This window comes from Nonomuraea sp. NPDC049607, from assembly GCF_040675375.1.
In the GTDB taxonomy this organism is placed as follows: domain Bacteria; phylum Actinomycetota; class Actinomycetes; order Streptosporangiales; family Streptosporangiaceae; genus Nonomuraea.
Genome location: NZ_JBFAOV010000037.1, coordinates 1 through 90,259, shown reverse-complemented (window position 1 = coordinate 90,259; position 90,259 = coordinate 1). Strand labels below are relative to the sequence as shown.

The 90,259-nt window shown below is 71.4% G+C and carries 69 protein-coding genes and 1 pseudogene; 28 read left to right on the top strand and 42 right to left on the bottom strand.

The features are described from left to right. Positions 1-83: 83 nt before the first annotated feature. Positions 84-2,603 carry an AAA family ATPase gene (locus AB0J97_RS42835; RefSeq protein WP_364100509.1) on the bottom strand — a complete coding sequence of 840 codons (2,520 nt, stop codon included), beginning with the start codon at positions 2,601-2,603 and terminating at the stop codon, positions 84-86. Between the two features lie 272 nt (positions 2,604-2,875). Between AB0J97_RS42835 and AB0J97_RS42830 the strand changes: the two genes are divergently transcribed. Together AB0J97_RS42830 and AB0J97_RS42825 are read left to right on the top strand one after the other, a co-directional pair. Then, positions 2,876-3,238, top strand: coding sequence for a hypothetical protein (locus tag AB0J97_RS42830; protein ID WP_364100506.1), 363 nt, complete (start codon positions 2,876-2,878; stop codon positions 3,236-3,238). A 440-nt stretch (positions 3,239-3,678) separates the two neighbouring features. Then, positions 3,679-3,894 carry a hypothetical protein gene (locus tag AB0J97_RS42825; protein WP_364100503.1) on the top strand — a complete coding sequence of 72 codons (216 nt, stop codon included), beginning with the start codon at positions 3,679-3,681 and terminating at the stop codon, positions 3,892-3,894. Positions 3,895-4,224: 330 nt separating this feature from the next. On the opposite strand, the gene AB0J97_RS42820 is transcribed toward AB0J97_RS42825, so the two are convergent. Both AB0J97_RS42820 and AB0J97_RS42815 read right to left on the bottom strand, forming a co-directional pair. Then, positions 4,225-4,404: a hypothetical protein gene (locus tag AB0J97_RS42820; protein ID WP_364100500.1), complete on the bottom strand. Its 180-nt coding sequence runs from the start codon at positions 4,402-4,404 to the stop codon at positions 4,225-4,227. A 26-nt stretch (positions 4,405-4,430) separates the two neighbouring features. Further along, complete coding sequence (locus AB0J97_RS42815) at positions 4,431-4,559, bottom strand: hypothetical protein (protein ID WP_364100497.1); 129 nt, start codon at positions 4,557-4,559, stop codon at positions 4,431-4,433. 719 nt (positions 4,560-5,278) lie between these two features. On the opposite strand from AB0J97_RS42815, the gene AB0J97_RS42810 reads away from it, so the two are divergent. From AB0J97_RS42810 to AB0J97_RS42785, 6 genes are all read left to right on the top strand, one after another. Beyond that, a complete protein-coding gene (locus AB0J97_RS42810) occupies positions 5,279-5,770 on the top strand; it encodes an integrase core domain-containing protein (protein ID WP_364100494.1) in 492 nt (163 codons plus the stop codon). Between the two features lie 564 nt (positions 5,771-6,334). Then, a complete protein-coding gene (locus AB0J97_RS42805) occupies positions 6,335-6,463 on the top strand; it encodes a hypothetical protein (protein ID WP_364100491.1) in 129 nt (42 codons plus the stop codon). Positions 6,464-6,494: 31 nt separating this feature from the next. Further along, positions 6,495-7,703, top strand: a complete 1,209-nt coding sequence (locus AB0J97_RS42800) for a hypothetical protein (RefSeq protein WP_364100488.1) — start codon at positions 6,495-6,497, stop codon at positions 7,701-7,703. Positions 7,704-9,007: 1,304 nt separating this feature from the next. Beyond that, on the top strand, positions 9,008-11,884 hold the full coding sequence (locus tag AB0J97_RS42795; protein ID WP_364100485.1) for an AAA family ATPase: 2,877 nt from the start codon (positions 9,008-9,010) through the stop codon (positions 11,882-11,884). A 205-nt stretch (positions 11,885-12,089) separates the two neighbouring features. Further along, a complete protein-coding gene (locus AB0J97_RS42790; RefSeq protein ID WP_364100482.1) occupies positions 12,090-15,899 on the top strand; it encodes a S8 family serine peptidase in 3,810 nt (1,269 codons plus the stop codon). 259 nt (positions 15,900-16,158) lie between these two features. Then, a complete protein-coding gene (locus AB0J97_RS42785) occupies positions 16,159-18,837 on the top strand; it encodes an AAA family ATPase (RefSeq protein ID WP_364100479.1) in 2,679 nt (892 codons plus the stop codon). On the opposite strand, the gene AB0J97_RS42780 is transcribed toward AB0J97_RS42785, so the two are convergent. Further along, positions 18,834-21,233, bottom strand: coding sequence for an FtsX-like permease family protein (locus tag AB0J97_RS42780; RefSeq protein WP_364100476.1), 2,400 nt, complete (start codon positions 21,231-21,233; stop codon positions 18,834-18,836). The genes AB0J97_RS42785 and AB0J97_RS42780 overlap by 4 nt on opposite strands. Next, positions 21,227-21,958, bottom strand: coding sequence for an ABC transporter ATP-binding protein (locus tag AB0J97_RS42775; protein ID WP_352364994.1), 732 nt, complete (start codon positions 21,956-21,958; stop codon positions 21,227-21,229). Before AB0J97_RS42775 ends, AB0J97_RS42780 begins: the two co-directional genes overlap by 7 nt. Positions 21,959-22,124: 166 nt before the next feature. Between AB0J97_RS42775 and AB0J97_RS42770 the strand changes: the two genes are divergently transcribed. Then, positions 22,125-22,742, top strand: a complete 618-nt coding sequence (locus AB0J97_RS42770; RefSeq protein WP_364100472.1) for a hypothetical protein — start codon at positions 22,125-22,127, stop codon at positions 22,740-22,742. Positions 22,743-22,896: 154 nt separating this feature from the next. Here the strand turns inward: AB0J97_RS42770 and AB0J97_RS42765 are convergent, their stop codons facing one another. The 4 genes from AB0J97_RS42765 to AB0J97_RS42750 form a co-directional block, all read right to left on the bottom strand. Next, on the bottom strand, positions 22,897-23,145 hold the full coding sequence (locus AB0J97_RS42765) for a transposase (RefSeq protein WP_364100469.1): 249 nt from the start codon (positions 23,143-23,145) through the stop codon (positions 22,897-22,899). A gap of 862 nt (positions 23,146-24,007) precedes the next feature. Beyond that, entirely contained in the window at positions 24,008-24,592 is a 585-nt protein-coding gene (locus AB0J97_RS42760) for a TetR family transcriptional regulator (protein ID WP_364100466.1), read from the bottom strand. 26 nt (positions 24,593-24,618) lie between these two features. Then, entirely contained in the window at positions 24,619-26,145 is a 1,527-nt protein-coding gene (locus AB0J97_RS42755) for an MFS transporter (protein WP_364100463.1), read from the bottom strand. Positions 26,146-26,235: 90 nt separating this feature from the next. Then, positions 26,236-27,243 carry a hypothetical protein gene (locus AB0J97_RS42750; RefSeq protein WP_364100460.1) on the bottom strand — a complete coding sequence of 336 codons (1,008 nt, stop codon included), beginning with the start codon at positions 27,241-27,243 and terminating at the stop codon, positions 26,236-26,238. Between the two features lie 78 nt (positions 27,244-27,321). On the opposite strand from AB0J97_RS42750, the gene AB0J97_RS42745 reads away from it, so the two are divergent. Then, positions 27,322-27,912: a TetR/AcrR family transcriptional regulator gene (locus AB0J97_RS42745; RefSeq protein WP_364100457.1), complete on the top strand. Its 591-nt coding sequence runs from the start codon at positions 27,322-27,324 to the stop codon at positions 27,910-27,912. Between the two features lie 13 nt (positions 27,913-27,925). Here AB0J97_RS42745 and AB0J97_RS42740 read toward each other — a convergent pair whose 3' ends face one another. From AB0J97_RS42740 to AB0J97_RS42715, 6 genes are all read right to left on the bottom strand, one after another. Then, the gene (locus AB0J97_RS42740) at positions 27,926-28,120 is read right to left on the bottom strand and encodes a hypothetical protein (protein WP_364100454.1); all 195 of its coding nucleotides are present in this window, start codon (positions 28,118-28,120) and stop codon (positions 27,926-27,928) included. A 101-nt stretch (positions 28,121-28,221) separates the two neighbouring features. Beyond that, positions 28,222-30,792, bottom strand: coding sequence for a C39 family peptidase (locus tag AB0J97_RS42735; RefSeq protein ID WP_364100451.1), 2,571 nt, complete (start codon positions 30,790-30,792; stop codon positions 28,222-28,224). Positions 30,793-30,973: 181 nt separating this feature from the next. After that, positions 30,974-31,972 (bottom strand): helix-turn-helix domain-containing protein, encoded by a 999-nt coding sequence (locus AB0J97_RS42730; protein WP_364100448.1) that lies wholly within the window; start codon positions 31,970-31,972, stop codon positions 30,974-30,976. A gap of 520 nt (positions 31,973-32,492) precedes the next feature. Next, positions 32,493-33,143 carry a response regulator transcription factor gene (locus AB0J97_RS42725; RefSeq protein ID WP_364100445.1) on the bottom strand — a complete coding sequence of 217 codons (651 nt, stop codon included), beginning with the start codon at positions 33,141-33,143 and terminating at the stop codon, positions 32,493-32,495. Beyond that, entirely contained in the window at positions 33,140-34,405 is a 1,266-nt protein-coding gene (locus AB0J97_RS42720; protein WP_364100442.1) for a sensor histidine kinase, read from the bottom strand. The genes AB0J97_RS42725 and AB0J97_RS42720 overlap by 4 nt, the downstream gene beginning before the upstream one ends. Before the next feature lie 89 nt (positions 34,406-34,494). Next, positions 34,495-34,863 (bottom strand): hypothetical protein, encoded by a 369-nt coding sequence (locus AB0J97_RS42715; RefSeq protein ID WP_364100439.1) that lies wholly within the window; start codon positions 34,861-34,863, stop codon positions 34,495-34,497. A gap of 1,683 nt (positions 34,864-36,546) precedes the next feature. Between AB0J97_RS42715 and AB0J97_RS42710 the strand changes: the two genes are divergently transcribed. After that, a complete protein-coding gene (locus AB0J97_RS42710; protein WP_364100437.1) occupies positions 36,547-36,831 on the top strand; it encodes a hypothetical protein in 285 nt (94 codons plus the stop codon). A gap of 79 nt (positions 36,832-36,910) precedes the next feature. Here the strand turns inward: AB0J97_RS42710 and AB0J97_RS42705 are convergent, their stop codons facing one another. Genes AB0J97_RS42705 through AB0J97_RS42675 form a run of 7 tightly spaced genes read right to left on the bottom strand, consistent with a single transcriptional unit; the run spans position 36,911 to position 45,124 of the window. Then, a complete protein-coding gene (locus AB0J97_RS42705; protein WP_364100434.1) occupies positions 36,911-38,530 on the bottom strand; it encodes an amidohydrolase in 1,620 nt (539 codons plus the stop codon). 10 nt (positions 38,531-38,540) lie between these two features. Further along, complete coding sequence (locus tag AB0J97_RS42700; protein WP_364100431.1) at positions 38,541-39,950, bottom strand: amidase; 1,410 nt, start codon at positions 39,948-39,950, stop codon at positions 38,541-38,543. Then, positions 39,947-40,762: an ATP-binding cassette domain-containing protein gene (locus AB0J97_RS42695; protein ID WP_357703775.1), complete on the bottom strand. Its 816-nt coding sequence runs from the start codon at positions 40,760-40,762 to the stop codon at positions 39,947-39,949. The genes AB0J97_RS42700 and AB0J97_RS42695 overlap by 4 nt, the downstream gene beginning before the upstream one ends. Further along, the gene (locus AB0J97_RS42690) at positions 40,755-41,711 is read right to left on the bottom strand and encodes an ABC transporter ATP-binding protein (RefSeq protein WP_364100427.1); all 957 of its coding nucleotides are present in this window, start codon (positions 41,709-41,711) and stop codon (positions 40,755-40,757) included. The genes AB0J97_RS42695 and AB0J97_RS42690 overlap by 8 nt, the downstream gene beginning before the upstream one ends. Then, positions 41,711-42,544: an ABC transporter permease gene (locus tag AB0J97_RS42685; protein WP_357704019.1), complete on the bottom strand. Its 834-nt coding sequence runs from the start codon at positions 42,542-42,544 to the stop codon at positions 41,711-41,713. Before AB0J97_RS42685 ends, AB0J97_RS42690 begins: the two co-directional genes overlap by 1 nt. Positions 42,545-42,566: 22 nt before the next feature. Beyond that, positions 42,567-43,502, bottom strand: a complete 936-nt coding sequence (locus AB0J97_RS42680) for an ABC transporter permease (protein WP_125645850.1) — start codon at positions 43,500-43,502, stop codon at positions 42,567-42,569. Then, positions 43,502-45,124 carry an ABC transporter substrate-binding protein gene (locus tag AB0J97_RS42675; protein WP_364100423.1) on the bottom strand — a complete coding sequence of 541 codons (1,623 nt, stop codon included), beginning with the start codon at positions 45,122-45,124 and terminating at the stop codon, positions 43,502-43,504. Before AB0J97_RS42675 ends, AB0J97_RS42680 begins: the two co-directional genes overlap by 1 nt. A 136-nt stretch (positions 45,125-45,260) precedes the next feature. Between AB0J97_RS42675 and AB0J97_RS42670 the strand changes: the two genes are divergently transcribed. Beyond that, positions 45,261-46,298, top strand: coding sequence for a LacI family DNA-binding transcriptional regulator (locus tag AB0J97_RS42670; protein ID WP_364100420.1), 1,038 nt, complete (start codon positions 45,261-45,263; stop codon positions 46,296-46,298). Here the strand turns inward: AB0J97_RS42670 and AB0J97_RS42665 are convergent, their stop codons facing one another. Next, positions 46,299-46,745 (bottom strand): MarR family transcriptional regulator, encoded by a 447-nt coding sequence (locus AB0J97_RS42665; RefSeq protein ID WP_364100417.1) that lies wholly within the window; start codon positions 46,743-46,745, stop codon positions 46,299-46,301. It lies immediately after the preceding gene. 87 nt (positions 46,746-46,832) lie between these two features. On the opposite strand from AB0J97_RS42665, the gene AB0J97_RS42660 reads away from it, so the two are divergent. The 4 genes from AB0J97_RS42660 to AB0J97_RS42645 are packed head-to-tail and all read left to right on the top strand — an operon-like array spanning position 46,833 to position 51,470. Next, positions 46,833-47,636 carry a crotonase/enoyl-CoA hydratase family protein gene (locus tag AB0J97_RS42660; RefSeq protein WP_364100414.1) on the top strand — a complete coding sequence of 268 codons (804 nt, stop codon included), beginning with the start codon at positions 46,833-46,835 and terminating at the stop codon, positions 47,634-47,636. Further along, positions 47,633-49,612, top strand: coding sequence for an acetoacetate--CoA ligase (locus AB0J97_RS42655; protein WP_364100411.1), 1,980 nt, complete (start codon positions 47,633-47,635; stop codon positions 49,610-49,612). Before AB0J97_RS42660 ends, AB0J97_RS42655 begins: the two co-directional genes overlap by 4 nt. Then, on the top strand, positions 49,609-50,556 hold the full coding sequence (locus AB0J97_RS42650) for a 3-hydroxyacyl-CoA dehydrogenase NAD-binding domain-containing protein (RefSeq protein ID WP_364100408.1): 948 nt from the start codon (positions 49,609-49,611) through the stop codon (positions 50,554-50,556). The genes AB0J97_RS42655 and AB0J97_RS42650 overlap by 4 nt, the downstream gene beginning before the upstream one ends. Before the next feature lie 17 nt (positions 50,557-50,573). Continuing rightward, entirely contained in the window at positions 50,574-51,470 is an 897-nt protein-coding gene (locus tag AB0J97_RS42645) for an amidohydrolase family protein (protein WP_357703791.1), read from the top strand. Between the two features lie 17 nt (positions 51,471-51,487). Here AB0J97_RS42645 and AB0J97_RS42640 read toward each other — a convergent pair whose 3' ends face one another. Then, entirely contained in the window at positions 51,488-54,007 is a 2,520-nt protein-coding gene (locus tag AB0J97_RS42640; protein ID WP_364100515.1) for a S8 family serine peptidase, read from the bottom strand. A gap of 41 nt (positions 54,008-54,048) precedes the next feature. Here AB0J97_RS42640 and AB0J97_RS42635 point away from each other — a divergent pair, with 41 nt between their 5' ends. Beyond that, positions 54,049-54,315: a hypothetical protein gene (locus tag AB0J97_RS42635; protein WP_364100404.1), complete on the top strand. Its 267-nt coding sequence runs from the start codon at positions 54,049-54,051 to the stop codon at positions 54,313-54,315. 458 nt (positions 54,316-54,773) lie between these two features. Here the strand turns inward: AB0J97_RS42635 and AB0J97_RS42630 are convergent, their stop codons facing one another. Then, positions 54,774-56,195: an MFS transporter gene (locus tag AB0J97_RS42630; RefSeq protein ID WP_364100401.1), complete on the bottom strand. Its 1,422-nt coding sequence runs from the start codon at positions 56,193-56,195 to the stop codon at positions 54,774-54,776. Positions 56,196-56,305: 110 nt separating this feature from the next. Here AB0J97_RS42630 and AB0J97_RS42625 point away from each other — a divergent pair, with 110 nt between their 5' ends. Then, positions 56,306-57,358, top strand: a complete 1,053-nt coding sequence (locus tag AB0J97_RS42625) for an AsnC family transcriptional regulator (RefSeq protein WP_364100398.1) — start codon at positions 56,306-56,308, stop codon at positions 57,356-57,358. Between the two features lie 374 nt (positions 57,359-57,732). On the opposite strand, the gene AB0J97_RS42620 is transcribed toward AB0J97_RS42625, so the two are convergent. The 3 genes from AB0J97_RS42620 to AB0J97_RS42610 are packed head-to-tail and all read right to left on the bottom strand — an operon-like array spanning position 57,733 to position 63,983. Continuing rightward, positions 57,733-60,945, bottom strand: a complete 3,213-nt coding sequence (locus AB0J97_RS42620) for an FAD-binding protein (protein ID WP_364100395.1) — start codon at positions 60,943-60,945, stop codon at positions 57,733-57,735. Next, entirely contained in the window at positions 60,942-63,779 is a 2,838-nt protein-coding gene (locus tag AB0J97_RS42615) for a type 2 lanthipeptide synthetase LanM family protein (RefSeq protein WP_364100392.1), read from the bottom strand. Before AB0J97_RS42615 ends, AB0J97_RS42620 begins: the two co-directional genes overlap by 4 nt. A 15-nt stretch (positions 63,780-63,794) precedes the next feature. Beyond that, positions 63,795-63,983, bottom strand: a complete 189-nt coding sequence (locus AB0J97_RS42610; protein WP_364100389.1) for a DUF6229 family protein — start codon at positions 63,981-63,983, stop codon at positions 63,795-63,797. 141 nt (positions 63,984-64,124) lie between these two features. Between AB0J97_RS42610 and AB0J97_RS42605 the strand changes: the two genes are divergently transcribed. The 3 genes from AB0J97_RS42605 (at position 64,125) to AB0J97_RS42595 (ending at position 67,651) form a co-directional block, all read left to right on the top strand. After that, positions 64,125-64,718, top strand: coding sequence for a hypothetical protein (locus AB0J97_RS42605; protein ID WP_364100385.1), 594 nt, complete (start codon positions 64,125-64,127; stop codon positions 64,716-64,718). Positions 64,719-64,892: 174 nt separating this feature from the next. Further along, the gene (locus AB0J97_RS42600; RefSeq protein WP_364100382.1) at positions 64,893-65,378 is read left to right on the top strand and encodes a hypothetical protein; all 486 of its coding nucleotides are present in this window, start codon (positions 64,893-64,895) and stop codon (positions 65,376-65,378) included. Beyond that, positions 65,375-67,651: a tetratricopeptide repeat protein gene (locus tag AB0J97_RS42595; RefSeq protein WP_364100379.1), complete on the top strand. Its 2,277-nt coding sequence runs from the start codon at positions 65,375-65,377 to the stop codon at positions 67,649-67,651. Before AB0J97_RS42600 ends, AB0J97_RS42595 begins: the two co-directional genes overlap by 4 nt. A 484-nt stretch (positions 67,652-68,135) precedes the next feature. Here the strand turns inward: AB0J97_RS42595 and AB0J97_RS42590 are convergent, their stop codons facing one another. Then, complete coding sequence (locus AB0J97_RS42590) at positions 68,136-68,690, bottom strand: ABATE domain-containing protein (protein ID WP_364100376.1); 555 nt, start codon at positions 68,688-68,690, stop codon at positions 68,136-68,138. A 68-nt stretch (positions 68,691-68,758) separates the two neighbouring features. On the opposite strand from AB0J97_RS42590, the gene AB0J97_RS42585 reads away from it, so the two are divergent. Then, positions 68,759-69,670, top strand: a complete 912-nt coding sequence (locus AB0J97_RS42585) for an NAD(P)-dependent oxidoreductase (RefSeq protein WP_364100373.1) — start codon at positions 68,759-68,761, stop codon at positions 69,668-69,670. Positions 69,671-69,795: 125 nt separating this feature from the next. Here the strand turns inward: AB0J97_RS42585 and AB0J97_RS42580 are convergent, their stop codons facing one another. The 3 genes from AB0J97_RS42580 to AB0J97_RS42570 all read right to left on the bottom strand — a co-directional run bounded on the left by AB0J97_RS42580 (position 69,796) and on the right by AB0J97_RS42570 (position 72,175). Further along, positions 69,796-70,143, bottom strand: a complete 348-nt coding sequence (locus AB0J97_RS42580; protein WP_364100370.1) for a hypothetical protein — start codon at positions 70,141-70,143, stop codon at positions 69,796-69,798. Positions 70,144-70,317: 174 nt separating this feature from the next. Continuing rightward, entirely contained in the window at positions 70,318-71,622 is a 1,305-nt protein-coding gene (locus AB0J97_RS42575) for a hypothetical protein (protein ID WP_364100367.1), read from the bottom strand. A 25-nt stretch (positions 71,623-71,647) separates the two neighbouring features. Next, entirely contained in the window at positions 71,648-72,175 is a 528-nt protein-coding gene (locus AB0J97_RS42570; protein WP_364100364.1) for a ricin-type beta-trefoil lectin domain protein, read from the bottom strand. 158 nt (positions 72,176-72,333) lie between these two features. Here AB0J97_RS42570 and AB0J97_RS42565 point away from each other — a divergent pair, with 158 nt between their 5' ends. Beyond that, the gene (locus AB0J97_RS42565; RefSeq protein ID WP_364100361.1) at positions 72,334-75,609 is read left to right on the top strand and encodes an AAA family ATPase; all 3,276 of its coding nucleotides are present in this window, start codon (positions 72,334-72,336) and stop codon (positions 75,607-75,609) included. A 730-nt stretch (positions 75,610-76,339) separates the two neighbouring features. Further along, positions 76,340-76,651: a group II intron maturase-specific domain-containing protein gene (locus AB0J97_RS42560; RefSeq protein WP_364100358.1), complete on the top strand. Its 312-nt coding sequence runs from the start codon at positions 76,340-76,342 to the stop codon at positions 76,649-76,651. 203 nt (positions 76,652-76,854) lie between these two features. On the opposite strand, the gene AB0J97_RS42555 is transcribed toward AB0J97_RS42560, so the two are convergent. From AB0J97_RS42555 to AB0J97_RS42530, 6 genes and pseudogenes are all read right to left on the bottom strand, one after another. After that, the gene (locus AB0J97_RS42555; protein WP_364100355.1) at positions 76,855-77,631 is read right to left on the bottom strand and encodes a hypothetical protein; all 777 of its coding nucleotides are present in this window, start codon (positions 77,629-77,631) and stop codon (positions 76,855-76,857) included. A gap of 782 nt (positions 77,632-78,413) precedes the next feature. Further along, positions 78,414-79,259: a hypothetical protein gene (locus AB0J97_RS42550; RefSeq protein ID WP_364100352.1), complete on the bottom strand. Its 846-nt coding sequence runs from the start codon at positions 79,257-79,259 to the stop codon at positions 78,414-78,416. 110 nt (positions 79,260-79,369) lie between these two features. Continuing rightward, the gene (locus AB0J97_RS42545) at positions 79,370-80,437 is read right to left on the bottom strand and encodes a CU044_5270 family protein (protein ID WP_364100350.1); all 1,068 of its coding nucleotides are present in this window, start codon (positions 80,435-80,437) and stop codon (positions 79,370-79,372) included. Then, a complete protein-coding gene (locus AB0J97_RS42540; protein WP_357703826.1) occupies positions 80,430-80,996 on the bottom strand; it encodes an RNA polymerase sigma factor in 567 nt (188 codons plus the stop codon). The genes AB0J97_RS42545 and AB0J97_RS42540 overlap by 8 nt, the downstream gene beginning before the upstream one ends. Beyond that, the gene (locus AB0J97_RS42535; RefSeq protein WP_364100512.1) at positions 80,954-81,373 is read right to left on the bottom strand and encodes a hypothetical protein; all 420 of its coding nucleotides are present in this window, start codon (positions 81,371-81,373) and stop codon (positions 80,954-80,956) included. The genes AB0J97_RS42540 and AB0J97_RS42535 overlap by 43 nt, the downstream gene beginning before the upstream one ends. A 56-nt stretch (positions 81,374-81,429) precedes the next feature. Next, positions 81,430-81,611: pseudogene (locus AB0J97_RS42530) on the bottom strand (hypothetical protein); the annotation flags it as partial. A 166-nt stretch (positions 81,612-81,777) separates the two neighbouring features. On the opposite strand from AB0J97_RS42530, the gene vanY-N reads away from it, so the two are divergent. Together vanY-N and AB0J97_RS42520 are read left to right on the top strand one after the other, a co-directional pair. Beyond that, positions 81,778-82,341, top strand: a complete 564-nt coding sequence (gene vanY-N, locus AB0J97_RS42525) for a D,D-peptidase/D,D-carboxypeptidase VanY-N (RefSeq protein ID WP_364100346.1) — start codon at positions 81,778-81,780, stop codon at positions 82,339-82,341. Positions 82,342-82,347: 6 nt separating this feature from the next. Further along, positions 82,348-84,204 (top strand): ATP-binding protein, encoded by a 1,857-nt coding sequence (locus tag AB0J97_RS42520; RefSeq protein WP_364100343.1) that lies wholly within the window; start codon positions 82,348-82,350, stop codon positions 84,202-84,204. Here AB0J97_RS42520 and AB0J97_RS42515 read toward each other — a convergent pair whose 3' ends face one another. The 3 genes from AB0J97_RS42515 to AB0J97_RS42505 form a co-directional block, all read right to left on the bottom strand. Beyond that, on the bottom strand, positions 84,205-84,897 hold the full coding sequence (locus tag AB0J97_RS42515; RefSeq protein WP_364100340.1) for an aspartate/glutamate racemase family protein: 693 nt from the start codon (positions 84,895-84,897) through the stop codon (positions 84,205-84,207). 73 nt (positions 84,898-84,970) lie between these two features. Then, complete coding sequence (murF, locus tag AB0J97_RS42510; RefSeq protein WP_364100337.1) at positions 84,971-86,350, bottom strand: UDP-N-acetylmuramoyl-tripeptide--D-alanyl-D-alanine ligase; 1,380 nt, start codon at positions 86,348-86,350, stop codon at positions 84,971-84,973. Positions 86,351-86,387: 37 nt separating this feature from the next. Continuing rightward, entirely contained in the window at positions 86,388-87,344 is a 957-nt protein-coding gene (locus AB0J97_RS42505) for a D-alanine--D-alanine ligase family protein (protein WP_364100334.1), read from the bottom strand. A gap of 339 nt (positions 87,345-87,683) precedes the next feature. On the opposite strand from AB0J97_RS42505, the gene AB0J97_RS42500 reads away from it, so the two are divergent. Next, complete coding sequence (locus AB0J97_RS42500; RefSeq protein ID WP_364100331.1) at positions 87,684-88,151, top strand: hypothetical protein; 468 nt, start codon at positions 87,684-87,686, stop codon at positions 88,149-88,151. Positions 88,152-88,648: 497 nt separating this feature from the next. Here AB0J97_RS42500 and AB0J97_RS42495 read toward each other — a convergent pair whose 3' ends face one another. Next, on the bottom strand, positions 88,649-89,404 hold the full coding sequence (locus AB0J97_RS42495) for a class I SAM-dependent methyltransferase (RefSeq protein ID WP_364100328.1): 756 nt from the start codon (positions 89,402-89,404) through the stop codon (positions 88,649-88,651). A 111-nt stretch (positions 89,405-89,515) separates the two neighbouring features. Here AB0J97_RS42495 and AB0J97_RS42490 point away from each other — a divergent pair, with 111 nt between their 5' ends. After that, complete coding sequence (locus AB0J97_RS42490; protein WP_364100325.1) at positions 89,516-90,157, top strand: fibronectin type III domain-containing protein; 642 nt, start codon at positions 89,516-89,518, stop codon at positions 90,155-90,157. The last annotated feature ends 102 nt before the right edge of the window (positions 90,158-90,259 follow it).

Genomic DNA, 90,259 nt, shown 5'->3' with positions numbered 1-90,259 from the left:
GTGCGGTTGCGAGGGTGTCCAGTTCGGTCGTCACAACCCGAGAATGGACATCCTCGCCCTATCTCCGCAGCTACGCCTTGGACTCATTCATCTAGCGGCTGCCGGAACAGGGGCGCATCGGTCTGACTCAACCGCCATACCAGGAGCTCATCGAGGCTGGCCGTAGCCAGGAAGGAGCCGTCCTGGCTGAACCCGACCTCATACACCCCCGGCGTGGCGAGGGCAGTGGCCTCCTTGCCGTCGGGCAGGTGCCACTGCCGGACCCGGCCGTCTTCGGCCAGTAGCAGGCGTTGTCCGTCCGGAGCAAGGAACAGTCGCCCTTCCTGACACTGGCGGGCCGAGAGTGTCGGTGCCCAAGATGTCGCCGTGCTCTCGCGGCCGTTGTCCAGGTTCCACAGCTGGATCGGTGCGCCGGGCACGCACAGCGCCATGATCTTGCCGTTCGCGCTGATCGTGGCGTCGGGAGCGCCGGATTCGAGGACCTCCCGCCCTTGGGCGCGCGCCATGGCCACCGGGCGGACATCTCCCCGTTCGTGCGGCCCAGACTTCTTTCGGGGAGTGCTCACCTGCAGCGTCTCCTGCCGGGTGGCAAGGTCCCACAGGCGGACGCGGTAGCGGGCGCCGTCCGCACGGTAGGTGATGACGTGATCTCCGCTCCGGGTGACCTCGACGCCCTGATCGGCGGCGTCCAACGGCGAGGGTTCTTGACGACCAGTGGTCATGTCCCACAGCGTCACGTTCCGCTTGTTTGATCGGCCATGCCGCAGAGGGAGCCAGCGGGCATCGCCCATACCCATCGCGGCGTCGGGCAGGCGCTCGGCGAGACCGGGAGCGGTGGAGATCGTCCGGTGGCTGTCCACATCCCAGCGCGTGACGCCGGAGGCGCCCGCACTGACGAGCGTGCGGCCGTCGGTGCTGAGCCAGCGCAGGGTGGCCAGGTCGGGGTCGGGGTCGGTGAAGGTGTCCTGCTGGGCCTGCCGGCTCGCGGTCAGCAACGCGCCGCGGGTCTCTGGTAGGTCGGCCAGGTGCCAGGCGGCCAGGCTGAGCTGCATGGCCAGGCGCGGGTCGGACTGGCGCAGGCTCTCGGCGGTGCCGATCATCTGGCGGGCATACGCCTCGCGCTGCCGCCTGCTGCTGACGGTGTTCTGCTGCCAGGCCAGCGACGCCGCCACCAGCGCGAGCGTTGCCACGACCGACAGGACCAAGGTACGCAGGCGGCTTCGGCGGCGTGCGCCGTGGTGGGCGGCTGAGCTGGCCTGCAGAAAGGTCCGCTCCTCGGGGGTGAGCGTGTCGAGGTGCTGGGTGAGGTGTTCGCGGGCGGTGGCCAGTTGCAGCCCGCGGTAGAGGGTTCCGGGGTCGCGGGCGTGGTCGTTCCAGGCGGTGGCCGCTTCGGTCAGGCGGCGGTGGACGCGCAGACGTTCGCGGTCTTCTTCCACCCAGGCGCGCAGGCGGGGCCAGGCGGTCAGCAGCGCCTCGTGGGCCAGGTCGGCGGTGTCGTCGTCCAGGGTGATCAGGCGCGCGGCGGCCAGTCGTTCGAGCAGGACGGGACCGGGGTCGTGCGGGTCGCCGGTGAGCAGTTCGGCGCGCCGTACCGGGCGGCGGGTGTCCAGCGCGCCCACCTCACCCGGCGTGACCAGGCGCAGCAGCAGCTCGCGCAACCGCGACCGCTCGACGGCGGCGAGGTCGGCGTAGAGGTTCTCGGCAGTGTGGGCGACGGCGCCGTGGATGCCGCCGGTGGCCTCGTAGTCGGCCAGGGTGAGCGCCTTGCCGTGGTGGCGGCGCCAGGTCTCCAGCAGGGCGTGCGACATCAGCGGCAGCCCGCCGGGCTCGCCCGCCACCTCCTCGATGACGGTGGCGGTCAGTTCACGCTGGACGATCAGCCCGGCGGCCGCCGCCGGTCTGGTGATCGCCTCACGCAGCTCCGCTCGGCTCATCGGGCCGACCGGGACCGTGGAGTCCCGGACGGCTTCCATCAATGCGGGATGGCGCGCGCAGTGGTCGAAGAAGTCCGCGCGGACGGCCAGGACCACCCGGCTGCCCCGATCTCCGGTGCCGGCGTTGACCAGGGCGTCGATGAAGGCACGCTGTTCGTCCGGGTCCTGGCACAGCGTGAACGTCTCCTCGAACTGGTCGACCACGATCACCCTCCCCGCGGCCGCCTCCGGCAGCGCCGCCCGCGGATGGGAGCCCGGTGTCACCACCCGCACCGTGCGCGGCCGCAGCTTCGGCACCAGCCCGGCGCGCAGCAGCGAGGACTTGCCGCAGCCTGACGGGCCCACCACCACGACCAGACGATGTGCCTCCACCAGCTCGGCCACCCGCTCGACCAGCGCGGTCCGGCCGAAGAAGTACGCCTGATCGGCGGTCTCGAACCTGGCCAGCCCCCGATACGGCGCCCTGGCCGCATCCCCGCCCGAGCCGGTGGCCACACGGACGGCGGCAAGGGCCTCCTCCCACCGGGTCCGCCACTGCTCGACGTCCCCGCCGCACGCCTGCACATAGGCCAGCGTGACCGGCAGGGTCGGCAACCGGTCTCCCGCGGCGGCCTGCGCCAGCGTGGCGGCCGAACACGGCACCCGCGCGGCCATCGCGCGATACGACAACCCGCCTGTCTCATGCCGGAGCTTGCGCAACTCCACTGCGAAGGCGGCTACCGGACCGTCCGCCGGATCGACCGGCCGTTCACGACGTCCCACACGATCCCCCATATCCCCGAATACGGGCAAACCAGCACAACGTACCCAGCCATGTGGAAGTGATCAAGTTTTGTCCAGGCGGCGAGTCGGGGTTCCAGACAATCCATCAGCCATCAAAACTGGGGCCCTGATGCCCCTGCTCGAGCGCACCTCCTTCACCGAATGACGAGAGGGAAATCGTGATCAAAAAGATGCCGATCCGACGTCTGACCGCAGGTCTGGGTAGTGCCGTCGTAACGCTGGCAGGCGTCGCTGTTCTGTTCACCACCGCTCCCGCAGGAGCCTCGACCAGCACAGCCGCCAGCCTGAGATACGCATGCAAGTACGACGGCAGCATCATTCGTAGTTCTCCCTCCATCCAGCTCAACACCGTCGTCGCGGAGTGCCGGGCGGGAACGACCCTCTTCCCGAACTGCTGGGTGCGTGGAGAATCCAGCGGAGGCGACAACCGCTGGTACACCTGGGCCAACAGGTCTCGCTACATCCACTTCAGCCAGGTCACCACCTCCGGGACCGGCGGTGGAATGGCTCAATGCAGCTAGTTCCCGGCGCAGCCGCTAGTGCCGGTGGACCCACGAGTAGGCGGCAAACCCGTTCAGGAAGCTGGTGTTGACCCGGAAGTCGGTCCCTTCCGACTCGGTCACGTACCAGGACGCGGACAGGTTGTGCCGTGACCGGGCCGAACAGGCCACGCCGGATCACGCACCCCTGTCCTGGGTGCCCTTCACATCCAGGCCGCTGACCCGATCCGGGCGTGTGGCGCGGACCGGGATGGCGAAAACGTGAGCGAGCGGGACACGACGTCCACAGTCGGGCCAAGCACGGTGAAGTCCGACCACTGGCCGACGTGCAACGCCCGACAGATGCAGAGCCATGAGATGTCCGTCCCGGCTCAGGCTGGAACAGCGGGACATGCGGCGGCCCCGCGTTGCGCACTGAATCCGTGCCCGCCCTGGGCATGGGCGGACATCACACATCAAGAGTGACGAGAGGTGACGACATAACCAAGACGACGCTCAACCTGGCCGCGATCGGGCTGCTGACCGCAGCCGGACTCGCCATGGCCGCCGGCCCCGCAGCCGCCAAGGAGGAACCCTGGCCCAGCTCGGGCGGGATCGCCCCCATGGGCAACGACTACTGGCCCCACAGCGGCGGGATCGCCCCGAAGGACGACTACTACCCCGGCAACGGCGGCTGAGGTCCGTGCTGGATTCCCGGCCCGGACCATGAGCAAGGCCAGGCTCGCGCCCTCACCGAGGGAGAGCGAGCCTGGCGCCCGCAGGTAGGAAGAGCCCCTGCCCTCCTCGCGTTTCGCAACCCGCCCACATGCTCCTCGGCTGCCGTGTCCGCCTGGGCGAGCGCCCACCTCACCGCCCGCACCTCTGCGCGGGGCGGCCCTGATGCCCGATGTGCCAGGTTCGGGGATCCCCCGACGACGTAGACCTGGCACCCATCGGGAACGGCCAGTGAGGATCGGCGTTCCGAAGGTTCGCAAGCCGCCTACGCGCCCGCCCGCGGGCGCATACCGTCAGGGGGCGTGACCAGCCTGCCTGCACCCCCGCACGCCTTCATCAAGCCGCTCGACCCAGTCGACCGGGTCAACGTCGTCACCGATCCCGGATGAGGCGCGGCGCATGGTTTCGGCGGTGCCGAAGCCGCACCGCCTGGCGATGACGTCGACGCCCTCCCGGCTGCTTTCCAGCGACATCCGGGCAGCTTCGACGCGAACGCGTTCTACATAACGGCCAGAGGCGTGCCCAGTTCGCGAGCGAAGAGTCGGTTGACGTGCCGGGGACTGATCGACAGCCGGTCGGCCATCGTCGAGACGGACAGATCGGCGGCCGGGTCGGCGGCGATGTCCACGAGCAGCTGGCGTAGCGCGTCGTCGCCAGGTGCCCGGGCACGGGACCACGTGCTGAACTGGGGCTGTGCGCCTGCCGATAACTACATCCGCCCAGGTCATGGCTCTGCAAGGGCTTCGCCTTGGTGTACGCGAGTTCCGGTCACCCGGGTGACGGAAACGGGTACGGCAGGATGATCCGCTGTGCTGCTTCGCTTGGCCTGTCTGACTGTCACGAACGCCTTCGCCGCGCTGCGGTTGCTGCCCATGAGCGATCGAGACAAGGACGTGGAGATTCTCGTTCTGCGTCACCAGATCACCGTCCTGCATCGGCAACTCGTCGCTGACACCCGAGTGCGATCCGTGCCCGAAGACAGGGCCCTTCTCGCCGCGCTCCTGACCTCACTGCCCCGCGAGTCCTTACACCGGCTACGGCTCCTCGTCCAGCCGGACACCGTCCTGCACTGGCACCGCGGCCTGATGAGACGTCGTCACGCCCGTACCTGCCAGCCCAGCGGCCCGGGCGCTCACCGAACCGAGCTGGGGCTACCGGCGGATCCACGGAGAGCTCACCACGCTCGGCATCAAAGGCGCACCGTCCACCGTCTGGGAAACCCTCAAAAGGGCAGGCCTCGACCCGGCACCCGAACGGGCCTCCACCACCTGGGCCGACTTCCTGCGCTCCCGAGCCGACGCCCTGCTGGCCTGCGACTTCATCGAGACCGTCACCAGACGCATCCGCGTGCTCGGCACCACCGCACATCCGAGCGCGAGCTGGGTCATCCAAGCGATCAGGAACTTGGTGATGGACCTGAACGATGTGGGCTGCCGGGCGCGCTTTCTGATCAGAGACAGGGATGGGAAGTTCCCTGCGCTCATGGACGAGGTCCTCGTCGAGGCCGGCATCAACATAGTGCTCACCGGCATTCGGATGCCGCGAATGAACTCCATCATGGAGCGATGGGTGCAGTCCTGCCGTCACGAACTGCTCGACCGCTGCCTCGTCTGGAACGAACGCCACCTACGGCACGCCCTGCGCGAGTACGAACACTTCTACAACCACCACCGAGCCCACCAAGCCCTGAACCAAGCCGCCCCGCTGCGTACCACCCCGGACCCGATCACAGACCTCGGACGAATCACCAACCTGACCAGACGTCGCATGCCGCTTGACCAGCATGGATGTAATTTTCGACAGGCGCAGTCCCCGGCGCGACCATCTGCCCCCATCTGAACACCGCCACCAACCCACCAACCCCGGCACGCTCCGCGAACATCTACGCCTCGCTGTATTCCTCACTGGCACCGCACGACCAGCAGGACTGCGCCAACTCGTCCTCCAGGCCCCCACACTGGTCATTGCCAGCGCCCTCGGCTTCCACGACAAAACCACCACCCGAGTCGCGGCTGACGCAGGCGGGAACCTGGAACCGCCACGCCCCGAATGACCACTCACAGTGAACGAGATCAGGGTGACCGGCTCGAATACAGACCACTTGATCAACGGCTTCTACCAGTCTCGACCCCGGTGGTGCCGCATCACCAGGGTCGGCAGATCCGGCTGGGCGACCCCGAGCACGCCCCCGCCCACGGCCGCGCCCTGGCCGCGGGGCCCGTGGCAGGGCCCCGTCCCGTCTGCCACCGTCCCCAAAGACGCCAAGGATCCTCTGAGCATCGGACTGCAGGCCCGCAGCCGCCTGCCGGCCGTAGCGCTGGACCGGGGACGTCCCCGTCTGGGCAAGCTGAGGAATCTCGCCGCCCGGCTGAAGGTGATCGGGTTGCCCGCGGAGGATTAGCCGTGACGCAGGAGCAGCACTCCGCACTTACGGTACTCGGCGGCGCTCAGGGCGGTCTCGTTGATGTCGGCGAGGGTGACCGCGGCGCCGGACTCGGCGAAGGCGCGGGCGGCTCGATCAAGACCGTGTGAAGTTTGTCCATCTTGGACGTAGGGTGGCCCGATGCCCGGATCCTTGCGTGCGGCCGTGCTGGCAGGAGTGTCGATCCTCCTCTGCGGCTGCTCGGCCACGCCGGCGGCGGCCCCACCGTCCCCGACCGCCCTGGCAAAGCCGACATCCACCCCCATCTGTGACGGCCAGCTGCCGCCCACGGGGCCGGAGAAGACCGCCTACACCGATCACATCGATGACTGGCAGCTCGCCAAGGCCGTCAAGGACGGGTTTCCCGACGACCTGGCGGTCAAGCGGGACGGGACGGTATGGGTGGTCGGCATGGCCGAGGTGCCGGTAAAGCCCCATCTGGACAAGGAGCAGGGGTGCCTGGTCACGACCGACACCGAGCGCCGGGGGAAGGTGTGGTGGTACGACGCGGGTACGTGGCATGTGGTCGCTCCGCCGCGGAGGTGCTCGGACCACCTGTCCAAGGTCGACGTGACCGAGGACGGCAGCCTGTGGGTGTACGGCAAGCGACTGGAGAAGAATGACCAGGTGTCCTGCGTGGCTCGATGGAACGGCAGCGGCTGGGAGGCGCGGACCGTCCGAACGGAGGACCCGGCCGAGGAGACCAAGGCGCTGACCGTCAGCGGCACCGATCCGTGGTTCATCGACTCCCGGGGGAGAACCGTCCGGCTGACCAAGGGGAAGCTCTCCGCTCACACACCGGTTGCGGAGGCTGACGTGCTCGCGCGAGGGCAGGGAGGCGCGCTCTGGGCGGCGGGAGTCCAGGGTGCACATCGCATCCAGCTCGCACGATGGGATCGCGGGCGGTGGCAGCGCGTTCCCGACCTGGCGCTGCCCCATCCGAAGGGAGAGCCGAGGGCCTGGCTCGCGTGCGACAACATGGTCGCGACCGGGCCTGATGACGTCTGGGTGGCCGCCTCCTGGACCTGGTACGCGAGCGACGAGTCGGAGCCCGGGCGGCAGGTCCTGGCCCATTGGAACGGCTCGGCCTGGTCATGGCACACGGGCAGGGTGGCACTGCCGGACAGACAGGCCGACCTCGCCCCGGATGGGCAGGGTGGCGTCTGGCTCACCTCCCTCGACGACACCGCCCTCGAACACGTCACCGGCCGGCGTCACGAGCCGATCAAGCTACCCGATACGGAGGAGGATTTCGGGCTGGGCATGCGGCTGTCCCAGCGTCCCGGCACCCACGAGGTCTGGGTGCTGAGCCAGGGGAACCTCTGGGTCACTCGGAGGGAAACTGGCTAGCGAACGGCTACTTGGCGGCCGAGGTTGCCCAGCGCCTGACCTTCGCCGTGCCGGTCGTCCAGCTCCGGGCGGCGTTCAGCGCGATGCCCGTGACAGTGAGCATGTCGCCGAGGTGTCGACGCCAGGCCCCATACACCTGGAAGCACTCCACCAGGGTGTGATGACGGCGCGGAGACGACCAGTCTGGTGGGCGTGGTGGCGGCGACCAGGTTTGAGGCGTTCAGTGTCGAACCAAGCCGGCGCGGCAGCTCGGTCGACGAACACCTCGGGCGTCTCCTGGCCGGGAAGCGCCCGCAGCCAAACGGGAGCCGCGTACGCCGCGGGTAGTACGCGAAAAGCCGGTCCAGCGCCACCTCCCGCCCATCGTCAAGGGGTCCCGGTAGCAATGGAGCAGAATCCAACGGTGTTGCTGCTGACCTGCGGGAACTCCTTGAGAAACACCATCGCGGGACGGCTGCCCCGGAGCCCGTCGATGCAGGTCAGGCGCATATCCGTTGGATCTTCCGCTCAGCGGGGCACGTGCTGACCACGGTCAATGAGCTGCGCGACCGCGGCATCACGGTGGTGTCGCTGCCGGAGAACGTCGATCTGGGCACCAAAGAGTGCCGGTTCATGTTGGGGTGCCGGTAAGAAGCGTGTCATGAGCCCCAAACGGCGTTGATCTTGCTGTGACTTGCCTGGTCAAGGCTGGGCGGTCATGAAACACCCCCGATGCCCACCCCACCCGTGAAGGTCACGGTTTACGACAACCTCCGCACACCGGGATCTGCGGATTCTGACCGCGATCGGCAACGGATCGGTTCAGTTGCACCCCGCTAAGGGCGGCGTCTGATGCGCGGGGAGAGAAACACGCCGACCTGCTCGCTGGCGCGGGTGGTCAGGGGCTGGCCGACGAGCAGGCCGGTGACGGGGTCCCACAACCGCACTGTTGTGTCCGTGCTGCTGGAGGGACTCTCCCCGCCGGGAGGCGCATGGCCGGCGTCGCGGACTTGCCTTTGGTTGGAGTAGGTGCGTCCTGCACCCCGGCCCATGCCGTAGACGTTCTGCGGCACGAACCTGACCGGGTCGGGCAGATGGAGGTCCCCGTGTTCGGGATGGGACAGCAGGGGCCCAGTGGTGGTTGTCGGGCAGGTCGCCCTTGCCGTCATACGGGGCGGTGGCCGCGATCGCGTACACCTCGCCGCCCAGGAGTCGGCCAGGACGGACCGCGGCCACCCTCGTCGCGGCGGCCGAGCCCAATGGGGGTGGCCGCCAGGTAAGACAGACGTGACATTTCATGCGGGCGGCGCTTCAATGGCTCGATTATGGACGATGCCGAAATGACGGCGGAGCGGGTGGTCTCGCCCGTCCTCGTCGGCCGGGACGCGGAGCTGCGGCGGCTGCGGGCGGCGGTGCGGCGTCCCCCGGCCGTCGTCATGATCGAGGGCGAGGCCGGCATCGGCAAGACGCGGCTGGTCAGCGAACTGGCCGCCGAGCTGCGTGACCGGCCGTCGCCCGTCGCCGAGCCGCCTGATCGGCCGCCGCTCGTCGGTGGGTGCCCGCAGATTCGGGAGCCGTTCCCGCTCGGGCCCGTCATCGAGGCGTTGCGCGGCGCGGCCGGGAGGTTGCCCGAGGGCGGCCTGTCGCCGGTGACCGGCGCGCTGCGCCCGCTGCTGCCCGAGCTCGCCGCCGTCCTCCCGGCCGAGCCCGGCCCGCTGGACGACCCCGCCGGGCTGCGGCATCGCGTGTTCCGCGGGCTCGCGGAGCTGCTCGCCGCGCTCGGCCGGGCCGTCCTGGTGCTGGAGGATCTGCACTGGGCCGACGAGCAGACGGTCGAGTTCCTCGGCTACCTGCTCGCCGACCCGCCGCCCGGGCTCGTCCTCGTGCTCACGTTCCGTGGTGAGGAGGCTGGTCCCGGGCTGCGGGCGCTCACCGCGCGGTTACGTCCTGAGCTCGCCCATGCCCACCTCGTGCTGGCCCCGCTGGACGCCGCCCGGACGAACGAGCTGACGGCCTCGATCCTGGGCACCGCGCAGGTGTCGGACGAGTTCGCCGCCTACCTGTGCGAGCGTACGTCGGGCCTGCCGTACGCCATCCAGGAGCTGGTCGCGCTGCTGCGGGCCCGCGGCGTCCTGGTCCAGCGCGGTACCAGGTGGGCGCGCAAGACGCTCGACGAGCTGGGCGTACCGGCCGGGGTGCGCGACTCCGTACTGGAACGGGTGCGCGGCCTGAGCGCGAACGCGCAGGCGGTGGCGGAGGCCGCGGCGGTGCTGCGGGTGGCCGTGCCGGTGCCCGATCTCGTGGCCACCTGCCGCGTACCGGAGCAGGACGCCCACGAGGGCCTGGACGAGCTCCTCGACCGCGGCCTGTTCGCCGAGCACGCCGGTACGGCGGGCTTCAGGCACGCGCTGGCCGTCCAGGCGGTGTACGGGAGCATCCCGCTGCCCAGACGCCAGGACCTGCATGTCCGCGCGGCCAAGGCGGTGGCGCGGCAGAATCCCACGCCGCTCGGCCAGATCGCCCACCACCACCGTCACGCAGGTCAGCACGACGCGTGGGTGGACGCCGCGGAGGAGGCGGCCGACCGGGCCGTGGCCCTCGCCAACGACGCGGAGGCCGAGCGCCTGCTGGAGGCGGTCCTTCGGCACGCGCCCCTCGCCCCGGAACGCGAGGGCAGGCTGGCGGCGAAACTGGGCTGGGCGGGCGGTTACGCGCTGGGCGCCGACGAGCTCATCGGCCTGCTGCGCGCCGCCGCCGCCCGCCAGCCGCCCGGACCGGTGCGCGGCGAGCTGAACTACCTCATCGGGCTGAAGCTGGAGGCCGGGGGCGCCGCGCCGGAGCTCATCCGCGGGGCCATGATCGAGGCGGTCGCCGATCTCGCCGACCGCCCGGTGCTGGCCGCGTACGCGATGGTGGGCCTGGGCATGCCGAGAACGCCCGGTGTCCCGCTCTCCGAGCACCTGCGCTGGCTCGACCGGGCGCTCGAACGGCTGCCCGTGATCGCGGAGCCCGAGCGGCGCATCTCCGTGCTCGGCAAGGTCGCCATGGTGCTGACCCTCGTCGGCGACCCGCGCGGGGCGAGCCTGACCGGGCAGGTCGTGGCGCGGACCGGCGGCCGTCCGACGAACCGGTGGGAGGTGGTGGCCTACGACTCGATCGGCGAGGTCGCCTGCCTGGCCGGACATCACGACACCGCGTACCGCCTGCTGGAGGCCGCGCTGGCCGAGGCGGCCGAGCACGACGTCACCGGCCTGATCGAGTCCAGGTGCCGGTTGAACCTGGCGACTCTGGCGTACTGCCGGGGTTCCTGGGACGGCGTGGCGGACGAGCTCGAAGCGTTGCGGGTGCGTTTCGCCGACCTGCCCAGTTTCCGCCTCACCGCGGACACCGTGTCCGGCTGCCTGGCTCTCGCGCGCGGGCGGGCCGACGCCGCGCGGCTCGACGACCTGGTGCGCGCGAACCTGGAGACGGGCGCGGCCGACGTGCTCGCGCTGCCGGTGAGCGCGCTGCTGCGGCTGGCCGTCGCACAGGACCGGGCCGGGGAGGCCGTGGCGCGTACCGGCGAGGCGTTCTCGTTGTGGGCGGCCAAGGGGTTGTGGCCGGTGGGTGTTCGGGCGGTTCCCGCGCTGGTCGAAGCCCTGGTGGGGCTCGGCAGGGTCGAGGAGGCCGGGGAGCTGGTGTCACGTCTCGAAGGCGAGCTCGCCGCGCTGGACGCGCCGCTCGCGCGGGCGGCGCTCGGCCATGCGCGGGGCTTCCTGTCCGCCGACGCCGTGCGCTTCATGGACGCGGCGGCGTCGTACGAACGGCTGGGGGCGCCGTACGAGGCGGCGCAGGCGCGCGAGCACGCGGCCGGGCTGCTGCTCACCGCCGGTGACGAGCGGGGGGCGTCGATGCTGGAGGCCGCCCTGCACGCGTACGGCGGGCTCGGCGCCGCCTGGGACCTCGACCGGGCGGGCCGGCTGAGCAGGCGCTGGGGCCTGCCCGTACCGGCCCGGCATCGCGGCGGCCCGCGCGGTTACGGGTCCGCGCTCTCCCCCAGGGAGGACGCGGTGGCCAGGCTGGCCGCCACCGGCCTGACCAACAAGGAGATCGCCAAGGAGCTGTTCCTGTCGGCCAAGACCGTGGACAAGCACCTGGGGTCGGCCATGCGCAAGCTGGGCCTGCGCTCCCGCGCGGGGCTGGCGCACCGCCTCGACGCCTGACTATTGGGGTGTTTGCCCCATAGGTAGCCATCTGTCGCTCCTGTGACGCTAGGCGCATGCCCGAAGAGCCCGATCCGAAGGACGAGCAGGACACACCCGAGCCCGAGGCCGAACCCGAGGCCGAACTCGAAGAGGGCTGGGTCGACGCATGAGGAGAGAGGCAGAACCCCCGATGCCAACCACCAGAAGGCGGCCGTGGCCGCGCGTGTTAGCGGGCGCGGCCGTAACGGCACTGGCCGCGGGCCTGCTCACCCCGGCGACGGCCCTCGCCGCGCCCGACGAGGGCGACACCGGCGTCGTCACGCTCCCCGGGGCCGCCGGCGGCGAATGGAAGCTCACCCTGATCACCGGCGACACCGTCCACCTCGCCAGGGACGGCGACGGACGCTACACCGCGACCCCCGAGGCCGTCCGCCGCCCCGACGGTCACACCCCGTTGTTCCGCAGCGAGGCCGGCCCGGAGGGGATCTTCGTGATCCCGGACGACGCCCAGCCCGCCCTCGACGCGGGCGTCCTGGACCTCAAGCTGTTCGACGTCCGCTACCTGGCCGAGAACGGCTACGGCGACGGCACGGCCGACCGCCTACCGCTGATCGTCCAGTACCAGGGCACCCAGAAGAGCACCGCCCGCGCCCTGCCCGACAGCACCACCACCCGGTCGCTGCCGAGCATCCACGGCGCCGCGCTCACGGTCGACAAGGCGAAGGCGGACGAGTTCTGGGCCACCCTGCGCGACTCGGCCAATGGCAGGACGAAGCTGGCCGGCGGCGTCGGCAAGGTCTGGCTGGACGCCAAGGTCAAGGCGGACCTGGCCGAGAGCGTGCCGCTGATCGGCGCCCCCGAGGCGTGGAAGGCCGGCTTCGACGGCTCCGGCACGACGGTCGCCGTGCTGGACACCGGCGTCGACGCCACCCACCCCGACCTGGCCGGCCGGATCGCCGACAGCCGCAGCTTCGTCGAGGGCCAGGAGGTGACCGACCACCACGGCCACGGCACCCACGTCGCCGCGACCGTGGGGGGCTCGGGCGCGGGCTCGGACGGCACGCGCAAGGGCGTCGCCCCCGGCGCCAGGCTCGTCATCGGCAAGGTGCTGGGCGACTCGGGCTCGGGCGACACCTCCGACATCATCGCCGGCATGGAGTGGGCCGCCACCGAGGAGAAGGCGAAGATCGTCTCGATGAGCCTCGGCGGCAACCCCACCGACGGCACCGACCCGCTGTCCCAGTCCGTCAACGACCTGAGCGCCTCGACGGGCACGCTGTTCGTGGTCGCCGCGGGCAACGACGGCCCCGGCAAGGAGACGATCGGCGCGCCCGGCGCCGCCGCGTCCGCGCTGACGGTCGCCGCCACCGACAAGTCGGACCGGCTCGCGAGCTTCTCCAGCCGCGGGCCGAGGGCCGTGGACGGCGCGCTCAAGCCGGACATCGCCGCCCCGGGCGTGGGCATCGTCGCCGCCCGCGCCGCCGGAACCTCGCTGGGCAGCCCGGCCGACGCCCTCTACACCAGCCTGAACGGCACCTCGATGGCGACCCCGCACGTCGCGGGCGCGGCCGCGCTGCTGGCCCAGGAACATCCGTCCTGGGACGGCCGGCGGCTCAAGGCGGCGCTGATGTCGACCGCCAAGGACGCCGGATACTCCGCCTACGAGCAGGGCGCCGGCCGCGTCGACGTGGCCAGGGCCGTCTCCCAGGCCGTCGTCTCCACCACGCCGAACCTGGACTACGGCGTCATCCCCGTAGACGTGAACGACACGGTGGACAAGACCGTCACCTACGCCAACGACGGCGCCGCCGAGGTGACGCTGACCCTCGCCGCCACCCTGGGCGAGGCCGAGGACGCGCTGACGTTCAGCGCCCCGTCGGTGACCGTCCCGGCGGGCGGCACCGCGTCCGTCACCGTCACCCTGCGCCCGGACGGCCTGCCCAAGGGCGGCTACACCGGCGCCGTGGTCGCCACAGGCCCGTCCGGTACGCACGTCACGACCCCGGTGGGGCTGCGCCGAGGGCCCAAGAAGGTGCCGCTGACCGTGCACCTCATCGACAGGTACGGCAACCCGCCCTCGCCGGTGGTGACCTGGGTGGACGCGAGCGCGGTCGACGTCCCCGACACCTACGGCGTCAGCTCGGCCGAGTTCGTCAGCGACGGCGTCTACCGCTACATGGTCGAGCCGGGCACCTACAGCGTCCAGGCCGGCATCCAGCACAACACGACCGACAGCGGGCCTCCTCCGGTCGCGCAGCTGTACGACCCCGAGGTGGTCGTGCCGGAGGAGGGCGCCGAGATCACCCTCGACGCCCGCGAAGCCGTGCTGCTGCGCGTCCAGACGCCCAAGCCGATCGACTGGCGGCACGCCAGAGGCACCATCTCCTTCGTGCGCACCGCCTGGGACGGCACTTCGCTGTCGTCCGGGAACATGGGCGCCCTCGGCATGAACGACTGGTACATCAGCCCCACCAAGAAGGTCACCAAGGGGAAGCTGCTGTTCTCGGTGCAGGCCACGGCCGCCAACCCGCAACTGGCCGTGCGCGCCGTGTCCCCGCGGAAGTACGCGATCGACGCCAGAACCTATGAGTACTTCGACCGTGGGCTGAGCTTCGACCTCGGCTGGGACATCCCGTTCCCGGCCGGCACCCGCCGCTACGACCTCGCGTACGTCGGCGGCGGCGCGAACCCGAAGGGCGACCTGCGCGGCAAGCTCGCGCTGATGACGATCGACCCCGATGACGCCTGCCTCATCGAACTCGAGCGTCTCCAGGCGCTGAAGGCCGCGGGCGCCGCAGGGGTCGTGCTCTTCGCCAACCGCGTGTACCCCGGCTGCTCGATCCCCGCCCCGCCCAGCGGGGACGAAAAGCCGGAACTGCCGGTGATTCAGATCTTCAAGGCCGTCGGTGACCAGCTCCGCGCCCAGCTCGCGGCCGGCCGGGTCACGCTGGAGATCACCAGCCAACCGATCATCGACTACACCTACCAGCTCCTGAAGTACGAGGACGGCAGGGTCCCCGACCCCGTCTACCGCTTCACCGACAGCGGCCTGCGGGCCGTGGACACCGCTTACCACACGCCGATGAGCCTCGACAACCAGATGGAGATCTGGCACAGCCGCAAGCCGCTGGAGCGGGTCACGTTCTCGACGGCCTTCCACTTCGCCGCCCCCTCCAGGCGGATCGAGTACTTCAGCCTGTCCGGCGCGGACACGCTGCGCGAGGGGACCGTCAGCGGCACCGACACGAAGACCTGGGGACTGGAGACGACGATCGAGAAGCCCGGCAGGGAGACCAGGCGCTGGGGCACCGGCCCGGCCACCCCGGGCGGCATGGTGATCCCGCAGGTCCCCGGCGTCGAGGAGAAGGTGTTGTGCGCGATGTGCCGGCGCGGCGACACGTTCCTGCCCGCCTACACCTTCGTGACCGGCGACGGGCGGCTGGCCATGACCGGCGGCAGCGTCAACACCAACGCGAAGCTGTTCAGGGACGGCAAGGAGATCCCGCGCGTCGCCGGCGCCGCGTTCCCGATGTTCACGCTGACCAAGGAGGAGGGCGTCTACCGGCTCGAACAGAGCGGCTCGGGCTCCGTCAACGCCTGGACCTTCCACTCCAGGGCCCGCGACGAGGACACCGTCCCGCCCACGACCGCCTGCCACCCGACCATGGGCTCGTCCGGTTCGTGCAACCCGCAGCCGCTGGTGTTCGTCGGCTACGACCTGCGTGACACCCAGGCCCTGGACACCTCCGTACGGGCCGGTGGCCGGCACACGTTCCAGATCGACGTGACCCATTCCCCGTCGGCCGAGCGGATGCCGGCCGTCGCGGGGCTGAAGCTGGCCTACAGCACCGACGATGGCCAGACCTGGAAGGACGCCAAGGTCCGCCGGGTGGCTACCGGCATCTACACCACCACACTCACCTACCCCGCCCTCGCGGATACGAAGGGCGCCGTAACCCTCAAGGCCGAAGCCTGGGACACCGAAGGCAACAAGGTCGAACAGACCACCACCCGCGCCTTCCCCCTGCGCTGACCCCTGGACCCGAATCCGTGCCCGCCACCCACCCAGGGCGGCGGGCACCTGCCTGACCGTCGCCGATACGGTTCGTTACTGTTCACGACAGAGAGTAGTCATACGCCGCAGGACATCGCATCTCGTACCGGAGCGGCGAGTGACGCGGGTGGAGGGTTGAGATGCCGGCGTCGGCTGGCCCTGCGGAACCCTCTCCACCCTGGCGATATGCGCATATACCGCGACAAGCTTCTCGGTCGTCGTCCGTTACAGTTTTTCCATGCTGCGGGGGCGGGATGACGATCAGCGTGCTGTCGACGAGGTACTTGAGGGCGCGCGGGCTGGGCGAAGCGGGGTTCTCGTCATCTATGGAGACCCGGGGATCGGTAAGACCGCGCTGCTCTCCTATGTGACGGGCCGGGCCGCCGACGCGCGGGTCCTGCGGTGCGCCGGGGTGGAGACCGAGGCCGAGTTGCCGTTCGCTGCCCTGCATCAGCTCCTGCGTCCCGCTCTGGCGCGGGTGGACTCCCTGCCCGAGCCGCAGGCGGCGGCCCTGCGCGGGGCGCTGGGTCTTGGCGCGGGCGGGGGTGAGGACCGCTTCGTGATCGGCCTGGCGACGCTCTCCCTGCTGTCGGAGCTCGCCGAGGAGGGCCCGCTGGTCTGCCTGGTGGACGACGCCCACTGGCTGGATCGGGCGTCCGCCGACGCGTTGCTGTTCGCGGCGAGGCGGCTGGACGCCGAGGGCATCGCGTTCATCTTCGCTTCGCGCGACGGCTTCCGCGCGCCCGGCCTGCCGGAACGGCGCCTGCGGCCGTTGGCCCCTGAGGCTGCCGCCGCGCTTCTGCGCGACTGCGACCCTGACCTGGCCGACGCGGTGAGGGCCAGGGTTCTCGCGGAGAGCGGCGGCAACCCGCTCGCGTTGATCGAGCTGCCCCGCACCGGGGACCGGCTCGCGCCCGCGCCTCTGCCGCGCCGCATCCAGGAAACCTACGGGGCCCGTATCGACGCGCTGCCGCGCCAGACGCGGCTGATGATCCTGGTCGCCGCGGTCGAGGGCACAGGGGACCTGGGTGTCGTCCTGCGCGGAGCCGAGTCGCTGGGCGTCGGACCGGAGGCGTTCGGCGCCGCCGAAGGTCTGGTCGCGGTCGATGGCGGCACGGTGACCTTCGCGCACCCGCTGATGCGGGCCGCCGCCCTCCACGTGGGCCTCCTGGACGAGCGCCTCGCCGTGCATCGCGCGCTGGCCGAGGTGCTGCATGACCAGGAGGACCGGCGGGCCTGGCATCTGGCCGCGGCGGCGCTCGGCCCCGACGAGCACGCCGCGGCCGCGCTGGAACGTACCGCGGAACGGGCCAGGGAACGGCAGGGGCACGCGGCCGCCGCCGCCGCGCTCGAACGGGCCGCGGAGCTGACCGCCGACCGCGTTCAGCTCGCCAGGCGGCTCACCGAGGCCGCCGTGGCCGCGGCGGACGCCGGTTCGCCCGAGCGGGCCCAGGAGCTGGCCGAACGCGCCGCTCCCCTGATCGACGCCCCTCGTCCCGCCGCTCGGCTGGCCGGGCTGCGCGCCAGGATCGCCTTCGAGCGCGGAGCCGTCCACACCGCGCACGACCAGCTCCTGGCGGGGGCCGTGCGCATCGCCGAACTGGACCCGGGCGCGGCCGGGCTCATGCTGGTGGACGCGGCACGCAACGCCTCGCAGCTCGGCGACCCCGCGCTGCTCGTAGAGGCGTCGAACCGGTTGCACGAGCTCCCTCTGGGCCCGGAGCACGGGCTGGACTCCGCCGTGGCGGCCGTCGCCGCCCGCGCGGAGTCGCTCATCGCGGGCCCGGCCAGGGCCCTGCCCGCCATGCGGCCGCTGGTGACCGACGCGCGCCGCATCGAACGCGGCTCGTACGGCCTGCGTCTCAACGCCGCGTTCGTCGCGGGGCTCGTCGGCGACTTCCCCGCGCAGCAGGAGATCTGCGCCGCCCTCGTCGAGGAGTGCCGCTCGCTGGGGACGACCGGGTGGTTGCCGATCGCGTACGCGACGCTGGCCTCCGCCGAGCTGCACCTGAACAGGTTTCGCAGCGCCATGTCCGATGCTGAGGAGGGGTTGCGGATCGCGCTGGACAGCGGCCAGCCCCACCGGACCGGCTATCTGGAGGGTGTCCTGGCCTGGCTGGCCGCCGTGCAGGGCGACGACGCGCGGTGTGCGGAGTTGGCCGTCCGGTGCCGGAATCAGTTCGCCCTGACCGGGATCGTGCACGGAATGGCCTGGGGTGAGTGGGCGCTGGCCATGCTCGACCTGAGCCGCGGCCGGCACGGGCTGGTGCTCGACCGGCTGGAGGAGGCTCAGGCCGGGCCGGTACGCCACCAGAACCAGGCCGTCTACTTCGCCGCCGACCAGGTGGAGGCCGCTGTGCGGGCCGGTGAGCCCGGACGGGCGGCGGAACCGCTGGCCCGGTTCGCCGAGTGGGCGGCCGCCGCCAGGATGGATTGGGCCGATGCCGTGCTGGCGCGCTGCAGGGCTCTGATGTCGGGGCAGGAGCAGCATTTCGTGACCGCCCTACGGCTGCACGGGCCGCGCGAACGTTTTATGGAGCGGGCCAGGACGGAGCTGCTCTACGGCGAGTGGCTGCGCCGCGAGCGCCGCAACAGGGATGCCCGCACGCACCTGCGGGCCGCGGTGGAGATCTTCCAGCGGCTGGGCGCGCAGCCGTGGGCCGAGCGGGCGGCCGGGGAGCTGCGCGCGGCCGGCGACAGCGGCGCAGTGTCCGTTCCCGCCGACAGGCGCGGCGACCTGTCACCCCAGGAGCTGCAGATCGTCCGGCTGGCCGTGACGGGGCTGACCAACAGGGAGATCGGTGCTCGCCTGTTCATCAGCCCCAAGACCGTCAGCTACCACCTCTATCGCGCCTTTCCCAAGCTGGGCGTCTCCTCCAGGGTGGAGCTGGCCCGACTCGACCTCGGCGAGAACTAGCGAGGGCGTCGCAGGGCGGGCACAATCGAGGCGAGTACGCCGAGGAACGCGCATCCTCCAGCCACAGCGGCGACCGAGGACCACGGCAGGCTGATCGAGACCGGCCCCGCGAGCTGCACCAGGGAAGCCCACAGTCCGGCGAGGCTGACCGCCGCCACACCCGCGGCCAGGACGACGCCGATGGCGACGACCAGCAGAGCCTCGCCCGCGGCGTAGCGCAGCACCTGGCCGTGGGTCGCGCCGAGCAGGCGCAGCGTGCCACGCTCGGCCTTGCGGCCGGAGGCCGCCATCAGCAGCGTGTTGACCAGCGCGATCGCAGCATAGGCCAGGATGATGCCGAGGACGACGAGCAGCCCGAGCCTGCTGGCCGAGCCACGCCGATCCCTGGTCTCCGCCACCCAGCTCGCCTTGGTGACGGCTCGCGCGTTGTGTCCGGAGACGGCGCGCTCCAATGCCGCCCGAACGGCGGCCGGTGACGTTCCCGGACGGAGCTTGAGGTAGGCGGCGGCCGTCGGCGCGGAGCGGGCCTGCGCTCGGGTGATGTAGGAATCGGCCGGTGCGTCGGCGCCGAGCAGTCCGACGACCTTGAGTGAGGCTTTGCTGCCGTCCGCGCGCCACACCCTCGCGGTCGCACCGAGCCTCATCTGCCAGGTCTCGGAGACGATGATGCCGTCATCGTCCAGATCGGCGAACGACCCCGCCGTCAGCGCCACATCCAGTACGGCGGGCAGCCGGGCCGGGTCGACGGCCTCGGCCGGGCGTTGGATGAGCACGGCGTCGCCTTCGAGGGTGTAGAGGCTGGTCGGCGCCGTGACCGCGACATCCACGCCGGGAAGTGCGCGCAGGCGTTCGACGAGCTTGCGGTCCAGTCCTGCGCCACCGGTGGGGAGAACCAGGTAGTCGGCGCGCACCGGAGCCGCCTGCGCCGCGGCCTTGGCGGTGTCGGTCATCGCGGCGCCGCCGAGCAGCGCGGCGGCCAGGCCGACGGCGATGAGCACGGGAGCGGCGACCGCGGCGGTCTGCCGGGCGGAGGCGACGGCGGCGGCGGGCACCAGGGTTCCGCCCGCGCCGCGCAGGTGGTCCATCGGGGCGGCCAGGAGCCGGGTGACCGGCCGCACCAGGGCGGGGGCGAGTATCCCCGCACCGGCGACCAGCAGCATCACGATCGGCATGAACGACTTGTTGTTCGTCGCTCCTGCCGGGTCGCCGATGGCGGTCACAGCCATGCTGACCAGCGCCGTCCCGACGACGGCCGCGCCCACCACCCAGCGGCCCCACGTCATCGCTCGCGGCTCGACGGCCACCTCGCGCATGGCCTCGGCCGGACGCACCCGCCCCGCCCGCCCGGCCGCGAGCGCCACCCCGGAAAGTGCGACCACCACGCCGGTCGTGAAGGCCACGACGGACGGCCAGGTGTCGGTGCTCGGCACCAGCCAGCTCGGTGCCATCCCCAGCCCGACCAGCCAGTCCAGGATCGGACCTGCCAGGAAGGGGCCGATGACGGCGCCGGTCGCCGCCGCGATCACAGCGACGATTCCGGCCTCGCCGTACAGCATCCTGCGTACCTGACCCGCGGTGGCGCCGACGGTGCGCAGCAGCGCGAACTCGCGCCGGCGCTGCACGACCGCGAAGGCGAACGTCGAGGACACCACGAAGATCGCGATGAATACGGCGAACCCTGCGGCGATGCCGACAATCGTGCCGGCGTTGTTCCTCGCCTGCTCGTCGCTGTCCCTGGTGGGGTCGAGGAGAGCTCGATCCTGCCCGGTCAGCACCCTGGCGGTGCTCCCGACCGCGGCGCGCACCTCCTGCGGCGGGAGCCACAGCGCCAGCGCGTCGATCCGCGACGAGAGCCTGGCCGCCTCCGCGTCGCTGAAGAACACGGTGCCCGGCGCGGTCGTCACCCCCACGACTGTGTACGGTTTCGCGCCCTGGGCCGTCACCACCCGCACCAGGTCGCCGACCCGGGCTCCCCCACTCACGACGATTTCCCGTGGCCCCGCCGGCGCGCCGCCTTCGACAAGCCGCTGGGGCGCGGTGCGTGAGGCGGACCAGGGACGCCCGACGGCGGCGGGGCCACCGGCGAGCTGCGCGGCGAAAACCCGGTCGGCGACCGCGTCGGGGAAGCGTCCGGCCAGGCTCGCCGGCAGTCCGCGCGGCTCGGCCAGCGGGGCGCTGGTCTCGCCCAGGTGGCCCTCGACTCTCAGCCGGTCGTCGGGCACCACCACCACGGGGGCCGAGGCATAGCGCTGCGGCCCCCTTTCCGGCGAGCCGACCGTGGTGGCAAGGACCTGCCCCATCGCGGCCATCAGCGCCGCGCCGAGCGCCAAGGCCAGGAACGTGCCGGCGAAGGACACCATGCGGGTACGCAGGGTGCTGAAGGCGATGGTCAGCATGCTTCCTCCAGCAGGAGCATCCGGGCGGCCACGACCTCGGCAGTGGGGTCGGGGAGCTCTCCGCAGATCCTGCCGTCGGCCAGGAACAGCACTCGGTCGGCGTACGCGGCGGCCACGGGGTCGTGGGTCACCATCACGATCGTCTGCGCGTGCAGGTCGACCAGGCCGCGCAGCAGGCGCAGCACGTCCCTGCTGGTGTTGGTGTCCAGGGCGCCGGTCGGCTCGTCCGCGAACAGCACGGCCGGCCTGGTCACCAGCGCCCGCGCGACGGCCACCCGCTGTTGCTGCCCGCCGGACAGTTCGGCGGGGCGGTGCCCCGCGCGGTCGGCGAGCCCGACCGCGTCCAGGCTGTGCCTGACCAACTCAGGGTCGGGACGACGGCCGGTCAGCCGCAGCGGCAACGCCACGTTCTGGGCGGCGGTGAGCGACGGCAGCAGGTTGAACGACTGGAAGACGAACCCGATCCGGTCGCGGCGCAGCAGGGTCAGCTTCCGCTCGCTCATCTTCGTCAGGTCCCTGCCGTCCACCATGACCTGGCCCGAGGTGGGTCTGTCCAGCCCGGCCGCGCACTGCAGCAAGGTCGACTTCCCTGAGCCGGACGGGCCCATCACGGCGGTGAAAGTGGCCTGGCGGAAGCCGACGCTCACGTCGTTGAGTGCGACGACACCGTGTGCGTAGTGTCTGCTCACCGACGTCAGCTCGACGGAGGTCTCAAGGCGTTCCATCAGTTTCACAGCGGTCCTGTCCGTTCCCATCAGCAGCGATATCTGTCACGAACGATAGAGAGGCCGGTCATCCCTCCGGTATCGGACAAGTGACTAGGAACTGCTCCGCCACGGACTAGACGGTCACCCGATTCCGGCCGCGCGCCGGCGTTCGTAGTGTTCCCTCATGACTTCCCCCTACCGCTTCGCCTTCCTCGCAGCACCGCTGCTCACCTTCACCTACGGCGTGATCCGGATCCTCGACGGCCTGGACGGCACCAGAGGGCCGGGCCCGGCATGGACCACCGGCCACCTGGCCTTCATCGCCGCAATGGCGATGTTCGTCTCCGTCTTCGTCCAGCTACGAAGACTGGCGGGCGGAAACCTGCTGTCCACTGTGATCATGTGGGTGGCCATCACCGGCGCTCTGGCACTGACGGGGCAGTTCACCGTCGACATCGTGGCGGGATTCGCGGCCGACGATCACTATGCCATGAGCATGATCACCAAAGAGGTCCACAGCATTCCCGTGATCTCGCTGGCCATCTACGACGTCGGCCCCTACCTGTTCTACCTCGGCCAGCTCGCGCTCATCATCCAGCTCGCCGTCATGCGCCGCGTCAAGGTGTGGACGCCGGTCCTGGTAATGACGGACCTGATGATGCCGTTCATCGACAAGGATCTGATCCCCCTCGGCGCCATCGTGCTGTTCATCTCCTTCGCACCCCTGGCCCGCCGTCCCCGAAACCGTGCCCTGCCGCCTTCGTCCCCGCTGCGTGATTCCCCCGGGTTCATCGCAGCTTGACCGTCCCCCCAGGCCGGTACGAACGCCGACCCGGCGACCAAGTACCCCGTCGCCGTGTCACCAGTGCATGGGACAAAGACAACCTCACCTGGGGCAACAAGCCGTCCTCCACAGACGCGGGCGCTCAGTGAGTGTTTGAGATCGGCGATCTTCGTTAGTCGCAGACGATTCTGGCTTGTCGCCGAGCGGGGCCCGTGCGGGTGAGACGGCGGGCCATACCGGCGATGGCAGCCCAGCGGATGATGGCCTCGGAGATCTTCGGGTCTCGTTCGTAGTCGCGGGCCGGACGGCGACAGGCGGTCAGCCAAGCCAGCGTCCTCTCTACCACCCAACGCCGTGCGATGACGCTGAATCCTCGCTGATCAGCGGGCTTGCGCAGCTCGCGCAGCAGGGCCTCGGTCACGCCGGCCTGCCTTCTCTGGACGGCCGCCGCTGTTGGGCTCGGGAAGCAGAGGCGTGATGAGGTCCCATTGGGCGTCGGTCAGGTCTGAGGGGTAGCGCTGCGCCCAAACACGCTCCAACTCTGTCGGGGGCTCCCCTATGCTCTGGCCACCGGCCGGGTTCGTCCCACCTGCGCAGCCGTGCGGCTCCTGGCGTTTACGGCATGAGAGCGGTGATTGCTGAACGCCTTGGCGAACCCGATGTCCTGACCCCCGCCGACCTTCCCGACCCGACGCCGGGCCCCGGCCAGATCCCCCTTGACGTCGAGGCCGCCGGTCCCAACTTCGCCGACGCCGAAACCTGCCGCTCCAACTGCCGTTCATCACCGGCGGCGAGGTCGTCGGCCGCGCCCCGGACGGTCGCCGCATGCTCGCCTTCGCCAGTGGCGCCTTCGCCACCAAGGCGCTGGTGCAGGACCCGGCCGAGATCCCCGAGGACCCCTCCGCGAGTGCCGCACTCGCCCTCCCGGTCCAGGGCCTGACCGCCTGGCACCTGCTGCGTACGGCCGCGCGGGTCAGCCCCGGCGAAACCGTCGTCGTCGACGCCGCCGCCGGAGGCGTCGGCACCTGGCGATCCAGCCGGTCAAGGAGTTCGACGCTGGACGGGTCATCGGCACCGCCTCCACCCCCGACAAGCGTGGCCTGGTCCTCCGGCTCGGCGCCGACGCCGCCCCCATCGGCCCCAGGATCCTGGGCGAGCGCAACATCGCCGTCGGCGGCTACTGGCTGGGCGCCCACCTGGACGCGGCGGCGGCCAGACTGGCCGACAGCGGCATCCACCCGTGTGACGAGGTCGCGATGAGGCATCTCTCCTCGGCCACCGGCTCAGTTGCGGACGGCTCGTTGCAGGACGGCTTGGATGTGATCCGGGTCGGCGGGAACGTTGTCGAGGAGGATCGCGGTGCACAGCCCGTCGGAGGCCGCGACGAGGGCGGCGATGGCCGCGGGGTCGTCGGTCAGCGTGGTGGCGAGTTCGGCGATGTTCTGCCGCCAGCGTCGTGCCACGGGTCGCAGTGCGGGGCGGCGGGCGGCCAGGGTCGCCAGCTCGCGTTCGGCCAGGGCGCGTTCACGTCCGGAGCCGGCGGACTCGGCGATGAGGTGGGCCAGGCCGCTGAGCTTGTCGCCGGGTTTGTCGATGATGTCGCGGATGCGGGCGGTGTAGGCGTCGGCGACCGTCGTGAGGGCGGCGACGAGCAGGTCGTCGAGGGTCGCGAAGTAGTAGGTGCTCAGGGACGTCGTGGTGCCGGCCTGCCTGGCGACCGTGCGGTGGGTGACGCCGGCCGCGCCGTCGCGGGTGACCACGGCAAGGGTGGCCTCGATGATCTCCGCGCGCCGTTTCTCGCCGCGCGCGCGGCGTCCGTCGACGTGCTCGCTGTCGCCGGCGGTGTCGTCCTTGCTGCTCCTCGGCACGACGCCCAGGATAGTCGGACCGTCGTTCAACCGTCGGTGTCACGGTTCTGCGTCTCCCCGAGCGCGGGCACGTGACGCAGCATCCAGAAGCACAGCGCCGTGGCGGCGGCGATGGCGACCCCCGCGACCAGGGAAGCGACATTGAGCCCGCTGGTGAAGGCCCGCTGCGCCGCCTCGACGGTCCCGGGCGGAAGGCTGCCGGTGATCGCCATGGTCGCGTTCAGGCTGTCGGTGAGGGCGCCGGAGCTCTCCGGCGTCAGACCTTCGGGCACTGTCACCTGGGTGCGGTAGACGGCGGTGGTGAGGCTGCCGAGCAGGGCGACGCCGATGGCGATGCCGAGCTCCTGGACCGTCTCGGAGATCGACGCCGCCGACCCGGACCGTGCTGCCGGCACCGCGCCCACCACCATGTCGGTGCCCAGGGCGGCGAGGGCGCCCAGCCCGAGATAGACGAACGTGAAGCCGGCCGCCACGGACACCTCGTCGTCGAGTCCCGCGGTGGCGAGCAGCGCGTAGCCGGCGAGGGACGCCCCGAGGGCGGCGCCCATGACCGAGCCGGGGCGGAAGCGCCGGGCGACCAGAGGAGCGCCGATGGCGGCGGCGACCATCGCCAGCGCCGGCGGCCCCATCCAGAGCCCCGCCTCGAAGGGTGTGAGCCCCTCGACGAGCTGGAGGTACTGCGTGACCAGGTACATCGAGCCCCCGACTCCGACCAGGCCGATGAGCAGCACGCCCAGGGCCACGACGAAGGCCCGGTTCCCGAACAGTGCCACGTCCAGCAGCGGATCGGGGAGGCGGCGTTGGCGGCGTACGAACACGATCGCGGCCAGAACGCCCGCCACGGCACAGACGAGGGCCGGGCCGCCGGAACCGTCGGAGGCGATGTGCTTGACGGCGTAGATGACCGGAAGGATCGCCGCCAGCGACAGGCACACGCTGACCGGGTCGAGCCTTCCGCTGGACGGGGCCGCGTACTCGGGGAGCAGGGCGCGGGCCCCGGCCAGGACGACGAGGGCGACGGGCACCGCCGCCAGGAACGGCGCTCCCCACCAGAAGGAGTCCACCAGGGCTCCGCCCACGATCGGCCCGGCGGCCATGCCGAGCGCGAACATCGTGGCCCACACCCCGATCGCGACCGCGCGCTGACGCGCGTCGGGGAACAGGTTCGAGATCAGCGACAGCGTGGAGGGCATGAGCGTCGCCCCGGCCACCCCCAGCAGGGCTCGCGCGAGGATCAGCAGCTCGGCCGTGGGGGCGAAGGCGGCGAACACCGAGACCGCGGCGAAGGCGATCATCCCGGCCTTCAGCAACCGGCGCCGCCCGATCCGGTCGCCCAGCGTGCCCATGGTGATGAGGAACCCGGCGACGAGGAACCCGTAGGCGTCCATGATCCACAGCAGTTGGGTGGCCGACGGTGACAGGTCGGCCGCCATGCTCGGTGCCACCAGGTACAGGACGGTCACGTCCAGCCCCAGCAGCACCGTCGGCATGGCCAGCAGTCCGAGGCCGGCCCACTGGCGCGTCCCTGCCCGCGTGAACTGTTGCCGCGTCATCACGTCCCCTTCACTCTCGTCATGTTGAACGCTAGTACAACTTGTACGAACGTTCAACATGATGGGTGCGGCGGGCTCGCGGAACCTGAGTCAGTGATCGCCGTGCGCGCCGGCGATGGTGGCACCGATCTCCGTCATCCGCTCGGCCGCGTAGCCGGGGTCGATCAGCGCCTCGGGGGTGTGGAGGCCGGGCGGCACGGGGGCGCCGCGCAGGCCGAGCAGCCGCTCGACGCCCAGGGCGATGCCGAGCGCCGTCAAGGGCCGCTGGCCCTCAGGGTGGAGGAGGTAGCGGGTCGTCCTGTGCGGTGCGCCCGCGCGGTCCACGCCTTCGAGGTCGATCCTGACCTCCGTGGACGCGGGCCCGCCGCGCCGCCTGCCCGACGACTCGCCGACCGCGAACGCGAAGCGCACGTTGGGCGCGCCCGTCGCGAGGGCCAGGCTCGGCACGTCGAGGATGGGGACGATCTGGCCGGGCAGCACGGTGCCGTCGACGCCGGTGACCTCCACCTCCGCGTCGGGGCCGACGACCCAGTGGAAGACGCCGTCGCGGCGGAGGTGTCCCGCCGAGGTGGCGGCCAGCAGGCGTGCCATGTCGGCCGTGGCCGCGGGGCCGCCGCTGTCCTGTTCGTCCAGCACGCCGCCGATCTCGATGGTGTCGAGCCGGTCGAACTCCCCGGCGAGGCCGAGCACCGCGAGGACGACGAGGCCCGCGTACCAGTGGCTGGCCAGCAGGATCGGTGACGCGCCGGCGCGCAGGCCGGCGGCGACGATCTCGGGTCCGATGTCGACCAGGCCGCTGGAGATGCTGACGTACGGCAGGCCGCGGTCCTGTGCGTAACGCAGCCCGTTCAGGTGGCTGTCCCACACGGTCGCCACGACCGCCGAGTAGCCGTCGCTCCCCTTCAGGCCGAGGTCGCCTCTGCGCAGGTCGATGGTCGCGGCCGTCGCGCGGCCGAGTTCGTCGGCGACCCGCCGGGCGCGGCCGAGGTCGCGGCCCGCGATGGTCAGTGGCAGCTCCGGGTGCCAGCGGCGCAGGAGAGCCGCGGTCCCCGCGCCCGCCTGGCCGGATCCGCCCATGATCAGTACGGAGTGCTCCATGGTGATGCCCTCTCCTTAACCTACATTCTGTAAGTTACATTTTGTAGCTTAAGATGGGAGGCGACGCAAGGGAGGACGATGACCACCGGATCGACACGCCTGTCCAGGCCGGCCAGACGGGAGCAGCTGCTCGACACCGCCATGGCGATCGTGCGCGCCCACGGCACCGACGGCCTCACGCTGCTCAGCCTGGCCGAGGCCGCCGGGGTCAGCAGGCCGGTCGTCTACGACCACTTCGGCACCCGTCCCGGCCTGCTGATCGCGCTCTACCGGCGGCTCGACGAGCGGCACCGGGCCGCCGCGGAGCAGGCCCTGCGTGCCGCGCCGGCCGTCCCCCGCGAGATCGCCCGCGTCCTGAGCGCCGCCTACTTCGCCTGCGCCACCGACATGCCCGAGTGGACCGCCATCTCGGCCGCGCTCAAGGGAAACCAGGAGATGGAGGCGATCGAGCGCGACCTGCTCGACGGCTACACGGAGCTGATGGCCACCGCCCTGCGGCCGTACTCCGGGCTCACGCGGGAAGCCCTCCGGCTGCGCTGCGTCGGCGTGCTGGGCGCGGCCGAAGCGATCGCCGCGGAGCTGAACCGGGGACGTGCCACCGCCACCACGGCCATCGCGGCGCTGACCGACCTGACCGTCGGCAGCATCGACGCCGCAGCTCAGACCTGACGCTGTCGCGGGGTCAGCACGTGACCGTGAGCGTGGGACCGGTCAGCACGGTGGTGCCGCTGGTGACCACGCGGAAGGTGTTCTTCTTCATGCTCTTGCACGTCGCCCGGACGTGGAAGGCCCCCGTCTGGTCGCTGCGCAGCGTCCGGCCCGCCAGCCGCTGCCAGTGCGGGATACCGAGGATCTTCGTCTTCTTCTGCAGCGCCATCCACCACGAGCCGTTCCTGCTGCCCTCAGGTGCCGCTCTCCGTGCCGGAGCGCGCCGGGAGATGACGATCCCTGCGCGCTCCAGAGGCTGCGGGCGTCAGGTCACGGGTTGGCCTTCGGGGTGATCAGGTGCAGCAGGCCCGGCGTCATGGCGTTGCGCATGGCGTAGACCATCTGGTCGATCGTCATGTAGTGGTGCTTGGCCTCCTGCGGGTCCCACACCCGGAACCGGTACGTCTGGCCGCCGCCGCTCGTCGGCTGGGTGGAGAAGCCGTGGATGACCACGTAGTGCCGCAGCAGGCCGTTGTTGACATCGACCCAGGGCAGGTAGTCGGACTTGGCGAGCAGGATGGACGGCTGGCCCTTGGTCGTCAGCGACCACCACACCGCGCTGAAGGTGTTGGCGATGGCCACCGCGTTGTCCTCGTCGGTGTTGCGCAGGTAGTTCTGGTTGTAGGTGTAGCCGACGATCGTGTTGCCGTAGTGGGCCATGTTGGTGGGCAGGGTGCCGAGCTGGCTGGTACCGACCTCGTCGGCGATCTCCCGCTGGGAGGGCACGGGATCGGCGCCGGTGGTGGACAGCACCGCCTGCATCGCCGTCGGCCCGCAGAAGGTGTTGTTCTCCTGGGCCGTGCCGCGGAAGCGCAGGTCGCCGACGTTGCGGTTCTGGGTGTCGCCGTTGAAGGCGTAGGCGACGCTCAGCTCCACCGTTCCGATGAACTGAGGACGCCAGGCCGTGGCGCAGGACCGTACCGAGTCCAGCAGGGCCGATTCGCAGCGCACCTCCACGCTGGAGCCCGATCCCGGTAGGTCGGACAATCGCAGGTTCAGGTGCGTGCGGGTGACGGTCGGCCTGGCCGGGAAGACGTAGGCGACGCCGCGCACCTCCTCCCAGCCGCGCTCCTTGCGGAACTCCAGGCAGGTCATGTTCCAGCCGCCGCCGGGCACGGTGTCGAGCCTGGTGGTGCAGTTCTCCTTGTCCGGCTCGTCGTAGCCGGGGTCGCCGGACCGCTCCCAGACCGTGGAGGAGTCGGCCAGCGGCGAGACCACCGCGTAGATCGGCGAGCCGTGCCCGCCGGGGTGGGCGCCGTACGGGGAGAAGGAGGTGACCTTCGTGACCGCGTTGCCGTAGTTGCCCTCGATGGTGGTGATCAGTCCGTTGCCGTCCACCTCCACCACCACGCCGACATGGGTGCTGTTGCCCGCGCTCGTGCCGTACAGCACCAGGTCGCCCGGTCGGATGTCGCTGAGCGAGCGCAACGTGCCGCGGCTCTTGCCCCACCAGTAGAAGTCGCCGCTGTAGGGCAGGAACACGTCGATGCCGGCGTGCCGCCACGTCCAGCTCGCGAACATGCTGCACCAGGCCCAGCCGCACTTGACCGAGCCGCCCGAGCCGTAGGGGTTGCAGTTGTCGCCCCACTCGGCGACGCCGAGCTGGCTGTAGGCGGCCCGCACGATCTGGTCGCGCACGTTGCCGCGGTCGACGGTGCCGCTGCCCGGAGGCATCGGCGTGCCGGGGTTTCCGGTGCCGCCACCGCCCCCCGCGGGCTTGGGGTCGTTGTCGCAGCGCGGCAGGATGATGTCGGACGAGCCGGTCTTGACGTAGTAGTCGGCCACCCACAGCCCGTCGAGGGTTTTGTCCCAGACGGCCGAGCCGCCGTAGTTGAACTCACCGTAGGCCTGGCAGACGATCGCGATGTAGCTGTTGCCGGCGTACCTGTCCTCCTCGCGGGCCGAGCTCAGGCTCTTGCCGTGGTAGCCGTTGAGCGTGGTGCGCACCAGGTAGCGGTTCCCGCCGCCGCCCGAGGGGCCGTCGTTGTCGCAGCGGTTCATGACGATGTCGGTGGAGCCGGTGCGCACGTAGTAGTCGGCCACCCAGAGCCCGTCGACGGTCTTGTCCCAGACGGTTGAGCCGCCGTAGTTCGTCTCGCCGTAGGCCTGGCAGACGATGGTGATGTAGCTCTCCTCGGAGTACTTGTCCTCCTCGCGGGCCGAGCCCAGGCTCTTGCCGTGGTAGCCGTTGAGCGTCGTGCGGATCGGGAACTGGCGGCCGCCGCCCGGCTGCGTGCCGCCGCCGCCCGGGATGCCGAGCGAGGAGCAGGAGGGCATGCCCGGGATCCAGCCGGTGGTGCCGGTGCTGATGTGGACGTCGGGCACCCACAGACCCTGGGAGGTGTAGTCCCACAGCGTGCTGCCGTTGACGGCGCCGCCGTAGTCCTGGCACTTGATGAGGATCTGGCTGTCACGCATGTAGGCGTCGATCCGTACCCGGTCGTCGGGGTTGGCGCTGCCCCTGCCGTCCAGGTCGACCTTGACCCGGTACGGTCCGTGCAGCGAGCCCTTGTTCGCGTAGCCGTCGATCCCGATCGACAGGCAGCGGGGGACGTCGGGCAGGAAGCCGTCGATCCCGGTGCGCACGTAGGTGTCGGGCACCCACACCTTCTTGGTGGTGTAGTCCCAGACGGCGCTCCCGCCGACCGCCGGACCGGTGTCCTGGCAGACGATGATGACGTCGGCGTCGGCGAGGTAGGCGTCGGTGCTGACGCGGTCGTCCGGGTCCATGCTGCCCCGGCCGTCGATGTCGACCTTCGCCTTGTACGGCCCCGCGTCCGCCACCGCCGTGGTGACGCTGACCAGCGACAACGGCCAGATGACCGACAAGGCGAGCACCATCGTCACTAACTTGCGAAGAACGTGTCCCATACGCGCGGAACTCCCTGGGTGGCGAGGAACGATGCACGATCACGGGGCATGCTGATCATCGTCGCCGTGGCGGCCGACCTCGCTCATCGCCCACACCCCGACAGCTTGCTACGGCGGCGCGCCGCGGTCGTTAGCGTGAGACGCAGACTTTCTACGCACCAGGCGCACCCCGCGGTTCCCGCAGCGCCGTCACGCTGTGGCGGTAGTGCCTGGGCGACATCCCGTACGCCGCGCGGAAGGACCGGCTGAAGTCGGCGGCCCGCGGGAACCCCCAGCGGGCCGCGACGGCCTGGATCGACAACGTGTGCAGCCGCGGATCGGCCAGGTCGGCGCGGCAATGTTCGAGGCGCCGCCGCCTGATCCAGTCGGTCAGTGTGGTGCCCTGACGCTGGAAGAGCACCTGCAGGTGACGCACGGAGATGTGGTGACGGGCCGCGACGACCCCAGGCCCCAGTTGGGCGTCACCCAGATGGTGCTCGACGAACGCGCAGATCTGCGCCATGAGGCTCCGGTCCCGGGTCTCGGGCGCCAGCCGGTACTGGGCGTTCAGCCGGTGGGCCAGGAAGGCGTGGGCCAGGTCCAGGGTGGTCGCGCCCAGCCGGGTCGCGTCCTGAGGAGACATGGCGGGAACCTCGCGCACCAGGGCCCTGAGGTAGGTGGCGAGCACCGCGCTCAGCCCCCCGGTGGCGGGCATCCTGCGCGACAGCAGGCCGTCGACCTGCCGTTCGGGCAGCGGCAGCCCGGCGCGCGGCAGGTGCATCATGATGGCCTGCGCCTGGTGCGGCCCGTCGAAGGCACCGCCGTCGTAGGGACGCGAGGTCTGCCACATCACCAGGTCACCGGCGGTCATCCGGGTGTCGTCCCGGTTCTGGCAGATCCACATCTCGCCGCCCACGATCAGCGTCAGCTCGTACGCCTCGGGGTCGGAGCGGCGGATCAGCGCCGGGGTCCGCACCGACGTGAGCGCCGGGAAGGAGGTGGTGGTGAGCTGGACGACGCCCAGGTCGATGACTCCGGCGGTGGCACGGAAGTCGGCCATGTGGTCGCTCGTGATGCGGGTGGGCCCCACATCCCGGCTGATCATGTCGCACCACCAACCGAAGCGTTCCTCGGCCGGCAGGTCCGTGCTCTTCAGGACGACGAAGCTCATCTGCGCAACCTCCACTACTGGACGACCGCCGGCTCCCATGATCGACCAGCGGCGAAGAGCCGGCAGCCTCTGACCGGAGGGCGATGCCGGGCGGGGACTTGAGCAGCGGCGCGACGCCGGCGGACCCACGCCTGAAACCGTGCTCGTCTACCCGATCAGCCGACAGGCCAGACATGGCATCGGCATGAGCCCGCCGGGACATGGCTCTTGGGAACCCTTGATCGGAACCACTCGCGCAGCCGTGCTCCACGCTGTCGGCTCCGGCGCCACCACCACCTCACCTCGCTGGGTGCCGACCTTCACCAGCAAGCCGCACTCCCCAAGATGCCGACCGGGCCCTGGCACGTTTGGGCGAAGTCGCTCGCGCCGCAGCCTCCCAGGGCGCTGGACAGAAGGAACTGCGAGCTTCGGAGCGACGTTGACGGCCCTGGCAGTCTCCCCCGGACCTTCGCCCCGGAGCCGTCCACCCCGGGACGGAACTCGCCGATCGGGCTCGCCGGAGCGGGCCGGACGGCGAGGGCTACGGGCGCTCGGGCGTACCCAGCAGGCCGCGGTTGTACGCCTCCGCAACCGCCGACGCGCGGTCGTTGACGTCGAGTTTCGCGTAGATGTTCAGCAGGTGCGTCTTGACCGTGGCCTCGGTGATGAACAGCCGGGCGGCCGCCTTGCGGTTGCTGTGGCTGGCCGCGACCAGCCGTAACACCTCCAGCTCGCGCTGGCTCAACGGCCCGGTCGAAGGCGCCGGGGTGCGGAGCCGGCTCATCAGGCGGGCGGCCACCGACGGCGAGAGCGCGGCCTCGCCGCGCGCGGCCGAGCGTACGGCACGGACGAGTTCCTCGCGCGGCGCGTCCTTGAGCAGGTAGCCGGTGGCGCCCGCCTCGATCGCGGGCAGCACGTGGCTGTCGGTGTCGTACGTCGTCAGCACCAGCACCCGGGCCGGCACACCGCGCCTGGCCAGCTCACCGATCGCGGTGACGCCGTCCATACCCGGCATCCGCAGGTCCATCAGGATCACGTCCGGCGCGAGGGCCTCGGCCAGCCGGACCGCCTCGGCCCCGTCCGACGCCTCCCCCACCACGGTGAACTCCGGATCGCGGGCGAACATGCTGCTCAGCCCGTCACGCACGACCGGGTGGTCGTCGACGACGAGCAGCTTGATCGCGTCACTCATGTGCCTGCCTCCGGCGTGTGCGCGGGCAGGCAGGCCGAGATCCCGGTCCCGCCGCCCAGCTCCGATTCGATTCGCAAAGCGCCCGACAGCGCCTCGATCCGCTGCCGCATCGCCACCAGCCCGAAGCCCCCGTCGTGACCGGCGCGCGCGTCCAGGTCGAAGCCGGGGCCGTCGTCGCGGACGTCGAGCACCGCCTGCCGATCGGTGTAGGAGAGGGTGAGGCCGACGCGGGTGGCGGTGGGCGCGTGCTTGGCGACGTTGGCCAGCGCCTCCTGGGCGACCCGTAACAGGGCGACCTCGGCCTGCGGGGGCATCGTCCGGGTCTCGCCGGTGACGGCCACCTGGACCGGAAGGCCGTGGCGCGCCGACCACTTGGCCGCCACCTCGGTGACGGCGTCGGCCAGCCGGCCGGACTCCAGGGGTTCGGGACGCAGCTCGTTCACCGAGCGCCGCGCCTCGGTGAGGCTCTCCCTGGCCAGCGCGGTCGCCGCCGCGTGGTGCCGCCGCCACGCGGCCGGGTCGTCGGCCGCCTGCTCGGCCGCCTGCAACTGCGTGACGATGCCGGTCAGGCCCTGGGCCAGGATGTCGTGGATCTCCCGCGCCATCCGGGCCCGCTCGTCCAGGACGCCGGTCTCATGAGCCTGCTCGACCAGCCGTTCCTGGAGTGCCGCGTTCTCGGCCAGGGCCGCGGCCAGCCGGGCGTTGGCCTCCCTGCTCTCGCGCAGCGCCGTCTCCCGTGCCGCGTAGTAGCGTGCGCCGACCTCGCTGAGCCAGGCCATCAGGCACATCGGCACGACGTTGACGGTCAGGACCCCCAGGTACTCCAGCAGGCCCGTCCAGGTGCCGAAGTCCAGGCCGGCCGACTGCGCCGTGCCCGCCACCACCGCGACGCCCGCGATGAAGTACAGCTCACGCGGCCAGCCGATGATCCGGAAGGCGTAGAAGTACAGCGCGGGCGTGTAGACGCCGAACCACGGATCGCGTACGACCATGACCAGCCCGAACAGGATCAGGCCCGCGATGAACACGCTCATCACGCCGACTCGCCCGCGCCACTGCGGGTGCAGCGTGAAGAGCACGAGCTTCCACACCGCGGCTGCCGCGCAGAGCGCGAGGTCGAGGGCGAGCGAGCCCGGCTGGTCGTGCTTGACGACGATCGTCAGGGCGGCCATGACGGCCAGCAGCACGTACGGGATCACGGTGATCATGGGAAGGAGCCGTCGCTCCCAGCCCGCCGGCGCGGCCATCCGCCAATTGTCCATCGCTCACCTGCTCCCAGAACAATCTAGCCGCCGCCGTCGAGACTCCCGCGCCGCTGGAAGCACCGTCCGGCGCCCTCGGGTCGGCGCGCTCAGCCCCGGTCCGCCGGCCTCCGGTTGAGCTGGACGACCACGGGCAGCAGGAGCAGGCCGCAGACACCCTGCTCCAGCTTGAACCACAGCGGGAACAGACCGGGCAACGCGATGATCACCACGATCGCGACCAGCATGATCGAGGTGACGATCCGCAGCCGCAGCAGCATCTTCCGCTCACCCCTGGCCGCCCGTGCCGCGAACAACCAGGTGACCAGCGAAGCGACGGCGACGAGCGTGCCGCGGACCCACACCGAGTCGGGGACCATCGCCGCGTCGTTCCGGAACACGACCATCGTCACCAGCGTCAGCACGCTGACCACGACGTACCCTCTGACCAGCCACACCATGTTGCGCATCTCGACCATCTCCGTCCTTGGTGCTCACCGACGGGATTCAGCGTCGCAACAGAGGCGCCCTGCGCGGATCGCCCGATCCGCCGATTGGGCGGTGGATTCGCGCGACCGTTCAAGTGGTGGAGCCGATCAACCGATCGGTGGAGCACGCCCTGGCTGAACGCCCCGGTCCGGGACGACCGTCCCGGACGCGAGGACGGTGAGCGCTCAGAGGAGACCGCACGCGCGGCAACCCACACCAGCGGTGCTTTCAGATGCGTGTGCCCAGCGTGCGGAGACGGCGAGCAGACCGGCGGCCAGGGCGCGGCCGTGCGCGGCGGCGTGCTCGCCGTCGCCCAGCCGGATCCGCCGGTCTTCGTGGTGCAGCACCCACGGCGCCGTCCGGCTGCCGGGCGACTGCGATGCCTGCGCCGGCCGACCTCACCCCGCGAGCCCCCTCACCGAGGTCGCCGCTGAGGTCGGCCAGTGCGGGCAGCGCCAGCCCGGCAGCGGTCTGGGCGGCGGCCAGCCGCTCACGTAGCTCCCGCACCTGTTCCTTGAGCTTGCTTTCGGCCCGGGCGGGGCGGGCCTGCAGCCGCGCGGCGAGCACGAACCCCGCCAGCACATCGGTCTCGAACTCAGCCAGCTACTGCGGCCCGGCCGAGCCGCGTGCCTCGCGAAGTTCCCGCACGACCGACAGGCTCAACCCACGTCTCCTCGTCTTCGACGCCGATGTCAGACGATCGAGGAGGACGATGGACCTTCACAATCTCCTAGTAGCCGGCACGTCGATCGCGTGCCCGTCCAGGGTGGCCTTGTACCAGACCTCCCCGATCTGGGCGTCAACTCTGCCCGTGCTCAGCCGCGGGGAATCGACCTACAGTTTTGGCCTTGCACCCACAACGAGCCCTCTGCCCAGCCGGTGTGACAGGCGTAGTAGATCTGACCTGCCGCGCCGATGACGAAGTTGCTCAGGGGACCCCAGTGGCCCGTGTTGCAGCTGGTTCCCCGGACGGTGGATTCAGAGGCATCGACGGATTCGCATGTTATGACGGTGGCGGCGTGGGCTGCAGGGAGCGGTGCGGCGGCTATCGCAGCAGCAGCGACGAGAGGGGCCAGCAGGGGCAGAGCGAGTCGCATGATCGGATCCCTTCCGGAGGTGTGGGCGTGGCGGACGCCACCCCATCAATCATTAACTCTATGTAGTTATATGGCCACTATCTGTGGCAGAAGGTTTGACATACTCGCCCGCGCTCTCGGCAAAATCAGAACAGCCCGGCGAACCCCATCGCCTCCTCATCAAACGCCACCACAGGAACGGGCACCCCATTTCCCAGCCCGCGTCTCTCCCGGTCAGACGCCCTGGTCCTGGCCCAGCCGCCCCACGACTCGAGCCTCACGCCGCACCCATCATCCCGGCGCCGGAACTCCTCCCCGCCCGCGCCACGAGCCGCTCTCCTGCTCGGTCTCGAAGAAGTCCGGACCGATGCTGATCTCCCGGGACCGGCCCGTCCCCCCTACCTCCTGGGAGATCGTCGTGGTGTCGGCGGTACGCACCGGACGCCTTGTTGTCCCAGGTGGCCGGAGGCCCGCCGCGCCGCTTGACGGAGAAGCGCACGCGCTCTTCTTCGCGAACTGCTGCTCGACCGCCTCGGCGACGGAGTCGAGGGACTGCCACCCGGGAGCCGCATCCCCAGCGCGGCACTCATGTGCCTCATGAGCCGACGATCGCAGATGATGATCTCTACCTCGCCCCGGCAGCGCGGCCCGCCCCGGGAGGGGCAGCCCGGTCGGCAGGCAAGCCGGTGGCCTACCGCCGACGCCACCCGCGAGGACCTGCCCGACTTCGCTTTCCCACGCGAGACCTGGCTGGTCGGCGCGCTGCCGGCCGAGCAGACCGACGAACGGACCGAAGCACGCCGCAACATGGGCTTGGACGTCCTGGCCGAAGCCCGCATCCAGCCGATCCCGACCAGCGCAGCGCAGACACTTACCGCTTGACCTGCAGAAACGGGCGGCCCCGCCCCTTCCGCCGCGGCGAGCGGAGAGGACGGGGACGGGTTCCCTCGGCGGTGAGCGGTCAGAAGGACGGATGCGTGTGCACCCGTCGTCCCTCCACGTAGGTGGCGAGGACGGTGATACCGCCCAGGTCACCGGGGGGGACGGCGAACGGGTCGGCGTCGGTGACGATGAAGTCGGCGAGCTTGCCGGGCTCGATGGTCCCCGTCCGGGTGTCGAGGTGGTTGATCCGGGCGGTGCCGATCGTGTACGCCGACAGGGCCGCCGCCACCGGGAGGCGCTGCGCGGGCAGGAACGGCCGCCCCGATCCGTCGGGGAGCATCCGGTTGACGGCGACGTGGATGCCGAGGAACGGATCCGGGCTGCTCACCGGCCAGTCGCTGCCCGCGGCGAGGGCGGCGCCCGAGCGCAGGAGGTCGCCGAAGGGGTACTGCCAGGTGGCGCGCCGGTCGCCGAGGAAGGGAATGGTCAGCTGGTCCATCTGCGGCTCGTGCGCCGCCCACAACGGCTGGATGTTGGCGGTGACCTCCAGGGCCGCGAACCGCGGCACGTCGTCGGGATGGACGACCTGGAGGTGGGCGATGTGATGCCGGTTGCCCTTGCGCCCGTTGACCTTGAGCGCCGCCTCGAACGCGTCCAGCGCCTCCCGGGCGGCTCGGTCGCCGACCGCGTGCACGTGGATCTGGACCCCGACGGCGTCCAGCCGGGTGATGTGGGCGCGCAGGTCCTCGGGTCCGATGAAGCTGATGCCGCTGTTGCCGGTCCGGCATCCGCAGCCGTCCAGGTAGGGGGAGGTCATGGCGGCGGTGTAGTTCTCCGCCACGCCGTCCTGCATGATTTTCACGCTGGTGGCTCTGAACCGTCCGGTGGTGGTACGGCGGGCGAGCAGTTCGGGGATCTGCTCCTCGCCCCGGTCCCGGTCCCACCACAGGGCGCCGACCACGCGCCCGGTGAGCATCGAGGCGTCGGCGGCGGCCTGGTAGGCGCGCTGGACCTCCGGGCTGACCATCGCGTCCTGCCATGCCGTCACTCCGGCCTGGTGCAGGCGTCGCTGGCCCGCCTGGAGGCCGCGGAGCAGGTCCTCGTCCGTCGGTTCGGGCACGTGCCTGCCCACGAGCGAGGCGGCGCCCTCGTGCAGGGTTCCTTGGGGGGTGCCGTCCGGTTCGCGTTCGATGCGGCCATCGGCCGGGTCGGGGGTGCTGTGGTCGACGCCGCACAGTCGCAGGGCCTCGGTGTTGACCCATGCGCCGTGCCCGTCCCTGTTGGTCAGGTAGACCGGCCGGTCGGGGACGACCTCGTCGAGCGCGATCCGGCTCGGTGTGCCGCCGGGGAACCATTCCATGGACCATCCGCCGCCGGAGATCCAGCGCGTCTCGGGATTGGCCGCGGCGTACGCGCGGACCGCGGCGAGGGCGTCGGCGGCGTCCCGCGCCTCGTGCAGGTCGCACCGGGTCATGGTGAGCCCGGCCAGGACCGGGTGCACGTGGGCGTCCTGGAATCCGGGAAGCAGGGTCCGGCCGGCCAGGTCGACGACCTCGGTCCGCGGGCCCGCAAGGTCGCGCATCTCCTCGTCGTCGCCGAGTGCCAGGATCCGCCCCTCGCGTACGGCCACCGCACGGCTCGGGGTGCCGGCCATGGGGCGTACTCGGCCGTTGACGAACAGGATGTCGGCAGAAGTCATGAAACTCTCCTCAGAGCTGCGGGCGGGTGGACCACGGCAGGACGCGTTCGACGGCGGCGCCGATGTGGAAGACGGTCGCGTCGTCGTAGCTGCGGCCGACGATCTGCACCCCGGTCGGCACGCCGTATGACGACAGGCCCGACGGGACGTTGAGCACGGGGCAGCGGCTGGCGATGTTGAACACGGGCGTCAGCGAATACTCCAGGTAGTGGTCGAGCTGGACGCCGTTGACCGTCAGCTTCGTGTCCACGTAGTCCTCGCCCGCGGGCAGCGCGGCGGCGCCGGCGGTGGGGCAGATCAGCGCGTCGTACCGGTCGAGCAGGTCACCGATCACGGCGTAGACGCGGCCCTCCAGCTCCAGCCCGGCCAGGAAGCCGTCGCGCGCCAGCGCGGCGCGAGAGTCCTCGGCGAAGGCGAGGGCGTAGGGCGTGAGCTCGTCGCGGTGCGCGTCGGCCACGCCGGCGACCATGGGGCCGAAGATGGCGCCGAAGTGGATGAAGGCCGCGCGCATGACGTCGGCGCGCCGCAACGGCACTTCCACCTGCTCCACGACGGCCCCGGCCGTGGCCAGCGCGTCGGCGACCGCGCGGGTGTTGGCCGCGACGTCCGGCTCGATCTCCCAGTTCCCCAGGTCCGGTGAGTACGCGATGCGCAGCCCTGCGACGTCGCCGAGGCGTTCGGGGACGTGTACGGCGGGGCGGATGGAGACGACGTCGGCCGGGTGCGGCCCGACGATGACGTTCTGCAGGAGCGCGCAGTCGGCGACGGTGCGGGCCATCGGGCCGTCATGGCAGTAGTGGTCCAGGTTGTACGGCGACATCGCGGGCACCCGCCCGTAAGGCGGCTTGTATCCGACCGTTCCGGTGGCCGCGGCGGGCAGGCGGATCGAGCCGCCGATGTCGGACCCCGTGGCCAGCGTCGCCGTCCCCGACGCCAGGGCCGCGCCCGCGCCGCCGGAGGAGCCGCCGGGCGAATAGTCCAGGTTCCAGGGGTTACGGGTGATGCCCCACAGCCGGGAGTGCGTGTAGGCGGCGCAGCAGAACTCCGGAGTGGTGGTGCGGGCGTGGACGATCCCGCCGGCGGCGATGACGCGCTCCACAACCGGGTGGGTGGCGTCGGCGACGTGGCCGGCGTAGGCCAGGGAGCCGTCGCTGGCCCGCCTTCCCGCAATCGGCTGCTCGTCCTTGGTGGCGACCGGGAGCCCTTCGAGCGGTCGCGGCGACCCGTGGACGTAGGCGTGCTCGGCCTTCCTGGCCTGGTCGAGCGCCTGCTCGAACATCGTCTCGCTGAGCGCGTTGACCCGGGGCTCGACGGCCTCGGCCCGCTCGATGACCGCGGTCATGAGCTCGACGGGCGACAGAGCCCGGGTCCTGAACAGCTCCAGGGCTTGCGTGGCGGGCAGGTGCGCGAGGTCACTCACATGATCTCCTGAAGGGCGCGCCGGTCGGCGGCGATCTGTACGGGGTCCCAGCCGGGCCGCGGCACGGAATGCAGCAGCAGGCGGGTGTAGGGGTGCTGGGGGGCGGCCAGGACCTGCTCGGTCGGCCCGGCCTCGACGACCTTGCCGCGGTACAGCACGACGATGTCGTCGGCCGCGTGCCGGACCAGGGCCAGGTCGTGGGTGATGAACAGGTAGGCGATGTCGAGAGTGCGGCGGATCCGCGCCAGCAGGTCGAGGATCTGCGCCTGGATGGAGACGTCGAGCGCCGAGGTGGCCTCGTCCAGGATGAGCACCTTCGGTTCGGTGGCGAGCGCGCGGGCGATGGCGACCCGCTGGCGTTGCCCGCCGGACAGCCGTCTGGGCAGCGCGGCCGCCTCGCGTTCGCCGAGCCCGACGCGTTCCAGCAGCTCATCGCGCCGGGCCTGCCGGGCCTGCCGGTCCATGGCGAAATGCAGGCGCAGCGACTCCTCCACGCATTCGCTCACGCTGATGCGCGGATCGAGGGAGAGGTAGGGGTCCTGGAAGACCATCTGGATCTCCCGCGCCCGCGCGAGCCTGGCCCGGCGGCCGCGCGGGACGCGCGAGCGGTCGCGGCCCTCGACGCCGATCCGTCCCGCGTCCGGGATCTCCAGGCCGACGAGCATGCGCGCGGTCGTCGTCTTGCCCGATCCCGACTCGCCCACCACGGCGAGCGAGCCGCCCGCCCGCAGCGAGAAGGAGACGCCGTCCACGGCGGTCTTGCCGCCGAACGCCTTGCGCAGCCCCTCGACCTCCAGCACGTTCTCAGTCATGGACCGGCTCTCCCGCTCTCAGGCACGCCACCTGGGCGTGCTCCAGGGTCTCCAGCACGGGCCGCCGCTCCCGGCACCGCTCGACGGCCAGGTGGCAGCGGGCCGCGAACGCGCAGCCGTCCGGCGACTCCGCGAGCGACAGGGGCCTGCCCGGCACCCCGTGCGGGGGCTCGTGCGACTCCAGCCGGGGCGTGGCCGCCAGCAGCCCGGCCGTGTACGGGTGGCGGGGCCGGGCGAAGAGCTCGCCGGTGGCCTGCTCCTCGACGATCCGGCCCGCGTACATCACGTAGATGCGATCGCAGATGGCCGCGGCCAGCTCCAGGTCGTGGGTGACGAACAACATGCCCATCCCCCGCTCGGTTCTCAGGTGCGACAGGATCGCGATGACTTCCGCCTGTGTGGTGACGTCCAGCGCGGTCGTCGGCTCGTCGGCGAGCAGCAGGTCGGGCTCGGCGGCGAGCGCCCCGGCGATCATCACCCGTTGCAGCATCCCGCCGGAGAACTCGTGCGGGTGGCGGCGCAGCGCGGCTCGCGGGTCCTCGATGCCCACCGCCTCCAGCAACCCCTCCGCACGATCGAGGGCCTGCCGGTACGGCAGGCCGCCCGCCCGCAGCCCCTCGGTGACGAAGTCGCCGATCCGCCGGACGGGATTGATCGACGCCCGCGGATCCTGGAAGATCATCGCCACTCGGCGACGGCGCAGGTCACGCAGTCCCGCGGCGGTCTGCGACAGCACGTCCTGGCCGTCGACCAGGACGCGCCCGCTCACGGCGGTCTGCCGGGGCAGCAGGCCGAGCACGGCCCGGCAGGTGACGGACTTGCCCGACCCGGACTCGCCGACGAGCCCGACGGCCTCGCCCTGGGCGACACGCAGCGACACCGCGTCCAGGATGGGCCGTGCGGCCTGGCCGGGCGCCAGCCGTACGGTCAGGTCGTTGATCTGGAGCATCAGCGCTCCCTCCCGGAGACGCGGTCGGCGATGCCCTCGCCGACGATGCTGAAGGCCACCACCGTGACCACGACGGCGGCGCCGGGGACCAGCGCGGGCAGCATGGCGCCCTGCAGCAGCGCGGACGCGCCCTCGTTGATCATGGCGCCCCAGTCCGGGACGGGCGGCTGCGTGCCGAACCCGAGGAAGGACAGCGCCGCGAGGTCCATGAGCGCGTACCCGAAGTTGATCGCCGACTGCGCGAGGATCAGCGGCACGACGTTCGGGACCAGGTGTCTCAGGCAGATGACCCAGCCGGACCAGCCCTGCACCCGGTAGGCGTGGATGTAGGGACGGGACATCTCCCGCAGGGCGACGCCGCGCGCCAGCCGTCCGACGTAGGGGGTGTACGCGATGCTCATCGCCACGACGGGCGCGGTCAGACCGGGCCCGAACATGGCCACCAGGCTGATCGCCAGCAGCAGCGCGGGGAAGGCGAAGACGAAGTCCATCGCGCGCGACAGGACCGCGTCGGCGACCCCGCCGGTCCAGGCGGCGAGGACGCCGAGCAGGGTGCCCGCCACCGTCGACAGGGTCACCACCAGGAGAGGGCCGAGCAGTCCCGCCCGCGCGCCGAAGATCAGGCGGGACAGGACGTCGCGGCCGGACTGGTCGGCGCCGAGCAGGTGATCGGCGCTCGGGCCGCTCAGCGCGGCCGAGAAGTCGATGGCGAGCGGGTCGTGCGGCGCCACGACCGGGGCGAGGATCGCCACCGCCACCAGGACGGCCAGGACGGCGACGCCGGCGACGGTCGTCCTGTCGGCCGGGAGCCGGTATCGGCGGTGGAGGGTCACGGCTGTCAAGGGGACTCCTTCGCTACGCCCTGCGCAGGCGCGGATCAATGGCCGGTTGGACCAGGTCGACCAGCAGGTTGGCGCCCACGAAGACGACGACGATCAAGGTGGTGACGGCCTGCACGACCGGGAAGTCCTTGACGGTGACCGAGCTGACCAGCAGCTGCCCGATCCCGGACAGGCCGAAGGCGGTCTCCACGATCGAGGTGGCGACGAGCAGCCCGGCGATCACCGTGCCGGTGACCGTGCTGATCGGGCCGAGCGAGTTGCGCAGGACGTGGCGCCGGATCACCGCGTTCTCCTGGACGCCGCGCGAGCGCGCCACCTCGACGTGCTCGCGGGCCAGCTCCTCCAGCATGGACGCGCGGGTGACCCGGGCCAGCAGGCCGGCGAACGTCAGGGCGAGCGCGGCCGCGGGCAGGGTCAGATGCCAGAGCCGGTCGACCAGCCCCTCACCGTTGCCGAAGGCGGGGAACCAGCCGAGCTGGACGGAGAACAGCGAGATCAGGCCGATCGCCGCGACGAACGAGGGGGTCGCGGTGGCCACCCCGGTGCCGATGAGGACGACCCTGTCGAGCGGGCCCGGCCGCAGCGCGGCCAGGGCGCCGAGGATCAGCCCCGCGGCCACGATGAGCAGCCCGGCGTAGCCGACCAGGAAGAGCGTGGTGGGCAGCCTGGCCAGGAGCAGACCGGTCACGTCCTGGCGGAACTGCACCGAGCGGCCGAAGTCCCCGGTCACCGCGCCGCCGACCCATTTGAGGTACTGCGTGAGGAACGGATCGTCCAGGTGGTACTGGGCCCTGATCGCCGCGATCGCCTCCGGGGACGCCGAACGCCCTTGGGTGAGGAACGAGGCCGGGTCGCCGGGAGCCAGGTACACGGCGGAGAACACCGCGAACGAGGCCCCTAGCAGGGTCGCGACCAGCCCGGCGAGCCTGCGGGCCAGGAAGGCGCCCATCAGTCGGCCGACCCGAGCACCGCGGCCCAGGGATAGACGAGCTGGGTGATGCCGGTGGGCGCGCCGGTGAGCCGCTTGTTGAGGAACATGCTGTGCGGCACCTCGTACAGCGGGATCCACACCATGTCCCGGACGGCGATCTCCTGCAGCTCGGCGACGACGGCGGCGCGGGCCGCGGGGTCGGCCTCGGCGCTCGCCCGGTCGACGAGCTTGTCGTAGTCGGGGTTGGAGTAGCCGCCGTAGTTGGCGAAGTTGCCGGTCTGCAGGATCCCGTAGAACTCCAGCGGGTCGGGGGTCGAGTCGTACCAGATGGTCATGACCAGGTCGATGCCCTCGCGGGCCTTGGGGTCGGAGAACAGCGCGGAGTAGGCGTCGGGGGCCACCGCCTTCTGCTCGACCTGGAGTCCGATGGCCTGGCCCGCGGCCTGGACGGCGTTGGCGATGACGCCGATGTCGGGAGCCATCGTGCTCGTGGCGATCACGATCTTCCTGCCTGTGCCGCCGGCCTCCTTGACCAGCTTCTTGGCCGCTTCGAGGTCGGTGTTCAGCTCGGGGAGCTTGGCGTAGTACTGCTGGGCGGCCTCGGGGGCGATCCCCCACGCGCCGATCGCCGCCGGCGCCTTGGCCGGTGTGGCGACCCCGGCCACGCTGGCCTTGAGGATGTCCTTGCGGTCGAGCGCCATGGACAGCGCCTTGCGCAGCCTCAGGTCGCCGAGCGTGCCCTTGAGGTCGAGCGGGATGAGGCTGACGGCGGCGGTGTTGGGGCCGAAGTACAGCTTGCCGCTGGAGGCGGCGCCCAGGCGGGTGAAGCCGGTGGTGGGGACCAGGTAGCTGCCGTCCGCCTCGCCCGAGAGCAGGGCGTTGACGCGGGCCGCCGGGTCGGAGATGAAGACGTTCCGGACGGTCGCGGCCCTGGCCTTGAGCGCGGCGTCCCAGTAGCCGTCGAAGCGCTTGAGGTTGATCGCCTGGCCCTTGTCCCACCTGTCGAGCGAGTACGGCCCGGTGCAGTTCACGCCCTTGTCCGGGGTGCCGTACCCGGTACCCTCGCGGGCCAGGAACGCGGCGCTCTCGATGGTCCCGGCCGATGTGCCCATCTGCTCGTTGAACAGCTGGTCGGGCTTCTTCATGTGGACGGTGACCTCCATGGGGCCCGTCTTCTCCACCGATTTGACGTTCTGGTAGGACGAGACCCAGTACGACCCCACCTTCGGATCCATGTGCCGGCGCATGCTGGCGACCACGTCGTCGGCGGTGAGCGGCGAGCCGTCATGGAAGCGCACGCCCTCGCGGATCGTGTACACCCAGCGCCCGGGGTTGGGCGATTCGGCCTTGCTCGCGAGCCCCGGCTCGACCCGGAAGTCGGGCGTGATCCGCATGAGCTGCTCGCACACGTTGGCGAGCACGGTGTTGGGCGGGTAATCGAAGGCGTAGGCGTAGTCGAGCGACTGCGGCTCCGCGTAGAGCGCCCAGGTCACGGCGTCCACCGGGCCCTTGGCCGGCGGGAGGTCCGCCGTGACGGTGAAGGCGCCGGCTCCGGACGCCTTCGGAGCGGCCGTGCCGCCTCCGCAGGCAGCGGCCGCCAGTACGGTCAGCGCCGCGGCGGCGAGACGAGCGGTACGCATCGGACCACCTCTTCCTCGTGCGGGAAAGTGCCACGAGTATTGGTGAAGGAACGTTCCTGCACAAGACACTGAAGGAACGATTCAGCAACGGTCAGCGAGGTGGCGAATTGCCTGACATCCTGCAAAGATCGGACCCATGGAAGAGCCAGAGCGTAAGGTCGGCGCGCGCGTACGCCTGGTCGACGTCGCCCGCGCGGCGGGGGTGTCCAAGACCACCGTCTCGGACGCGCTCAACGGCGCGGGCCGCCTCCCCGACGCCACCCGCGAGCACGTCCGGCAGGTGGCGCGCCGGCTCGGATACCGGCCGAACGCCACGGCGCGGCGGCTGCGCGCCGGGCGCTCACGCCTGCTCGGCCTCGCCGCCCGCGAGTTCGTCGAGCATCCGTGGTTCTACACTGAGCTCGCCTACTTCGCCCGGCTGACCGCCGCCACGACCCGCGCGGGCATGACCCACGGATACGGCGTGGTGCTGCTGCCCACCACCGGCCCCGACGACTACTGGACGGACCTGCCTCTCGACGGCGTGTTCGTGGTGGATCCGGTCGAGGGAGACCCCCTGGTCGGAGACTTTCTCGCCGCGGGAGTGGCCGTGGTCTCCGACCGCAGAGCCGTGGCGGGGACACCGTGGCCATGGGTCGACTTCGACTACGGCGCGGCCCTGCGCGGTGTGCTCGACCACCTGGCGGCGGCGGGCGCCCGGCGGATCGCCGCGGTCGGCGCCCCGACCACGGCCTGCTACCACCGGGATTCCGTCCAGGCCTACCTCGACTGGTCTGCGGAGAGGGGCCGCGTCCCGTTGCTGGCCCAGCTCGGCGGGCCCGGCTTCGAGCCGACGCTGGCCGCGGTGGAGAGGTTGCTGGGTGATCCCGAGCCGCCGGACGCGCTGGTCGTGCTCGTCGAGGTCAGCCCGTCCCTGCTCCTGGACAGGATCCGCAAGCTCGGCAGGTCGGTGCCCGGCGACCTGCTGCTGGTCTGCGCGACGGAGGATCCCACAGCGCCGTTCACGGATCCGCCCGTCAGCACGCTCAGCTTCCTGCCGGTCGAGACGGCCGACATCGCGGTCGGGATGCTCGTCGACCTCATCGAGGGCCGCGGTGTCGCGGGCGGCCGGCTGCTCCAGGCGAGGTTCGACATCCGCGCCTCCTCCGATCCCCGCTCTGCGCCGGGAGGCTGATCACTTTCGAGCCGGGCGCAGGGTCGTCCACGCCAGGGTGAGGGCGGTGCGGAAGGTGTCGGCCTGGTCGGGCGACAGGCCCGAGATCATGCGGTCCTCAAGTTCGGCGGCGGCCTCGGCGTGGGCGTCGAGGAGCGCCCGGCCCTCGTCGGTGAGGTAGAGCAGCAGTTCGCGCTTGTTGGCCGGGTTGGGCGAGCGGCGGATGAGGTGACGCCGGTCGAGGGCGCCGATCAGGTCGGCCATGGCCTGCGGGGTGACGAAGGAGTCGCGGGCGAGCTGGGCGGCGGTCATCCCGTCCTTGTGCTGCAGCACGGTGAGCGCCGTGTACTGCGGCGTGGTCACGCCCGAGTCGCGCAGCATCTCGTCCAGGCGCGACTTGATCGCCAGTTCGAGCCGTTTGACGGCGTACAGCAGCGACGGGGTGGGGCGGGGCGGGGCGCTGGCCATGACGAACAGTATCCCAGCCAGTCATTGACAGGAAACCTGATGATACTTCAGCCTTCTTCATCAGGATTCCTGTCAATTGGAGAGCCTGTGATCCCTCCCTGCCCTGACCTGCCCCCCTCACTGGCGCTGGAGCACCACGGGGACATCGCGGTGCTGTCGTTGAACCGGCCGGCCAAACGCAACGCGCTGGACGAGGCCACGATCGCCGGGCTCGGCGCCTTCTTCGCCGCCCCGCCCCCGTGGGCCATGGCCGCGGTGCTCGCCGCCGAGGGTGCACACTTCTCCGCCGGGCTCGACCTCGGCGAGCTCACCGTACGAGACGCCGTCGGCGGCCTGCACCACTCGCGCGGGTGGCACGAGGCGATGGACCGGATCGGCCACGGTGTCCTGCCGGTGATCGCGGTCCTGAAGGGCGCCGTCATCGGCGGCGGCCTGGAACTGGCCGCGGCCGCGCACCTGCGCGTCGCCGAGGAGTCGGCCTTCTTCGCCTTCCCCGAGGGCAGCCGGGGGCTCTTCGTGGGCGGCGGCGCCTCGGTCCGGGTCTCCCGGCTGATCGGAGCTCAGCCGATGATCGACATGATGCTCACCGGAAGGGTCCTGACGGCCACGGAAGGCGAGGCCCGCGGCCTGGTCGACTACCGGGTGGCCGAAGGCGACGGGATCACCAAGGCCCTGGCCCTGGCCCGGCAGGTCATCGGGAACTCGCCGATCGCCAACTACGCCGTCCTGCACGCCCTGCCGCGCATCGCCGACGCCGACGCCGAGACGGGGCTGCTCCTGGAATCCCTCATGTCGGCCGTGGCACAGAGCAGCACGGAGGCCAAGGCCCGGATACAGGACTTCCTCGACGGCAGGGCCGCCAAAGTCGGCCCTCCGGGAGCCGCCCGATGAGCACCCCCCTCCCCCCGACAGAGCCGCTGTACGTCCCCGGCCCCGAGCAGATCGCCAGGGCGCACGCCACCGGCTTCATCGGCTGGCTCGCCCGCGAGCGCGGCGTGACCGTACCGACCTGGAACGAGCTGCGGCACTGGTCGGTCACCAGCATCGAGGACTTCTGGGCAGCGGTGTGGGACTACTTCGAGATCAAGGCCCACGCGCCCTACGACAGCGTCCTGGCCGAACCGGGCATGCCCGGCGCCCGCTGGTTCCCGGGAGCGACCCTCAACTACGCCGAGCACTGCCTCGGTACGCCCGAGGACGCCGGCCAGGTCGCGGTCGTCGGCCATTCCCAGACCCGGCCGCGCGTCGAACTCACCTTCGCCGAGCTCGCCGAGCAGGTCCGGCGCGTCCGGGCCGGCCTGCGGCGGCTCGGGGTGCGGCGCGGCACCCGGGTGGTCGCCTACCTGCCCAACTGCCCGGAGACACTGATCGCGTTCCTGGCCACGGCGAGCCTCGGCGGCATCTGGGCGAGCTGCGCCCCGGAGTTCGCCGCCCCCGCCGTGGTGGACCGGTTCGGCCAGATCGAGCCGGCCGTCCTGCTCGCGGTGGCGGGCTGCACCTACGGGGACAAGAAGATCGACCGGCGCGAGCAGGTCCAGGCGATCCGGGACGGCATCCCCTCGCTGGAGCACGTCGTGCACGTCCCGTACGGCGGGCTCGACCTCCCCGGCGCCTTGTCCTGGACGGAGCTCGCCGCGCCCACGGACCAGGCGCTGAGGTTCGAGCCGGTGCCCTTCGACCATCCCCTGTACGTGCTGTTCTCCTCCGGTACCACCGGTAAGCCGAAGGCCATCGTGCACGGCCACGGCGGCATCCTGCTGGAGCACCTGAAGAACCACGCCTTCCACTGGGACCTGGGCCCCGGCGACCGGCTGCTGTGGTTCACCACGACGGCGTGGATGATGTGGAACACGCTGGTCTCCGCGCTGCTCGTGCGCTCCTCGATCGTGATGATCGACGGCAACCCGCTCCACCCCGACCTGCGCGCGCAGTGGCGGCTCGCGCAGGAGACCGGCGCCACCCTCATGGGCGCCAGCCCCGGCTACCTGATGGCCTGCCGCAAGGAAGGGGTGCGGCCGGGTGAGGAGTTCGACCTGTCCCGGCTGCGGCAGATCGGCGTGGCCGGCAGCCCGTTCCCCGTCGAGGGTTTCCGGTGGGTGGCCGAACAGTTCGGCCCCGCTGTCCTGCTGAACGTCGGCAGCGGCGGCACCGACGTGTGCACCGGCCTCGTCCAGGGATCGCCGTTGCAGCCCGTGTGGGAGGGGGAGATGTCCGGGCCGAGCCTCGGCGTGGACGCCAAGGCGTTCGACGAGCACGGCAACGTGGTGGTCGGCGGCGTCGGCGAGCTCGTCATCACCACGCCGATGCCCTCGATGCCGGTACGCCTGTGGGGCGACGAGGACGGCCGCCGGATGCGCGAGACCTACTTCAGCCGTTATCCCGGCGTCTTCCGCTTCGGCGACTGGTGCCGTTTCTCCTCCCACGGCTCCTGCGTCATCACCGGCCGATCGGATGCCACGCTCAACCGCGGCGGCGTCCGGCTGGGCACCGCCGAGTTCTACCGGGCCTTGCAGGACGTCGAAGAGGTCACCGACAGCCTCGTCGTCCACCTGGAGAGCAAGGAGGGCGACATGGGAGAGCTGATCCTGTTCGTCACCCTCGCCGACGGGCTCGTCCTGGACGAGCCGTTACGCGCCCGCCTGATCGCGCGTATCCGCGCCACACTGTCCCCGCGGCACGTGCCCGACGCCGTCCTGGCCGTCCCCGCGATGCCCTACGGACGAACCGGCAAGAAGCTCGAAGTCCCCGTCAAGAAGATCCTGTTGGGCGCCGCCCCTGACGAGGTCGCCTCGGCCGGCTCCCTCCTGGACCCGGCGGCGCTCGACGCGTTCACCGCCATCGCCCGCGACCGCGCGAGGCAGGCGTGAAGAGCCCGGCGGACCAGCCGGTCGCCGTCATCGGCACGGGCGTCATCGGCGCCGGATGGGCAGCTCTGTTCCTCGCCCGCGGCCTCGACGTCACCGCCTTCGACCCCGTCCCGGACGCCGAGGAACGGTTGAGGGCCGCGCTCGACCTGGCCTGGCCCGCGCTCACCCGGCTCGGCCTCGCCGACGGCGCCTCCCGCGACCGGCTCACTTTCACCGCGACCGCAGGTGACGCCGTCGCCGGAGCGCGGTTCGTCCAGGAGAGCGGGCCGGAACGCGTCGACCTCAAGCGCACACTGCTGGCCACGCTGGACGAGGCGACTCCGCCGAGCGCCCCGATCGCCAGCAGTTCGTCGGGCCTGATGCCCAGCCACCTACAGGAGATGTGTCCCGCTCATCCCGAAAGGGTGCTCGTCGGACACCCGTTCAACCCCGCCCACCTGATCCCGCTGGTGGAAGTCGTGGCCGGCGAGCGCACCGGCCTCGACATCACCCGGCAGACGATGGACTTCTACCGCTCCGCCGGCAAGCGGCCGGTGCTCGTGCGGCGTGAGGTTCCCGGGCACCTCGCCAACCGGCTCCAGGCCGCCCTGTGGCGGGAGGCGTACTCGCTGGTGGAGCGGGGAGTCGCGAGCGTCGCCGACATCGACGCCGCCATCGCGCACGGCCCCGGCCTGCGGTGGGCCCTGCTCGGCCCGCTGGTCAACCAGCACCTCTCGGGCGGACCCGGCGGGATGGCGCACACCCTGCGCCACCTCGGCCCGCCGGCCCAGACCTGGATGGACGACCTCGGCACGCCGCGGCTCACCCCCGAACTCGCCGGCCTGCTCGTCGACGGCGTGCGCGACGAGCTCGACGGCATCGACCAGGAAGCCATGACGGCCGACCGCGACGCGCTGCTCGTCGGCCTGCTGCAGGCCAAGCGCCGGCACCACGCCCTTCCCTGACACACCGAGAAGGAACGATGATCTACACCCCGCGCATCGACCCGGACGCCATCGTGGCCCTGGACGTCCACGCCCACATCGAGGCCGACCACCACGGCCGCCTCTCCCTCGACGCCGAGCTGATGGCGGCCTCGGCGAAGTACTTCAAAGCCGGTCAGGACCGCACCCCGACGATCGACCGCGTCGCCGCCTACTACCGGCAGCGGAACATGGCCGCGGTGGTCTTCACCGTCGACGCCTCCACCGAACTCGGCCACCCGGCCCTGTCCAGCGAGGAGATCGCCCGTCAGGCGGCCGAGCACGCCGACGTCCTCATCCCCTTCGGCTCCGTGGATCCGCGCCGCGGCCCGGCCGCCGTCGCCCAGGCGCGGCGGCTCGTGCAGGAGTTCGGCGTGCTCGGCTTCAAGTTCCACCCGAGCCTGCAGGGCTTCACCCCCAACGACCCCGCCCACTATCCGCTCTGGCGGGCGCTGGAGGACCTGGGCAGCGTCGCGCTGTTCCACACCGGCCAGACCGGCATCGGCGCCGGCCTGCCCGGCGGGCGCGGCATCAAGCTGCGCCACTCCGACCCGATGCTGCTCGACGACGTCGCCGCCGATTTCCCCGGGCTCACCATGATCCTCGCGCACCCGTCCGTTCCCTGGGTCGACGCCTCCCTGTCCATCGCCGGCCACAAGTCCAACGTCTACCTCGACCTGTCCGGCTGGTCACCGAAGTACTTCCCGCCGCAGCTCGTCCGCCAGGCCGCCGGGCCCCTGCGGCACAAGGTCCTGTTCGGCTCCGACTACCCCGTCCTCACCCCCGACCGCTGGATGGCCGACTTCGCCGCCCTGGACGTCAAGGACGAGGCCAAGCCCCTCATCTACAAGGAGAACGCCCTACGCGTTCTCGGCCTGCGCAGGGCGAGTCGATGAACGCGGCCCGGGTACGGTCAGCCGACTGCGTAGGCGCGGGTCACCGTCTGGGTGACGCCGTCACCGGCGGTGTCCTTGACCGTCGCGCGCAGGGAGACGAACCCCGACGAGCCTGGGTTGGCGACGGTCGCCGTCCAGCCGGAGGCGGCTGCCCGGGTCCTGACGGGCTGCCATGTGGCGCCGTCGTCGGTGGAGAACTCCAGCTTGACCGTGCGCACCGCGGCGCCGCGGGCGCCGGGGTTGCGTTCGATCCACATTGACAGCTGAGTTCGTGACCCGGGTTCGGCCCGGTTCGCGGTGTCGAGGCCTCTGGGCGCGTACCTGACCGCCATCAGCGGCAGGGGCGTGGCCTGCGCCGTACGGGCCGAGCGGAACGTCCAGACGGCGTCGACACCTGTGGACAGGGCGTTCACGGACATGTCCCTGTGCGAGGACACGGCGAGGGTGTAGGTGCCGGCGTCCTGCGGCAGCGTCGCGGACAGCGCGCACTGATCGCTGTTGCCGGGCGCGCACCCGGCGATGCCGCTGGTGGCGATCTGCCTGCCGTCGCGCGAGAGGGTCAGGGTGCCGGTGGCGGTGGCGTCCATGCCGGTCAGCTCCGCGACGCCGTCGGTGTAGAGCCGGCCCGCGAAGAACTGGAGCGTGTCCCCGCTGCGGCTGCCGCCGGGCGTGGCGAACGACGGACCCGCGACCGCCGCGTTCCAGACCTCGGAGAAGGCGCGCTCGCGCACCCGGCTCGTGCCGATCTGCCGGGAACCGCCCGTCTGGAACTCCGAGGACCAGGCGAGCCCGGGGCTCCGGTAGTGCGTCATGGCGGAGGGCAGCGGGATTTCCCTGGTGGGCAGGGTGAGTGCCCAGATGCCGGCCGGGTCCAGCGGTCCCGTCCACATGGTGCCCGTGCCGGTCGCGCCCGAGGCGCGGAACGTCTCGGATGCCTTGACCAGGTCCCTGGTCCGCGCCGAATAGGTGGGGTCGTCCGGGATGCCGCCTGTGCGGCGGTCGACGAGGTCGTAACGGTAGGGGCTGGGCGCGGCGTCCTTCTTGTGCCAGACGCTCCAGGACTCGTAGGTGAGCCCTGGTTGCCGGACGGGAATGACGTAGTAGCCCTCATTGGGGTCCTGACCGGAGGAGTACCAGCCGTACTGCCATGGACCGTTGGCGAGGTGGAGGCCGAACTCCTGGTCGGCCGCGGCGGTGGGGTCGTCCACGGCGAACCGGATCCGCTTGCCCTCGCGCGCGTCGACCGTGATGCGCACGTCGTCGTCATCGACCGCGAGCGGCCGGTGTCCGGTCGTCAGGACGACGGGGTCGAAGTCGTAGATCTCGGTGTAGAGGTTCCAGGCGCCCTTCGGGAGCCGCGCCTTCGCCACCCCGTCGCGGAAGCGGAGGGTCCGCTGAGCACCGCTCGCCTGGTCGTAGACCATTCCGTACGCCCTGCCGGCCGGAACGCCCGACCTGGCGACAGCGGTGACGGTGACGTCGTGGGACTCCGGTTCCACGTACGCGCCCGCCGGCGTACGGAGGACAGTGTCGCCGGAGGTGGCGGTGAGCACGCCCGGGTAGTCGCCGGCGGCCTTGCCGGCGACGTCGACAGTGAGGGAAAGGGACGCCTGCCCGCCCGCCGGGACCTCCAGCTTGTCCTGCGGCAGCTTCAGCACGTCAGTGTCGGTCGTGAGGTTCAGGGTGACGGGGGTGTCCCCGTCGTTGGTGTAGGTGATCGTCCGGGTCGCCTGGTCGCCACCGGTGTGCTGCCACGGGAAACCGGCCCAGACAGTGGCGGGAGAGGCGATGACCGGCTGCGCCAGCGCGCGGGGCACGTCCACCCGCCCGGCGCCCTGATCGTAGAGGCCGGTCCCGCTGGTGGGCTTGGCGCTGTCGACCAGCGCGGCCTTGAGCTGCTGCCCGGTCCAGCCGGGGTGTCGCTGGGCGAGGATCGCCGCCGCGCCGCTCACGTGCGGCGCCGCCATGGAGGTCCCGCTGTGCGCCACGTGGGGCCCGTCTGCGGTGCCCTCGGCCGCTGCGGCGACGATGTCCACGCCAGGGGCGGTGATCTCGGGCTTGATCGCGTGATCGCCCGCTCTGGGGCCCTTGCTGGAGAATTCGGATACCCGGTCCGACCGGTCGACGGCGCCTACGGAGAGCGCGGCGTCCGCGGTGGACGGGCTGGTCACGGACCCTTCGCCGCCCTCGTTGCCGGCCGCCACCACGAAGAGCGTGCCCGTCCGTTCCGACAAGGTGTTCACCGCCTGCTCGACGGGATCATCGCCGGGCTCGTCCACCGTGCCGAGGCTCAAGTTGACGACCTTGGCGCGGACCTCGGTGGCGGCCCACTCCATGCCTGCCAGCAACGCCGAGTCGGCGATACCGTCGACGCCGCCCACCTTCCCCATGGCGATGCGGGCCCCCGGCGCGACGCCTCGGTACTTCGTCCCGGCCCCGGCGACGATCGAGGAGACATGCGTGCCATGGCCGACGCGGTCGGTCATGTCCGGCTCGTCGGAGAAGTTGCGCTCCTGGGTGACGACCCCCCTTGAGATCGGGATGCCCGGCGTCGTAGCCGCTGTCGAGCACGGCCACCGTGACGCCCTGGCCGGTGAACCCCTGCTGCCACGCCTCGGTCGCGCCGATCTGCGCGGTGCTGCGATCCAGCGTGAAGGACCGGCGCCCGTCGAGCCAGATCTTGCCCTTCCCCGCGGCCGGCGTACGAACCCTGCTCACCAGATCCCTCCACGTCCGCGCGGCGGTGCTCTTCGGCACCCGTACCGCCGCCACGCCGAGGTCGCCGAGCTCGCGGGTCAGGCGCGTCCCGCTCAGTGTCGGGGCCGGCTTCTCCCCCAGGGCCTGACTGATCAGCGGGATCTCGTCCGTGTCGGCGTCGCCGTACCTCCATGCGAGAAGCCGGGTCACATCGAAGAGCCGATCGTCGAGCAGTCCCTCGCTGACGAGCGGGAACGCGTCCGAGGGGATCACGTAGAGGTGTCCGTCGCGCAATTGCGTCGAGTAGCGGACCTGCCGTCCAGGGGCGCTCTCCACCCGGTGGCCCCGGCCGCTGACCGTCACCTTGTCCCCGGTCAGGAGCGTCACGCTACCGGAAACGACCGGGCCGGATCCTACGGGGGCCTGCTGCGGAGCCGCGGCGAAAGAGGGTTCCTGAGCCGTGACGACTGCCAAGGAACCGGCCAGTACGGCCGTCACCAATCCTGTTCGCAAAGTTGTGAATGCCACACCCCTACTTGGACGAACCGGCGTGAAGCGTTATGAGGCACGTCCGGAGGGGCGACACTCGGCGTCCGGCCGTTTCTGTTACTTCTGGGCGAGTGCGGCCTGCGATGTCTGCTGGTGAGCGGGTGCCGAGGCCGGGCGCCGTACCAGGAGAAGGGTGATCGCGCCTGCGGCGAGGCCGATCGCGCCGGCGGTCAGGAAGGTGGCGTTCAGGCCGGAGGCGTACGCGGCGGCCTGGGAGACGGTGTGGTCCAGGGCGTCTTGCAGCTTCGAGCGGAAGACGGTGCCGAGGACGGCGACGCTGACCGCGAACCCGAGCTGGCGGAAGGTGCTGACCGCCCCGGCCGCCATGCCGGCGCGTTCCGGCGGCACCGAGGCCATCGTCGCGGCCGTCACGTTCGGCACGGCCACCCCGACCCCGACCCCGACGACGACGGCTCCGGGGACGAGGGCGGCCCAGCCCGAGTCCCCGGTCAGCACCGCCTGGCCTGCCACGCCGGCGCCGACGAGCAGCATCCCGAGGCCGATCGTCCAGCGCGGCGAGACGGCGTGCAGGAAGCGGCCGGACAGCAGAGAGACCACCAACGACACCGCGGGGATCGGCAGGATCACCAGCCCGGCCTGGAGCGCGCCGAGCCCCTGGACGGACTGCAGCCACATTGAGGTGTACATCAGGTACGCGAACGCCGCCCCCGACATCGCCAGGGAGCCGATCATGATTCCGGTGAAGGACGGGCTGCGGAACAGGCGAAGGTCCAGGATGGGGGACGGGCTACGGGCCTCGACCGCGACGAAGGCGGCCAGCGCGATCGCCGCGGCGGCGAACGTCCCGACAATGACGGGCGATCCCCAGCCGTCCTCGCCGGCCCGGGTCAGCGCGTAGACCGACGCGCCCGCCGCGGTGGCGAACAGCGCGATGCCCGGCAGGTCGATCCGCCGCGCGTCCGGGTTGCGGGACTCATCCACCACGCGCAGGGTCAGCGCCACGGCGGCCACGCTGACGGGCAGGTTGACCAGGAACGTCGACCTCCAGCCGAGTCGCTGGGTCAGCAGCCCGCCCAGGATCGGCCCGATCCCGGACGCGGCGCCGTTGACCGCGCCCCAAACGCCGAACGCCACGCCCCGGTCACGTCCCTCGTAGGAGGCACCCACGAGCGCCACCGTCGTGGCGAACATCATCGCGGCGCCCGCGCCCTGGATGGCCCGTGCAGCGATGAGGGAGCCCACGTTCGGGGCCAGTCCGCTCGCCAGCGACGCCACGGCGAAGGTGACCAGGCCCACCACGTACACACGGCGGCGACCGAGCAGGTCGGCCAGCCCACCCGCGCCCAGCAGCAGAGCCGCGAGCGCCAGCGCATAGATGTCCATCACCCATTGGAGAGACGAGAACGACGCCTTCAGCGACGCCGCCATGTCCGGCATCGCCACCGTCACGATGTTGACGTCCACCAGCAGCATGAACGTTCCCAGGCTGACGGCGGTCAACGGCCCCCACTTGCCCATGATGATCCTTCCGATCGTTATGCGAAGACGCCTCAACGATCAGCGCAAATATGCGGGAAAGCCACTTGGAAGCCGTCACCTTCCTGCATTTCGACATCAAATAGGATCACATGGTGAAATCCGACGTCGCGGACGAACTTGACCGCCGCCTGATCCAGGCACTCCAAATGGACGGCCGCGCCCCGTTCAGTCGCATCGCTGAGGTCCTCGGCGTCTCCGACCAGACGATCGCCCGCCGGTACCGTCGGCTGCGCTCACGCGACATCCTGCGCGTCGTGGGCGTCCCGCCTGTCAGCTACGTCGCGGAGGGTCGGTGGATCCTGCGCCTGCGGTGCGTCCCAGGCGCCGCCCGGAGCGTCGCCGCCGCGCTGGCGCGCCGTCCCGACACCACCTGGGTGCAGCTCGTCTCGGGCGGCACGGAGATCCTCTGCGTCGTCCGCGCCCGGAGCGAGGTCGACAGCGAGCAGCTCCTGCTGGACCGGTTTCCGCGCGGCGCCCGGGTCGTCTCGATCGCCGCGCATGCGGTCCTGCACACCTACTACGGCTCACCGCACGTGATCCGCGGCCTCGACGCGCTGTCCCCGGACGAAGTCGAACGGCTGCGCCCCGCGCCTGCGCCGGACACCGGCGAGATCGACTCCCTCGACCCCGGCGACCAGCGTCTGATGGACGTCCTGGCGCGCGACGGGAGAACGGGCCTGGCCGAGCTCGCGGCCGCCACGCGCTGGTCGCAGTCCACCGTCGCCCGGCGTCTGGAGCACCTGCGCGCGACCGGCGTCCTGCACTACTACGCCGAGTTCGACATCGCCTACGTCGGCCTGCGCAGCGTCGCCCGGCTGTGGATCACCGTGCCGCCGGCCGAGCTGGTGGCCACCGGGCAGGCCCTGGCCGAGCACCGCGAGGTGGTGTTCGCCGCCGCGACCACCGGCCCGACCAACCTGGCGGTCCAAGTCGCCTGTCGCAGCTCCCGCGATCTCTACCGCTACCTCACCGAACGCGTCGCCGCCCTGCCCGCGATCACCCATGTCGAGACCGCTCCGATCGTCCAGAACGTCAAGCGCGTCGGCACTCACCTCGACATCGGCCTTGGGATCGGCACGGTCGTCGGCGCCGTGTCCGATCCCGGTCAGCTTGTGGCCTGGCCGAGGTCCTCCAGCGGGTAGATCTCCAACGGCCGCTGTCCGGCCGGCGTCGCAGCGCAGTCCGGGGGTACGCCGCCTCCCGCCGCCGGCCAGACCTACGTCCGCCGGGTCGACGACCTCACGGGCCCCGCGCAGGTGGGCGCCGAGCTCGCGGCGAAGGGCCTCGTTCATGACCGCCGGCCTATGATCCGATGAACGCTCCCCTGCCTGTCGGCGGGCGCCCGGCGCCACTGTGGAGGCTATGAGCGATGACATGTGGCGACTGCGTGGCCAGCCTCAGGCGAGGCTCCTCCAGCGCGTCCTGGGTGGCTTCCATGCGCCGAGGCGAGGGTGAACGCCGCCGTTCAACCCGGACAGCGTCAGCGGCCGGCCGCGGGCGGGCACGTCCCCGGCTCTCAGCGCAGCGACTGGGCGTAGCGGAACAGGCCGGTGGGATCGTAGGCGGCCTTGATCTCGCGCAGGCGCGGGAGGTTGTCGCCGTAGTAGGCCCGGGCCCAGTCCTCCAGGTCGGCGTCCGGGTAGTTGGGGTAGACCCCGCCGGACGACCACGGCGACACCCGGTCCCACGACTCGCGCAACCACGCGTGCGCCTCCCGCCGCCGCTCGTCGGAGGCGCGGAAACCGACCTGGACGGCCTGCTTGAGCATGAACCGCGGGCCGCGGTGGACGAACGCGGTCGCGTCGGGGGCCGGGCGGCCGATGGCGCCCGCCCACGGCACGAACTCCAGGTCCCGGATCTCGCCGCGCACCCGGTCGGCGACCAGCCGGTCCAGCAGGTCCTCGACGGCCGTACGCGGCAGGAGGCCGTCGAAGAAGCCCGACTTGTTCAGGCGCAGCCCAGGCCGCTCGCCGTACGGCAGCTCGGTGACGGGGCCCTGCCCGCCGTCGGCGTAGGCGTGGTGGCAGGCGGCCGCCGCGCCCTCCAGCCGGGTGAGCCGCAGGCGGCCCGGCGGCGCGAGCGCGTCGACGACCTCGGCGGCCCACTCCTCGGCGCCGACGACGACGCCGAAGAGGACGGCCTGCGGCGGCTCGTCCGGCTCGTCCCCGGAGATGACGGCGATCTCCAGGTTGACCTCGTCCGGCGCGTCGGGCGCCCACCGCTGCCAGGCGTCGATGAGGTCGGCGGCCCGCTCGAAGTCGCAGACGGCCTGAACAGCGGTGACCGGCACGATGGGGCGGGTACGCAGCGTCATCCGGGTGACCACGCCGAAGTTGCCGCCACCGGCCCCGCGCAGCGCCCACAGCAGATCGTCGTCCGCCTCGACGCGCGACCCGTCGGCCAGGATCACCCGCGCCGCGAGCAGGTGGTCGGCGCCGAGCCCGTGCAGGCGGCTGAACACGCCGTATCCACCGCCCAGGACCGCTCCGGTGACGCCGACCGCCGGGCACCAGCCGCAGGGCACCATGCGCCCGTGCTCGGCCAGGCGCCGGGCCAGCTCGCCGATCCGCACGCCGGGGCCCACCCGCACGCTCTCCGCGCCGACCTCGATCTCGTTCGCCGCGCTGAGATCGACGAGCAGGCCGGTCGTGGAGGAGTGCTCGGCGAAGCTGTGTCCACCGCCGCGCAGGGCGAACGGCATGCCGCGGGCGCGGACGAGCTCAAGGACGCCGACCACGTCCGCCTCGGAGGCGCAGCAGGCCACGGCGGCGGGCAGCTTCTCGGTGAGCGTGCCGAGGAAGGGCTTGCGCCTGGCCTGGTAGCCAGGCTCGTCCGGACGGATCACGCGCGGGCCGGTCACCGGCGTGCCGGCTTTCCGGTCTGCAACGCGTACAGCTCGGCGTAGCGTCCCCCCAGCGCCAGCAGGTCCTCGTGGACGCCCTCCTCGGCCACGCGGCCCCTGGTGCAGCAGGTAGATGCGATCGGCATGGCGGACGCTGGTCAGCCGGTGCGTGATGAGCAGAATGGTCCGTTCTCCAGCGATCGCGCGGAGGGTCTCGTAGACGGCGTACTCCGCCTTGGCGTCCAGCGGTGCGGTCGGCTCGTCCCAGATCAGCAGGGCGCCGTCCCGGAACAACCCGCGGGCCACGGCCAGGCGTTGCCACTGGCCCGCCGACAGCTCGTGGCCGCCCTTGAAGTGTTTGGACAGCAGGGTGTGCCATCCGGCGGGCATGCCCGCGACGACGTCTTCGGCTGCGGCGAGCGAGGCGGCCTCGCGCAGGGCGTGGTCTTCCGGGTCCGGGCGGTCGTGGCGGCCGATGCGGACGTTGGTCCGGGCGTCGTGCGGCCAGCGGACCGGGTGCTGCGGGACCAGGACGACCCGGTCGGCCAGGGTACGCGGGTCCAGGAGGGCGGTGTCGATCCCGTCCCATCGCATGGTTCCGCTGGTCGGCCGGTAGAGCCCGGCGAGGAGCCTGGCCAGTGTGGTCTTGCCCGAACCGTTCTCGCCGACCAGCGCGATCGTCTGCCCGGCGCGGATGGTCAGGTCGATGTCGCGCAGCGCAGGAGTCCGCCTGCCGGGGTAGGCGAAGCCCACGCCGCGCAGGGTGACGCACTCTGGGGAACGCGGGACCGGTACGCCGGACGCCGGTCGTTTCCTGGCGTCGGCGTCGGTGAGGAAGTCCTGGTAGTCGGCCACGTACAGGGACTGTTCGAACAGCTGGTTGGCGGCCTGGGCGAGTTGCCGCAGCGCCGCGGCGGCCACCCTGACGGCGATCACCGCGGTGCCCGCCGCGGCCGGCGCGATCCAGCCGGCGTGCAACATCAGACCGAGTACGGCCAGCACCCCGGCCAGGGCGAGGCCGGCCAGCGCGCGCCCCGCGGTCCTGCCCCGCGCCATGGACACCCCGACCTGGGTCTCCCTCTGCTTCAGCACGTCCGCCACCTGGCGGTACTCGGCCAGCACGTACGGCTCGGCCTGGCAGGCGCGCAGCTCAGCCGCCGGTTCCCGCTCGGTGGACAGCTCGGCGAGCATCTGCACCCGGCGGTTCAGCGTGACCATGCTCCGCATGCCGGCGTACCCGCGCCGCGCGACCGTCAGCACCGCCCAGGCCTCCGGGATCATGCCGGCCACGAGCAGCGGCACCAGCAGGGGGTGCAGGACGGCCAGCCCGGCTATCGCGGCGGTCACTCCGCAGACGGCGCCGAGCAGGTCGATCGTGTTGCCGACCGCGCGGTCGAGGTGGAACAGCCCGCGGTCGCGGGCCCGGTGCAGGCCGTCGTAGAAGTCGGCGTCGTCGAAGTCGGCGAGTCGCACGTCCAGGGCGGCGGCGAACAGCCGTTCCTCGGCGACCCGGCGCAGCGCCGGTTCCAGCCGCGCCCTGGCCAGCTCCACCGCGGCTTCGGCCGCCGCGCGCAGCGACAGGATCCCGGCGACCAACGCCAGGCCGGGGGCCGCCGCCACGAGCCGGTCGGGCGCCGCGCCTGACGCGAGCAACTCGTCCAGCACGGCCACGCTCGTCAGCAACCCGCCGGCCGTCGCGGCGCCCGAGGCGAGCTGAAGGACGAGGATGGCGATCGCGGACCGGCGCCCGCTCCGCCAGATGAGCCGCAGCACCGGCACGGTGACCGCCAGCAGTTGCCGCGGCGTGCGGCGGGATCCGTCCGGCCGGTCGAGGTGCCAGTAGGGAGCGACGAGTTCCTCGTCCGCCTTCTCGTCCACGGGGCTCACGCCAGCTCCGGCAGCAGCACGGACGGCAGTGCGCACTCGGGGTGCATGCGGAGCAGTTGGTAGGACACTCCGCCCAGGCCGGGCAGCAGGCCCGGCGCGAAGGCGTCCCTGGCCAGGCCGCTGACCGGGCCGTTGGTCTCCAGGCTGCCCAGGATGACGGCGTCCAGCCGGTCCCGCTCGACCGGTGCGACGCCGGCGGCCCGGGCCTGCTCGATCGTCTCCCAGCAGCCGAGATCGCCGTGGCAGAGCGTGTGGTTCCAGCCGATCCCGTCGGCCCAGCAGGAGGCGGCGGCGCGCGCCAGCCTGTCGCGCCACAGGGTGCCGCCCTCGCGGGCCAGCCGGTCGGCGGCGACGAGCCCGATCCCGCCCGCGCCGTGGCACCACGCCTTGGCGGCGAAGCCGTCGTTGCGAAGGTCCAGCCAGCCGCGCTGCTCGGCGTCGTAGAGGGTGTCCTCGTAGGCCAAGGCGGCCTCGGCCAGCTCTCTCATGCCCTCGTGGTCACCGGGGGAATCGGCGAGGCGCGCCAGGGCCCAGCCGATGCCGCTCGCGCCGTGCGCCAGCCCCCCGAGTCCCTGCGGGAAGCGGAGGCTCGGCCAGCACACCCCGCCGGGGCGGCGCTCCGCCAGCCCCGCGAGGCGCCGGCCGATCGTACGGGACAGCCCGGCCCAGCGCGCTTCGCCGGTCTCCCGGCTCAGCAGGAGGAGGGGAACGATCGCCCCCGCCATCCCTGACAGCAGATCGTAGCTGTCGTCGGCCTCGATCGAGTCCGGCAGCAGTCCCGCCAGAACGCGGGCGCGCTGGAGCGCTTCCTCCCCGACGACGCCCAGGGAGCGCAGCAGCAGCCAGCTCCACACCTGCGAGGCGATCCCCAGGTAGGCGCCGGGAGGCTCCGGCCGCAGGCGTATCCCTTCCTGTCGCCTGGCGGCGTCGCGGTCCTCCATGGCGCGGATCGTGCGCAGGACCGCTTCCAGGAGCCCGTCCAGTTCCGCGATCGGCTCGGCCCTGCCGTCCGCGGCTTCCCGGAGGTAGGCGCTCAGCAGGATCGCCAGGCCGTGGGCTCCGCCGTACAGGTCGAGCGACAGCGGCTGCACGGCCCAGCCGGTGAGGTCGAGCACGGGCGTGATCCACGTGACCGTGCCGTCCGCACCGCGCACGGCGCTGTCCAGGACCCCGCGGAGGATGCCGGCGGCCGCCGCGCGCCGCCGGGGCTCCAGCCGTTCGGTACGGACGAGGCCGGGCGGGAGCCGTTCGAGGTCCGGCATCCAGCCCTCGTTGAGGTACGCGCTGACCAGAGCCGCCTGAGCCACCGCGCGGTCCAGGCCGTGGTCGCGCTCCCGCCAGCGGGCCACCGCACCGGCGACCAGATCGCTCTCCGGGCCGCACCTGGTGTCGGCGGGGCCGCGGAGCATGCCGACGCGCGGCGTGGTGTCGAACATCGGGATGTCGCCGTGGCACAGCTCGTCCACCTCCGCGGCGATGATCGCGGCGTCGCCGGGAGCCCCTGGGACGTTCTCCGACATCTTCGCCAGCAGCCGGGCGGCCTTCGCGCGGGCGTCCGCCTCGTCGTGGAGCGCGGCCGGATGCCACAGCATGCGCGCCAGTTCGGCGTACGACTCGGTGGAGCGCAGCACCGCGCGGACGGGGCAGTCGGCGAACGGCGCCAGCAGCGGCTCCAGCTTGCCCGACCGGTCCAGCTCGGTCAGGCGGTCGTCGAGCTCGTCGAGCCCGGCGATGATCAGGTCCCAGTACCGGCCGAGCACCGGCTCGGGGCTGGGATGGTTGGCCGCCGGCGGCAGCGTCACCCGCTCGGTGCCCATCCTGGGGCTGTCGGTGCCCGCGCCGAGCACCACCGGCAGCTCGATCTGCGGCTGCTGGCCGGGCAGCGCGCCCGCCGCCGACATGTCCACGCCTCGCCAGCCGAGGGCAACCCCTCGTCCCGGGAGCAGCCCGATGCCCAGCACCGAGCTGTTCACCAGCTCCACTGCCACGTCGAAGGCCTGGCCGTACCCCGAGGGACGGGCCTTGGCGTGCGGGGCGAACAGGCTCTCGCAGTCGACGACCACGGGGTGCGGCCCGGCGGCGATGAGGTTCTCGGCGTGCAGGTCGTTGCCGCCGAGCAGGCGCATGAGCGCCAGCCAGTGGCCCAAGCCGCGGTAGAACGCGCCCAGTTCCTCGGCATCGCCGCAGTGGCGGTGCCCGATGTGCTCGGCCCAGCCGTACCCCGGCCTGGTCACGACGGCGGGTACCCGCATGGTCGAGACGCCGAGGTGCGTGAGCAGGTCGGCGAGTGCCGCGTCCACCGCCAGCGAGCGCGGCTTGTAGACCACCCGTCCGTCCCCGCCGTGCAGCACGACGACCGTCTGCCCGCCCCGGTGGCTGTCGCCGGCGCCGAACTCGACGCGGTCGAGCTCGCCCGACGGCGCTCCCGGAAGCGAGACCAGTATCGCGCGGTCCTCGGCGAAGCGTTCGGCCAGGCGGAACGCGGCGGCACATCGATTGCGGATGACCGTCGTGAGCCTCGGCATCATGCCGGGGTAGAGCACCGCCAGATCGTTCCAGAATGCCGGTTGCGCCGCACTTCCCTGCCACTCCCGCCAGCGGGCGGCGGGGTCGGCGGCGGTCAGGCGCCCGGACAAGCGGGCGGCGTTCACCTCCAGCACCAGCACCCTGGTGATCTTGCGGCGGACCTCCTCCTCGACGGACAGCGCAGCGCCTGACAGGACGGCGCTGCGCTCGGCCGGCGCAAGACCGGTAAGTGCGCGCAGCCGGGCCCCGAGGTCGGTCAGTGCGGGTCCGATCAGCGGGTCCAGCGGAGGGTCGAACTCACCGGCCATGCGCTCCGCCCCTGCTCAGCAGCACTGATAGGTTCTGGAACCCGAGCAGGCGGTCCCGCATCTGCCGGAGCCGCCCGGCCCTGTCATGGTGATCTCCGACTCGACGTACATGCCGGGCATCAGCGGGCCTGCCGGGCTGTCCGGGTCGTCGCCTGTCCTCCAGGCGGCGATGATCTCCTCGGCCCTTTCGAGGGTGACGGTCATGTTCGCTCCCTTCTCGAATCTGGCCCCATGATTCGGGGTCGGCGCAACGCCTGATAGGCCTCATAACTGCGCACTTGACGACAGATAAGGGATATGAGATAGACAGGCGTGATCACCGTTTCTGCGGTAGATGATGACCAGATGCTCATCGACGGGCTGGCCGCCTGGCTGGCGGACGTTCCCGACGTACGGCTGACCGGATGGGCCGCCTCCGTCGCCGAGCTGCTCAGGACCGAGCCGTTCCCGGCCGACGTGGTGCTGCTCGAGGCGCGGCTCGCCGACGGCTCCGACCCGGTCGAGAACGTATGCGCGCTGGTCCTGCTGCGGCGGCGGGTGCTCGTGGTCAGCGCGATGCCCGGCGGCAACCTGGCCAGGCGGATGATCGAGGCGGGAGCCGGCGGATACCTCACCAAGAACCACAGGCTGGAGACCCTGCTGTCCAAGGTCAGGGAGCTGGCCGAGGAGAAGACGGCCTGTCCGCCCGGTCCTGCGGCGGACCACACGGCCGGGCGGGATTGCGTCCGTCCCGTCCTGTCCCCTCAGGAGCACGCGGTGCTGCTCGCCTACGCCTCCGGAATGACGCTCGCCGCGGCGGCGCGCAGCGCCGGAGTGCGGCCGGGAACCGCCAAGAACTACCTGGAACGTGTCAAGGAGAAGTACCGGAAGGCCGGGCGCCCGGCGTACACGAAGCTGGAACTAGCGGTCCGGCTGAGAGAGGACGGCCTGGCCATCTGACCCTTGTCGCCGGATCGGGGCGTTTCTCGTTGCGCCGGCGGAACATGGCCACCCCGCCGCCCGTCGAGGGAACGCGATCACGGGCCCGACCGATCCGGACAGTCTCAGAGGACCCCGGTAACGCCTTCGCTACTTGCGGTCCACGTGCGCCGATTCGGGAGCATCCTGGAGACCATGTCGAAGACGTCGTCCGGTGCGGAACGCACGACGGGATCGCGGTTGTGGCGGATCGTGGCCATCGCCGCGGTCGTCGTGCCGGCGGTCTGTCTGGCGGCCGGGGTGCTGTGGTTCTTCGCCGACCCACTACACCTGTCCGGCCAGGTGCTGCAGGTGCTGGATCAGCGGGCCAGCGTGGTCGGCCTGTTCACCGGCATGACACTTGGAGCGGCGGGGCTGGTAGTCGCTTTGGTGGCGCTGCGGGCGCAGGTCCGCGCCGACCGCCGGCCGGCTGCCGGCACCGCGCCTGGCACGCCGGCCGCCGAGCCGGGTGCGCCGCCGCGGGCGCCGGTCTCGGAGGAGCGGTCGGCCGCCATCGGCGGCGACAATTCCGGCATCGTCTCCACCGGTGAGGGCGTGCGGAATGTGCAGATGCGGGCGGAGGCATCGGGGAAGGGCCGGGTGTACCAGGCCGGCGGCGACCAGACCGTCAATGAGCGATGACCACGCCTCCAGCGGCTGATTCCCCGCAGCGGCAGCCGCCCATCCAGATGGATGCCACCGCCTCGGGGCAGGGACGCGTGTATCAGGCGGCCGGTGACCAGACCATCAACCACCATTACCCGCCCCGGCCGGAACCGGGCCAGATCGTCGAGGGCGACATCCCGCAGTGCCCGCCCGGCTTCCAGGTGCGCCCGCGACTGCGCCGGCGGCTGGCCGACCTGCTGGGCGAGCCGGAGCAGGACGGACAGGGAAGCGGTGACGGCGGAGCGGTGGTGATCTGCGCGCTGGCCGGCACGCCCGGGGTGGGCAAGACGTTGCTGGCCGCCTCCTACGCCTGGGCCTGCCAGGCCGCCCGCTGGCCGGTGATCGCCTGGATCGCCGCCGAGAGCACCGACCAGATCGTGACCGGGCTGGCCGCCCTGGCCGAGCGGCTCGGCCAACGTCTGCCCGACGACGACGCCACCACGGCCGCGACCCGGGCCAGATCCTGGCTGGCCGCCACCACCCGGCCCGCGCTGCTGGTCTTCGACAACGCCACCGACGTCGCCGTGGTGCGCCGCTGGTGCCCGGCCACCGGCGCCACCCGCGCGCTCGTCACCACCCGCAACCGCGCCTTCCTGCGCTCCTATCAGCCACTCGAGGTCGACGGGTTCACCCCCGACCAGGCGCAGGCGTTCCTGCACCGGCGTACCGGCCTGGACGACCCCGGCGGCGCCGCCGAACTCGCCACGGAGCTGGGACACCTGCCGCTGGCGCTGGCCCAGGCCGCCTCCGTGATCACCCGCCTGCATCTGGACTACCCCGGCTACCTGGACCTGCTGCACGCCTTCCCCATCGGCGACTATCTGCGTGCCCACGACGGCGACGCCTACCCGGCCGGCACCGTCCAGGCCATCATGCTGTCGATCACCCAGGCGGAGGCGTCCCTGCCCGCGGCCCCGCACCTCCTGGCGATGCTCTCGGTGCTGTCGCCGGCGGGCATCCCCCTGACGGTGCTGTCGGCGGGGAGCAAGGCCAGTAGCCACCCGGTGCACCTGCGGGAAACGCTCGCCGCCCTGGCCGACAACTGCTTGATCTCCTTCAGTGAGGACGGCGCCACCGTCCTGATGCACCGCCTGGTGCAACGCGTGCTGCGCGAACGCGCCACCCACCACGGCCACCTGTCCGCCGCCCTCGCCCGGGCCATCGGCCTGCTCCATGCCTTCAACGCCACCCTGCCCTACGGTGCCGGCACCTGGGCGGCCCGCGCCCAGGTCGAGACGCTGATCGACCAGACCAGCACCGTCTATCACTGGGCCCTCGCCGGCGGTGACCTGCCCGCCGAGCTGCTGGCTCTACGCGGCTGGTGCGGCCGTTACCTGTACGACCTGGCCGACCTCACCCGCGCCGTCCCCTTGTTCGAGGTGACGCTGGCCGACCACGAGCGGGTGCTGGGCGCCGATCACCCCTCCACCCTGGCCTCCCGCAACAACCTCGCCGGCATCTACCGGGTGGCCGGGGACCTGGGCCGGGCCATCCCGCTGTCCGAGGCAGCCTTGGCCGACTGTGAGCGGATGCTGGGCGCCGACCACCCCGACACGCTGACCTTCCGCAGCAACCTCGCCGGCACCTACCGGGCGGCGGGGAGGCTGGGCCGGGCCATCCAGCTGTACGAGGCCGCCCTCGCCGGGCGAGAGCGGGCACTGGGCGCCGACCACCCTTCCACGCTGAACATCCGTAACGACCTCGCCCACGCCTATCAGGCGGCGGGGGACCTGGGCCGGGCCATCCCGCTGCACAAGAGCACGCTGGCCGACCGCGAGCGGATCCAGGGTGCCGACCACCCCGACACGCTGATCTCCCGCAACAACCTCGCCACCGCCTACCAGGAGGCGGGTGATCTACCCCGGGCCATCCCGCTGTACGAGGCGACGGTGGCCGACCAGGAACGGGTGCTGGGAGGCGACCACCCCAACACCCTTACCTGCCGCAGCATCCTCGCCACCGCCTACAGGCAGGCGGGTGATCCACGCCGGGCCATCCCGCTGTACGAGGCGACGGTGGCCGACCAGGAACGGGTGCTCGGCGGCGACCACCCCCACACCCTGGCCTCCCGCAACGACCTCGCCGCCGCCTACCACGCGGCAGGCGATCTACACAGGGCCATCCCCCTGTACGAGGCCACACTGGCCGACTGCGAGGAGGTGCTCGGTGCCGAACATCCCCTCACTCGTGCCGTGCGGGGAAATCTTGGGGCGGCTGCCGCGGCCGCTCCTCGTGACGTTGGAGGGTGAAGGCGAGTGTTCCCGAGGTGGGGGAAGTACCCCTCGTCGTGATCTTCAGCGGTACGTGGCAGGGCATCTTCGCTGCTGCATCGCGTCCATTCGAAGACGTTCGCCCGGGTCGACTTCGGCCAATTGAAGACACCCGCCCCCTACGTCACCCTCCCGTCTGGCGTGGTGCCGGCCGGGCCGGCGAGCGAAGAGCGCCTGCCTGGGCTGGTCGGTTCGGTGTGCCGTTCATTCCGTCGAGCTACAGGGTCGCGATGACCAGCCCGAGCACGAAGAGGCTCGCCAGCGCAAGAACCACGGAGAGTCGCATAAGTCAACCTTAGGTTGACGCTTCCATCAACGTCAACCCATGGTTGACGGAGGTGGAGAGCCGTGCCTGGCGCGGCCGTCGCGCTTGCCGAGGTCGGTGTCGGCACGCCGGCGCGGTGACCTGGGAGTCACTGCGCGCGGGTGGTCGGGCTTGCCGGGCCTGATCGCGGCTGTTGGGTCAGTTCTCGGCGAGACGTGCCTTCTTGACCTTGTTGCCGCAGGTGTTCATGGAGCACCAACGGCGGTTGGCTCCGCGGCTGGTGTCGAGGAAGAGCCCCGCGCATCCGGGGCCTTCGCAGTTCTTGATGCGGCTGCGGTCGGGGCCCCCGAGGACGTGGATGGCATCTGTGGCCAGGACCCCGAGGGCGTCACCGACAGGCGTCGCCGCGGTCAGGCGCCATCCTGCGCGATCGCGTTCGAGCGCGGCCTTCGCGTGCCCGGCGGCCGCGACCGTGTTGAGAGTGCGGACATCCTCCGGATCGGGCCGTTCACCTGCGGCGATCGCCGACCCGATCCGGTAGATCACCTCGCGCAGCTCGACGGCGTCCTTCAGGTCGGCCGGCGACACGTCCGTGGCGTCGAGCCCTGTCGCCTGCAGCCACATCTTCAGTCGTGCAGGGTCGGTCAGTCGCTCCCGTGGCGCCATGCCGGCTCGATCGCTGACGGTGGCGGTGAACCGGAACGCCAGGACCTCGTTGTCCATGCGGAACACACGACGTGCGTCCTCGGCCATCCCAACCTCCGCAGCAAGCGACGACACCTTTCGAACCGTCTTAGCCGGTTCGACATGATGGTACCCCTATGACATCGTGGAACCACCTTAGGCGGTTCACAGAGAGGGTTCTCCTCATGAGCGACATCGCGGTCATCGGTCTGGGAGCAATGGGACGGCCCATCGCACGCAACCTCTTGAGAGCCGGGTACGACGTCGTGGTGTGGAACCGCTCCGACAGGCCCGCGGACGAGCTCGTCGCGGCGGGTGCCCGGCGAGCCGCCTCGGTCGCCGAGGCCATGCACTCGCCGGTGGTCTTCTCGGTCCTGGCCGATGACCGGGCCGTCGCCGAGACGTTCGTCGACTCCGGCGTTCTCGCTCGGGCCCCGGGCGGGACCGTTCACGTCAACCTCGCGACGGTGAGCGCCGGCCTGGCCCGCCGGGCCGGCGCGGCGCACGCCGAGCACGGTGTCGCGTACGTCGCGGCACCGGTCTTCGGCCGTGTTCCGGTCGCCGAAGCCGGAGCGCTCAACATCCTCGCGGCGGGCGAGCAGGGGCTGATCGACCGCGTGCAGCCGCTCTTCGACGTGATCGGCTCGCGGACCTGGCGACTCGGCGACCGTCCGGAGCAGGCCAACGTCGTGAAGATCCTCGGGAACTACCTGATCGCCTGCGCGATCCAGTCGCTGGGCGAGGCTGTCAGTCTCGCGGAAGGCGCCGGTGTCGACTCGGGGCGGTTCGTCGAACTGCTGACCTCGACCCTCTTCCCGGGAGCCGTCTACACCGGCTACGGGTCGATGATCGCCGAACGGCGCTACCAGCCGCCCGGATTCACTGCGGTCCTGGGCCGCAAGGACCTGCACCTCGCGCTCGATGCCGCGAACGACCACGACATTCCGCTCCCGATCGGTGAACTCCTGCGGACTGTCTTCGACCAGGCCATCGCCGACGGTCACGGGGCGGACGACTGGGCGGTCATCGCGGAACGGCAGCCGCGGTGACCGCCGTGGAGGCGGCCGGGCGATCACGCCACGAGGCAGCTCTCCGCGTTCCGCGAAGTCTTCCGAGCCGACCACCAGGCCTTCTGACGCGGGCCCGGTGAACCGCGCGGCTCACCGGGAACGGGTCACGGGCTGGTGATGACGCCGCGGGGGGCCAGGTCGAACCTTCCCTCGACGATGACGTTGTCGCCCACCTTGAGCCCGTCCCCGACGCAGCGGGGGTTGACGGTCGCGATGCGCAGGTGGTCGCGGTCCTCCAGGAGGATCGCGCCGCTGGTGTTGTCGTAGGTGGCGTCGGCCTGCCCGGTGGCGGTCAGGACGCAGCCGTCGCTGCTCTCCACGCCCACGCTGGCCCCGGACACCCGGCCCGCGACCTTGCCGGTGCCGGGGTCGGGGTCGAACGCCGTCGCGTCGAACTTCAGCGGCAGGACGTCGGCCGTGACGTCCAGCGGGCCCGCGCAGGTGACGCCCACGGGGGCGAAGGAGATGCCGGTGATGGAGATGACCCCCGCACCGGGCAGGCCCGTGCCACCCTCCTTTTCAGCCTCGACCGCCCTCCTCCGACGTGGTCGATGCCGAGGCGGGGCCCTTCGGGCGGTTCCCCCGTTCGGCCTCGCCAGGAAGGCGCGGGGCTCAGGGCGCGGGGCTCAGGGCGCGAGGTTGTCGAGAGCGACCGAGTAGACGACCCGCTGATCTTCGCCTTCGGTCAGCCCCCACAGCTCGCCCCCGGTGCCCGAGTACCACAGCGACAGGTCCTCCGGCCGGTAGCCCCAGTCCGTACGGGCCGTCATCGTCATGGAGGCCAGGTCCACCGACGCGAAGCGCCTGGAGTACGGGACGTTGACGAACTTGCCGGCGCTCATGTTGACGTAGAGCCGGCCGTCGTGGAGCTGGACGCCCTGGACGTCGCTGATGGCGTGGGTCTCCGCCGTCGTGGGCGTGGTGGACTCCCAGGCCGCCGTCGGGGTCAGGCCGAGCCGGTAGTCGCCGGTCTCGGCCGAGCGGAAGGCGTAGCGCGCGATCCGGGTGCCGTTCAGCGGCTGGGGCTGGCCGTTCAGCCATGTGGCCCGGTAGTCGCCCACCACGAGGGCCTGCCGGCCGGTGCTCGTCCGGTCCAGCGAGATGTAGTCGAAGTGCAGGTCGGGGCTGACGAAGTTGGCCACCTCCGGCATGACGTACTGGTAGTCGTCGAGCTTGGTCTGATGGCGGTAGATCCGGCGGGTGTCGAACACGCGGATGGCGCTGCGCTTGGCGCTCGGGGCGCCGGTGCCGTCGGGCCAGCCGGGGGTGGTGGCCATGAACAGGTAGGGGCCGCTCCAGGCCAGGCCGCCGCCGTGCCCGTAGATCCGGCTCAGGGTCCCGTCCGGACGGACCCAGACCGGCAGGACGGTCCGGTAACGCATGTCGTTCAGGTTCACCACCGACAGCCGCACCGAGTTGGCCAGCGAGTGGGTGGGCGGGTTCTGCCAGGACCAGCTCGTGATCAGCGCGTCCTTCGAGGTGGGCACCGGAGCGGCGTCGTTCCTCGCCTCACCGGAGGTGGCCAGGCCCTGCGGCACCCAGGCCGTCTCGCCCGTCAGGCCCTGCAGCTTGGCGTCCCAGCAGAACGCCCTGCCGACGCCGCTCGTCGTCGGCCCGTAGGACTGCATGCGCGAGGCGCAGGCCGGGTCGTCGGCGGGCGTCGGGAGCTGGGTCCGATCGTCGCCGCTGAGCACCTGGTCCAGGGTGGTCAGTGCGAACGCGTCCTCCATGGGCTGGGTGTACGGCTCGGCCCCGACCGTGAGCGACAGGCCGGTGAGCGCGTCGCCGGTCAGGCGCTTGAGCGGCGCCACCACCTGGGCCGCCGCGGCGGCTTCTGTGGCCGCGGACGCAGGGGCCGCGGTGGTGGGGGCCGCCGGCGCGGTGCTCATGACGGTGGCCGTCATCGCCAGCGCGATCAACATCTTTCCCAACGGAATCCTCTTCTCGCTGTGATCGTCAGGCGTCGCAGGACGCCTTCTGGGTGGGCCAGGCCCGCCGGCACCACCGGCTGTTCACGCCGGGCCGGGCGTCACGGGCGACGCGGACGTGCAGGGTGCCCGCCTCGTCGTAGAGGGCGGCCTTGCCGTACCGGTAGGCCAGGATCCTGGCGCCGTCGAACGTCCACCATTGCCCGCTGTCGCCCGGCGCGCAGGGGGTCAGGAGCGCGTCCTGGTTCTTGGGCCCCCGGGCGGTCAGGCATCGGCGGTCGTACCTCTCGTGGTCATTCCGGATCATGAACGTCCCGGGCACCCCTGTGGCCCGGGAGATGTCCTCGACGTGCCAGAGCTGCCACCCGTCCTCGGGCTTGCCGGCCTCCCGGTTGCAGGCCAGGGAGCGGACGTCGTCGCCGTTGTTGGCGTCCAGGCAGTCGCCGGTGCCCGCGTTGACGAACCTGACGACGCCGGTGCCGCCCGCCGCCGGAGCGGCGGTTCCGGCGGGCACCGGCGTGAGCAGCGACAGGGTCAGGGCGACGAGCAGGCGCATGGATCTCCTCGGCTTCTCGGCGGCGTGGCAGGTCCCCAGTCTCGGCGTGGCGATCATTGTCCGGAAGCCCGTTTCGCGCCCTGGACAAACTTGATCAAATCGGGGTGAAGACGTATTTTGCGCTGGTTTGTGGTTCTCATGGGACCTAGGGGGAGCGCATGGGACGTCGTGAACAGGTCGTGGATCCGATGGACGGCCCGGTCGCCGCTTTCGCGGTCGAGCTGCGCAAGTTACGGGAGCAGGCGGGGTCCCCGTCCTACCGGGTGATGGCCGCGCGGGCCCGCTTCGCCGCCTCCACGCTGGCGCAGGCCGCCGCCGGGGAGAGGCTGCCGACTCTGCCCGTCACGTTGGCCTACGTCCGCGCCTGCGGCGGCGACGAGCGGGAATGGCGGGTCCGCTGGGAGGAGACCCTGGCCGCCGATCGGGAGTGGGCATCCTTGGCCGCCGCGTGCGAGCGGGCGCCGTACCGGGGGCTGGCCGGCTTCGAGGAGGCCGACCGGGCCTACTTCTTCGGCCGGTCCTCGCTGGTGGAGCGGCTGGCCGGCATGGTGAAGGCGCACCGGATGGTGATGGTGGTCGGCCCGTCGGGCTCCGGCAAGTCCTCGCTGCTGCGCGCCGGGCTGGTGCCGGCGCTGCGGCCGCGCGCGGCGCGCGTCCTCACGCCGGGCGTCCACCCGGCCCTGCCCGCCGCCGCCGCGGGGGAGCTGGTCGTGGTCGACCAGTTCGAGGAGGTGTTCACGCTGTGCGAGGACCCCGGCGAGCGTGGGGCGTTCATCGACGCGCTGGTGGCCGCCGAGGGCGGGGTCGTGCTCTCCGTCCGCGCGGACTTCTTCGGACGGTGCGCCGACCATCCCCGGCTGATCGAGGCCGTCGAGGACGCCACCGTCCTGGTGGGCCCGATGAGCCCGGCCGAGCTGCGCCAGTCGATCGTCAAGCCCGCGGCCACCGCCGGCCTGATCGTGCAGCGCGAGCTGACGGCCCGGATCCTGGAGGAGGTCACCGGGCAGCCCGGCGGCCTGCCGCTGATGTCGCACGCCCTGCTGGAGACCTGGAAACGCCACCACGGCAAGGCGCTGACGCTGGCGGCGTACGAAGCCGCGGGCGGCATCGCGGGCGCGGTCGCCCGCACCTCCGAGGAGCTTTACGCCGGCCTGACCCCGGCCCAGCAGGACAGGCTGCGCCACCTGCTGCTGCGGCTGGTCATGCCCGGCGAGGCGGGCGCGCAGCCCACCCGCCGCCCGGTACGGCGCTCGGAGCTGCTGACCGGCGACCCCGGCGACCCGGGCCCCCTCCTGCTCGAACGCCTGACCGCCGCCCGCCTCGTCACCCAGGACGGCGACACGGTCAACCTGGCCCACGAGGCCCTGCTGACCGCCTGGCCCCGGCTGCGCGCCTGGGCCGAGGAGGACCGCGAACGCCTGAGAGTGCACCGGCGGCTCACCGAGGCGGCCGACACGTGGGAGGAGCACGGCCGCGACCCCGGCGCCCTCTACCGGGGGCTGCGCCTTGAGCTGGCCCGCGAACACCTCACGGCCCGGCCCCTCACCCCGGCCGAACGCGCCTTCCTGGCCGCCAGCGACGGCGAGCGCAGGAAGGGCAGGCGGCGCACCGCGGTCCTGGCCGTCCTGGCGGTGTTCCTGCTGGTCACGACGTCCCTCATCTGGCAGCGGAGCCTGGTGAACGGCCAGCAGAAGCGGGAGCTGCACGCCCGCGGCATCGCCGGGACGGCCGAGACCCTGCCCCTGTCGGAACCGTCCCTGGCCATGCGGCTCAGCCTGGCCGCCTGGAAGCTGGCCGACCTCCCCGAGACCCGCGCGGCCCTCCGCGCGGCGAGCCTCCAGCCGCAGCAGGACGTCTTCGCCGACCAGGACACCTCCCCGGACACCCGGCGGAGCCTGAGCGCCGACGGCCGCTGGCTGATCAGCGCCACCGCCACCCGGGTCACCCGCTGGGACCTGCGCACCCACCAGCCCCAGGTCACCGCCGCGCCGGTCCACTCCGACGCGGCGGCGCCGCCGCTCGTGTGCAGACCTGGCGAACCGCTGCGCCTGCCCGACCCCGCGACCGGCCGCCTCGCCGCCCCCGCCTGGGCTCCCACCCCGACCGCCGAGCAGTGCCGCGAGGGACGCCTGCGCCTCTCCCCGGACGGACGGACGCTGCTCATGGCCACCCCCGCCCTGGTCAGGGTGTGGGACGTGGCCTCGGGAACGGAGGCCGCCGCACTCAGCGCGCCGGGCGTGCGCGAGATCGGCTTCAGCGCCGACGGCGCCTTCGTCGCGACCGCCGGCGAGGACGAGCTCCAGGTGCGCGCCACGAACCACCTCCAAGGAGTGCTCCTGCGGCACCCGCTCCACGGCGACGTGGTCGACGACCTCTGGATCGGCCCCGACGCCGGGGAGATCCGCTACCTGACCGGCCCGACCGTGCAGACCCTGCGCGTCGGCTCGGCCTTCACCCGCGACTGGCGCGAGGATAGGGCGACCTCCGCCGCCTTCAGCCCGGACGGCAGGAGCCTGCTCCTCACCTACCGGGACCGTGTCGAGCTGCGCGACGCGAGGACCGGACAAGAGCTGCCCGGTCCGCCCCGGCCCTCCTGCCCGACGCCGTGCTGGATGCAGGCCGCCTTCAGCCCCGACGGCCGGATCCTCGCCTACGGCGACGCCTACGCCGCCTCCTTCACCGCGACGCTGTGGGACCTGGCCGGCCGGCGGATCACCGGCCAGTCGCCGCCCTTCCGCCACGGCGGGCCGCTCGCCTTCGCCCAGAACGGCGAGCTGCTGCTCATCAGCGGCGCCTCGGTCGGGCAGGAGGCGCTCACGAGCTGGAACACGCGCACCGGCGCCGTCGCCGCGACCCCCGGCGTCACCGGCAGCCGGATCGCCGTCGCCCCGCGGGGCGAACGCCTGCTGACCGACCAGGGCGACATCGCCTCGCTCCCGCCGTTGCGGCGGGCCGGCGGCGGCCCCGGCCCTGGCCCCGCGGAGGCGCTGGCCTTCAGCCCCGACGGCCGGTTCCTCGCCACCGGCGACACCAGAGGACGAACCGCCCTCTGGGACGGCGACCTCCGCCGCAACCTGGGCACGCTGCCCCCCACCGCCCCGGGAGCCGTGACCGCGCTGGCCTTCTCTTCGGACGCCGGCTTGCTCGCCGTCGGCACGGAGGGAGGCGTCGTCCAACTGTGGGACACCGCCGGCCGCCGGCCTGTCGGCCCGCCCCTCGCCACGCCGGGCGGCGCGGTCCTCGCGCTGTCCCTCAGCGGCGACGCGCTGTCGGTGGCCGGCAAACACCTGCCCTTCCAGCGCTACGACCTCAGCGCCGCCGGGGCTGCGAGCACCGTATGCCGACGGGTCGGCCGCGGGCTCGATCGGGAGGAATGGGCGAGGTACTTCCCGGACTTCCCCTACCAGCCGACCTGCGGGCCGCAGGATCGCTGACAGGCTTGGGAACGGCCCAGTCTCGGGTGCCGTTGAGGCCTGGCGCTAGCGCCAGGATCTCCGCGGCTCTGGCCGCCGTCTCGTAGAGCATCCGCCACAGCGCAGCTCCCTCGCCATGGTCGAAGACCTCACTCATCGTCGGTGTTCCCCAGTCCCGCGTCGTTCCGGTTCGGCCCTCAGCTCCCGAAGCTGACCCCAGCCCCGAAGTAGCTGTGTGAGTGATCACGATTGCGGTTCGTGGTCGTCGCGGGTGAGTGAACGAGGCCGGTTGGCCGGAGCCTCTGCTTGATCGTGTTCGTGTCGGGGACGGTCAGGTGGAGGGCGGTTTCGGGTGCGTCGGGAGTGGGAGCCGGAGGAGCTGATCGCGGCGTGGACGCTGCTCGACGGCGACTGGGAGCTGGTGGGGAACAAGACGGGCGCGACGCGGGGCAGGTGAAGGTCGACCTGGTCTTGTTCGCGGAGTACCGGTGGTCGGGGTCGACGATCGAGTGTCACCGCAAGCAGGTGCGAGATGCGCTGGGGTTCCGGGAGTCGACGCGGGCGGATGAGGATGTGCTGGCCGAGTGGCTGGCGGATTCGGCGCGGTTGTTCTGCGGGAGCTGGCCACGGGTGAGGACGGGTCCCTGCTCGAGCTGAAGTCCGACCCCGGACGGCTGGGGCTGGAGACGCTGCTGGAGGAGATCGTCAAGCTGCGGCGGGCCAAGGCGCTGGGGCTGAGTACAAGCGGGAAATGCGAGGGACGAACAAGCACTACGTCTACACCTTGGTGTCCAAGAAGGCGATCCAATCGATCAAGGACAAGGTGAAGGCGAAGACCTACAGGTCAACCCGCCATATGAGCCTGGCCGAGCTGATCATCAGTCTCAACCGGCTCTTGCGCGGGTGGGCGAACTACTTCCGCCATACGGTGGCGAAGAACATGTTCAATGCGATCGACTCCTTTGCCTGGCGTCGTGTCGCGAACTGGATTTTCCGCAGACACTCGCTGCTCAGCCGTCAGGAGACGCGCCGCCGATTCTGCCGGCCGGGGCACCCACCGTGAGCAATCACGGCAGGGCGCCCCGGTCCGACCCGGCAACGGCGTTGATCGTGTTGTGACTTGCCTGGTCGATGCTGGGCGGACATGACACACTCCCCGATGCACATCGACGAACTGGGCGACGGGTACAGCTCCTCGTCATACAGCGGGTTGCCGTACCTGGACAGGACCACGGTGGCGCGGCAGGCGTGCAGGCCATTACCGGCTCACGTGTGACAGACGACCTTGGTGAGCAGCGTGCCAGGAGGCAGGCCGCCGATCAGGTCGTCGACGAAGCGCCGCCACTCCAGCGCCCGTGCTTCCTCCACGTCGGCCCGCAGTCCGCGATCGCCGCGTTCGTGCCAGCGCCCGCCTTCGACGAGACAGGCCGGATGCCAGCCCGTCCGCAGCAGGTACTCCTCGCGGGTGAATCCGCCGATCTGGATCTCGTCGAGCGAGTCGCGGTGCTCGGCGGCCTGGTAGGCGTCCCAGGCGCGCCCCGCTGCTTCGGCCGACTCCCGCTCCATGGCGACGAAGTCGATCTCCTCGACCACCGACTGCGCGCCGTATAGCACCTCACCGGGCCTGCCTCGACGCCAGAGCCGCGCGTGGTCGCGGATGTCGGGCCAGCCGGCGTAGGCGGCCTCGTCGAGGACGACCGCGCCACCCGGCCTGGTCCGTAGCGGCCACCACTCGCTGTTGACAAACCAGTAGTCCCAGCGCGCCAACGGGTTCTCGTGGGAGTAGAAGTACCAGCCGCGCTCGTCCTTGTCGATCTCGTCGCGCTCGCCGAGGAACTCGTCGAAGGTGCTGCGCACGTACGCGGCGATCGCGGCCTCGTCCGCGTCGGGCCCCAGGCGCCCGGCCCACATGCCCTGCATGATTCCGTCCTGGAGCTCGTCCTCGGTGATGTAGCGGCGGAAGGCGCCCACCCGGGTGCGTTTCGCATACGGCGCGAGCTGCCGCCCGACCTCGGGCCCGATGACGAGCACTTCGAACTTCACGTGATCATTATGGCGTCGAGAATTCGGGGCCGGAATTGCGATTCGGGCCCTTTGATGCGGGCCGTCCTGCGCGATCGCCTTCGACGAAGCTTTGCCGCGATCCCGCGGCCCCCAAAGCGGATCCATAGCGAGGCCGCGCATACTCGTGGTCGCGCACAGCCGAACAGGGGGCCGTCGACGCTCACCCGACTCAGCCAAGGTGCCGGCGGGCGGGCTGCCGATTGTCCGAACGGCGAAAGGGGCTACCAGACAATCGGCGTGGCGGGCGCCTGCCACGCTCGCGAGTTCGGCGGCTGGGTGATGTGTTCGTGGGGAACTACCAGGATGGCGGGCGCGGGCCCGCCTTGACGTACCGTAAGTTTGCAGGCCAATGCGGCCGCAGAGCTGCCGGGCCTTGTCGCCGGCGTTCATCAACAGCCTGGTCGCGGCGTAGCGTCAGCAGCCTTGGTCATGTGGTGATTCGTCCCAAGGTGTTCGTTCCTCGCCGGCACCGCCAACGACTCCCGCGAGTCCCTACGCGTCCGCGCGCGGACGCGTAGGGACTCCCGAAACTCCCGGAACCACCCTGGCCACCCATCCGCCCGCCCCGGTAGGCGCCAGATCGACGCCATGAGGGATCCCGGCCCGGCACATCGGGCACCAGGGCCGCCCCGATCGGGGGTTCAGGTCGGCGCCGCCGGCTCCGATGAAGGGGACCGTTCGCCGAGCTGTGAACGGCCCCCGCCATCACCTCGAACGTCGCTCGCTTACCCCGAGTGACCAGGCCCCCAGGCCCACCCCGGTCAGAGCGCGAAGTCCACGGCGAACCTCTGGTACACCTGCTCCTTGGCCGTCTTCGCCTTGGGCGAGTACGCGGCGTAGAAGGACTTGCCGCATTCCAGGTCCTTCAGCGCCGTCTTGATCTCCTTCTCCAGGTACGGCTTGGCCTGCTCCGGCTTCAGCGGCGGCATCAGGGCCAGGGTGCGGCCCTCGGGCGCCTTCGGCAGCGAGCCCTTGTGCAGTTTCCTGGCGACCTGCGTGGCCTGCTTCACGAACGCCGACCGACCGCGTTCGGCCAGGACCGAAGGCCTGGTGTCGCTGATGCCCAGGCACGCGCCGAACCGCTTGCCGAGCCGCGCGAGCCGCTCGTCCTTATCGAGAGCGGCCACGGACTTGTCCAGTGCCGCGTTGAGCTGGGTGAGGTAGTCGCCCCGCTGCGAGGTGACGGTGAGGCCCAGGTGCTTCTCGGCCGCCTCGGCGAAGCAGGCGTCGTCGGCCGCGCGCCACTTCTTGAGCTCGTCCGCCGGCATCGCCATCAGGTTCTTGTTGTTCACGCTTTCCCCGGACACCGGGTTGACCGCCGGGTCCCCCGGATAGACCAGCCTGGACCAGACGCCGAACCCGTACTTGGCCCGGTACGCGCGCAGCGCCTCATGGTCGCCGGCCAGCCGCTCGAGCTCTCCCGGCTGCCACTTGCGCTTGACGATCGGCTCGGCCAGGTAGGTGAGCCCCTTCTCCTGCATGCAGGCCACCCTGGTCTGCTCCATGGCGGCCTTCTTCTCGTAGGCGGCCTGCGTCTCCGGTGAGGGGAGAGCGCTGAACGTACCGATGAGCAGGGTGGCTGCGACAGCCTTCGCTGCGATCAACATGGTTTGCTCCTTTATTTGGGCATGCGAAACCACGCATGCGAAATGGCGCATGCGTAACAGCGGCATGCGAAACAGAACTTCCGGCCGAAAGGCCGGATCGGGGGAAAGTCTCAGCAGGGGATCTGCACGCGGGACGCGTTCGGCGACACCTCGGGCAGACCGGGGACGACATCGACGGCGAGCACCGCGGTGCCGTTCACCTTGCCCTTCCGCTCGATGACCTCGCCGAAGGGCATTTTCGCCTTTCTGTCCGCGGTGTTCACCGTGCGCTCGCCCAGGTAGCGATAGGTGCGCTTGTCGAAGATCAGGTCCGAGCGCCTGCCGTCGCCCTGGTCCATCCCGACGGCCAGGCCGGGCCGACCGGCGACGTCCACGGCGTCGGGGATGAGCACGATGCCGTCCAGCCCCGCGGCCACCTGGTAGAGCGCGGCGCTCAGACTGGGGCGAACCACCGACTCGGTGACCAGGCCCTGGAGGGAGGACCACATGCGCAGCGGATCCGGGCCCGTGTCGGCCACGATCTTCGCGCGCACCTGCGCGGGGTCCGTGGGCCAGCTGCGCAGCCGGGCGTAGGCCGGTTGGCCGGGGCAGGCCGCGGGCTCGTACACGGTGTCCTCGACGCCGCGGTCCCAGCGGTTGCGGGGCGCCGGTCCCGTGGCCGACACGGACTGCTCGCGGCTCAGCCAGGGCTTGCCGACGTCAGCGGCCTCCCAGCGTTCCTCGTTGACCATCACCTTCGTGTACTGCCGCGTGCCGGCCTCGTCCGGCGCGAACAGGCTGCGCTGGGCCAGCATTCTGGTGTGCACGTACTGGCCGGAGGCCGGCACCGTGTCCGGCTGCTCGGCGGCGGCCCGCGCGGCCAGCTTGAGCAGCGTCTGAGCGTCGGCGGGCGGCGCGGCGAGCGGGTTGCCCGGGTCGGTGCCGCCCAGGCCCACCTGGGCGGCGAGGATGCCAACGGTGAGCGCCGCTGCCATGGCGCCGGCCAGGACGACTCGCCTGGTACGCAGGAAGGCGCCGGGACGGGCGAGCACCCCACGGCCACGCGGTCGGGCGAGCACTCCCCGTCCGCCGGGACGGGCGATCGTGGACATCAGGGCAGCCCGGGAGGCCGCCAGGTCGTGCGCGCTCGGCTCGGGCTCATCGGCCCACAGGCGGCCGAGGTCCTCCATCTCATTCATGGTCCGTCCCTTCCAGAGCCTGCCGGATCTTCCTGCGCGCCCGGTTGAGCCGGGAGCGGACAGTCCCGACCGGGACGTCCAGCGCCTCGGCCACCGCCTCGTACGTCAGCCCCGCCCACGCCACCAGCAGCAGCGTGTCCCGGTCGCCGGCGCCTAACCCGGCCAGGGCCGCCACCAGCGGCTTGTTCACCGCGAGGGTGTTCACGCTGTCCTCCACCAGCCCGCCGCCGATCTCCGCCGGATGTACGCCACCACGCACGTACGCCCGGTAACGGGCCTCCTCACGCCTGCGCCTCTTGCCGATCACGTTCGAGGCGATGCCGTACAACCAGGGCCGGGCGTCGTCCTGGCAGGACCGGTAGCGGTGCCGGTGCTCGAACGCCGCCAGGAAGGTCTCGGACACCACGTCCTCGGCCGCTCCCGGACCGAGCCTGCGCGCCGCGTAACGGTGCAGGGCGGGAGCATGCCGGTCGAACAGCGCGGCGAATGCCTGCGGCTCCCGCAGGGAGCGGTGGATCAGGTCGCTGTCGGCGGCCTCGGCTGTCGCCGGTTCGGCCATGAACGGGTCAGCTCCTCATCGCGGGGGCGGGCAGATTCACCTGTTCTTACCGCTGCTCCGCCGAAAGGTTCACACCGGCGCCCTGCCATTTCTGCCGCGGCAGCGGCTCTGCGTCTGTCCTCTACAACAAATTCCTCGCGGTAGTCGGGGGCCTGTGGGAAGGTCCTGACAGGCAGGCAGGCCTCGCGCTCATGCGGCGTCTGAAGTCCCTTTGTGTCTTGTGATTGGACTCGTGTCGCTCTCTGTTGAGGAGCACGAACCAAGCACCGCGGCTGGACCGGGTCGCCGATCAGCACCACCTTGGTGACGGTGCGTCTGGCCTCGCTCAGCAGGGCGGCCAGTTGCCGGTCATCGACGATCGCGCCTTCGTCGACCACTCGGACGTTCACGCCGTCCGGGCCGGGGCCGCCGGTGACCACCAGGCCGCGGCTCTCCCGCGCCGGAGCACCGCGCGAACGCGTGCGTCGAGCACCCTGGGTTGCACCGGTTTGACCACGTAGTCGTCGGCGCCCGCCTCCAACCCGGCCACCACGTCGACATCATCACCCCGGTCAGGGCCAGCTCAAGGCCCTCCCGCACGGCCGGGTCATCCTCGATCAACAACACTCGCGACACGCCGCCGAGTTTCACAGCCCGCATCGTCCACGCCATGTCATGGTCGTGCCACAAGCTCGCAGCCCGTGGCGCCGCTCGACGGTGAGAGGCGCACAGCCTGGGCCGTCGACAAACGGTGACATTCGGCGGACGACGCGCTCATATTTGGCGCCAATGGTGGTTCGTCATGGACGAACCACGCACCATCCCTCCCCGGCCCCGAGACAGGCTGTACGCCGCGGCCACGCAGGTGCTCGCCGTGCTGCTGCTGCCGCCAGCCTTCGTTCGCCATCCAGGCCGCGCCCGCGAACTGGCCTGCCGCTGGGCGTTGCGGATGCGATTCCCCGCCGAGAACCTCGCCGGGCTCACCTACGGCGCGATGGCCGCGTTCACCGCGGCACGCACCGAGGCGCTGTGGCGTCACGGCCAGCTCATCGGCGTCACCTCCGGATACCGCGACCCCGTCGTCCAGCAGCGGATGTTCGACGACGAGGTGCGCCGCTCCGGCTCTCCGTTCCTGGCCCGCATGCTCGTGCTGCCACCGGCCGAGTCCAGCCACGTCAAGGGCATCGCCCTGGACGTACGCCCGCACGAAGGCGCTCGCTGGCTGGAGGAACACGGCGCCCGCTACGACCTCTACCGCCTGTACGACAACGAGTGGTGGCATTTCGAGCACCGCCCGGACAGGCGAGGCATACCGCCGCGACGGCTCCCCCACCCCGGCGTGCACCACCTCTTCGAGAAGGGGTAGCGATCCATGTCCGGTTCTCTGGGGCGGCGGCTGCGCGCGGCGCGCGAGATGGCGTTCGTGGGGCGGGAGGAGGAGCTCGCGGTTTTCACCACGGCGCTGTACAGCGGCGCCCGCAGCGTCCTGTACGTGCACGGTCCGGGCGGCATCGGGAAGTCGGCCCTGCTGCGGCGCTTCGCCGACGAGGCCGAGACGGCGGGGCGGCCCGTGTCCATGCTGGACGAGCGCCTGATGGACCCGGCGGCCTGCCAGGACGACGCGGTGCTGCTGTTCGACGGTTTCGACCGCGTGCAGAGCCTGGAGGGGTGGCTGCGCGAACGGTTCCTGCCGCGGGTGCCCGCGGGGGCGCTGGTGGTGATCGCGGGACGGAACCCGCCGGATGTGCGCTGGCAGGCGGACCCGGCTTGGGCGGGGTCGCTGGAGGTGCTGCCGCTGCGCGATCTGCGGGCCGCGGACGCGCACACCCTGCTGGACGCCGCCGGCGTGCCGGCCGAGGTGCGCGAGCCGCTGCTCGCCTTCGCCGGCGGTCACCCGCTGGCGCTGCTCCTGGGGGCGGCCGTGGCGGCGAAGGACGGCGGGCGATGGAGGCCTGATCAGGACCTGGTGGCCGAGTTGCTGGATCAGCTGGTGGGCGAGCTGCCCTCGGCCGCGCACCGGCGTGCCCTGGAGATCTGCGCGCACGCGTACACGACGACGGAGGACCTGCTGCGGGTGGCCTTCCCCGAGGACGCGGGGACGCTGTTCCGCTGGCTGCGGCGGTTGCCGTTCGTCGAATCGAGCGGTCTCGGGCTGTTCCCGCACGGCGTGGTCCGGCGGCTGCTGGAGGCGGACCTGCGCTGGCGGGACCCCGAGGCGTACACGGTGATGCACGAGCGCGTGCACGCGCGCGTGGCGGACAGGGTGCGTACGGCGAGCGACGCGGACGTGCCCGGCGCGGTGGCGGCACTGCTCCATCTCCACCACGGGCCGCCTACCGGCGACGGCGAGTTCCAGGAAGAGGCCTTGCCGCAGGCGGAGGCCGGCATCCTGGTACAGGCAGCGGCATTCTGGGTGGAGCGTCAGCCGGAAGCGTTCCGCCTCTATCGAAGCGCCGAGACGGGCGAGCCGGTGGCTCTCTCCGCGTGGCTGCGGTTGACGGAGCTCGATGAGGAGGAGCTGGCGGCCGATCCCGTCGTGGCCGCGGCGTGGGCGCACGCGCGCGCCACCACCCCGCTGCGCGCCGGTGAGCACCTGGCGGTCAGCAGGCAGTGGGTGCTTCCGCCGTACCGCGGTAACTCGGTGTTGCTGGAACTGATCCAGTGGCGAGCGCTCGGCAACTGTCTGCGGGCCGAACGGCTGGCCTGGTCGTACCTCGAAGCACGGACGGAGCGGTATCACGGGATGCGTGACATCTCCGGCGGCCTGTTCGTTCACGACTGGCGGGCGGTGCCCGCGCAGGCGTGGCTGGAGCAGATGGTCAAGAGGCCCGCGAGCGGCCCTGGCGCGGCGACGGCGAGACTGGCGGTGCTGTCCAGGGAGGAGTTCGCCGACGCGGTCCGCGGAGCGTTGCGCAGGTTGCCGCGGCCGGACGAGCTGGCCACCTCCCCCCTGACGCGCACCAGGCTGGTCGCCGATGAGCAGAATCCCGCCACGGCACTGGGTGACCTGCTGCGCCAGGCGATCGGCGACCTGAGCGAGGACCCGCGCTCGGTCAAGTTCCACCGGGCGCTGTCCGTCACGTTCCTCTGCGGTACGCCCACGCAGGAGCTGGCCGCGGAACGGCTCGGCATCCCCTTCACCACCTACCGCCGCCACCTGGCGGCCGGCATCGAACGGGTCTGCGCCGACCTGTGGCACCGCGAGCTGTACGGCACCAGCCGTACGTGATCACTCGGCGAGGGCGAAACCGACCGCCGCCTCGGCGTGCAGCCGGGCGCTCGGCAGCACAGGGATCGGGCTGTGCTTCTCACTGATCAGCAGCTCGATCTCCGTGCAGCCCAGGACGACGCCCTCCGCGCCGTCGTCGGCGAGGTCCTGGATGATCCGCGCGTAGGCGTCCCTGGACGTTTCCCTGATCACCCCGCGCACCAGCTCGTCGAAGATCACGTCGTGGATCAGCTTCCGCTGTTCGCGACGCGGGACGACCACCTCGACGCCGTGGGCGGCCAGCCGATCCAGGTAGAAGGGCTCCTCCATGGTGAACCTGGTGCCGAGCAGGCCGACCTTGCGCATGCCCCTGGCGCGGATCTCGGCGCCCACGGTGTCGGCGATGTGCAGCACCGGCACGCCCACGGCCCGCTCCACGTCGTCGCTCACCCGGCTGAAGGTGTTGCTGCAGACGAGCAGGACGTCGGCGCCGGAATCCTCCAGTCGCCTGCCCGCACCGGTCAGCAACGTGCTCACCTCGTCCCAGCGGTCGGCGAAGATGAGGTCCTCGACCGTCGTGTAGTCGACCGACCAGATGAGGCTGTTGGCGGAATGGCTGCCGCCGAGGTGCTCGCGGGTGCGCTGGTTGATGATCTGGTAGTAGATCACCGTCGATTCCCAGCTCAACCCGCCGATAAGACCGATGGTGCGCATGGAACTCCGTTTCGCCGGCTCGTCGCCGGAAGGCTTTACAGGGTGGCTGGTCATTCGGCAGAACAGAAGCTGTTCAGGCGTCGGCCAGCGCGCGGGCGCAGGCGCCGAGCCCGATCTCGCTTGAGGCCTTGACGAACACCACGTCGCCCGGTTCGAGCAGCGAGCCGGCCAGCTCGGTGGCGCCGGACACGTCCTCGACCGTGTGGACGGCCACGCCCCGGTTCGCGGACTCCGCCGCCCACGCCATCGCGAGCGGATCCCCCTCCCCTACCGCGATCAGCACGTCGAAGCGGAGGTCGGCGACGAGCCGGCCGATCTCGGCGTGCCGGGCGCGCGAGGTGTCCGCCTGCTGCCCCATCGCGCCGAGCACGGCGACGGTACGGCGGGCGCCCGCCACCGCCCGCACCGCCCGCAGCCCGGCCTTCATGGACTCGGGGCTGGCGTTGTAGGCGTCGTTGACGATGGTGATGCCGTCACGTCGTTCGACGATCTCCAACCGGCCCGCGGAGCGCCGCCGGGCGGCGTTCAGTCCCTCGGCGATCTCGGCGGCGCCCAGGCCGAGCGCGGTGGCCACGGCGGCGGCGGCCAGCGCGTTGCCCACCTGATGCTCGCCTATGAGGTCGAGCGTGACCGGGGCGCTGCCGTCCGGCGTCACCAGCTCGAACGCGGGCCGCGCGCGGTCGTCCATCCGCACGCCTTCCGCCCGCACCTGTGCCCCCGCCGCCGCGCCGTACAGCAGGACCTTGGCCCTGGTACGGCCGGCCATCCCGACGACGTACGGGTCGTCGGCGTTGAGCAGCGCGAACCCGTCCGCCGGGAGCGCCTCGACCAGCTCGCCTTTGGCCTCGGCTATGTCGGCCGGCCCGGATCCCATGCGCTCCATGTGCGCGCTGCCGACATTGAGCACCAGCCCAAGCTGCGGTGGCGCGAGTCCGGTCAGGTACGTCAGGTCGCCCTTCCTGCTCGCCCCCATCTCCAGCACCAGGTACCGGGTGGCGGCATCGGCGCGCAGCACGGTGAGCGGCAGGCCGAGCTCGTTGTTGAACGACCTGTCCGTGGCGACCGTCTCGGCGTGCCGTTCGAGCACCTGCGCCAGCAGGTCCTTGGTGGTGGTCTTGCCCACGGAGCCGGTCAGACCGATCACGGTCGGGCTGATGCGTCCGAGCAGGCGCTTGGCCAGCACGCCGAGCGCGAGTTGTACGTCGTCGACCACGAGGGCGGGCACGCCGACGGGCCGCGAGGCCAGCACGGCGACGGCGCCGCCCGCGACGGCACGGGCCGCGTAGTCGTGGCCGTCGACGCGGGCGCCGACCGTCGCGGCGAACAGGCCGCCGGGCACCACCTCGCGCGAATCGACTGCCGCGGGCGCCGTCACCAGCGCGCGCGGATCGCGCACGTCGTGCAGGCTCGCGCCGACGACCTGCGCGATCCTCTCCAGCGTCGTGGCGATCACTTGCCGCTCCTGACGGTCACTTGCCTGCTTCTGGCGATCACTTGCCGCTCCGGGCGAACGCGAGGTCGATGAGGCGGCGCAGCAGATCCGGGTACGGGACACCGCTCTCGGCCCAGGCCCTGGCGTAGACGGAACGGGCCGTGAAGCCGGGCATGGTGTTGATCTCCAGCACGTACAGGCGTCCCGGCTCCTCCTCGTAGAGGAAGTCGACCCTGGCCAGGCCGTAACCGCCGATCGCCTGGAAGGCGCGCAGCGACATCTCGCGCACGTCCTCGGCCACGCGTTCAGGCAGGACGGCGGGGATCGTGGCGATCTCGGCATCGCTGAGGTACTTGGCCTCGTAGTCGAGCCAGTCGCCTGGCACGAGGAGCTCGCCGGGCAGCGACGCCTCCGGGAAGTCATGACCGCCGAGCACGCTGCAGATGAGCTCGCGCGCGGCCACCTCCTGCTCGACGATGACCAACCGGTCGTGAGTCAGCGCCAGCTCCACACCCGCGCGCAGCTCCTCCATCGTGGTGACACGCGAGATGCCGATGGAGGAGCCCAGACCGGACGGTTTCACGTACATCGGCCAGTCGAGCGACTTCACCAGCCCCCAGGAGTCGAGGGTGGCGCGCCATTCGTGCTCGGTGAACCACACACCCGGGGTGACAGGGATGCCCTCCGCCAGGAACGCGCGCCGCATCGCGACCTTGTCCATCGCCACGGCGGAGGCCAGGACGCCGCAACCCACGTACGGGATGCCCAGCGTCTCCAGGTGCCCCTGGACGACGCCGTCCTCGCCGAACGGTCCGTGCAGCACCGGGAAGACCACGTCCACCTGATCGCGTCGCAGCTCCACCGGCCACCTGCCCTGGCGGTCGATGATGACGGGCACGGGCTCGTACAGCTCCTTCGGCAGGGCGTCGAGCACGGCGTGTGCCGACAGCAGCGACACCTCGTGCTCGGCGGACGGCCCGCCGGCCAGCACCGCCACGCGTACGCGTTCTGTCACTATCGATCAGCCTTCCTAGGTGGGACGGTCGCAGGACCTGCCCGCCGAGTGTCGGCATTTCACCTGACCAGTTTCCAGGCCATTCACTGTCCAATTTCCGGCTATGGGCGCATGAGTGGGCCGAAGATGTCCACGCCTATCTCCCAGGCTTGGCGCTGGGAGAGCAGCCGTCCTCCCGCCTGCGGGTGCGCCTGTTCCACGCCTGTGCCGCCGCGCTGTCGGCGAAGAAGCCGATGTGGCCGCAGCGCACCTCCGCGGCGGCGCCCTCACAGCAGGCCTGCTCCTGCACCGGCCCGGCCCGGCCGGGCATATCCGAAGCATCGAGATCAGAAGGACTCCATGAGCACCGCGCGACTGACGACCCTGCTGCGTCAGATATTGCCCGTCATCCCCGACGGTGCCGAGGTGAGGACGGCGACACTCGACCTGCCGCCGGGTGATCCGAGCACTCCACCGCATCGCCACTCCGGCCCGGTCTTCGGCCACCTCCTGGAAGGCGAGCTGCTCTTCGAGTTGGAGGGCGAACCACCCCGGGTGATGCGCCAGCACGCCCCACGCAACCTGGTCGGCCACCTGACCGCCATGGCCCGCAGCGGCGACCTGGCCGACGTCCAAGGCGACGTGCGTCAGGAAGCCACCGGGCAGCAGGCGCGCACGGCCGCTGGCGACCGCCGCTCGCGGCCCTGCCGCCCGCACGGCGAGCCCGGCGGCGCCGACCTGCGTCCCCGCTCGGGAAGGCCCTGGTGCCCGTTGTGCCGGGCCGGGAGACCCGGCGACCACCTGGCGCCCACCGGGACCGGCGGATGAGGGCGGGAAAGTTCCGGGAGTTTCGGGAGTGCCTACGCGCCCGCGCGCGGGGATCTTGCCAACGCGGGGCGGTCCAGGGCGGGGATCTTGGAGGTGGTGGCGGGGTCCTCGAAGAGGAGGACGCCGTCGGCGGGGTGGAATCCCCTGGGCGACTCCTTCGGTTCGCACGAGGAGGCCGGCCTCGGTCAGGATGTGCCGCTGGCGGAGCAGGGACTGGGACGCGGTGGAGACGCGGGCGTAGACGATCTGCACCGGGACTCCTCGGAAAGGGGCGTGGCGCCCCGTTCTGTCTGTCGGGAAATTCTGTCGTCAGTCTTCGCTGGAAATCAGCCGCCCAGAGCGATATTTCATCCCGTAGTGTCCAATTTTATGAGGCGTCGGGAGCCGGTCGGGAAACCACCTAATCCCGACACGCTTCGAGTGCGACTTAGCGCTTCAGTCGGCAGGAATCGCCCACTGAAGCGCGAAGCCATGAACAAATGATCGTTACGGGGCTTCTAGCTGGCTTCGAGAACGAAGAACAGGAAGCACAGAAACCTCGTGCCGGTGATCTCACGGAGCTCCTCGGGGAACAGTTCGCGGGCTTCCGGCACAAACGGTGGTTCGCTGATGACACTGATGCGAAAGCCCGCCGCGGTGAAGGCTTCGGTCATCGCGTGCAACGGCCGGTCCCAGAACTTCATGTGGACGGTCTCCCCACCTCTGGTCCATTCGTCGGTCCGGCTGCAGGTCTCGAAGTACTTGAACTTTTCTCCAGCCATGTGCTGCATGAGCGTAATGCCGAAGGGGTGATGGACCGAGACGAGGAGTCGGCCACCTGGCTTCAGCACGCGCCGCAGCTCGGCCAGCGTCGGTCCCCAGTCTTCCAGGTAGTGCAGCACCAGGGACGCGATGACGTCGTCGAACGCCTCGTCAGGGAAGGGCAATGGGTCGGCCAGGTCAGCGACCTGCAGATCCGCGTCGGCGCCCAGCCGCTGCCGGGCCTGCTCCAGCATCCCGGCGCTCGCGTCGACGCCGGTGACGGTGGCGCCTCGATCGCGCAGCGCGGAGAACAGGGGGCCTGAGCCGCAGCCGGCGTCGAGGATGCGCCTTCCGGTTACGTTCCCGGCAAGCTCCAGCATCGCGGGACGCTCGTAGTACGCATTTGTGAGGCTGGTCTCGTTCTCGGTCGTGTACCCCTCGGCCATCCTGTCGTAGTCGTTGAATCGGGGCGAAGATGCGGTCTCAACGTACTTCTCGGGCGTGGCAGACATCAGGCCATTGTGGCCCATCAGTCACGGACGACACTCCGTCGTCGTACGCAGGTGTGATGGGCAGGGGTCTCGGAGGGGAACCCCTGGTGGGAGGAGTGGCCGGGGATCCGGGTGGACGCGTACCTGCGCGCGAGCACGTGGCTGGGCGGCGGGGAGACCCGCTTCGACCGGCTCATCGACCAGTCCTGGAAGACCCGCGACGCAGGCGGCGGGTTCGCCGGGGTCGCCGTGGACCCGCCCCGCGCGGACGTCGAGGTCGGCAAGCCGGTCTTCTTCAAGGTGACGTTCTTCGGCCTGCCCACCGCGCCGGTCACCTGGAAGGTCACCGCCGGGCCCGGCGCCATCGACGCGGCCGGCAAGTACGTCGCCGACCGGCCCGGCGTCGCCGAGATCACCGCCACGGCCTCCGGCCGTACGGTGTCGGCGCTGGTGTTCGCGCAGTGCTGGCTGGAGGCGTCCCCGCCGGCGCTCGGCATGCTGGGGCCGCCGCTCAACGTGGCGGCCACGGCCGGGGCGGCCTCCGCGACCGTCAGGTGGGACCCGCCCCGGGTGCTGGGCGGCCTGCCCGTCCGCCGGTACGCGCTGATCACCTCTCCGCCCGGCCGGACCACGTACGTGCCGGCGGACCGGACGAGCGCCGTCGTCCAGGGGTTGCGGGCGGGGCAGGCGTACAACGTGATCGTGTACGCGATCACCGACGTCGCGATGAGCCCGCCGTCGTCGTCCGGCGGTTCCGTCACGCCGACGAACTGACCAGCGGCGGGCGGCCGGCCAACCCGACCAAGGCGTTGCAGGTGGTCGTCTCCCGTACCAGGGCGGCGACCTGCCCCGACGCCGGCGTGCGCGTCCCGCGCG

Coding starts and splice junctions, on each gene's coding strand:
- AB0J97_RS42625 (WP_364100398.1), top strand. CDS start 56,306: ATGGTGAAATCCGACGTCGCGGACGAACTTGACCGCCGCCTGATCCAG.
- AB0J97_RS42820 (WP_364100500.1), bottom strand. CDS start 4,404: ATGTCGCTGGAAAGCAGCCGGGAGGGCGTCGACGTCATCGCCAGGCGG.
- AB0J97_RS42630 (WP_364100401.1), bottom strand. CDS start 56,195: ATGGGCAAGTGGGGGCCGTTGACCGCCGTCAGCCTGGGAACGTTCATG.
- AB0J97_RS42665 (WP_364100417.1), bottom strand. CDS start 46,745: ATGGCCAGCGCCCCGCCCCGCCCCACCCCGTCGCTGCTGTACGCCGTC.
- AB0J97_RS42740 (WP_364100454.1), bottom strand. CDS start 28,120: ATGGCGCTGCAGAAGAAGACGAAGATCCTCGGTATCCCGCACTGGCAG.
- AB0J97_RS42680 (WP_125645850.1), bottom strand. CDS start 43,502: ATGGGCGCCTTCCTGGCCCGCAGGCTCGCCGGGCTGGTCGCGACCCTG.
- AB0J97_RS42750 (WP_364100460.1), bottom strand. CDS start 27,243: ATGGAGCACTCCGTACTGATCATGGGCGGATCCGGCCAGGCGGGCGCG.
- AB0J97_RS42795 (WP_364100485.1), top strand. CDS start 9,008: ATGGACGATGCCGAAATGACGGCGGAGCGGGTGGTCTCGCCCGTCCTC.
- AB0J97_RS42600 (WP_364100382.1), top strand. CDS start 64,893: ATGTCGAAGACGTCGTCCGGTGCGGAACGCACGACGGGATCGCGGTTG.
- AB0J97_RS42710 (WP_364100437.1), top strand. CDS start 36,547: ATGAGCCGACGATCGCAGATGATGATCTCTACCTCGCCCCGGCAGCGC.
- AB0J97_RS42545 (WP_364100350.1), bottom strand. CDS start 80,437: ATGAATGAGATGGAGGACCTCGGCCGCCTGTGGGCCGATGAGCCCGAG.
- AB0J97_RS42705 (WP_364100434.1), bottom strand. CDS start 38,530: ATGACTTCTGCCGACATCCTGTTCGTCAACGGCCGAGTACGCCCCATG.
- AB0J97_RS42690 (WP_364100427.1), bottom strand. CDS start 41,711: ATGCTCCAGATCAACGACCTGACCGTACGGCTGGCGCCCGGCCAGGCC.
- AB0J97_RS42565 (WP_364100361.1), top strand. CDS start 72,334: ATGGGACGTCGTGAACAGGTCGTGGATCCGATGGACGGCCCGGTCGCC.
- AB0J97_RS42730 (WP_364100448.1), bottom strand. CDS start 31,972: ATGAGCTTCGTCGTCCTGAAGAGCACGGACCTGCCGGCCGAGGAACGC.
- AB0J97_RS42655 (WP_364100411.1), top strand. CDS start 47,633: ATGAGCACCCCCCTCCCCCCGACAGAGCCGCTGTACGTCCCCGGCCCC.
- AB0J97_RS42720 (WP_364100442.1), bottom strand. CDS start 34,405: ATGGACAATTGGCGGATGGCCGCGCCGGCGGGCTGGGAGCGACGGCTC.
- AB0J97_RS42605 (WP_364100385.1), top strand. CDS start 64,125: ATGCTCATCGACGGGCTGGCCGCCTGGCTGGCGGACGTTCCCGACGTA.
- AB0J97_RS42785 (WP_364100479.1), top strand. CDS start 16,159: ATGCTGCGGGGGCGGGATGACGATCAGCGTGCTGTCGACGAGGTACTT.
- AB0J97_RS42800 (WP_364100488.1), top strand. CDS start 6,495: ATGCCCGGATCCTTGCGTGCGGCCGTGCTGGCAGGAGTGTCGATCCTC.
- AB0J97_RS42745 (WP_364100457.1), top strand. CDS start 27,322: ATGACCACCGGATCGACACGCCTGTCCAGGCCGGCCAGACGGGAGCAG.
- AB0J97_RS42570 (WP_364100364.1), bottom strand. CDS start 72,175: ATGCGCCTGCTCGTCGCCCTGACCCTGTCGCTGCTCACGCCGGTGCCC.
- AB0J97_RS42770 (WP_364100472.1), top strand. CDS start 22,125: ATGACTTCCCCCTACCGCTTCGCCTTCCTCGCAGCACCGCTGCTCACC.
- AB0J97_RS42595 (WP_364100379.1), top strand. CDS start 65,375: ATGACCACGCCTCCAGCGGCTGATTCCCCGCAGCGGCAGCCGCCCATC.
- AB0J97_RS42560 (WP_364100358.1), top strand. CDS start 76,340: ATGCGAGGGACGAACAAGCACTACGTCTACACCTTGGTGTCCAAGAAG.
- AB0J97_RS42495 (WP_364100328.1), bottom strand. CDS start 89,404: ATGTCTGCCACGCCCGAGAAGTACGTTGAGACCGCATCTTCGCCCCGA.
- AB0J97_RS42780 (WP_364100476.1), bottom strand. CDS start 21,233: ATGCTGACCATCGCCTTCAGCACCCTGCGTACCCGCATGGTGTCCTTC.
- AB0J97_RS42540 (WP_357703826.1), bottom strand. CDS start 80,996: ATGGCCGAACCGGCGACAGCCGAGGCCGCCGACAGCGACCTGATCCAC.
- AB0J97_RS42695 (WP_357703775.1), bottom strand. CDS start 40,762: ATGACTGAGAACGTGCTGGAGGTCGAGGGGCTGCGCAAGGCGTTCGGC.
- AB0J97_RS42725 (WP_364100445.1), bottom strand. CDS start 33,143: ATGAGTGACGCGATCAAGCTGCTCGTCGTCGACGACCACCCGGTCGTG.
- AB0J97_RS42670 (WP_364100420.1), top strand. CDS start 45,261: ATGGAAGAGCCAGAGCGTAAGGTCGGCGCGCGCGTACGCCTGGTCGAC.
- AB0J97_RS42645 (WP_357703791.1), top strand. CDS start 50,574: ATGATCTACACCCCGCGCATCGACCCGGACGCCATCGTGGCCCTGGAC.
- AB0J97_RS42590 (WP_364100376.1), bottom strand. CDS start 68,690: ATGGCCGAGGACGCACGTCGTGTGTTCCGCATGGACAACGAGGTCCTG.
- AB0J97_RS42515 (WP_364100340.1), bottom strand. CDS start 84,897: ATGCGCACCATCGGTCTTATCGGCGGGTTGAGCTGGGAATCGACGGTG.
- AB0J97_RS42755 (WP_364100463.1), bottom strand. CDS start 26,145: ATGACGCGGCAACAGTTCACGCGGGCAGGGACGCGCCAGTGGGCCGGC.
- AB0J97_RS42585 (WP_364100373.1), top strand. CDS start 68,759: ATGACATCGTGGAACCACCTTAGGCGGTTCACAGAGAGGGTTCTCCTC.
- AB0J97_RS42610 (WP_364100389.1), bottom strand. CDS start 63,983: ATGACCGTCACCCTCGAAAGGGCCGAGGAGATCATCGCCGCCTGGAGG.
- vanY-N (WP_364100346.1), top strand. CDS start 81,778: ATGGACGAACCACGCACCATCCCTCCCCGGCCCCGAGACAGGCTGTAC.
- AB0J97_RS42675 (WP_364100423.1), bottom strand. CDS start 45,124: ATGCGTACCGCTCGTCTCGCCGCCGCGGCGCTGACCGTACTGGCGGCC.
- AB0J97_RS42550 (WP_364100352.1), bottom strand. CDS start 79,259: ATGTTGATCGCAGCGAAGGCTGTCGCAGCCACCCTGCTCATCGGTACG.
- AB0J97_RS42520 (WP_364100343.1), top strand. CDS start 82,348: ATGTCCGGTTCTCTGGGGCGGCGGCTGCGCGCGGCGCGCGAGATGGCG.
- AB0J97_RS42775 (WP_352364994.1), bottom strand. CDS start 21,958: ATGGAACGCCTTGAGACCTCCGTCGAGCTGACGTCGGTGAGCAGACAC.
- AB0J97_RS42615 (WP_364100392.1), bottom strand. CDS start 63,779: ATGGCCGGTGAGTTCGACCCTCCGCTGGACCCGCTGATCGGACCCGCA.
- AB0J97_RS42735 (WP_364100451.1), bottom strand. CDS start 30,792: ATGGTGCTCGCCTTGTCGGTCATCTGGCCGTTGTCGCTGGTCAGCGTC.
- AB0J97_RS42715 (WP_364100439.1), bottom strand. CDS start 34,863: ATGGTCGAGATGCGCAACATGGTGTGGCTGGTCAGAGGGTACGTCGTG.
- AB0J97_RS42500 (WP_364100331.1), top strand. CDS start 87,684: ATGAGCACCGCGCGACTGACGACCCTGCTGCGTCAGATATTGCCCGTC.